We start from the raw sequence: 112,105 nt of genomic DNA on the forward strand, positions 1-112,105 counted from the left end.
TCGCTTCGCACTCGCTTCGCACTCGCTTCGCACTCGCTTCGCACTCGCTTCGCACTCGCTTCGCACTCGCTTCGCACTCGCTTCGCACTCGCTTCGCACTCGCTTCGCACTCGCTTCGCTCGCTTGCTGCCCCCCGAGGACTCCGGCCGCCCCAACTCAGGGCCGCCCGATTCCGGGCATTACGCGATGGCGGCTGTCATATTTCGGGATCGGCGGGATTTCTGAATTCGGCTCAATTCGGGCTTTTTGGCCAAAAAATCCCAATATTTAGAACTTTGTGGTCAATTAGCACCGATATGGTGCAAGGAATATGTAAATGAATGCTCCGTCTTAGGGCATTCCCCTAGTGTGGCATTCCCGCACTTGGTGCAGAATCTCTTCCCATGCAGGTGAGGAGACAAAGCCCTGCATGGGCAAATACCGGCGGCACCGGTACATAAAAAAAGTAAAGCAGTACTCAAAAAAAGCAAAACGCACAACGGCTGGCACCAGGCAGTGCCAGCCGTTGTCGCATAAAAAGCCTGTATTTCATCAGCAAGGGCTTTTCAGACGCAGCGTTTCGCGCTATCCAGGCAGGGTCTGAAAACATCCTAGCTATGCCGAAATCCCGCGCATCTCCCTCTGAGTCCGCACCCACCCCCTATTGGCGCCGCAACTTGCGGCTGATTGCGTTGCTGCTTGTCGTCTGGGCGGCGCTGACGTTCGTGCCCGCCTTCTTCGCGCGCAGCCTGACGTTTAATTTCATCGGCTGGCCCTTTGCCTTCTGGATGGCCGCCTACGGCGCGCCGCTGGCCTACCTGATCATCATCGCCATCTACGCCCGCACCATGAACCGCGCCGACGAGCGTGCCGAAGCGGGCGCCGAAACGGGCTTCGATGCCACCCGCGACCCGTATCGCGATGACAACGCGGGGGGCCGCTGATGCCGTTTTTCAGCGGAGACACCCCCCAGGAATTCAAGATCCGCCTGCGCCGCATCTATGTGCTGTACACGGCGGGCTTCGCGCTGATGATCCTGCTGATGGCGCTGGCCGAAATCCTGGGCATGCCGCGCAACTGGATCGGCTATGTGTTCCTGCTGGTTACGGTCAGCCTGTATGCGGGTATCGGCATTGTTTGCCGCACGTCAGATCAGGTCGAATACTACGTCGCGGGCCGGCGCGTGCCTGCCATCTATAACGGTATGGCGACCGCCGCCGACTGGATGTCGGTGGCGTCGTTCATCGGGGTTGCGGGCACGCTGTACCTGACGGGCTACGGCGGGCTGGCCTACATCATGGGCTGGACGGGCGGCTACGTGCTGGTCGCCATGCTGTTGGCGCCGTACTTGCGGCGCTTTGGGCAATACACCATCCCCGATTTCATGGGTGCGCGCTATGGCGGCAACATGCCGCGCCTAGCGGGCGTGGCGTGCGCCATTCTGTGTTCGTTTACGTATCTGGTCGCGCAGATCTACGGCGTGGGCATCATCACCACGCGCATGACGGGCATCTCGTTCGAGCTGGGCATTTTCGTGGCGTTGGGCGGCATGCTGGTTTGCTCGTTCCTGGGCGGGATGCGCGCGGTGACGTGGACGCAGGTCGGGCAATACATCATTCTGGTCATCGCGTATCTGGTGCCGGTGGTGTGGTTGTCGGTGAAGCACACCAATATGCCGGTGCCGCAGCTGTCGGCGGGCGTGGTGCTGCAACAGGTCACCGAAAAAGAGATCTACCTGCAAAACGATCCGTCGGAAATCGAGGTGCGCCGGCTGTGGCAGCAGCATGCCGATCAAATGGCCAAGCGCGTCGACACCCTGCCGGAATCGTGGACGCTGGAAAAGGACAAACTACGCAGCCGCCTTGCGCAACTGAATGCGTCGGATGCGCCCATGGTCGAGATTCGCTCGGCCGAACGTGAGCTGGCCGCGTACCCCGCCAGCGTGGAAGATGCGCGCGTGGTGTGGTCGCAGGCGCGCGCCACGTTTGAAGCGCGGGCCGCGCCGCCCACGCCGCACGCAGAGCCGTTTCCCGCCAAAGATGCGGAAGAGCGGCGCAATATGCGCATCAACTTCCTGGCGCTGGTGTTGTGCCTGATGCTGGGTACGGCAGGCATGCCGCACATTCTGATGCGGTCCTACACCACGCCCTCGGTCATCGAGGCGCGTAAATCGGTGTGCTGGTCGCTGCTGTTCATTCTGCTGCTGTACTTCATGGCGCCCGCGCTGGCGCTGCTCGTGAAGTACGAGGTCTACACACAGGTGGTGGGCTCAAATTTCCTGAGCCTGCCCAATTGGGTACACGCATGGAGCGCGGTCGACAGCAACCTGCTGGACGTCACCGACATCAACCGCGACGGCGTCGTGCAGTTAAGCGAGATCAGCATGGGGGCCGATGTAGTGGTGCTGGCCATGCCCGAAATTGGCGGGCTGCCCTATGTGATTTCAGGGCTGGTGGCGGCGGGAGGCCTGGCGGCGGCGCTGTCCACCGCAGACGGCCTGCTGCTGACCTTGTCGAATTCCTTGTCGCATGATATGTGGTACCGGATGGTGTCGCCGCGCATGTCGGCCGCGCGCCGGGTGATGGTGTCGAAAATTCTGCTGCTGGTCGTGGCGTTTGGCGCGGCCTGGGTGGCGGCGCGCAAACCGGCGGACATCCTCTTTATGGTGTCGGCGGCGTTCTCGTTTGCGGCGTCGTCATTTTTCCCGGCGCTGGTCATGGGCGTGTTCTGGCGGCGCGCCAACAAGTGGGGCGCCACCTTGGGCATGGCGGCGGGCCTGTTGGTGACGTTCGCCTATATGACGCACACGCACCCGTGGCTGCGCGAATGGGTGCTGGGCATTTCGCGCACGCAGCCGGTGGATTTGTGGTGGGGCATTCAGCCGATTGCGGCGGGCGTGTTCGGCGCGCCGGTGGCGTTTCTGACGATCATTGTGGTGTCTTTGCTGACGCCGCCGCCCGACCGCGCCACGCTGGCGCTGGTGGACTATCTGCGTCATCCGGGCGCGCCCCGGCCGCCCGCTGAAAAAGCCTAGCGCGATTCGCAGGCGTCAGGCTGGCGGTTTTCCGGGTCGGTGCAGGCCGCCCAGGTGGCCTTGGGCACGGTTTGCAGCAGCGTATAAATCTGCCCCGGCGCCCACAGCCATTGCACGCTGCCAGGCGTTTGGCCGGCGGCTTCCCAGACGCGTTGGCGTTGCGCAGGGCTTAGCGTGAACCGGCCGTTGTTACCGCTGTTGCCGTTGGCAAGCACGGCGGCGGGGTTCCGCTTGGCGGCATAGACGTCGCCGTCCTGGGGTTGAACGATGGCCCAATCGTAGTGATACGACTCCATCGCAGGCGCGGCCCAGTTCGGCCCGGGCAGCACCAGCACGGCAAATTCAGATGGCCGCACCCGATAGGGCAGCCCAAGCGTGAGCTGTTCGTTTTCCCAATCCAGCCGTTGCCGTTCATAGCGTTGGGCGGGCTGGCCCTGCGCATCAAATGTGGTCACTTCCCGCGCATCGCCTTGCCTTTCTGCATAGGCAATCGTGCGCAGCAGGCGGCCGCTGTCGTCGTGCACGTAGCGGGCCAAGGGCTGCGACGCTTCGCTACACGCGTTGGCGCTGCGTTCGGCCAGCCAGCCATTGCGGTCATAGCGCAGGCAGGTGTAGAGCGATGCATTGGGCTTGCCGCTGGCCGCATACGAGCGCAGCTCAACGCCGATCAGCCGGGCCTTGTCGTCGTACTGGAAGCGGGTTTCGTTGTCGGGCTTGGGCAACGTCTTTTGATGCGAGCCTTGAGCGTCGTCCAGCGTGCGGGCGTCGTATTCGGCGATGCCGCACAGGTGCCTGACGCCATCCGCGCCGCGCTCGAAACGCAGCACGGTGGGGCCGATGCGGGCATCCGGCTCGGCGGCGTACACCGACCAATCCACGCGTTCGGCCCAGATGACCGGCGTGGCGCGCGGCCCGGTTTCCACGTCCACCGGAGCTTCCCAACTGCGGATGCGCGACCCGTCCAGCGCCAACAGCGTGTTGGTTTCGCTCAACTTCACGTTGGTGACGATGGTTTCCCGCTGGCCGGTCGCGGCCATGGGCTGGCACAGCGCATGCGCCCAGGCCGGGGCTAAAGACAGCGCGGTCAGCGCAAGCAGGCGCAAGGCGGGATCAGCGTGTGGCATTGTGCAAATAAGCGATCAGCCCCCAGAGTTCGCTGCTGACCCCGCCCAGGCGCAAGCCGCCGTCGCGGGTGTCCATCAGCAGGAAGGGGTAGGCGTTGCGTTCCAGTTTGCCGGCAGGCGGCAACCGGTAGGGCGTGAAGTGCTTGGAGGACAGCAGGTAGGTGTTGGCCATATCGCCAACATCCACATGCAGATACCAGACAGTGAGCGGGGTGGCGTCCAGCGCGGGGTCTGTTTCGGGATACAAGCCGCCTTGCCCTGCGGGGATGCCGCTTTCCAGCACGCCCAGGATTATGGTGCGCGGGCCAGGCTGGGGAAAGTAGGCGCCATCGCTGCCACGGCTGGCGAATGTCTGGCGGATGAAGCTTGCGCCGCGAGACCCCGGCACCACCGTGCGCGCGAACATCGCGTCCAGCTGCGCGTCGGTCAGCGGGCGGCGCGAGGCGGCCAGCGTGTCCAGGTCCTGCGTGAAATCATGCAGCCACGCACGGTAGCGTTTGAGTTCGGCGGCGCGGTTGAAGTCCTGCGCCGTGGCGTTGCCGGCCAGTGCAAAGAGCAGGAAAAAGGGCAGGAAAAAGGGCAGGAAGAAACCCGACGCCAGCCCGCGCCAAGACAGCAACCGTAGCAGCCCCACGGCCGGCGCGGTCAATGCGAGACCGATTTCGAGAACACGTTCATCACCACCACGCCGGCGATGATGAGGCCGATGCCGATCAGCGCGGGCGTGTCCAGGTGCTGCTTGAACAGCACGGCGCCGACGATGGAAATCAGCACGATGCCCACGCCGGACCAGATGGCGTAGGCAATGCCCACCGGGATTTCACGCAGCGTCAGCGACAGGAAGTAGAACGAGATCAGATAGCCGAACACCGTGATGATGGACGGCACTAGGCGGGTGAAGCCTTCGGAACCCTTCAGCGCGCTGGTGGCGAAAATCTCGGCGATGATCGCCACGCCCAGGTAGAGCCATTTCATTTGCGCATTCCTTCGGATTGCCGCAGCAGCACCAGCAGCGCGCCCGCGCCGCCTTCGCGTTCGGGCGCTTCGGAAAACGCCAGGACTTCTGACTTTTGCACCAGCCAGGTGCGCGCCTTGTCTTTCAGCACCGGCTCCAGCCCTTCCGAGCCATAGCCCTTGCCGTGCACGATGCGCACGCAGCGGATGCCGTGTTCCTGGCATTCATCCAGAAACGACAGCAGCGCATGACGCGCCTGTTCCACGCGCAGACCGTGCAGATCCAGCTCCGCGCCCGCGCGCCATTGGCCGCGCCGCAAGTTGCGGGCGGTGTCGGGCGCGGCGTCGTTGCGCACAAACGCGGTGCCGCCTTCGGACAACAGGTGCGTGATCTCGCCGCCATCCGACACGCCGGCATCCGCGCGCGACGGGGTTTCCCCCAGCGCGTTGGCGCGGCGCAGCGCCGGAGCAGGTTCCTCCACGGGCTTGTGCTCCACCCGGGCGGCGTGCTTGATCGGCGTGACGGACTTCATCGTGCGCTGGAAAGCCGCCATGTCGTCCATGGGCGCGCTTTCCGGCTTCTTCAGTACGGCGACCCGCTTGGCGAGCGCTTCGCGTTCACGTTCGGCTTGCAGGTCTTTCTTCAGGCGTTTCAGGTCGGCCAGGCCGACCTTACTGCCCCGCATTCTCCAACCACCGTTGAGCGTCCAGGGCGGCCATGCAGCCCGTGCCGGCGCTGGTGATGGCTTGGCGGTAGACGTGGTCCTGCACGTCGCCGGCGGCGAACACGCCAGGCACGGAGGTCATCGTGGCCATGCCGGACAAGCCGCTCTTGGTGACGATGTAGCCATCCTTCATTTCCAGCTGGCCCTGGAAGATTTCCGTGTTGGGCTGGTGGCCGATCGCGATGAAGGCGCCGGTCACCGCCATGTCTTCGGTGACGCCAGTGTCCACGTGGCGTACGCGCACGCCCGTTACACCGCTGTCGTCGCCCAGCACTTCTTCCAGCGTATGGAACGTCTTCAGTTCCATGTTGCCGTTCTCGACTTTGCTCATCAGCTTGTCGACCAGGATGGGCTCGGCGCGGAACTTGTCGCGGCGATGGATCAGGGTGACCTTGCGGCAGATGTTGGACAGGTACAGGGCTTCTTCGACGGCCGTATTGCCGCCGCCAACGACGACGACGTCCTGGTTGCGGTAGAAGAAACCGTCGCAAGTGGCGCAGCCGGACACGCCGCGGCCCATGAAGGACTGTTCGGACGGCAGGCCCAGGTATTTGGCCGATGCGCCCGTGGCGATGATGAGGGCGTCGCAGGTGTAGATCTTGCCGGTGTCGCCGGTCAGCGTGAACGGACGCTTGGACAGGTCGACCTTGGCGATGTGGTCAAACAGCATCTCGGTGTTGAAGCGTTCGGCGTGCTTCTGGAAGCGCTGCATCAGGTCCGGACCCTGGACGCCATCTGCGTCGGCCGGCCAGTTGTCGACGTCCGTGGTGGTCATGAGCTGGCCGCCTTGGGCCAGACCTGTAACAAGAACAGGGCTCAGATTGGCGCGTGCCGCATAGACGGCCGCCGTGTAACCGGCAGGGCCGGAACCGAGTATCAAAACTTTAGCGTGCTTGGGCGTGGACATGGGCGGGTATCTTTAGGTTAACGCCCAATTATAATGAGCCGCATGCCGCGTATCTCGACTGCTTCTCCGCGCGCCTCGCGCAACACCCGCAACGGACCTTCGCCGCTACAGACGCGTATTTCTGCGTTGCTGCGCGAAGCCCGCTGGATTCTATTTGCCGCCCTGGCGGCCTGGCTCACCCTGGTGCTGGCCACCTGGAGCGCGTCCGACCCTGGCTGGTCGCACTCCGTGCCCGGCGACGTCGTGCGCAACCATGGGGGGCGGCTAGGTGCCTATCTGGCAGACATCCTGCTCTATCTCTTTGGCTTCTCGGCCTGGTGGTGGGTCGTTCTGCTGCTGCACCGCGTGCGCGCCGGCTACCGGCGCCTGGCCAGCCAGCTCAAGGTAACTAATAGTAAACAGCCGGAAGTGTTGCCGCGCGTCCACTGGGAAGAGGGCATAGGCTTCTTTCTGTTGCTGCTGGGGTCGCTGGGCATGGAAGCCCTGCGCTTGGCCAGCCGCGGCACCCATCTGCCCGGCGCGTCTGAAACTGCCAGCGGCGCAGGTGGCGTCATCGGCCACACGCTGGCCGACCTGATCAGCCGCAGCATCGGTTTCACCGGCAGCACGCTGGCCTTCCTGGTCATGCTGGCCATCGGCCTGAGCCTGTTTTTCTCGTTCTCGTGGCTGGCTGTCGCCGAGCGCGTGGGCTCGTGGATGGAAGGCCTGGTGCGCCGCGTCCGCAATTCCTACGCTGCCCGCGAAGACCGCAAGGTCGGCGAAGTGGCGAAAGCCGTGCGTACGGAACAAGTCGTGGCCAAGCAGGAAAAGCTGGTGCACGAACAGCCGGTGCGCATCGAACCCGCCATTACCGTCGTGCCGAAGTCCGAACGGGTTGAAAAGGAAAAGCAGCAGTCGCTGTTCTTCGCGCCTGCGGGCGGCACCGAAGGCGACCTGCCCGCCATCAGCCTGCTGGACCCACCGCTGACCAACCAGGAAACGGTGTCGGCGGAAACCATCGAATTCACCTCGCGCCTGATCGAAAAGAAGCTGGCCGACTTCGGCGTGTCCGTCACCGTGGTGGCGGCGCAGGCCGGCCCGGTCATCACGCGCTATGAAATCGAGCCCGCCACCGGCGTGAAGGGCAGCCAGATCGTCAACCTGGCCAAGGACTTGGCGCGCGCGCTGAGCCTGGTCAGCATCCGGGTGGTGGAAACCATTCCGGGCAAGAACCTGATGGGCCTGGAACTGCCGAACCCGCGCCGCCAGATGGTGCGTTTGTCCGAAATTCTGGGTTCGCAGACCTATCACGCCAGCCATTCGGTCGTGACGATGGCGCTGGGCAAGGACATCGCCGGCAACCCGGTGGTGGCCGATCTGGCCAAGATGCCCCACTTGCTGGTGGCCGGTACGACCGGTTCCGGCAAGTCGGTGGGGATCAACGCCATGATCCTGTCCTTGCTGTACAAGGCCGACGCGTCCCATACCCGCCTGATCCTGATTGACCCGAAGATGCTGGAAATGAGCGTCTACGAAGGCATCCCGCACCTGCTGGCGCCGGTGGTCACCGACATGCGCCACGCGTCCAACGCGCTGAACTGGTGCGTGGGCGAAATGGAAAAGCGCTATCGCCTGATGAGCAAGATGGGCGTGCGCAATCTGGCGGGCTACAACACCAAGATCCGCGACGCCATCAAGCGCGAGGAACCGATTCCGAACCCGTTCTCGCTGACGCCGGATCAGCCCGAGCCGCTGTCGCCCTTGCCCACCATTGTGGTGGTCATCGACGAATTGGCCGACCTGATGATGGTGGTGGGCAAGAAGATCGAAGAGCTCATCGCCCGTCTGGCGCAGAAGGCGCGCGCCGCCGGTATCCACCTGATCCTGGCCACGCAACGCCCCAGCGTGGACGTCATCACGGGCTTGATCAAGGCCAACATCCCGACGCGTATCGCGTTCCAGGTGTCGTCCAAGATCGACTCCCGCACCATTCTTGATCAGATGGGCGCCGAGACCCTGCTGGGTCAGGGCGACATGCTTTACATGCCGCCTGGCACTGGCCTGCCGGTGCGCGTGCACGGCGCGTTCTGCAGCGACGACGAAGTCCACCGCGTGGTGGAAAACCTGAAGGCGCAGGGCGAACCGAACTACATCGAAGGCCTGCTGGAAGGCGGCGTCGAAGGCGATAACGGCGAAGGCGCCAGCAGCGTCACCGGCATCGGTGGCGACGCCGAGTCAGACCCGATGTACGACCAGGCTTGTGAAGTGGTGCTCAAGCACCGCCGCGCGTCGATTTCGCTGGTGCAACGTCACCTGCGCATCGGTTACAACCGTGCGGCCCGGTTACTCGAGCAGATGGAGCAATCGGGTATGGTGTCGGCGATGCAGTCCAATGGCAACCGCGAAATTCTGGTCCCCGCGGCAGCCGCCGCCCGAGAGGAAGCATGATGAAGACGTTTCGCCGCCTGGCCGTAGTCGCAGCCCTGAGCCTGGCGCCCGCACTGACGTTCGCCGCCAGCGCGCAAGAACAGTTGAAGGCCTTCGTCGCCACGGTCTCCGCGGCGACGGGTTCGTTCTCGCAATACACGGTGAATACCCAAGGCCGCACGCAACCTGCCCAGACGGGCGTGTTCTCGTTCCAGCGCCCTGGCAAGTTCAAGTGGGCGGTGCAGAAGCCTTACGAGCAGCAGGTTATCTCTGACGGCCGCACGGTGTATCAGTTTGACCCCGATCTGGCTCAGGTCACCGAGCGCAAGGTGGACGCCGCCATCGGCACGTCGCCCGCCGCCATCCTGTTTGGTTCCGGTTCGCTTGAGCAGTCGTTTGACGTCACCGCCTTGCCGTCCAAGGATGGCGTGGAATGGCTGCGCGCCAAACCGCGCACGGCGGACGCCGGCTTTTCGCGCGTGGATATCGGCATGAAAGACAACCTGCCCGTGCGCGTGGAACTGCTGGATTCTTTCGGGCAGACGACGCGCGTGGACTTGTCATCCATCGCCGCGAACCCGTCCTTGCCGGCGAAGGAATTCCAGTTCGTCGCGCCCAAGGGGGTGGATGTGGTGAAGATGTAAAAAGAAAGGCCCGGTGAATTCACCGGGCTTTTTTTCGGACGTGATCCAGGCGCCTTTCCCCGCCGGGCCGCCCCAAGGGGAAAGAGCCCCCTCGGGGGGCAGCTAGCCCACGGAAGTGGGCGCGGCGTGGGGGCCCCTTTCCCCGCCGGGCCGCCCCAAGGGGAAAGAGCCCCCTCGGGGGGCAGCTAGCCCACGGAAGTGGGCGCGGCGTGGGGGCGCCTTTCCCCGCTGGGCCGCCCCAAGGGGAAAGAGCCCCCTCGGGGGCAGCTAGCCCACGGAAGTGGGCGCGGCGTGGGGGCGCTTATACGCCACGCAATCAATCTCAACTTTAGCGTCCACCATCAAACTGGACTGCACGCAGGCGCGTGCCGGCGGGTTTTCGCCGAAGTATTCCTTGAAGACCTTGTTGAACGACGGGAAATCGCGGGCGTCGTCCAACCAGACGCCGCAACGCACCACGTGTTCCGGGCCGTAGCCGGCTTCCTTCAAGATCGCCAGCAACTGCTGAATGGCTTTATGGCACTGGGCAACCGTGCCGCCTTCAATCACTTCACCGTTTTCCATCGGCACCTGGCCGGACACGTGCAGCCAGCCGTCGGCCGCAACCGCGCGCGCAAACGGCATGTGCGATCCGCCCTGGCCGGTGCCGCCGGCCACGCCGTAGCGGGTGATGCCATTGTTGTCGGGGGTGGGGGCATTGCTCATGGATAGGCTCCTTAGGGTGTTTGGGGGGCGGGCGTCAGCGGATTTGCTGCGGCAAAGCCCGCGCGCAGATCGCCACTGCGCGGCAGCCAGCGGCCAGCGCGGTCGCCGGTGGGTTGCCCGTGGTGATAAGAGAGTGCGCCATTGACCCACACGGCTTCGATGCCCGCGGCCGTTTGCACGGGGGCGGCGAAGGTGGCGCGGTCGATGACGGTGTCGGGATTGAACAGCACCAGGTCAGCGTGATAGCCCTCGCGCACCAGGCCGCGTTCAGCCAAACCGAAGCGGGCGGCGGACAGGCCGGTCATCTTGTGCACGGCCTGAATCAGCGGGAACAAGCCCACATCGCGGCTGTAATGGCCCAGCACGCGCGGGAACGCGCCCCACAGGCGGGGGTGCGGCATCGGATCGTTGGGTAGGCCGTCGGAACCCACCATCGTCAGCGGGTGCGACAGCACGCGGCGCACATCGTCTTCGTGCATGTTGTGATACACGGCGCCCGCGGGCTGCAAACGCTTGGCCGCGTCCAGCAGGCTCACGCCCCATTCGGCGGCAATGTCGGCCAGCTTGCGGCGGGCCTGCTCCGGATGCGGCACGGACCAGGTGATGTCGATATCGAATTCGTCGGTGACCTGCTTCAAGTCCAGCGTCGACGAGCTGGCGGAATACGGATAGCAGTCGCAACCCACGTGTTGCAGGCGGCCGGCGCTTTCAAGCGTGAACAGCACTTCCTTCGTGCGGCCCCAGTTGCCCGCGCCCGCGCATTTCAGGTGCGACACCACCACCGGCACGCGTGCATGCTGGGCAATGTCGAACGCTTCCTGCATGGCTTCCAGGATGGCGGCAAATTCCGAGCGCAGGTGCGTGGTGTAAAGCGCGCCGAATTCGTCCAGCGCTTCGGCCAGCAGCTTGACTTCGGCGGTGTCGGCCTCAATGGCGGATGCATACGCCAGGCCCGTGCTGAGCCCGATTGCGCCATGCGCCAGGGCGTCTCGCAGTTGCTCGCGCATCGCCAGCACTTCGTCTTGCGTGGCGGCGCGGTCCAGGCGGTCCATGTGGTTGCTGCGCAGCGCCGTGTGGCCGACCAGCGCGGCCACGTTCACGGCGGGCTGCGCGGCTTCGATGGCGCGGGTGTAGTCGGCGAACGTGGGGTAGTTGAAATCCTTGCGGCCGCCCAGCAGGTTCATCGGGTCTGGCGGGTCGGCGCGCAGCGACACGGGCGAGGCGCTGATGCCGCAGTTGCCCACCACCACCGTCGTCACGCCTTGCGACAGCTTGGGCAGCATGCCCGGCGTGCGGATGACGTTGGTGTCGTCATGCGTATGCACGTCGATGAAGCCGGGGGCGAGCGCCAGGTCGGTGCCGTCGACGATGTGGCGGGCGTGCGCGCCCGGCAGGTCGCCAATGGCGGCGATGCGGCCATTGGCCAGCGCCACGCTGGCGCGGTACTCGGGGCCGCCCGTGCCGTCCAGGACTCGGACGTTGCCTATGAGGGTGTCATACATCTTGGGTTCCAGGTTCAATCGCCCAGCGGCAAACGGTTGGGGCCGCCGCGGTGTTCGTCCAGCGCCAGCTTGATGCGGCGCAGGCGTTCGCGGTTTTCCTCTTGGTTCAGCATGGCCAGTTCGGTAGACAACAAGTCAATGGCCAGCATCATCGCGTAGCGCGATGCCGAGGGTTTGTAGATGAAGTCGGTTTCGTCGGTGCGTATCGGCAACACCACGTCGGCCAGCTTGGCCAGCTCCGACGATGCGTCGGTGATGGCGACAAGACGCGCGCGGTACTGTTTGACGATGCGCGCCGCACCCACGATTTCCGGCGTCAGGCCCGACGCCGACAGCACCAGCACCGCATCGCGCTCGTCCAGGGTGGCGGCCACCATGCGCAACAGCACGGCGTCGCTGTAGACGGCGATGGGGTAGCCCAGCCGCACCAGGCGCGACTGCACTTCCTGCGCCAGCACGGCGGACGCGCCGCCCATGCCGAACACGTAGATCATGCGGGCGCCGTCAATCATGGCGCAGGCTTGCTCGAACAACGACTCAGTAAAAGTGGGCAGATGCGCGCGCAGCGTGCTTTCGATGTCGGCGTAGATGCGGGCGTAGAAGGTGCTTTCCTCGGCGGGCGCGCTCGGGTCCAGAAAGCGGCTGCCCACCGTGCTGGCCTGCGCCAGCTTCATCTTCAGGTCGCGCGTGTCGTCGCAACCGACCGTGCGCGCAAAGCGCGAGATCGTGGCGATGCTGACGCCCGCCTTGGTGGCCAACTGGTCAACGGTGGCGCTGGCGCCCCACATGATGTCGTCCAGAATGGCGTCAGCGACCTTGCGTTCGGTCACGCTCAATGCGTCCCGCCGACTGCGTATCTGGAAGACGATGTCGCGGATGATGTTCATGTGAAATTCCTGGGTCGAGTCGGGCAGGGCTGGCCGGCGTCAGGCCGCCAGCTCGGGGTCGCCGATGCGCGAACAGGCCACGTAGTGGCCCGGGCCGACGCTGACAGCTTGCGCTTCGATCGTGGCGCAGGCGTCAATGGCGTGCGGGCAGCGCGTGCGGAACACGCAACCGGACGGCGGATTGATCGGGCTGGGGATGTCGCCTTTCAGCAGAATACGCGAGCGCGGCGCACGCGGGTCCGGCACCGGCGCGGCAGACAGCAGCGCGCGAGTATAGGGATGGCGGGGGCGCGCGTACACCTCGCTGGTGGGGCCGCGCTCCATCACGCGGCCCAGATACATCACGACGACGTCATCGCACAGGTAATCCACCACCGCCAGATCATGCGCGACGAACAGCATCGTCAGCCCCAGATCGCGCTGCAAATCCTGCAACAGGTTCAGCACCTGCGCCTGCACGGACACGTCCAGCGCCGACACCGGTTCATCAGCCACGATGAAGTCGGGTTCGACCGCCAGCGCGCGGGCGATGCCGATGCGCTGGCGCTGGCCGCCCGAAAACTCGTGCGGATAGCGGCGGCTATGGTCGGCGTTCAGGCCCACGCGTTCCAGCAGTTCGCCGATGCGGGCCGACCGCCGGTGCTGCGCAAGCTTGTGCGTGTCCAGCGCCTCGCCCAGAATCTCGGCCACCGTCATGCGGGGGTTCAGGCTGGCATACGGGTCCTGGAACACGATCTGCATGCGGCGGCGCCACGGCAGCATCTGCCTTTCATTCAGCTTGGTGATGTCTTGGCCATCGAACACAATGCGGCCGGCAGTGGGCGCAAACAGGCGCAGCAGCGCGCGGCCCGTCGTTGTCTTGCCGGAGCCAGATTCACCCACCAGGCCGACGATGGTGTTTCTGGGCACGTCGAAGCTGACGCCGTCCACCGCCCGCACAACCGGCGCATGGCGCGCCTGCGAGGTCGGGAAATGCACTTTCAGGTCTTCGATGCGGACCAGCGGCGCTTCGGCGCGCACGGTCACTTGAGGGCTCGTCATATCGGGTTCACCTTGATGCAGCGGGCGCGATGTTCGGGTTGTACCGTGACCAGTTCCGGCACGGCGGCGCGGCAGTCGTCGGCCGCCAGCTCGCAGCGCGGCGCGAAGGTACAGCCGGCCGGCAGCGACAGCACGCTGGGCACGTTGCCGGGAATGGCGCGCAGGCGTTCGCCCGAGGCCAGCAGCGCAGCGGTGGGCAGGCACGACAACAGGCCGCGGGTGTACGGGTGCGTGGGCTTTTCGAACAGGTCGTAGACGCCCGCGTCTTCCACCACGCGGCCGGCGTACATCACCGCCACGCGATGCGCGATCTCGGCCACCACGCCCAGGTTGTGGGTGATGAACAGGATGCTCATGTTCATCTCTTTCTGCAGCCGGCGCAGCAGGTCCAGGATCTGCGCCTGCACGGTCACGTCCAGCGCGGTGGTGGGCTCGTCGGCGATCAGCACGGCCGGGTTGCAGGCCAGCGCCAGCGCGATCATCACGCGTTGGCGCATGCCGCCCGACATCTGGTGCGGGTATTCGTTGACGCGCCGGTCGGCAGCGGGAATCTCTACGCGTTCCAGCATTTCGCGGGCGCGCTTGAGCGCCGCCGCGTACGAGCCGCCTTCGTGCTGCAACACGGCTTYGGCGATCTGGTCGCCCACCGTGTACAGCGGGTTCAGGCTCGTCATCGGCTCCTGGAAAATCATGGCGATTTCCGCACCACGGATTTTCTGCAGCGTGGCGGGCGTGGCGTGGGCCAGATCATGCTGCACGCCCTGGCGGTCGCGGAACAGGATCTTGCCGGCTTCGATGCGGCCCGCCGGTTTGGGCAACAGGCCCATGATGGACAGGCTGGTTACGGATTTTCCGGAACCGGATTCACCGACGATGGCCAGCGTTTCGCCGCGAGCCAGGTCGAAGGTGACGCCGTCCACGGATTTGGCGATGCCGTCGCGGCTGTGGAACCAGGTCTTCAACCCTTCCACGGACAGCACGACGTCTCGGGTGCTTGCCGTCATGATTACAGCTCCTTGCGCAGGCGCGGGTCGAGCACGTCGCGCAGCCCGTCGCCCACTAATTGCAGCGACAGCACGGACAGCACAATGGCGATACCGGGGAAGATCATGATCCAGTCCGCCGAGCCCATGTACTGCTGGCCGGCGTTGATCATGGTGCCCCAGGTGGGAATGTCGGGCGAAACGCCCACGCCCAGAAACGACAGGCCGGCTTCGGCCAGAATCGCGTAGGCGAAGATGAACGTGCCTTGCACCAGGATGGGCGACACCAGGTTGCGCAGCACGTGCACGGTCACGATGCGCCACGTGGGTACGCCCAGCGCGCGGGCGGCTTCCACGAAAGGCAGCTCGCGGATCACAAGCGTCGAGGCGCGCACGATGCGGGCCAGGCGCGGCGTGTAGACGATGCCCAGCGCAATCACCACGTTGATCAGCGACGGGCCCAGCGCGGCCACCAGCGAAATCGCCAGCAGGATGTCGGGAAACGCCATCATGGCGTCGATCAGGCGCGACACGAACTTGTCGGCCGACCGGAAGAACCCGGCGATAAGACCCAGTGCAATGCCCAGCACGCTGGACACGACCACCACGGAAAAGCCCACCATCAGCGACAGGCGGCCGCCATAGATGACGCGGCTGAACACGTCGCGCCCGAAGTCGTCGGTGCCGAACCAGTGCGCGGCGCCCGGCGCCTTCAGCCGGTTCATGATGGACAGCTTGAACGGGTCGTAGGGGCTGACCCACGGCGCCAGCAGCGCGGCGGCCACCAGCACGATGATGACGATCAGGCTCAGCAGCACGGTCTTGCGCGACACCAAGAGGCGCAGCACCTGCCAGCGGTCGGCGCCGCCGGCGGATTGGGGAGAAGTTGCGATAGCCATATCAGTAGCGCACCCGGGGATCGACCAGCAGGTACAGCAGATCGATGATCAGATTGATCAGGACATAGATGGCCGCGATGATCAGCAGCGCGCCCTGGATGACGGGGTAGTCGCGGCGCAGCACCGCCGACACCACCAGACTGCCCACGCCGGGCAGGCCGAACACGGTTTCGGTCACGACGGCGCCGCTGATCAAGAGCGCGGTGGTCAGGCCCAGCACGGTCAGGATGGGGATCAGCGCATTGCGCACGGCGTGCTTCAGGATGACCTTGCTTTCCGGCAGGCCCTTGGCGCGCGCGGTGCGCACGTAGTCGTCACGCAGCACGTCCAGCATGCTGGCGCGGATGAAGCGGGTGATCAGCGCGGAGTTCACCAGGCCCAGCACCACCGCGGGCAGAATCAGGTGCGACAGGCGCGTGGCCAGCGACGCGTCGGGGCCGCCATAGCCCGACACCGGCAGCCAGCCCAGCTTCACCGAGAAAATCTGCATCAGCAGCAGGCCGAGCCAGAAGCTGGGCACGCTGGAGGTGAACATCGAGAACGACAGCACCGACTGATCAAGCGTGGTGCCCCGTTTGACGGCGGACAGAATGCCCACCGGCAGCGCGATGGCGCTGGCGATAAGCAGCGACATCAACGTCAGGAAAATCGTGGGTTCGGCGCGGTCAGCCAGTGCGGAGAGCACGGGCTTGTTCATGAAGATGGACTGGCCCAGATCGCCTTGGACGAGCTTGCCCAGCCACGATACGTATTGCAGCGCCATGGGCTGGTCCAGCCCCAGCTGCGTGCGCAGCGCGGCGATGTCCTGCTGGCTGGCTTGCGGACCCAGCATCACGGCAGCCGGATCGCCGGGCGTGACGCGGATGATGACGAACACGATGGTCGCGACGATAAACATCACGGCCACCAGCCCGACCAGCCGGTTTAAGAGATAACGCAACACGATGATGTCCTAATAGAAGCGTCAATCAGTGCATGAGGGATGGGGGGCCTTACTGCACGCCCCTTCCCAGCGATGGGGGGGGCGGCGGGCGGTCGTGTTCTTGCGACCGCGCTGCCGCGCTTTACCCATCCTTACTTAGGGCTTTTCCAGGCGTTCCAGAAGAACGGCCACGGGGCGGGCTGGGTGCCTTGCAGCGACGGCGAGCGCGCAGCCTGGGCGTTGAAATCGCCGACCTTCACGAACGGGATTTCGTCATACACGGCCTGCTGCACGTCGGCCCAGCGCTTGATGCGTTCTTCCTGCGTGCGGGCCTGGTTGTAGGCGTCCATCACCTGTGCGCGGCGCGGCGTGTCCCACCAGCCCGGCGCGTCCTTGGACGGGAAGTCGATCAGCGCGGGTTCCGGCAGGAACACACTGTGCGTGATGAAGATGTCCCACACGGCGGGGTCTTGGCGGCGTTGCGTCAGCGTGGCCCAATCCACCACCTGCATGTCCACCGTGAAGCCGGCTGCCTTCAGGTATTCCGCGGCCACCAGCGCCATCTTGTAATGGAACTCGTACTGCTGGCTGGTCAGGATGCGGATCTTCTTGTCGGCGACGTTGGCGCTGTCCAAAAGTTTCTTGGCGGCGGCGGAGTCGGCCTTGTTGTAGACCTTGCCGCCCAGCGACGTGGCCCACGGGTAGCCTTCGGGATACAGGTCGCCGTTCAGCTTGTAGAAGTCTTTGTTGCCGAATGCGGCAAACAGCATGTCTTCTTCATTCAGCGCCAGTTGCACGGCCTGGCGCACGGCCAGGTTGGACATGATGCCCTGCTTGGTGTTGAGCACCAGGCGCGGCCAGCCGAAAGGCTTCAGCATCACCGGGTCGGAACGGCCGCCCTTGAGCTTTTCCAGCGCTTCCACGGGCAGCGAGTCGACGTAGTCGAACTGGCCGGCGGCAGCGGCTTCCGAGCGGGTGTTGGCGTTGCTGACCGGCACGAAACGGATTTCGTCCAGGTATTGCTTGCGTGCGCCGCCGTAGCCGTCGGGCTCGCCTTCGCGCTGCTTGTAGCCGTCGAAACGCACCAGCTGGATGTACTGGTCCGGCACGCGCGCCTTCAGTTGGTAAGGCCCCGTGCCGACGATTTCGGTCAGCACCGGCGCGATCTTGCCCTTGGGCATGATGACGGCGGCGGCGTTGTTCATCGCCAGCAGCGCGGTCAGCGGCGCATAGGGTTGCTTCAGCGTGATGCGGATGGTGTTGGCGTCAGGCGCTTCGATGCTCTGGATGACCTTGGCGGCGCCCTTGCCGCGCGTGGCGGTTTCCGTCCAGCGCTTCAACGAGGCCAGCACGTCCGACGAATCCATCTTCGAACCGTCATGGAACGTGATGCCCTGGCGCAGCGGAATCGTGTAGATCAGGCCGTCGGGGGTCACGTCCGGCATCTTGTCGGCCAACAGCGGAGTCAGGTTCCACTTGGCGTCGAAGGTGTACAGCGTTTCGAAGAAGTGCTGCGTCAGGATGCCCACCAGATCAGCGGTGCTGGTCATGGGGTCAAGCGTCGGCGGCTCACCGATGGTGGCGACGGAAATCGTGCCCCCCTTGACCGGCGTGGCACTCAGGGCGGGGGACGACATTGCGGTCAAGCCAATTGCGCCGGCCGCGAGCAGGCTGGTCAGCCCGCCGCCTCGCCGGGAGGGTCGGAAGTTCATGATTCTCTCTCCAGAGGGGTCAAAAACAGGTTGTCGCGTGAAATCAGGTAAGCGCCGGTTCCCAAGTCATTCAGCCCCCTTGGGCCTGGCGCGATGCGTCAGGCAGGGGGCGTTCAGAAGAAGGTTTCGGCCACGTCCGTGACGCGGTACTGCTCGTCCACCAGCAAGACCTGGCGCCACTTGTCGAACGTCAGGCAGGGGTGGGAGATATCGAAGGCGATCATGTCGCCGACTTGAATGTCGTCGCCGTCGGCGATCTGCATGAAGGCGTGCTGGTCCATCATGGCGGTCAGCTTCCAGGCGCGGTTCGCGTCTGCCGGGGCGCTTCGCCCCGGACGGTAGTGCAGGGCGGGCGTAGGCAGGCCGGCGTCAAACGCGGCGTCGCGCTTGCCCATTGCGATGATGGCGCGGCCGGGTTCGGGCAGCGACTGCACGTAGGCCCAGACCTGCAAGGCGGGCAGCAGGCCCGGCTCCATTTTTTGCGCCACGGGGTTGTGGGCATTGATGCGTTCGGCGGCCGAGCGGTACACGCCCACATCGTGCGACAGGTAGCAGCCCGGGCGCAGCACCACTTCCAGCGGTGCGCCAATATCCAGCTGCGAGAATTCTTCGGCCACGACGTCGAACCAGGCCGACCCGGCGCCCGAGATCACGGCGGGGCCGTTCTTGCGCAGGCGGCCGGCGGTGGCCAGGCCACGCAGGGCGTCGGTGGCGCGGCGCAGGAATGCGCGGATGGCGCCTTCTTCCTGCAACACGCCTTCGTAGACTTCAATGCCGGCCAGCGCCAATCCGGGCCAGCGGCCGATTTCTTCCACCACGGCTTGCAGTTGGGCGTCGTCGCGCACGCCGGTGCGTCCGCCGGCGGGGCCCAGTTCGATCAGCACCGGCAGGGTCAGGCCTTGCTCGCCGAAGAACTCGCCCAGTTGGGCGGCGTTGGCGGGGGAATCGACGATGCAGAAGTACGTGAAGGCGGGGTCTTGCAGCAGGCGGGCGATGATGGCCATGTTGGCGCGGCCCACCAGCTGGTTGGCCATCAGCACGCGGCGGATGCCATGTTGATAGGCGGCCAGCACTTGGGGAGCCGTCGCCAGCGTGATGCCCCAGGCGCCGTTGTCGATCTGGCGCTTGAACAGCGCCGGGCTCATCGTGGTCTTGCCGTGGGGCGCCAGTTTGACGTGGTACGCCTCCATGAACTGCTGCATCCATTGCAGGTTGTGGCGCACGCGGGCTTCATAGAGCACGGCGACGGGCAGGCTGACGTCTTCGTCCAGCAGGTTCCAGTTCAGGGCCGCCACGCCCGCGGTCGTACAGGACTCGGGGAACGCGCCCAGGCCTTTGCCATTCACGTCCAACAAGGCTGCGGGGGAAGAAGAATTCGTCATGGTGGGCGCCTGCTTTGGAAAATATTTACGTCAAAGTTCGTTTTTTTCATTATCGTGAAAGAAATTTACAAGCGGGAGCTAGGAGTTACCCTAGTCGACAGGGCGGCCCACGTGGCTCCACAGGGATTTACACGGCTCTCCACACGGCAGCCCAGTTGGCGCGACAATAGCGAAACGTTCGAAATTCATCGCGCCAAACAAGGAAATGCCATGCTGAAAGTCGCTTTGGGCCAGTTCGCCGTCAGCCGCGTCTGGGAAGAAAACGCGCAAGTCTGCGTCGACCTGATGACGCGCGCCCGCGAAGGCGGGGCGGATCTGCTGGTGCTGCCCGAAGGCATCCTGGCCCGCGATATCACCGACCCGCAGATCGTGCTGAAGGCCGCACAGCCGCTGGATGGCCCGTTCATGACCCGCCTGCTGCAAGCCAGCCGCGGCTCGTCCCTGTCGACGATGATGTGCGTCCATATCCCCACCGGGGACGGCCGCGTCTGGAACACGCTGGTCACGCTGCGCGACGGCGAAATCGTGTCGCAGTACCGCAAGCTGCACCTGTACGACGCCTTCACGATGAAGGAATCCACCAACGTCACGCCGGGCGCCGAGATCCCGCCCCTGCTGGAAATCGCCGGCCTGCGTGTGGGCCTGATGACCTGCTATGACGTGCGCTTCCCCGAATTGGCGCGCCGCCTGGCGCTGGACGGCGCTGACCTGCTGGTGCTGCCGGCCGCGTGGGTGCGCGGGCCGTTGAAGGAAATGCACTGGGAGGTATTGGTCACGGCGCGCGCGCTGGAAAACACCTGCTATGTGGCCGCCACGGGCGAATGCGGCGAACGCAATATCGGTTGCAGCATGGTGGTGGACCCCTTGGGTGTCGTCACGGCCCGCGCGGGCGAGGCGCCGGCGCTGGTGTTTGCCGATATCGACCCCGAGCGTCTGGCGCATGCCCGCAAGGTGCTGCCGGTGCTGGCCAACCGCCGTTTTGCGCCGCCGGAATTGGCCTAGCCGCCGTGCCGGCTGCGCAAGTCAGTCGGCATGGCCGTCATGGTGTAATGCTGACTTGAACTTCACGCTGTCCTCCCTCATCTGCTGCCAATGAGCAACGATCTCTTCGCGGCCGATCCTGCGCATCGGCCCTATGTGCCTCTGGCCGAACGCCTGCGTCCGCGCACCTTGTCTGACGTCGTCGGGCAATCGCACCTGCTGGGGCCTGACAAGCCCCTGCGCGTCGCCTTCGAATCGGGCCGTCCGCACTCCATGATTTTCTGGGGGCCGCCCGGCGTGGGCAAAACCACGCTGGCGCGCTTGATGGCCGACGGCTTCGATGCCCAGTTCATCGCCATCTCGGCCGTGCTGGGCGGGGTGAAAGACATCCGTGAAGCGGTCACGGTGGCGCAGGTGGCGCAAGGCCAGGGCCGCCGCACGATCCTGTTCGTGGACGAAGTGCACCGCTTCAACAAGGCCCAGCAGGATGCTTTCCTGCCCTATGTGGAAAGCGGGCTGTTCACCTTTATCGGCGCCACCACCGAAAACCCGTCGTTCGAGGTCAACTCGGCCTTGCTGTCGCGGGCGCGGGTGTACGTGCTGCAATCGCTGTCGCCTGAAGAGTTGCAACAGCTCGTCGATCGCGCGGTGACCGCGCTGAACGACGGGGTGGAGGACGGCGAGGCCATCCGCGTCGAGGACGATGCGCGCGAACAATTGGCCGCGTGGGCCGACGGTGACGCGCGCCGGTTGATCAGTGCGGTCGAAGTCGTGGCGGAATCGGCGCAGTCGGCGGGGCGCGACACGGTCGACGCCGCCTGGCTGGAAATCTCGCTGTCGCAGAACCTGCGCCGTTTCGACAAGGGCGGTGACGCGTTCTACGACCAGATCAGCGCGCTGCACAAATCGGTGCGCGGCTCCAACCCGGACGCGGCCCTGTACTGGTTCTGCCGCATGATCGACGGCGGCGCTGATCCCAAATACCTGTCGCGCCGGCTGGTGCGCATGGCGGTGGAAGACATCGGCCTGGCCGACCCGCGCGCCACCGATCTGGCCGTCGTTGGGGCCGACATCTACGAACGCCTGGGCTCGCCCGAAGGCGAGCTGGCGCTGGCGCAAGCCGTGGTCTACATGGCCTGCGCGGCCAAGTCGAACGCGGTCTATAACGCCTATAACCAGGCGCGCCAGTTCGCGGCCGAACACGGCAGCGCGCCGGTGCCGATTCATCTGCGCAATGCGCCCACCAAATTGATGAAGCAATTGGGCCACGGCAAGGCCTATCGCTACGCGCACGACGAGCCGCACGGCTATGCCGCCGGCGAGCAATATTTCCCTGATGGACTCAAGCCTTCCTTCTATCGGCCGACCGATCGCGGCCTGGAGGCTAAAATCCAGCAAAAGTTGGCATTTCTGCGCGAGCTGGACGCGCAGGAACGCGCCAAGAACCGGTAACGGGCCACGCCCGTTGCTTCACGCAACTCTCAACCGACCTCACCGATGCTAGACCCGATACTGCTGCGCAAAGACCTGCAAACCGTCGTAGACCGCCTCAAGAGCCGTGGCGTGTCCTTCGACACGGAACGGTTCAACGACCTGGAGTCTCGCCGCAAGGCCGTCCAGACCGAGACCGAGTCCCTGCAAGCCCGCCGCAACGCGCTGGCCAAGCAGATCGGTCAGTTGAAGGCCAAGGGCGAAGACGCCAGCGCCGTCATGGCGGAATCCCAAGCCGTGCCGGTCCGCCTGAAGCAGCTGGAAGAAGAGCTGGCCGCCTTGCAGGCGCCGCTGAATGAGCTGCTGATGTGGGTGCCGAACCTGCCGCACGCCAGCGTGCCGCTGGGCGAGTCCGCCGACGACAACGTCGAAGTGCGCCGCTGGCTGCCGGGTGAAGCCGGCGCCGATGGCAACCCGCCGCCCCTGGCGTTCGACGCCCGTGACCACGTCGCTATCGGCGAGCCGCTGGGCCTGGACTTCGACATGGCGGCCAAGCTGTCGGGCGCGCGCTTCTCGTTCATGCGCGGCCCCATCGCCCGCCTGCACCGCGCGCTGTCCCAGTTCATGCTGGACTTGCAAACGGGCACGCACGGCTACACCGAGTGCTACACGCCTTACATCGTCAACGCGTCCACCCTGTACGGCACGGGCCAGCTGCCCAAGTTCAAGGACGACATGTTCGCCGTGTCCAAGGGCGGTGGCGACGACGATCCCAAGGTGGATGCCGCAGGCAACCCCTACGTGCGCGAAGACCAATACCTGATCTCCACGTCGGAAATCACCTTGACCAGCGTGGCGCGCGACACCATCCAGGCCGCCGCCGACCTGCCGCTGAAACTCACCGCGCATACGCCGTGCTTCCGTTCTGAGGCGGGCAGCGGCGGCCGCGACACGCGCGGCATGATCCGCCAGCATCAGTTCGACAAGGTCGAAATGGTGCAGATCACGCAGCCCGAGCAATCGTACGAAGCGCTGGAAGACATGGTCGGCCACGCGGAACGCGTGCTGCAGCTGCTGGGCCTGCCGTACCGCGTGGTGCTGCTGTGCACGGGTGACATGGGCTTTGGTTCGGCCAAGACCTATGACCTGGAAGTGTGGCTGCCGGCCCAAAACACGTGGCGCGAAATTTCGTCGGTGTCCAACTGCGAAACCTTCCAGGCCCGCCGCATGCAGGCGCGCTTCCGCAATGCCCAGGGCAAGCCGGAGTTCGTGCACACGCTCAACGGTTCGGGCCTGGCCGTGGGCCGTGCGCTGGTGGCGGTGCTGGAAAACCACCAGCAAGCTGACGGCAGCGTGCTGATCCCCGACGCCTTGCAGCCTTACATGGGCGGTCTGACGGTGCTGAAGCCGTAAAGAAAAGCGTTCTGTATATCGCGTCTATCGGCCATTTGGCGGATAAGAAAACGGAGCCTCCGGGCTCCGTTTTTTTTTATCATGTCGACATATTCTTGTCGTTTTTGCTATTTAAGATCTCGGGGTGAGTGCTTGATTTTGATGTGAGCAATTGTGTATTTCTAATAAAAGGGCCGGATAGTTGCGGCACAATACACCCGCGTTCTACACGCTTCATTCACTTATATAACAAGGAGTTGTCCATGACTTCAAGAATGATTGGAGATTTTCGTGTGAGATGCTCTGTCGCTCGTGAGGACGAACAGGGCTACCGCGTGCAGATATGGACCCGCCGAGTGGGCGGAACCGCACCGGAAAAATGCTGGACTGTGCCGGGACAGGCGCCGTTCTCAGACTTGCACGAAGCAGAACAGGAAAGCCGTCAATTGTTCCAAGATATCAATGGTGTGCGTTTCAACGGTGAACCGGAGTTTGCTCATGCGTCCGCATAATGGCTGGTGGCGGGCGTCCAGTGCGCCTCGTCGATGGATCGATCTTGTTCAAGAATCGCCGCGTTGGGCCGATAACAAGGCCAACCCGGTATCGCAGACGCCTGCTGTCATGGCTGGCAAACCTGTGCAGGCCCCTGCGGCCTGAATCCCTTCCAACGGGGCACCGGACATTGTCCCGGCGGAAAAAAAGGCCACTCTTTCGAGTGGCCTTTGCTTTTGGCCGCGGCTTTTACACCGCGGTTAAGTTGACGCGTTCAGCGGCGCCAGTCACCACGGCCGTCGCCATGTCCGTGCCCATGTCCGCGGTAGTAGCCGGGGCCCGGGCCGTAGTAGCGCGGGGGCGGGCCGCCGCGCCAGTGGGGGCCGCCGCGGTAATAGACCGGGGCGGGGTAAACCACCGGGGGCGCCACGTACACGGGAGCCGGGCGGTAATAGACGGGCGGGGGCGGCGCCACGTAGACCGGGGCGGGGGCGACATACACCGGCGCCGGATACACCACACCGGGTACGCCAATGGAAATCCCCACATCCACACGAGCCAAGGCCACGCTTGAGATCAGCAGACCTGCGGCACCTGCACCAGCGATAAGCCATTTTTTCATGTTGCACCTGCCTGCTGCGCGACACAGCAAAGTTGAGTATTCGACGCCTCTATTTTCGGGCTTTTCCGCCCGCTTTTCGTAAGCGCCACTTCCTCAATCGCGACAATCCGCAACCGTCCCCGTGTTCGAATTCGCTTGGGTGTTGCACTGCGGGGTAGTGCGTCCGCTCTGGTAAACCCGGACTTGAAATCGATTGAAATCGAGTGGAATGAGATGAAGTTAATAGGGGGCGTTACACGCCGTCACCATCCGCGGGCGGTGTGAGGCGCATCCGCCACGTCAGTCGCCATGCGTGCGGCGGAACTCCACCACCCATACCCACGGATTTGCCGCCCAAGCGTGCGCGCCGTAGCGTTCGCACCACGTCAACGCAAACGCCGTTTGAAGTGGCACGCCAGGCAGCAGCGCAGAGGATTCATACAGCGCTTGTGTGCCTTCGGCGCGCGCATCCGCTTCGGTCAGGTTCTGCAAGCGCTGGATGCGCACACCGACGACAAGCGCGGTGGCGAATGGCGTGCCGGCTTCGTCCGTCAAGACAATGCTCTCGCCGGACTTGCCGTACGGACATCGCACCCAGCTTGAGGTCTTACGGAGTTCAGTGGGGTTGTCGCGGTTGGGGCCCATGGCGACCCATCTGCCGGAATCGGCAGCGTCCGCATACCAGACCGTGGTCGGCTTGGTTGGCTGTGGCTTCACGATGCGGCGGCTTTGCACCTTTGAGCCGTTTAAAACGGCTTGTTTAAGCGGCTCGCTGAATTGAAGTGACTGCCTTTTCATGCGCTCGCTATTCTCCTCTCGATGAACGGCACCGCGTTGGTCGCTGAGGTGCCGAAATCGATGCGTGACAACTGCACCAGCTATTTCAGCCTAGGAGCAGGCAGTATGACTTGTCGGGTTCACGATGTCAGGCACGGTTTGTATTTGTGTTGTCTTTTTGTACAAAGCATCGATGTTTGTATACTCAGGGAATGAACACAGACCTGCACAATCTCAAGCCCGGTTACTACTGGTACACCATGGCCAACGACCCGCTGGCCGTCATCCACATCCATGAAGACGGTGGCGCTTCGCTCATGGGTTCGGACTATCGCATCGGCGCCGAAGGCGTGGCCGATATGGTCCGCCAAGGCGAACGCTTCTTCTGGATCGAACCCCCGCAAGTTTGAAGCCGCAAGGCCTCTCACGGCCGGCCCGCGTGGCCGGCCGCTTGCGTTTGTCCCGGACTCACCATGACTGATCTGTTGCTGAAGAATGTCCGCGTGTCCCCAAGCGATGCCGTGGATGTGTTGGTGCGCGGTGGCCGCATTGCGCAAATCGGCCCGCAGATTTCTGCGACGCCCGACACTCTGACGGAAGACGGCGGCGGGGCGTTGCTGCTTCCCGGTCTGGTGGAAGGGCACACCCATCTGGACAAGACCAACTGGGAATCGCCCTGGTACGTGAACGAGGTGGGTTCGGCGCTGACCGACCGCATCGACAACGAACGCGCCTGGCGCGCCAGCACCGGGCATGACGCAGCCAGCCACGCGCGTGCGCTGGCGCTGGCTTTCCTGCGCGAAGGCACCACCCGCATCCGCAGCCATGTCGACGTGGACACCGACGCCGGCCTGCGCCATCTGCATGGCGTTCACGCCACACGCGCCGAACTGGCGGGCCGCGTGGAAATTCAAACGGTGGCGTTTCCGCAATCGGGTTTGCTCATCCGTCCTGGCACGGCCGAGTTGCTCGATCAGGCGCTGGCGGATGGCGCCGATGTGCTGGGCGGGCTGGACCCCTCCGCCATTGATCGTGATCCGGCGCGGTCGCTGGATGTGCTGTTTGGCCTGGCCGACAAGCATGGCAAGCCCGTGGATATCCACTTGCACGAGCCCGGCGAATTGGGCGCATTCACGCTGGACCTGACGCTGGACCGCGTGGCGGCCTTGGGCATGAACGGCAAGGTAGTCATCAGCCACGCGTTCTGTCTGGGCGGCGTGGACGCCAAGCGACTGGACGGATTGCTGAAGCGGCTGGCCGCGCTGGACGTGGCCGTGCTGACCACCGCGCCGCCGTCCCGCCCCGTGCCGGCCGTGCGCGCCTGTCGCGAAGCGGGCGTCACGATCTTCGGCGGCAACGACGGCATTCGCGATACCTGGACGCCCTACGGCAGCCCCGACATGCTGGCGCGCGCCATGATGATCGGGCTGCGCAACGATTTGCGGCGTGACGATGAAGTCGAATGGGCCTTTGATTGCGTCACCGGCGCCGCCGCGCGCGCCTGTGGCTTTGCCGACTACGGCCTGACGATGGGCGCACGCGCCGACCTGGTGCTGGTCGACGCCAGCTGCGTGGCCGAAGCCGTTGTCACGCGCAAGCCTCGCCGCCTGGTGGTTTCAGGCGGCGTTGTCGTGGCGCGCAACGGGCAGGACGCCATCGCCTAAGGGCGGGACAGGCCGAGCTGCGACTCGGTCAACTCCACAAACGCCCGCATCAATTCCGAACGCACGCCGGCGCGCAGCCAGATGGCGCCGACGGTGCGCACGGGGCAGGGCGCTGGCAACGGCCAGCGCTTGACGCGCGCCATCGCCTCGCCGGTTGTCGCCCAGTCTGGCAGCAGCGCCACCCCCAATCCTTCCGCCACCAGCTTGGCGATGGAATCGATGCCATCCAGTTCAAACCGCACGTGCGGCCGCAGATTGCGCGCCCGCAGATAATCGTCGGCCATCTTGCCGCCGACCACGCTGCGGTCGTAGCAGATGTAGGGCTCGCGCGCGAGGATCGCCAGCGGATCGCGCACCGTCATGTCGGCAGGCGTGACCAGCACCAGCGGTTCGTGACGCAGGTCGCGCCAGTCGCAGGTCTTGGGCAGCGTAAACAGCGGATGCACCAGCAGCGCGCCATCCAGTTCGCCCGACAGCACCTTGCTGTACAGCAGCGTCGTGGGCGCGGGTTCGATATAGATTTCGATGTGGGGATGGCGCGCCACCCACGTGCGCAGCACGGGCGGCATGACGCCCGTCAGCGCCGTGGGCGTGGCGCCCAGCCGCAGCGGTCCGGCGGGCAGCTCGGTGTCGCTGGCGGCCGAGCGCAAGTCGCGCACATCGCGCAGGATGTGGCGCGCCCGTTCCAGGATGCGGATGCCGGCTGGCGTGGGTTTGACGGTGCGCCCGGATCGGGCGATCAGCGCGCTGCCCACGTCCGCCTCCAGTGCGCGCAAGCGCTGCTGAACGGTGGCGGGCGTCAGCCCCTGGTGCCGGGCGGCCTGGGCGATGGAACCCAGCTCCACCACATGCACATAGGTTTGCAGAAAGCGCGAGTCCACGACGGCGAGCCTTTTGGGAAGATGGATTTTTCGTATTCTAAAGATGGATGACGATAATTGTTGTTTTCTTTGGCGGCGGGAAGAATACGTCCAGAGCGAGTAGCCCGCCGCACGTCGCGCCGGCGCCGCCTTCAGCATCTTCCCGCTACCAAGGAGCCCACCGTGCCCATCATTGAATCTATCGACGTCTGCGCCGCCGCCGTCCCCCTGGACAAAGTCACCTCGTTTTCCAACCGTACGGTGTCCACGCGCCACTACGGCCTGGTGAAAGTCCGTTCCACCGACGGCGTCGAAGGCATCGGCTTTTGCTATGTGGGCAGCGCAGGCGGGGCCATCTTCGAAGCGGCCGTGCAAAGCCTGCTGGGCCCTGTGCTGCTGGGCAAGGACTCGCATGCCGTCGAAGGGCTGTGGCAGTCCATGTATCAAGAGGCGCTTCTGCAAGGCCGCCAAGGCACGGTGATGCGCGCGCTGAGTGCGCTGGACATCGCGCTGTGGGACTTGAACGCCAAGACGGCAAACCTGCCGCTGCACAAATTCCTGGGCGCGGTGGAACTGGAAACCGTGCCGGCCTACGCCAGCGGCGGCTATTACCTGGATGGCAAGACCCCGCAGCATCTGGGCGAGGAAATGGCCAGCTATGTGGACAAGGGTTTTCGCGCCGTCAAGATGAAGACGGGCCGCCTGTCGCCGCGCGAGGAAGAGGCGCGTCTGAAGGCCGCGCGCGAGGCCGTTGGCCCGGACGTTGAATTGATGATGGATTGCAATAACGCCTGGGAGGACGTCACGCAGGCCATGCAATACATCCGCCGCTTTGAACAGTACGAGCCGTACTTCATCGAAGAACCCTTTGGCCCGGACGATATCGACAGCCACGCCAAGCTGGCGCGCCTGACGCACTTGCCGATCGCCACCGCCGAAATTGGCTATGGCCGCTGGTATCACAAGGAATTGCTGGACAAGGGCGCGGCCGGCATCTTACAAACGGACGCGGCTGTGTGCGGCGGCATCACCGAGTGGAAGCGCATTGCCGCCACCGCCGCCAGCTACGGCGTGGTGGTGTGCCCGCACTGGTTCCACGACGTGCATGCACCGCTGGTCGCGGCGACGCCAAACGCGCGCTACGTGGAATTCTTCTGGGACGACCAGGTGCTGAATTTCCGCAAGCTGGTTGATCGCCAACTGACGCACAAGCAAGGCCGCGTAGTACTGCATCAAGACCCGGGCCTGGGCTTTGGCTTCGATGAGCGCATGGTTGAACGCTACGGCAAGTGGACGCGTGTTGCCCGTTAAGGGCGGTGTGGCTTTCTTATTCAAGCGTAGGTAAAGGAGGGCGGCATCCCGGCCGCGTCAGATGGCCGGATGCCGCAGAAGCAGACATTGCTTCCATAACCAGCCGCCGTCCACGGACGCCGGCGCGAGGAGACAAGCATGCAACGCAGGCAATTCATGACCGGCGCCGCAGCGCTGGGCGTAGGACTCGTCCTGCCCATCGCGGCGCGGGCGCAGCAGGACCTGCCGTCTGGGCCGGTGAAGATCGTGGTGGGGTTTCCGGCGGGCGGCGGCACGGACGTGCTGGCGCGCCTGCTCGGGCAGAAGCTGGGCGTCATGTGGAACATTCCCGTCATCGTGGAAAATCGCGCGGGCGCGGCGGGCATCATTGCGGCCGAGCAGGTGGCCCGCCAGCCCAACGATGGCAACACGCTGTTGATGGCGCATGTGAATAGCCACGGCATCGCGCCGGGCTTGCAACCCAAGCTGGCGTACGCGGTGGACCGCGATTTCTCGCCCATCGCGCTGGTGGGCAAGACGCCCACCATCCTGATCGGCGGCGCGTCGCAGCCCGCCAAGACCTTGCCTGATCTGGTCAAGCTGTGCCGCGCCCAGCCCGGCAAGATCGTGTTCGGGTCGGCGGGGGCGGGGTCGGCTCAGCACCTGGCGCTTGAAATCTTCAAGGCGCGCGCTGGCATTGACGTGCTGCACGTGCCGTACAAAGGGTCGGCGCCGTTGATGAACGATCTGCTGGGCGGCCACGTGCAGTACTGCTTTGAAGGCATGACCACGGCCACGCCCTTGCTGCAATCGGGCAAGGTGATTGCGTTGGCCCAAACGCTGCAACAGCGTTCCAAAAGCCAGCCGAATGTGCCGACCGTGGCCGAGCAGGGCTACCCCGGTTTCGAGGCCAGCATTTGGTTTGGCATGGTGGGGCCAAGCAAGATGCCGGCCCCCATGGTTCAGCGCATGAACCGCGACATCGACCAGGTGCTGGCCATGGCGGATGTGCAGGAAAAGCTGGCGCAGGTGGGGGCGGAAGACGGCGGCGGCAGCGTGCAGCGCTTTGCCGACTTCATGTCGCAGGAACAGCAGAAGTACGCCAAGACCATCAAAGACGCGAAGATCGTCGTCGAAAGCTGACGCCCGAATGCGCCGCGGCGGGCAGATCAGCCTGCCTGAGCGTCCCCGTCCGGTTCCACCCAGCCCGCCATCGCCGAGATCGAGCGGGCTTTTTCACGCAGCAAGCGGGCGGTGCCGGATTCCAGTTCATCGTCAATCGCGCCTACCGGCCCCATCAGCGTGATGGCCGCGGTCATCTCGCCCAGCATGTCGAAGATGGGCGCGGATAGCGACGTGAAGTGCGGCAGCAGCGCGTGGCGGCAGCGGCTGATGTGGTGCTTTTGCACTTCATCGCGTATCGCCTGCACGTCTTTCAGCGTGTAGGAATTGCCCGGCGCGCCGCCGTGGCTTTCAGGCTGGGATGACGATAGCTCTTGCTCGAGCAGATCACGGGTCAGCGCATCGGGCAGGTGCGCCAGGAAATTGCGGCCCAGGGCGGACGACAGCAGCGGCATCACCGTGCCCACGCGCAATTCCAGCAGGGGGCGGCTGCGGCTGCCTTCCACGCGGTAGACGATCGTCGGGCCCTTGTTGCCCCACACGCCCAGGAACACCGTGTGTCCGGTAACGGCGGCGACTTCGGCCATGATGGGCCGCGCGGTCGTGAAGACGTCGAATTGCTCCAGCGCCGCCAAACCCAGCCGCAGGGCGTAGGGGCCCAAGCCGTAATGGCCGGTGTCGGCATGCTGCTGCACCACGCCCACCTTCTGGAAGCTCACCAGGTAGTAGTGCACGTTGGGCACCGTCAATTCACAGGCGTCGGCGATTTCCTTCAAGGGCATCGGCCGGCCGGTCTTGCGGATCACGTCCAGAATCCGGAACCCCACCTCAATCGACTGGATGCCTCTGCGCGCAGCGGCTGGCGCCTTGTCCGTGTTCTTTTCAACCTTGCCGGCGGGCCTTGCCATCACTGCCTCCACTGTGTGTTTGGCGGCAGTGTAGCAGCGGCTCGGGCGCGTTCCCGCAGGCGGTCGCCGCCGTTTTCCGGGTTTCCCCCAGCTTTGTGCTGCCTGGTTTTAAGTTTGATAATAGTTAATGCGTACAGCAGTATCAATTAAAAACACCAGGGGAAAGCAAGCATGGAAGCAAACATCGCAATGCCGCAGGCCGGGGCCGGGCCAACGCTAAGCCGCAAAGAAGAACGCCAGGTCGTCGTGGCGTCGACGCTGGGCACCTTGTTCGAGTGGTATGACTTTTTCATCTACGGGACACTGGCGGTCTTCATGAGCCAGGTGCTGTTTCCGCAGGACAATCCCACGGTTGCGCTGCTGGCCGCCTTGGGCGCGCTGGCGGTGGGCTTCATCATCCGGCCGCTGGGCGCGGTGATGTTTGGCTATCTGGGCGACAAGTGGGGCCGCAAGTACACCTTCCTGATCACGGTGGTGATGATGGGCGGCGCCACGGTGTTGATCGGCTGCCTGCCCACCTATGAGTCGGCGGGCCACCTGTCGTGGATTCTGTTGCTGACGCTGCGGGTGGTGCAGGGCCTTGCGGTGGGCGGCGAATACGGCGGCGCCGTGATCTATGTGGCCGAACACTGCGAGCCCAAGCGCCGCGGGCTGCTGACGGGCTGGATTCAGATCACGTCATCCGCCGGGCTGATCCTGTCGCTGATCGTCATCCTGTGCACGCAGGCGTCCATGAGCGCCGACGATTTCCGCCAGTGGGGCTGGCGCCTGCCGTTCATTCTGTCGATCGTGATGCTGGCCATTTCGATCTACGTGCGCGCCAAGCTGCATGAATCGCCCGTCTTCACGCGGATGAAGCAGCAGAACCGCCTGTCGAAGAATCCCATCAAGGAAACGTTTGGCCAGTGGTCCAGCCTGCGCTTGGTGTTGCTGGCGTTGATTGGCGTGACGGCCGGCCAGGGCGCCACCTACTTCACCGGCCAGTTCTACGTGATGATCTTCCTGCAGCAAGCCGTGCAGATCGACCAGACCAGCGTCTACACGCTGATCCTGATCGGCTTCATCATCGGCGCGCCGACCTTCGTGCTGTTTGGCTGGCTGTCTGACCGCATCGGCCGCAAGTGGATCATGATGGCGGGCCTGTTCATCGCCGCCATCGGGTATCACTCGATGTTCGACGTGCTGCTCAAGGCCGGCAACCCGGCGTTGGCGCAAGCTATGCAAAGCACGCCGGTGCGCGTGCATGCCGACACCAGCGGCGGCGCGTGCGACTTCGGTTTGCAAGCCGCCATGATCGGCAGCCATGCCGACCATAAGAAGGTGTGCGTGCAGGCCAAGAAATTCCTGGTCGGCAAGGGCATCAACTTTGAATACGCAGCACCCCTGCCGGGGCAGGACATCGCGATGAGCGTGGGCGGCGTCACCGTCAACGGTTTCGACCGCGCCGGCTACGCCAAGGCATTGACCGCCGCTGGCTACCCCGACCGCGCCGACCCCGCCCGCGTTGACCGCGCCACCATCATCCTGATCCTGGTGCTGATGACGGCGGTGGTCGCCATGGTTTACGGCCCGGTCGCGTCCTATCTGGTCGAGCTGTTCCCGGCGCGCATCCGTTACACCGCGCTATCCTTCCCGTACCACATCGGCGCCGGCATCTTCGGCGGCATCGTGCCCTTTACCGCCACGTACCTGGCGCAAGCCAGCGGCAATATCTTTGGCGGCCTGATGTACCCGGTTGTCGTGATGGTGATCGTAGGCGTCATCGGCAGCCTGTTCCTGCCGAACACCCGCGCCCAAGCCATCGATGAAGACCCCATCCACTAAAACAGCGAGGAGAGACATGTCCGTGCCATCGCAATTCAAGGCTGCCGTCATCCAGGCAGCGTCCATCCCGACCGACAGCGTTGCTTGCGCCCACAAGGCGGCCTCGCTGATCCGCCAGGCGGCGGAGCAGGGCGCCCGGGTGCTGGTGTTCCCCGAGGCCTTTCTGGGCGGCTACCCCAAGGGCAATTCGTTTGGCGCGCCCATCGGCATGCGCAAGCCTGAGGGCCGTGACGCCTTCGCCAGCTACCACGAGCAGGCCATCCGGCTGGACGGCGAGGAAGTCGCCGTGGTGGCGCAGGCCGCGGCCGATACCGGCAGTTTCGTGGTCATGGGCTGCATCGAAGCCGACGGCGGCACGCTGTACTGCACCGTGCTGTACTTCAACGGCGACGCCGGGCTGATCGGCAAGCATCGCAAGCTGATGCCCACCGCAGGCGAACGGCTGATCTGGGGCTTTGGCGACGGCTCGACCATGCCCGTCTTCGACACCCCCTACGGCAAGATCGGCGCCGTCATCTGCTGGGAAAACTACATGCCCATGCTGCGCATGTATATGTACAGCCAGGGCGTGGCGCTCTATTGCGCGCCCACCGCAGACGACCGCGATAGCTGGATTCCCAGCATGCGCCACATCGCGCTGGAAGGCCGCTGCTATGTGCTGACCGCTTGCCAGCATCTGCGCCGCAACGCGTATCCGGAAGACTTCGAATGCGCGCTAGGCGATGCGCCCGACACCGTGCTGATGCGCGGCGGCAGCGCCATCATCGACCCCTTGGGCGAAGTGCTGGCCGGCCCGGATTTTTCGGACGAAACCATCTTGTACGCCGACATCAACCCCAACCAGATCCTGCGCGGCAAGTACGACTTTGACGTGTCGGGCCACTACGCGCGGCCGGACGTGTTCCAGCTTCAGGTCGACACCCGCGAGAAGCGGGCCGTCTCCGCCATCGGCGCGGGCGGCCAGCAGGAGCCTTGAGCCATGCATTTTGATTTCAGCGCCTTGCCTTCGCAGACGGTCTACAAGCTGTTGACCTCGACCGTCACCCCCCGCCCGATCGCGTGGGTCACCACGATTTCGGGCGACGGGTGCGTCAACGCGGCGCCGTTCAGCTTCTTCAACGTGATGGGCCATGAGCCGCCCACGGTGGCCATCGGCCTGATGCGCCGCGCCAATGGCGACTTGAAGGACACCAGCGCCAACATCATCGAGAACGGCGAGTTCGTGGTGAACCTGGTGCCTGAATCGCTGATGCAGCAAATGAACCAGACCTGCGCCGACTACCCGCCGGGCGTCGACGAGCTGGCCAAGGCCGGGTTGACCGGGTTGCCGGCGGCGCATGTGCGTCCGCCGTTGATCCAGGGCAGCCCGGTGTCGCTGGAATGCGTCAGTCAGGCCACGATCGTGACCGGCCCGCATCAAGTCGTGGTCATTGGCCGGGTGTTGGGCGCGCATGTGGACGACGCTTTTGTGCAGGACGCCGAACGCGGTTACGTGAAAACCGCCGAGATGGGGCTGGTTGCCCGCATGCACGGCAGCGGCTGGTATGCACGCAGTACAGACTTGTTCCAGCTTGCGCGGCCAACGGTCGCGGACTGAAACCCGAGGCGGCCGTGATGGCCGCTTTTTTTTCGCCTTCGCATTGGCCGCAGGGCCGGTTACGCAAACGCGGGAGCTTGTGCCAAAACACTCCCCATTTCGCCCATTGCCGGTCAAATCCGGGCTGCTAGCATTTCCCGGACCGTTGAGAGAATCCTCGAATCCGACTTCTCCGGCGGCGCTTTTTTGACACAACGAACACCAATATTTTGGGGGCGGATCATCCAGGGGCTTACGGGCGTCTGGCTTGCAGGGGGCGGCGGCTTTTGTCCGGCGCTCTCGCAACTGCCGAAGCCCGCATTCAAGCGCCTGGTTGGATGCTGGAGGCAGTATGAAGAATATGAAGCTTGGAACCCGTCTTGCGGGTGGCTTTTCCGTCTTGCTCGCCATGATCATCATCATGAGCATCGTCGGGCTGGTCAGCCTGGCGAACATCAACGACTCGGTGGAAACCGTGACGCAGCGGTCGCTGATCAAGGAACGCCTGATCAGCGATTGGGCGCGCAACATCCAGACCGGCGTCACCCGAACCACCGCCATCGCCAAAAGCGCCGATGCCAGCCTGGCCGGCTTCTTCACCGAAGAGGCGGCGGCATCCACGAAAAATTCCTCGGCATTGCAGCAGAAGATTGAACCGCTGATCGAGTCCGACGAAGAAAAGCAATTGTGGGAAGGCATCCGCAAATCCCGCGGCGACTACCTGCGCACGCGCGACGCCATCTTCAAGGCCAAGCAGGACGGCGATGTGGACGCCGCCAACCGGGTCTTCACGCAGGAATTTTTGCCCGCCACGCGTCAGTTCATTGATCAGATCACCAAGCTGACCAACTTGCAGCGCGCGGAAATCGACGCGAGCGCGGCGGATATCCAAAGCGCTTATGGCGTGGCGAATTTCTGGATGATCGCGATTGGGTCCATCGCGCTGGTCAGCGGCCTGCTGCTGGCCATTCTGTTGACCCGCAGCATCACCCGGCCCTTGTCCGACGCGGTGCGTGTCGCCCGAACCGTGGCGGCTAATGACCTGACCAGCACGATCACCGTGCGCTCGCGCGACGAGATCGGCCAGCTGATGCAGGCGCTGGAATCCATGAACGCCAACCTGGCCGGCACGGTCGCCAGCATCCGCACGGGCGTGGACAGCATGGCGTCCGCCTCGGGTGAGATCGCGGCGGGCAATACTGATTTGTCCTCGCGCACCGAACAGCAGGCAGCGTCGCTGGAAGAGACCGCGGCGTCGATGGAGCAGCTCTCGGCCACGGTGAAGCAAAACGCCGACAGCGCGCGCCAGGCCAACCAGTTGGCTGCGGCCGCGTCCGACACCGCTTCCCGTGGAGGCGCCACCGTGTCTGAAGTCGTCAGCACGATGAGCGCAATATCTTCCAGCTCGGTCAAGATATCCGACATCGTGTCGGTGATCGACGGCATCGCCTTCCAGACCAACATCCTGGCGCTGAACGCCGCCGTTGAAGCCGCCCGCGCAGGCGAACAAGGCAAGGGCTTCGCCGTCGTCGCCGCTGAAGTCCGCACGCTTGCGCAACGCAGCGCGCAAGCGGCCAAGGAAATCAAGACGCTGATCGAAGATACGGTGCAGAAGATCAGCCAGGGCTCCGTCAGCGCCGAACGCGCCGGCACGACGATGCAGGAAATCGTCAGCTCGGTGCAGCGCGTAACCGACATCATGGGCGAAATCGCCGCCGCGTCCGCCGAGCAAGCTGACGGCATCGAACAGGTGAACCGCGCAGTGTCGCAGATGGATGAAGTCACGCAACAGAACGCCGCGCTGGTCGAAGAAGCCGCGGCCGCCGCCGGGTCGATGCAGGATCAGGCAGCAGAACTGACGCGCGCGGTCAGTGCGTTCAAGTTGCCGGGGGCTGTGCGGGTGACGGCCGGTGTTGGCGCCGTGCGCGCCGTGCCTGTGGCGGCATCTACGCGCCAGCTCGCAAGCTATTAATGATCTAGGCCCAGACCCAGACCGTTCTGGTGGCGTTCGTTCGTGGACGCCACCGGTGGCGCGTACCCATCGCTGAACACATCTGGCAGCACAAAGAAAAAAGCCCCTGATTTCTCAGGGGCTTCGTTCTTGAATACTGGCGGAGAGGGTGGGATTCGAACCCACGGTACGGGGATACCGTACGCCTGATTTCGAGTCAGGTACATTCGACCACTCTGCCACCTCTCCGTGGCTGGGTTCCAAAACGGTGTTGTCTCTTGGTGTTGCTAAAGAGGCTTCACGGAAAGATCCCTGGTCGGAAGGATCTTCGTTGTTGGAGCAGCGAAGCCCGCAATTCTACAGGAATTTTTTCGCTTGTGTAAAGGGGGTGCGAAAAAATCTTCACAAGGGCTTATCCCGATCTTCCGGCGGCGTGGATCTTTGCCCAGAATCGCGTCCATGGACCTGATCCTTATCCTTCTGCTTGCCGCGGTGCTTTGCGTGCCCATCACCCAGCGCCTGGGGCTGGGCGCCATCCCCGGCTATCTGATTGCGGGGGTGCTGATCGGGCCGTCCTGCCTGAAGCTCGTGACCAATGTCGACACCATGATCGACGTCTCGCAGTGGGGCGTGGTGATGATGCTGTTCATCATCGGGCTGGAGTTGTCGCCCAAACGCTTGTGGGCCATGCGCAGCGAGGTCTTTCTGCTGGGATCTTTGCAGATGCTTGTCTGCGGTCTGTTGCTTGGGCTGGTCTTTGGCGCGGCGCTGCGCCACATAGCGGGGATGGAATGGCAGGCGGCGGTGCTGTGCGGGCTGTCGCTGGCCTTGTCGTCCACGGCGGTGGCGTTACGGCTGTTGGACGAACGCACCCTGACTCGAACGCCGCTGGGCCGTTCGGCGCTGGGAGTCTTGCTGTTCCAGGACATAGCGGCGATTCCGATGCTGGTGGCCGCTGGCCTGCTGGGCTCGGACGGCACATCCGCGCCGTCGTTCAAGGAAGCGCTGATCGCCGTGGCGGTGGTGGCGTTGGCTTATCAATTGCGGTTGCTGGGCTGGGCCGCCAAGGCGCAGCTGAATGAACTGTTCACTGCGGCCGCCTTGCTGATGGTGGTGGGGGCGGCGCAGTTGTTTGACTATGCCGGGCTGTCGGCGGGCCTGGGCGGTTTTCTGGTGGGCGTGCTGATGGCCGAATCCCGCTATCGGCACGATCTGGAAAAAGCCATCGAGCCTTTCAAAGGCTTGCTGCTGGGCCTGTTCTTCCTGGCCATCGGCATGTCGATCAATTTGAAGGTCGTGGCCGATCACTGGTCGTTCATCATTGCCGGCGTCACCGCTTTGCTGGTCGTGAAAGCGCTGGTGCTGTACGGGTTCGCGCGCGCGCTGGGCCTGCCGCGCTATCACCGCCTGTTGTTCGCCATGGTGCTGGCGCAAGGCGGCGAGTTCAGCTTCGCCATCTTCAACGAAGCCTGGGACAACCATCTGGTGAACATCGAGCAGCGCGATGTGTTGTCGGTCGTGGTGGCGGTGTCGATGGGCGTGGTGCCAGTGCTGATCAAGCTGTTGGAGCGTGTGCCCGAACGGCTGGGCGGCATGGCGGACCTGCCCGCGGCAGAACCTGCGGCAGAACCTGCGGCAGAACCTGCGGCAGAGCCCGCGGCAGAGCCCGCAGCAGACCCCGTGACCCCGCCTTTGGTCGAACCCTCGGCCGAGCTCGTGGCCGCTCCCATCGATGCCGGTAGGCCGCCTGCGTCCACCGCCCAAGACAAGCCTCCCGTTTGACCCCGCGCCGCGTGGGGGCATGGCATGATTGCCGTCTTGCCGGGCGGCTACACTTGAACCCGCTTTGCTTCCCGCCTACCTGCCAGATCACAGGAGAATGCTCATGCTCAAAGGAAAAGTCGCCCTTGTCACCGGTTCCACCAGCGGCATCGGTCTGGGTATCGCCACGGCCTTCGCCCAACAAGGCGCCGATATCGTCTTGAACGGTTTTGGCGATGCGGCCGAGATCGAAAAAGTGCGCGCAGGCTTGGCCGACAAGCATGGCGTGAAGGTGATCTACGATGGCGCCGACCTGTCCAAAGGCGCCGCCGTGCGCGAGCTGGTCGAGAACACCGTGCGCCAGATGGGCCGCATCGACATCCTGGTCAACAACGCCGGCATTCAGCACACCGCGCTGATCGAAGACTTTCCCGCCGAGAAGTGGGACGCCATTCTGGCGCTGAACCTGTCGGCCGTGTTCCACGGCACCGCCGCCGCCTTGCCGCACATGAAGCAGCAGGGTTTCGGCCGCATCATCAATATCGCGTCGGCGCACGGCCTGGTGGCGTCTGCCAACAAGTCGGCCTATGTGGCGGCCAAGCATGGCGTGGTGGGCTTCACCAAGGTGACGGCGCTGGAAACGGCCGGCCAGGGCATTACCGCCAATTCGATCTGCCCGGGCTGGGTTCGCACCCCGCTGGTGGAAAAGCAGATTACCGCGCTGGCGGAAAAGAATGGTGTTGATCAGGAAACCGCCGCGCGCGACCTGCTCAGCGAGAAACAGCCGTCGCTGCAATTCGTGACGCCGGAACAACTGGGCGGCACCGCCGTGTTCCTGGCCTCGGATGCGGCGGCGCAAATCACTGGAACGTCCGTCTCCGTCGATGGCGGCTGGACGGCGCGTTAATAAAGGAATCCCCGAATGTTGTTGTTGCTTTCTCCCGCCAAGAAGCTGGACTACGACTCGCCGCTGCACATCGAGACGCACACCCAGCCGCTGTTTGTGGATCAGGCTGCCGGCCTGATCAAGGTGCTGAAGACCAAGACCGCGGAAGATATTTCCGGCCTGATGAGCCTGAGCCCGGCGTTGTCCGAGCTGAACGTGCAGCGCTACGCGCACTGGAAGCGCACGTTCACGCAGACCAATTCGCGCCAGGCCGTGCTGGCCTTCAATGGTGATGTGTACGAAGGGCTGGACGCGTCCACCTTGTCGGCCAAGCAGCTGGAATGGGCGCAAGAACACGTGGCCATCCTCAGCGGCTTGTACGGCGTGCTGCGCCCGCTGGACTTGATGCAACCGTATCGCCTGGAAATGGGCACGCGGCTGGAAACGCCCAAGGGCAAGAACCTGTACGAGTACTGGGGGTCGACCATCGCCGCCTACCTGAACGAGCGTCAGGAAGGCAAGAAGTCTCCGGTCATCGTCAACCTGGCGTCGGAAGAGTATTTCAAGTCGGTCGACCTGAAGACGCTGAAGGCGCGCGTGGTGCAGTGCGTGTTCCAGGATTGGAAGAACGGCGCGTGGAAGATCATCAGCTTTCACGCCAAGCGCGCGCGCGGCCTGATGGCCCGCTATGCCATTCAGCACAAGGTTGCGAAGCCCGAAGGCTTGCAAGGCTTTGATCTGGAAGGCTATGCGTACGACGCGTCGGCGTCGACGGAAGACAAGCTGGTGTTCCGCCGGAAATTGGCCGATTGATGGGGGGATGGGTTCAGCGCGGATTGCGTGCGCTTTACCCAACCTACGCATTAACGCGCGCTTGACTCGTCCTGCGTGCGTTGATGCTCTCGCTTTACGCGGTGGCGGCAACCGGCGGCGCGTGCGTCGGGTCAGCCAGCGCTTGCAGTTCCTGGCGGATCATGTGTGACGCCTTCAACATCTGTTTCAGCGGATAGGCCAGCGCGGCTTGTTCGCCTTCCGTGTCGAATTGCGTGGGCAGCGTCGTGGCGATCTGCGGGCGTTTTTCGTCCAGCAGATCGACCATGCCATTCAGGGCCAGCTGCACGGCTTCGGGCGTCTTGGGCAACGCCGCCAGGATGGGAATTGCCGCTGTGATCTGCGAGGCCAGCACGTGGTTCTGGATCAGCAGGTTGTTCAGCTCCGGCACGCTCAGCTGGTGCGACTTCGGTTCGCTCATCATCCGGTAGAACGCTTCGGCAAAGTTGCTAAACGCAATGTGCACGTTCTTGCGCGCCAGGCGCCATGCCAAGTCGGCGTCAATGACGGCAGGCACATCAGAAGCCGGCCCCGTCGTGGCCACCCCGTTTGATTGCATCGCTTCCACATAGCGCAGGCCGGCCAGCAGGTATTCGCGATTGGCGCGCGTGGCGGCAGCCGCCAGCGGCTTCAGATAGCGCGCCTCCCACCACGGCAGGATGTAGCTGCAAACAAGCGCCAGCGCGCAGCCCAGCAGCGTGTCGATGGCGCGTTCGCCAATCACCGCCATGGACACCGTGCCGGGCGACACGAAGTGGAACACCAGCACCACGAACAGCGTGTTGAAAATGGCGCTGGCCATGTAGTTCAGCTGCACCAGGCTGTTGCCCATGACGCACGCGCCCAAGAGCACGGCGAACAGGATTTCGGGCCGGTCGGTTACGTTGAACAGCAGCAGCGCGCAGATGCAGCCGATCAGCGTGCCCCCCAGACGCCAGCCATTGCGTTGCCGCGTCAGCGCAAAGCCGGGCTTCATGATGATGACGATGGTCAGCATGATCCAGTAGTTGTGCGCGGAAAATTCCGGCGACAGCCAGCGGCTGGCCAGGGTCATGGCAATGGCGGCCGCTGCCGTTACCCGCAGCGCATAGCGGAAGTGCGGGGAGTCCAGCCGCAGGTTGCTGGTCAAGAGACCAAAGCGGAATTCCTGGCGCGAGATGAATCGCGTCAAGGACTTGTTGATGCGCAGGGCGTCCGTGGGCTTGGCGTCCGGGGAAGCCGCGGTGTGGTCCGCCAGGCGGTCGACGATGCGGGCCGAATTGCGCAGACGGCGCAGCACCTGGATGATCAGCGCCAGCATTTCGGGTTCGCGTTCGCCCAGCCCTTGCTGCTTGAGCTGTTCGATTTCGTATTCGATGGCGCGCAGTTCGGCCTTGGCGCTGCTGCGGTATTGCACCTGCCGGCCGCGCGACACATCCAGCGCGATGCGGTTCAGTTCCAGCGACATCTTCACCAGCGCGTCGCGCATGAACATCAGGCAGTCGTTGCCGGCCAGCGTGCGGCGCAAGGTGGCGTAGTCGGTATGTGTGGCGACCAGCGTGTCCAGCAGCTGAAGCATGTCGACGAACATGTTCCAGATCATCACGCGCTGGCGGTCGCCCAGGCCTTTGCCGCGGGGCAGGGCGCGCAGCACCATGTCGCGCGCGGCCTGGTGCTTTTCCGTCATGACGGATTGGCGCTGGATCAGCGTGCGGTAGGCTTCGTCCAGGTCAGACGTTTCATCGTAGAAGGCGGCGCGGGCGGCAACGTAATCGGCCGTGGCGAACAGCGCCACCGACATGGCTTGCTGCTCTTCGCGCAGCCAGAACAGGCGCGAAAAGCCCAGGCTGAAGACCACGTAGAACAGGGCGCCGCCCAAGGTGGCGGCGGCGTGCGCCAGAACTTCGTGCGGTTCCAGTGGCGAATGCATCGTCAAGGTCATCAGCAGCAGGCCGGCAAAGCCGATCAGCCCGCCGCGTTTGCCGAACACCGTGAACATTGAATAGACAAAGCACTGCGCAATGACCACCAGCCAGATCAGGACGGGATGCGTGGACGCCAACCCCGTGATGATGACAGTGATGGTTCCCAGCGCCGCGCCGCCCAGCATTTCGTTGGTGCGATGGCGCTGTGGCCCGCCCGGCTGGTCGATGATGGCCAGGCACTGCGCGCCGAAGGTGGCGACCAGGCCCGTCGTGTAGTTGCCAAAGAGGCCGCCCAGCACCAGCACGGGCAAAAGCATGCCGACCCCCTGGCGCACCCCTCCGAAGAAGTAGTGGCTGTAGAGGAAACGGCGAATGCTGGCAATGCGCAAATCCATGGGGCGGGGCCTAATTCTCGCGATGCGGCAAGTATATAGATGCGCCCTGCGCTTCGGGCCTTTCCCGGCTGGCAAAGCACGCCCAAACGGCGGGAAGCCAGGGAGTATTTGGATTTGGGGGCAGATGGCTGCCGGACTGTCTCTGATGGCCGTCTGCGTCGCCCATGCAACGGTCCGGAAACACCGATTTGCTACCTTTGACGCAACGCGGTAAATTCCATCTCTTGCGTCGGTCTGCCTATCCGATACCGGCGCGTTGAGGCAAGTTGGTCAGGGTCACCTCCCAGCCATCCTGCCGCAGTGATACCTGCTGTTGGCCGCGCCACAAGCGTGTGTTGCCAAAGCTTCCATTTCGACCTCCAGCGTCCCCAAGGGGCGTTTGCACTGCGTTCTGTCGAGCGTGTGCCGGGTCGGCAAGGTGTCCGGGTGGCGTGGCTCCGTGAGCCGCTAAGCGCCGGATCATGTTGTCGTAGCCGGTATGGGTTCCGTTGCCGCCGTATCCGGGCGAGCAACAGTCAGGGTTGCAGGGCCGGTACTGAAAGGAAATACAACATGGAAATGAATGGCGCCGATATCGTCGTGCGCTGCCTGGCCGATGAGGGCGTGGAACACGTTTTCGGCTATCCCGGCGGCGCAGTGCTTTACATCTACGACGCGATMTTCAAGCAAGACAAATTTCAGCATATCCTGGTTCGTCACGAGCAAGCCGCCGTGCACGCCGCCGATGCCTATTCGCGCTCGTCGCAAAAGGTTGGCGTMTGCCTCGTGACCAGCGGCCCGGGCGTGACCAATGCCGTCACCGGCATCGCCACCGCCTATATGGATTCCATCCCCATGGTCATCATCAGCGGGCAAGTGCCCACTGCGGCCATCGGCGAGGACGCCTTCCAGGAATGCGACACCGTCGGCATCACGCGTCCCTGCGTCAAGCACAACTTCCTGGTGCGTGACGTCAAGGACCTGGCCGAAACCATGCGCCGCGCGTTCTATATTGCGCGCACGGGCCGTCCCGGCCCGGTGCTGGTGGATATCCCCAAAGACATCACCGTCGCGCAGTGCAAGTACACGCCGCCCAAGGGCGAGATCTCGATGCGTTCCTACGCGCCCGTCAACAAGGGCCACCAGGGGCAAATCAAGAAAGCCGTGCAGATGCTGCTGGCCGCCGAGCGGCCGATGATCTACACGGGCGGCGGGGTCATCCTGTCGAACGCCGCGCCCGAGCTCAACAAGCTTGTGTCGCAGTTGGGCGCGCCGTGCACCAGCACCCTGATGGGTCTGGGCGGCTACCCGGCCAGCAGCGGCCAGTTCGTGGGCATGCCCGGCATGCACGGCACGTACGAAGCCAATATGGCAATGCAGCACTGCGACGTGCTGCTGGCCATTGGCGCCCGTTTCGATGACCGCGTGATTGGCAACCCCAAGCACTTCGCCCAGAACGCCCGCAAGATCATCCATATTGATATTGACCCGTCGTCGATCTCCAAGCGCGTGCGCGTGGACGTCCCGATCGTGGGCAACGTCAAGGATGTGCTGGCCGACCTGTCCGCCCAATATGAAGTGGCGGCCGCCGAGCACAAGCCCGCGTCCATCATCAAGTGGTGGGAGCAGGTCGAGACTTGGCGTGGCAAGGAATGCCTGAAGTTCGCCAACTCGGACGAAGTCATCAAGCCGCAGTACGTGGTGGAAAAGCTCTGGGAAGTGACGGGCGGCGACGCCTTCGTCACGTCCGACGTGGGCCAGCACCAGATGTGGGCGGCCCAGTACTACAAGTTCGACAAGCCGCGCCGCTGGATCAACTCCGGCGGCCTGGGCACCATGGGTGTGGGGCTGCCGTACGCGATGGGCGTGCAGATGGCCAACCCGGGACACGACGTTGCCGTTATCACCGGCGAAGCGTCGATCCAGATGAACATCCAGGAATTGTCGACCTGCCATCAATACCGCCTGACGCCGAAGATCGTCTGCCTGAACAACCGTTTTCTGGGCATGGTCCGGCAATGGCAGCAGATCGATTACGGCTCGCGCTATTCCGAGTCCTACATGGATTCGCTGCCCGACTTCGTCAAGGTGGCCGAGGCCTATGGCCACGTGGGTCTGCGCATCGAGCGTCCGGCGGATGTCGAACCCGCGCTGCGCGAAGCCTTTGGCAAGCACAAGGAACGCCTGGTCTTCCTGGACTTCATCACCGACCGCACGGAAAACGTGTGGCCGATGGTCAAGGCTGGCCGCGGGCTGACCGAAATGCTGCTTGGCTCTGAAGACCTGTAAGGAGGCCACCATGAAGCACGTGATTTCCGTCCTCCTCGAGAACGAACCCGGCGCGCTGTCGCGCGTGGTGGGGCTGTTTTCCGCGCGGGGCTACAACATTGAAACCCTGACCGTGGCGCCCACCGAGGACTCCACGCTGTCGCGCATGACGATCGTGACGACCGGTTCCGATGAGGTCATCGAACAGATCACCAAGCACCTGAACCGCCTGGTGGATGTCGTTAAAGTGGTGGACCTGACCGAAGGCGCCCACATTGAGCGCGAGCTGATGCTCGTGAAGGTGCGCGCCGTTGGCAAGGAACGCGAAGAGATGAAGCGCATGGCGGACATTTTCCGCGGCCGCATCATCGACGTGACCGACAAGTCCTACACCATCGAATTGACCGGGGTGCAGGAAAAAGTACAGGCCTTCCTGGAGGCCCTGGACCGCAGTGCCATCCTTGAAACCGTACGCACCGGCGTGTCCGGCATCGGACGCGGTGAACGGATTTTGAAGATTTGACCGGCCTTCCAGGCCAAGCCGCACCCTACATCTGAATTAATCGAATATCCAAAATACTGGAATCTGGAGCACAACCATGAAAGTTTTCTACGACAAAGACTGCGATCTGTCCCTCATCAAAGGCAAGACCGTTGCCATCATCGGCTACGGTTCGCAAGGTCACGCCCACGCGCTGAACCTGCATGAGTCGGGCGTGAAGGTCATCGTCGGCCTGCGCAAGGGCGGCGCTTCGTGGAACAAGGCCGCCAACGCCGGCCTGGAAGTCAAGGAAGTGGCTGAAGCCGTCAAGTCCGCCGACATCGTCATGATGTTGCTGCCCGACGAAAACATCGCTTCGGTCTACAACAACGAAGTGCACGCCAACATCAAGGCTGGCGCTGCCCTGGCTTTCGCTCACGGCTTCAACGTCCACTACGGCCAGGTCGTGCCGCGTGAAGACATCGACGTCATCATGATTGCCCCGAAGGCCCCGGGCCACACGGTGCGCAACACGTACAAGCAAGGTGGCGGCGTGCCCCACCTGGTGGCCGTGTACCAAGACAAGTCGGGCGCCGCGCGTGACGTGGCCCTGTCGTACGCCAGCGCCAACGGCGGCGGCCGTGCCGGCATCATCGAAACCAACTTCCGCGAAGAAACCGAAACCGACCTGTTCGGCGAACAAGCCGTGCTGTGCGGCGGTACCGTCGAACTGATCAAGGCCGGTTTCGACACGCTGGTGGAAGCCGGCTACGCGCCCGAAATGGCGTACTTCGAATGCCTGCACGAACTGAAGCTGATCGTCGACCTGATCTATGAAGGCGGCATCGCCAACATGAACTACTCGATCTCGAACAACGCTGAGTTCGGCGAGTACGAAACGGGCCCGAAGATCGTCACGGACGAAACCCGCAAGGCCATGCGCCAGTGCCTGACGGACATCCAGACCGGCGAATACGCCAAGAAGTTCATCCTGGAAAACACCGCCGGCGCCCCGACGCTGACCTCGCGCCGCCGCATCAACGCGGAATCGCAGATCGAGCAAGTGGGCGGCAAGCTGCGCGCCATGATGCCCTGGATCGCCGCTAACAAGCTGGTGGACAAGTCCAAGAACTGATCGATGCGCCCAGGCGCGGGGCCATGCTCCGCGCCGCGCCGGTCAAAAGCGGCATGCCTGCGAGGGCATGCCGCTTTTTTCTTGGCTTTTTTGCGCAGGCACGCGGCTTGCTCTGTCCCGCAAGCGGGGCCAGATGGGTTAACCTTTCACAGTCCGTTGTAAGTTATTGAGACTATGCCCAATTTTTCCATGCGCGATTCCGAGAACCGCCACCGAAGCATCTACCTGCTTCCCAACGCATTCACCACCGCAGCGCTGTTCGCGGGGTTCTATGCCGTTGTGCAAGCCATGAACGACCGCTTCGAAGTCGCCGCCATCGCCATTTTCGTGGCCATGGTGCTGGACGGCATGGATGGCCGTGTCGCCCGGTTGACCAACACGCAGTCCGCTTTTGGTGAGCAATACGACTCGCTGTCCGACATGACGTCGTTTGGTGTCGCGCCTGCGCTGGTCATGTACGAATGGATTTTGAACGATCTGGGCCGCTGGGGCTGGCTGGCGGCTTTTGTGTATGTGGCCGGTGCGGCGTTGCGCCTTGCGCGCTTCAACACCAACATCGCCGTCGTCGACAAACGTTATTTCCAGGGCTTGCCCAGCCCGGCCGCGGCCGCGCTGGTGGCGGGTTTTGTGTGGCTGGCGGTGGACAACAAGCTGCCCATCCATGACAGCCTGATGGCCTGGGTGGCGTTCACGCTGACCATGTACGCGGGCATCACGATGGTGTCGAACGCACCGTTCTTCAGCGGCAAGAGTTTCGCGCTGGGCCGCAGCGTGCCGTTCTGGGGCATCTTGCTGGTGGTGGCCGTATTCGTGTTCGTATCCAGCGACCCCCCAGTCGTGCTGTTTGGCCTGTTCGTGCTGTACGGCCTGTCGGGTTGGGTGATGTGGGCGTGGCGTTGGAACAAGGCGCGCCGCCTGACGCAAGAGCGCCGTGGCCATTCTTCCTGATCCGAATTTGGAATATCGCTGCTGCTTCTAAAACAAAACCCGCCAGATGGCGGGTTTTGTGTTTTGCGGCGCTTGGCCTTTCAGGCCCTTCCGATGCGGGCCGCGCGTGATCCTAGCGCCACATGAACTTTTCGTCGTCGTACATGGGGTCCGGGCCGGGGTGGAAGTGGGTCAACTTGCTGCCGTCGCGGCTCATGTAGACGTACATCAGCGAATTCCAGACGCCGTTTTCTTTGTAGCGGTACGACCACACGACTTCGCGCTTTTCGCCCAGGCCGGTTTCTTCGATCCGGGCAGGCGGGCCAAACTCGCAACGCACACGCTCCGGCCCCCATTCGCCCACTTCCAGCACCTTGAAGTGCTGGTCGGTCAGCAGCGGCACCACCTGACCCACGCGGCCATCGGTGCCCACATTCGTGCCCCAGGCATATTGGCCCATGGGCTGCTGCGTCCAGATCACGCGCTGGCCGCCGCCGGCTTGCGGGCAGGTAAAGTTGGGCTTGCCGAATTGAGTCAGCACTTCCGCGTAGGGCGTGCCGGGCGGAACCTGGGCCAGGTTCGCGCAGGCGGCCAGCCCTGTCAGGGCCAAGGAGGTGAGGGCGATGCGAGCGATGCGGGCCGTTCTGTAATATTTAGACATGATCTTGCTCCTCTTGGACGCCCGTCGGGCGCCTGCCGGCCTCTGCCGAAAGGGCGAAACCGTCTCTGGGGTAATTCTAGCGAATCAGCTATAATCATCGAGCTTTATCAAATGTATTGATTTTGCAAGATGCTTTGCGCCGGCAGTCCGGCTGCAAAGGGTACCCAACAACCCAACAGCGGGCCGGGGTTCTTATACGGAATCCAAGGCGCTCAGGGCGTCAGACGACGTTCTGGCTGGGGTGGGTCGCCCGAAGCAGCTATTGAAGCAGCAGTGAGAAAGCAAAAACGCTTATCGCCGGGTCTACGCAAATTTTTTCCAAACCACGTCAGGGCACCTCGGCCCTGTCGCATGTCCGAAGAGGTCATCAATGTCTGTAGCTGACATCAAGAAATCCGATATCGTTGCGCAATTCCAACGCGCTCAAGGCGATACCGGCTCCCCCGAAGTTCAGGTAGCTCTGCTCACCGCCCGTATCAACGAACTGACCGGTCACTTCAAAGAACACATGAAGGACCATCACTCGCGTCGCGGTCTGCTGCGTATGGTCAGCCGTCGCCGCAAGCTGCTCGACTATCTCAAGGGCCGCAATCCCGATTCGTACCGCGCTCTGATCGAAAAGCTCGGTCTGCGCAAGTGATCGACGGGGCTGGCTCCCCATGACGCAATAACCGTGGTCGGTGCGACGTATTGTCGCGACGGCCACGGTTTTTCATTTGTAAGGAATAATCGTCATGTTCAACAAAGTGACAAAATCGTTCCAGTACGGCCAGCACACGGTCGTCCTGGAAACTGGCGAGATCGCTCGCCAGGCCTCCGGCGCCGTTGTGGTGTCGATCGAGGACACCGTTGTTCTGGYCACTGTTGTGGCTTCCAAGAAGGCCAAGCCGGGTCAAACGTTTTTCCCGCTGACCGTCGACTACATCGAGAAGACCTACGCTGCCGGCCGTATTCCGGGTGGGTTCTTCAAGCGTGAAGGCAAGCCGTCCGAAAAGGAAACGCTGACCTCGCGCCTGATCGACCGTCCCCTGCGTCCGCTGTTCCCCGAAGACTTCTACAACGAAGTCCAAGTGGTCATCCACACGCTGTCGGTCAACCCCGAGATCGACCCCGACATCGCCGCCATGATCGGCGCGTCGGCTGCGCTGGCCATCTCCGGTATCCCGTTCAACGGCCCGATCGGCGCCGCTCGTGTGGGCTACATCGACGGCCAATACGCCCTGAACCCGACTGCTTCGCAGCTGAAGTCGTCGAAGCTGGACCTGGTGGTTGCCGGTACGGAAAACGCCGTGCTGATGGTGGAATCGGAAGCTCAACAGCTGTCCGAAGAAATCATGCTGGGCGGCGTGGTGTTCGGCCACGAGCAAATGCAGGCTGTCATCAACGCCATTCACGAACTGGTGAAGGACGCTGGCAAGCCCGATTGGGACTGGCAAGCACCGGCCAAGGACGAAGCCCTGATCGCCGCCGTGACCTCGGCTGCCCAGGAAGGCCTGAACGCCGCCTACCAGATCCGCGAAAAGCAAGCTCGCACCGCCAAGCTGCGTGAAGTGTCGGCTGACGTGTCGGCCAAGCTGGCTGCTGCTGCCGCCGAAAAGGGCGAATCGCTGCCTGACGCCGTGACCGTCGACAACATCATGTTCTCGCTGGAATCGGCCATTGTCCGCGGCCAGATCCTGAACGGCGAACCGCGTATCGACGGCCGCGACACCCGCACCGTGCGCCCCATCAGCGTGCGTCTGGGCGTGCTGCCCCGCGCACACGGCAGCGCGCTGTTCACCCGTGGTGAAACGCAAGCGCTGGTCGTGGCCACGCTGGGCACGAAGCAAGACGAGCAGATCATCGACGCGCTCATGGGTGAATACCGTGACCGCTTCATGATGCACTACAACATGCCTCCGTTCGCCACTGGCGAAACGGGCCGCATCGGTGTGCCCAAGCGCCGCGAAATCGGTCACGGCCGTCTGGCCAAGCGCTCGCTGATCCCGCTGCTGCCGGCGCCGGAAGACTTCCAATACACGATCCGTATCGTGTCGGAAATCACGGAATCCAACGGTTCGTCGTCGATGGCTTCGGTCTGCGGCGGCTCGCTGGCCATGATGGACGCTGGCGTGCCGGTCAAGGATCACGTGGCCGGTGTGGCCATGGGCCTGATCCTGGACGGCGGCAAGTTCGCTGTGCTGACCGACATTCTGGGTGACGAAGATCACCTGGGCGACATGGACTTCAAGGTTGCGGGCACCGAAAACGGCGTCACCGCACTGCAGATGGACATCAAGATCCAGGGCATCACCAAGGAAATCATGCAAGTGGCGCTGGCTCAAGCCCGCGAAGGCCGCCTGCACATCCTGACCAAGATGAAGGAAGCGCTGGACGGTTCGCGTGGCGAGCTCTCGGCTTTCGCCCCGCGCATGCTGACCATCAAGATCAACCCCGAGAAGATCCGCGACGTGATCGGCAAGGGCGGCGCCACCATCCGCGCGCTGACCGAAGAAACCGGCACGCAGATCGACATCTCCGACGACGGCACGATCGTGATCGCCAGCGTCGACGAAGCGCAGGCCAAAGAAGCCCAGCGCCGCATCGTCGAACTGACCGCCGACGTCGAAGTGGGCCAGATCTACGAAGGCTCGGTCCTGCGTCTGCTGGACTTCGGCGCCATCGTGCAAGTGCTGCCGGGCCGCGACGGTCTGCTGCACATCTCGGAAATCGCCAACTACCGCATCGCGAACATCAACGATGTGCTGAAGGTCGGCCAGCAAGTCCGCGTCAAGGTCATCGAGGCCGACGACAAGGGCCGCCTGCGCCTGTCCATCAAGGCAATTGGCGGTATCGAAGCGCAGCAACCCGCTGCCGCTCCGGAAGCTGCCCCCCAATCGGAACCGCAAGCTGAATAAGCTTGCAGTCTGATTGAACGAAGAACGGCGCCGCAAGGCGCCGTTTTTTATTGCTGCGCCACAAAAGCGCGCCGGCAGGCTGATTCATCTTCTTTCGACTTCAGGCCCCTGACGTCTCCCAACTTCGCCGACCTTGCTGTAAAGTCTTGCGCGAGGAAAGGGGGGATTGGATGAGCCAAGCATGATGAACTGGCCGGTCGTTGCCACGACCGCGGCGCTGTTTGCCGCGCTCTTGACCGGCTGCATGAGCAGCCCCGGTCCAGGCCAGCGCGGGCCCAACAGCGAAGCCATGACCGCCGACCAGTTCGGCCAGACTGACTTCAACCGCACCGTCACGCTGGAAGTGCGCGACAACCTGGCGAGCCTCTATTCCCTGCTCGACAAGCTCTACCGCCGCAACCCGCGCGAATGGCGCAAGACCGGCGTGGCCGATCAAAAAACCGCCGTCAACCGCGTCAAGCACGCCATCGAAGTCCGCATTCCGCCTAGCGATTTATCCGGCTTGCGCGACATCCAGATCCTGGCCGTGTCGCTGGACCCGAACTATTCCGGCGACCGCGTCGGCGCCTTCATCTACGGCATGGCCGACACCATCATCGCCGCCCACAACGGCAAGACCCGCCTGTACGCCACCGACGCGTTGGACGGCCAGCGGGTCTACAATGCCGCTCGGAACGTCGAGGCCGCCGCCTGGTTGCTGGCGTCGCGACGCAACAACCAGGGCGAGCTGCTTTTGCTGGCCAATGAAATATCTCCCAACGCCACGAACCTCAGCTTTGAGCGCGAGTTCGGCGCCATCATCGGCCGCCTGGACTTGATCGCCAACCTGCTCGGCGAGAATTCGCGGCGTATCGGGATCAACTATGCGCAAGGCTTGCTGCTGTTTAATTTTCTGCCTGTGCGCTAACCGGATCTACCCATCGTGATCGATATCGCCTCTATCCAGACCGCCCGCGAAAACTTGCGCGGCCAGGTGCTGAAGACCCCGTTTACGTTGTCGCGCACGCTGTCCGACATCTTTGGCGCCGAGATCTGGCTGAAGTTCGAGAACCTGCAATTCACGGCATCGTTCAAGGAACGCGGCGCGCTGAACCGCATGCTGACCTTGTCCGATGAAGAACGCGCCAAGGGCGTGATCGCCGTGTCGGCCGGCAACCACGCCCAAGGCGTGGCCTACCATGCGCAGCGCATGGGCGTGCCGGCGGTGATCGTGATGCCGCGTTTTACGCCCACCGTCAAAGTCGCCAACACGCGCCGCTTTGGCGCAGAGGTGGTGCTGGCGGGCGACACGTTCGATGACGCCAAGGCGCACGGCTACGAGCTCGCGCAAGCGCGCGGCCTGATCATGATCCACCCCTACGACGACGAAGCCGTCATCTCGGGGCAGGGCACCGTGGCGCTGGAAATGCTGGAAGACCAGCCGCAACTGGACACGCTGGTCATCGCCATTGGCGGCGGCGGGCTGATCTCGGGGATGGCCACCGCGGCCAAGGCCTTGAAGCCCGGCATCGAAATCGTGGGCGTGCAGACCGAGCGCTTCCCGTCGATGTACGCCGCCGTCAAGGGCATCACCATGCCGCAAGGCCAGTACACGATCGCCGAAGGCATCGCGGTGAAGTCGCCGGGCGCACTGACCCAGCCCATCGTGAGCCAGCTGGTCGATCACATCGAACTGGTTAGCGAAGCGGATATCGAACACGCCATCGTCGTGCTGCTGGAAATTGAAAAGACGGTTGTGGAAGGCGCGGGCGCTGCCGGCTTGGCTGCGCTGCTGCGTGCGCAGGAAGCGGGCAGCGACCGCTTCAAGGGCAAGCGGATTGGCCTGGTGCTGACGGGCGGCAACATTGACCCGCTGATGCTGGGCGAACTGATTGAACGCGGCATGGTGCGCGCCGGCCGTCTGGCCCGCATCCGCGTCGATTTGCGCGACCTGCCGGGCGCTTTGGCGCACGCCACCAAGCTCATCGCCGATGCGCAGGCCAATATCACCGAAGTGCATCACCAGCGTGCTTTCACGTCATTGCCGGTGCGCAATGTCGAGGTGGATTTTGTGCTGCAAACGCGCGGTCCCGAGCACATCCTGGAAGTCATCGACATCCTGAACGCCGCGGGTTTTGCGGCCAGCAATCACGATCATTAAAGATGGGGCGCCATCGCGGCGGCTGACGGCTGCCGCGACGTTGTGACGTTCGGCGGCCTCAGGCGGCCTGCGCCGCGTCGCGCGCCACCAGGCTTTTCAAGCCGTACAGACGCTCGCGGTGCAAGGTCGCGGCCAGCGGCTCGGGCTCGCGGCCCAGCGCGACATAGTCGGCGGGAATCTGCGCAATCGCCGCGCGCATCGCATCCGCATCGGCTTGCCACCACTGCACCATCATGCGGTCGGGGTTGTACACATCCAGCCCCTGGCGCCGCAATTCCGAACGATTGAAATCCTTCAGGTTCCACGTCAGCACCTGCACAACGGGCGGTTGCTGCAAGCCGCAGCGCGCACGCCGCGCAAGACCCGCAGCAATCACGTGGAAATCTTTCGGATCGCTATAGCGCAGCGAGGCCTCGTAGACCTGCGTATCGGCCTCGTTCGCTTCGGGAAATCGCGCATTCATTTCCGCCCAGAACTCCGCCAGCACTTCCGGCGGAATGTCCCAAATGCGCGACGCATTGCGCCGCCATTCCTCGCCAATGCGTTCGGTCCAAACCGGCGTGAAGACGCCGGCGTCCGCCAAGCGCAACAACAGCCGGCGCAGGATGCCGGACATCAGGACGCAAGCATCCAGGACGATGAAGGGGGGAGTCGCGGGGGAATTGATGGCCGAGGCCTTTCACTGACAGTAATTAATGGTGCCCGAGACCGGAATCGAACCGGTACGACCGCGAAGTCGAGGGATTTTCTTACCACTTCGGCTTTCGCCGCCAGCACAGGGCTGTTCGTGGTCTGGAGCACGCCTTCACCATAGCCTTGCGGCCGTAGGTGCCCGCCGTCTGCTCTCTACACCTTCCCCGATTTTTCAATCGGGGCTTGGCTCGGCGTTGGCTCGGAACAGGTCCAGGGCATTCGCCGAGTTTGACGGGCTACACCTTTGGAGTTTCCCCCAAAGGGCTCAAATTAGTTTTAAGTCCCTTGTGTCTACCAATTTCACCACTCGGGCGTGCGCGGCCCATGCAGGGCCGGCAGCGGGCGAGACTATACCATCTTGCGCGCAGGGGCATTCACGCGTCCCGCACGTATTGGGGTAATCACGAGATGAAATGCACCGGCGGGCGGGGGCGTTCGTCCACGGTCAGCGAGAAGATGTCGGGCCGCGAATAATGGCCGACGACGTCGAAATCGTATCGGGCGCGCACCAATTCATCGGTGTCGATTTGCGCCGTGAGCAGGCCCGCCTTGCCTTTCAACGGCCCCGCCAGCACATCACCCAACGGGCCGACGATGACCGAGCCGCCATTGATGAGCGGGCGCTGCGGGTCCCAGCCGGGCACGTCCTGGCCCAGGTCGGCGGGCGAGGGCTGCACCTGGCAGGCGCTGACGACAAAGCAGCGGCCTTCGTGGGCAATGTGGCGCATCGAGCATTGCCAGATGTCGCGTTCGTCGACCGTGGGCGCGCACCAGATTTCGACCCCCTTGGCGTACATGGCGGTGCGCAGCAGCGGCATGTGATTTTCCCAGCAGATGGCGCCGCCAATTCGGCCTGCGGCGGCGTCGATCACGGGCAAGGTGGAGCCGTCGCCCTGGCCCCAGATCAGGCGTTCGGTGCCGGTGGGCATCAGCTTGCGGTGCTTGGCGGCCAAGCCGATACCGGGTTCGAAAAACAGCGCCGTGCAGTACAGCGTGTTGCCGCCGCGTTCGATCACGCCGACGACCAGGCTGGCGCCGGTGCGTTGCGACAGGCCGGCCAGGGCGTCGGTTTCYGGGCCGGGCACGTCGATGGCGTTGTCGTAATAGCGGGCGTAGGCGTCGCGGCCTTCAGGCAGGCGGTAGCCCAGGCGGGTGCCAAAAATCTCGCCCTTGGGGTAGCCGCCCAGCACGGCTTCGGGCATGACCACGAGCGATGCGCCCGAGGCGATGATCTCGGACTCGTAGGCGAGGATCTGTTCCAGAGTCTTGGCGCGGCCTTCCGGCGCGGCGCCGATCTGCAAGGCGGCGACTGTCGTGGTGGTCATGGGAATTCCTGTAGGGGTAGGACAGGCGCGTAGTGTCAGGCTCGCCCTAAAATCAATCAATCCCGGCCAGCGATAAATGATATGAACCAAATTGATATCGAGTCCACGGACCTGAACCTGCTCAAAGTGTTCGAAGCCATCTACGACGAAGGCGGTGCGGGCCGGGCGGCGTTGCGGCTGGGCGTGACGCAATCGGCCGTCAGCGCGGCGCTGGGCCGGCTGCGCAACCTGTACGGCGACCCCTTGTTCACGCGGACGGGGCGGGGTCTGACGCCCAGCCTGCGCGCCCGCGAACTGCGGCCCATCATCGGTGAAGCGCTGGACAAGTGCCGGCAGAGCCTGCAACTGGTGCGGCCGGGCGCGGCGGGGTTTGCGGGGCGGTCCGTCACGCTGGGGCTTTCGGACGATTTCGAGATCGCGTTAGGCCGCGCCGTGATCCATGCGCTGGCCGACAGTGCGCCGGGCCTGCGCATCATCTTCCGGCAGACGCATAGCCGCCTGGCTGCCGACATGTTGATGGCGCGCGAGGTGGATCTGGTGATTGCGTCGGGCGGGCTGATTGCCCCGGCGTTGCAGCGCGTGACGGTCGGGCAGGGCGGCTATGCCTGTCTGCTGGACCCGGCATCGCTCAAGCCGGGGCAGGCGCATCTGTCGGTGCAGGAATTCACGCAGCGCCAACATGTGCTGGTGTCGTCCGGCGGTTTTATCGGCGTGGTGGACGAAGTGCTGCATGGGTTGGGGCTGACGCGCCGGGTGCAGGCGGCCACCACGCATTTTTCGGCGCTGGCGTTCCTGCTGCAAGGCGGCGATGCGCTGGCGACGCTGCCCGCACACGCTGCACGCGGCCTGGCTGCGGCCTCCGGCTTGCGCATGCTGCCTTGCCCCGTCGCGATGCCCGGCTACGCCATCGAGGTGGGATGGCGGGCCGATGCGCTGCGAGACGAGGCCGTGGCGGCCGTCAGGCGCAGCGTGTTGGGCGTGCTGCAAGGGTATGACTGGACGGGCGGCTAAGCGGGGTTGCCACGTCCATCCATCGCCTGCTTGGGTCTGAACTGCTTGGGTTCGAACTACTTGCGTCCGAACAGCCGGCCCAGAAAGCCGCGCGGTGCGGCGGCGGCTTCTTCGGCGGCTTGCGCGCGGCGCAATGACAGGTCCTGGTAATTGGCCTTGCCATTCTGCTGATACGACGCCGCCGCCTGCCGATACGCCATGGCTGATTCCGCATGGCGCTTCATATGGCCGTAAATCTCGCCCCGCGAAAACAGTGCCCAGTTGCGGTAGTCCGGGTCCAGCCCGATCAGCCGGTCACACGCCGCAAGGGCTTCTTCGAACCGCTTCGCGCCAGTCAACGCGTTGATGCGTTCGGCGTGCAGCGGGCCGCTGTCTGGCCACTTCTCCAGCGCGCGGTCGGCATCGGCCACGGCCTCTGCGCCCCGGCCCAGATGCGTCAACGCATCGATGCGCACGCGGCGCCATTTCAACCAGTCGGGGTCCAGCGAAATCGCCACTTCCGACAGCGGCAGCGCTTCGTCGTAGCGCTCAAGGCGGGTCAGCGCATCGGCGGCATTGCCCGGCAGAAAGTCGTTGTCGGGGGCAATTTCGTAGCCGCGCAGGTAGTACGCAAGCGCCTCTTCCCAGTTGCTTTGGTCGCGTTGGGCGTTGCCGGCCACGAACAGCAATTGCGCATCGCCGCTGGTCATCGGGTCCAGCCCTTGCAGCGCCTGTTCGGCAAGCTCGGGGTCGCCGCTACGGACAAATTCGCGCGCCTGTTCCTTGCGGCCTTCCCAGCCGGAGTCCGACAGCGCGTCCAGGTGCCGCCACAATGGCGCGGCTTCGTCGGCGCGCCCTAAACGGTGCAGGGATCGGGCCTTGCCCTCTAGCGGCCAGTCCCAGTCGGGCTCGCGGCGCAGCAGGCTGGTCCATTCTTCCACGGCGTCGGCGTGACGCTCCAGCGCTTGCAGGCAAGACGCGCGGTTGTGCTGGATGGCGTTCTCTTCGCCCAGGATGGCGCGGGCGCGGTCGAACATGGCGATGGCGTTTTGCAGATCGCCCAGGCGGCGGTAGTTATTGCCGGCGTCGTAAAGAAAACCGCCATTGTTGGGCGCCAGTGCGACGGCGCGCTGGTGGTAGGGCCGCGCGTCTTCGTAGCGGCCCGCGTTGTGCAGGTTCGAGCCGATGTAGCAATGCGGTGCTGCGGCAGAGGGGCGCATCTGCGCGGCGCGCGTCCAGCTGGCGATGGCGTCTTCCAGGCGGCGATCATTGATCAGCAGATAGCCTTCAGCCATCAATAGCCCATAGTGCGCGGGCGAGCGCTGGCGGGCTTCGCGCAGCAGGGCCCACGCTTCCTGCTTCGCGTCGGCGTCGTAGAGCGCGATGGCGCGCACGCTTAGCGCTTCGCTGCATTGGGGGTCAAGCGACAGCGCGCGGGCCAGGTCGGCGTCGCGCGCCGCGTAGGCGTTGCGCCGGGCGTGATAGCGGGCGCGCAACGCCCACATGACGGATGACGCGGGCTGTTCGCGCAGCCCTTGTTCGCACAGGGACTGCATTTGCGTCAGGTCGCTGCCGTCGTCGGCGCGGAGAATGGCTTCAATCAGTTGGGACATGCAGGTGTTCCGAATTCAGCAGGGCGGGCTAGCGCGCAAAGGCGCTGGTGTCGTGGCGGCAGCGGTAGATGCGGTCGTCGGGCGCGATGTCGTCGCTGCCGCATTCCCAGCGGCGGATGCCGCCGCCTTTCTTTTCCGATCGCATCTCGGGCAGGTAGGCCAGGTGCTTGCCGGCCAGGCTGGGCGAGCCATCGGTGGGGGGTGTGCCAGCGATGGTGAACCGCAGCACGCCGTTCACCGGGTTCAGCTCCAGTTTGGAAAAGCCGCTGCCCAGCAAAGATTCCTGCGTCACGCCAAGATCCGCCAGCGTCGCGGGAAACGCCCGCGTGCGCTGGTAATGGTTTTCCGCCAGCCGGCGCACCGGGTCCGACACGAGGTCCAGGCGCGTGGTCTCGGCGTGCAGCGGGTTGTCGGGCTTGTCTGAATCTTTGATGGCCAAGCCGATGATCACGCCGCCCACGATCAACGTCAGCATGCCGAACACGATGAACAAGAACTTTCCGGCGCTGGTGACGGCGCGCGCCTTGGCCACCGCAGGCGCGATGGCGCGGGCGTCTGCCGTGCTGGACACGACGTGCGTGCCGGCCAGCGAATTGTGCATGGCGCGTTCGCCGAAAATCATCTGCTGGATGTGATGGAAGATGCCGGGCAGCACGACGTTCAGCGTGTACTTCAGCTGATGGCGCCAGATCGACCGCAACAGGCCGGGCGCCTGGCCCTTGCGATTCACCACGCGCATTTTCAACAGCCGCTTGCCGGGCGAGCCATTGCCCCAAGCGTCCATGAAGGCGGGCAGCAGCCAGCCCAGCAGCCCCGCTGCGATGGTCAGCAGAATGGGGCTGGGCGTACCCGCCAGCCCTTCATAGGTGTACGAGGCCGCGTTGATCAGCACGATGATCGCCACCGCCATGAACATGCCATCGATCGCGGTGGCGCCCAAGCGCGACCAGATGCTGGGAAAGAGTGAAGCCTGTTGTGGGCGGGAGGGAGCTGTCTTGGGTGTGGCGGCAGCCGGCTTGGCAGCTGCGGGCTTGACAGTTGCGGGCTTGACGGGCAAGGCCGCCTGACAACTGAAGCAACGTGTGTTCGAGGCCGGGTTCTGCCAATTGCATTTCGGGCACTGCATGGTCGATGTCTTGTTCTGGATGCTGCCGCCCGGCGATGCGGGTGCGGCTGAAGTGCGGCAGTGTATCGAAAACCCGCAGCTTCACCCGCAAGACGCCGTGCTGTTGCGTCGTGCCCGAATGACAAAGGCTAGCGGTACACCAGCACCGGCAACGTTGAATGGGCCAGCACTTTCTGAGTTTGGCTGCCCAGCAGCAGGGCCGCCATGCCGCTGCGCCCATGGGACGACATCGCGATCAGATCGCAGCCTTGCGTCATCGCAATGTCGATGATCACCTGATGCGGGGCATCGCTTTCGCGCATCTCGGTGTTGCACGGCACGCCAGCCGCTTTCGCTTTTGCCTCGGCGTCTGCCAGATAGGACCGGGCCAGTTCGCTGGCCTGTTTCTCGTACGCGGTGCGCACGCCTTCAAACTGCACGGTTTCCATGGACGGCGCGTGGAAGGTCGCGTAGGCCGTCACGACCGTCACGCGGGCGCCCAGCGCGCGGGCCAGGCCCAGCCCGAGCTCCAGGCCTGCGTTGGACAGGCTGGAGCCGTCGATAGGAATGAGTATGTGCTTGTACATGGCAACCTCCAGTAGGGGCGGAGGGCGGCCGTGCGTCGTGGCCGCCGGTCAAGAGCGAGAACAACACGGGACATACTACGCCTCTGACGGGCCGCCAGCGACGCGCGTGGCGAGGCCTTGTGACACGGATCAAGTGCCGGTCTGAAAGAGGCTTTGGGGGCTCAGGGCAGCGGCGCGCAGGGGGGGGCGCCAACTGATCCGCGGGCGATTGGCCGGCGGTTGCCATAGATATCTGGCGGAAGCGGTGAGATTCGAACTCACGAACGGTTGCCCGTTGCCGGTTTTCAAGACCGGTGCAATCGACCACTCTGCCACGCTTCCGGAAAGGTCTGGCGATTCGGCCGTCAGGCAAACATTCTGCCCGAACGGAAACGCGATATGCCGTAAAGGGCGCAATAATAATCGATTTGCTGCAAAGGAGGCACGCGATGCACGCTGTTGAAATCTCCCGCCCTGGCGGCCCCGAGGTTCTGGTCCCCGTAGAACGCCCCACGCCCGAGCCTGGCGCGGGTGAAATTCTGATCAAAGTCAGCGCTGCGGGCATCAATCGCCCCGACGTGTTCCAGCGCAAAGGCAACTACGCGCCGCCCAAGGGCGCATCCGATCTGCCGGGCCTGGAAGTGGCCGGTGAAATCGTCGGCGGCGACGTTGCCGGAAGCGGTTTTGCCGTGGGCGACAAGGTCTGCGCGCTGGTGGCCGGGGGGGGGTACGCCGAGTACTGCGTGGCGCCTGTGGCGCAATGCCTGCCGATCCCGAAGGGCTTGTCCGACATCGAAGCGGCCGGTTTGCCGGAAACGTACTTCACCGTCTGGAGCAACGTGTTCGACCGCGGCCAATTGTCCGGCGACGAAATCCTGCTGGTTCACGGCGGCGCAAGCGGCATCGGCACTACCGCCATCCAACTGGCTCGCGCCATGGGCCACAAGGTCTACGCTACCGTCGGCAGCGACGACCGGGCTCGCGCCGTTGAAGCGCTGGGTGCGGAAAAGGGCATCAACTACAAGACGCAGGACTTCGTGAAGGAAGTCATGGACGCCACTGGCGGGCGTGGCGTGGACGTGATCCTGGACATGGTGGCAGGCGACTACATTGCCCGCGACATGCAGTGCCTGGCCGATGACGGCCGCATCGTCATCATTGCGCAACTKGGCGGATCGACGGCCAGCGTAGATACCTCGCAAGTCATGCGCCGCCGTCTGACCATCACGGGTTCCACCCTGCGTCCCCGTTCGGTCGAGTTCAAGGGCGCTATCGCGCGCGCCCTGCGCAACCACGCCTGGCCCCTGTTGGAAAAAGGGGACATCAAGCCGATCGTGCACGCAACCTTCCCGCTGGCCGAGGCCTCCAAGGCGCACGCCATGATGGAAGGCGGTGAAAATATCGGCAAAATTGTGCTGACAATGTAAGAAACGCGCGGTGTTCGGCGTATCGCCGCGCAACAGGATACAATCTCGGGTTTCGCCTGGAATTTTTTCCAGGCAGGCCCGTGGGCGGTTGCCGCATCCCTCGGGGCTCACCCCACTCAGACACTTCGCCATGACTTCAGTCGAAAACCGCGCCCGCCTCGTGCTGGGCAACTGGAAGATGCACGGCAACCTGGCCGAGAACGCCGCGTTGCTGACCGAGCTGCGCGCCGCGGATGCTGCGAGCCACTGCGAAATCGGCATCTGTGTTCCGTTTCCCTATCTGGCGCAAGCCGGCTCGGCCCTGACCGGAAGCAGCGTGTCCTGGGGCGCGCAAGATGTCAGCGCGCACGAAAAGGGCGCGTACACCGGTGAAGTCTCCGGCTCCATGTTGAAAGAATTCGGCTGCCGCTGGGCGCTGGCCGGCCACTCCGAGCGCCGTGTGCTGCACGGTGAAACCGACGAGATCGTCGCCGCCAAGGCGCAAGCTGCGCTGGCTGCTGGCGTAACGCCGGTGGTGTGCGTGGGCGAATCGCTGGCCGATCGCGAAGCCGGCAATACGCTGGCCGTCATCGAACGCCAATTGAAGCCCGTGCTGGCGCTGGGCGCTGAAGCCGTCTCGCGCATGGTTCTGGCCTATGAGCCCGTGTGGGCCATCGGCACCGGCCGCACCGCCAGCCCCGAGCAGGCGCAAGAAGTTCACGGCGCCATCCGCGCCGCCTTGCGCGCGCTGGGCGCGGCGCAGGTTCAAGTTTTGTACGGCGGCAGCGTGAAAGCTGCCAACGCCGCCAGTTTGTTCGCCATGACTGATATCGACGGAGCCCTGGTCGGCGGCGCGTCGCTTGTGGCTGAAGAATTTTTGCGTATTGCCGCCATCTAAGTTTCCGTTCCGGAGTCTGTAATGCCCTTGATGCTTAAACTTTTGCTGGCCGTCCAAGTTATTTCGGCGCTGGCTATCATCGTTCTGGTCCTGCTGCAGCAGGGCAAGGGCGCCGACATGGGGTCCGCTTTTGGTAGCGGCTCGTCCGGCAGCCTGTTCGGTGCCACCGGCGCCGCGAACTTCTTGTCGCGCGCCACGAAGTGGGCCGCCGTCGTCTTCTTCGCGTCCACCGCGGGCCTGGCTTATGTCAGCCACAAGGGCACCAGCGGCCCGGCCGTTGATTCCGGCGTGATGCAAAGCTTCCCGTCCGACCGCTCCGTGCCGCAAGTGCCGGGCGCCGCTCCGGCCGCTGGCAGCTCGTCCGTTCCGGGCGCGGCTTCGGTTCCGGCAGCGCCTGCTGCGCCGGCCAAGCCTGACGCATCGGTGCCCTCGGCCCCGGCTCCGGCCGCTGCCGCACCGGCTACCGGTGACAAGCCGGCCGAGACGCCCGCCAAGTAAGCAGTAAGCCTCAGTCAGTGCAAGAAGGCCGGCGTAATGCCGGCCTTTTTCTTTTGCGCGGCAGGCGGGGTAGGGCTGGGTCTGGGTCAGGGTCTTGGGAAAAGATATTGAGAATGGTTCTCATGATTGATATAATCCGCCCGCTTCTTCCCATGCCCAACTGACCAATCCCGCGCCAGCCTCTCATGCCCCTACTGACTGACGACGCTCAAGCCGCCCGTCCGGCGATCGCGCCCTCGCGTGCGATGGCCGTGCTGGAAAGCTGGTTCCGGGGGCATCACAGCTGGTTGCTGGATCGGGTGCAGCGGCATTTGCGCAACCGGGCGGAAGCCGAAGATGTGGCCGCCGAAACGTTTTCGCAGGCGGTCGCCATCCAGGCCCACAACCAGGGCTTGAACGCGGTGCGCGAGCCGCGCGCCTTTCTCACCACCATCGCCAAACGGCAGATCTTCCAGCTGTGGCGCAGGCGCGATCTAGAGCAGGCCTACCTGGAAGCGCTGGCCGTGCAAGGTGAGGGCGTGGCGCCTTCCGCCGAACAACATCAGTTGGTGATCGAAGCCTTGGAGTGCGTGGCGGCGGCGCTGGAAGGCCTGTCCGCCAAGACGCAGCAGGCGTTTTTGTACAGCCAGCTGGACGGCCTGACCTATGCCGAGATCGCAGACAAGTTGGGCGTGTCGGCCAGCATGGTGCGCCAGTACATGGCGCAGGCGTTCCGGCGGATGGCAGGCCTGAATGTCATCGGCTAGGCCCTCAGCGCGGAGCGTGCGTTCGTGAATGCGCATGCTGCCCAAGAGTCCGAGGTCAATGATGCCGCTTTAGGCTGGCTGGTCATCATGCGTTCTGGCGAGGTGACTGCGCAAGAGCGCCAGGACCATGAGGCGTGGCTGCGTGCACACCCCGCGCACGCGCAGGCCTGGAGCCGTTTGGTCGACGCGGTCGACCGCCCGTTGGGTGTGGTGCGCCAGCCTCAAGCCGTTCAGGCCGCAGGCAGCCGGGCAGACCTGTTGTCTCAGGCCCTGTTGCGCGCTCAGGCCGCAGGACGCGGGCGCCGCCAATGGCTCAAGGGCGCGCTAAGCGTGGCGGGCGTGGGCTCTTTGGCCGCGCTGGCGTTGGCCGAGCGCACGATGCCGCTGACCCAATTGCTGGCGGATCACGTCACCGGCACCGGAGAACGCCGCGCCGTGGCCTTGCCTGATGGCAGCCTGCTTCAGCTGAACGCGCGGACCGCGGTGGATGTGGTGTATTCCGATGCGCTGCGATTACTGATCTTGCGCGAAGGCGAACTGATCATTGATGTAGCGCCATCCGGGATCGGCCCGGCGGCTCGGCCGCCCTTTGTCGTGCGCACGGCGCAGGGAGCGATCCGCGCGCTGGGCACCCGTATCGCGGTGCGGCAGAACCCGGGCAACACGCGGGTTGCCATGTTGCAGCACCGCGTGGCGTTGATTCCCTTGGAGGGCCGCCCGGCCACTTTGGAAGAAGGCGAAACCGCAATCATGACCGAACGCGGCGTAGAGCCGTTATCGGCCCCCGCCGCGACCGCTAGCGCGTGGGAGCAGGGCGAAGTCCAGTTGCATGATCAACCGCTGGCCGATCTGGTTGCGGCCCTGCGGCCGTATCGCCGAGGCTATGTGCGCATCAGTCCCGCCGCGGCCAGGCTGCGCGCGTACGGCACTTATCCGCTGGACGACACCGACCGCACGCTGGCCATCGTGGCCGAGACGCTGCCCGTGCGCGTGCGCCGCTATGCCGGCGGCATGCTCGTCCTGATTGATACCCCCGCCGACGGCTGAAAAAAACGTTCGTCCCCACTGTCACTTTTGCGCCGTCGCGCCACATCCCTCTTGAAGCTAGTTCGATTCACGACGTTCTTGAGGGAAATCTCGTCATGTCTACCGTTACCGATCTGCGGCTGTCGCTGCTGGCCGCGGCCCTGGTCGCCTTGTTCTCGACACCGCTCGTCCGGGCGCAGCCCACGGCAAGCCACGCCGCCGCCCCTGCCGATATGAACAGCCCCGTCTCTGCCCCTGCCGACACGGCCAGCACGCTGCGCGCCTACGACATTCCCGCGCAGGCGCTGGGCAGCAGCCTGGCCCGCATTGCCAGCGAAAGCGGTGAAGCCATTTCGGTAGATGCCGAGCTGGTGCGTGGCATTGATGCGCCCGCCGTGCGCGGACGCTACACTGCCGAGCAGGCCGCCCATGCGGCGATGTCGGGCAGCGGGCTGGAACTGCTGCGCACCGGCAGCGGCAGTTGGGCATTGCGGCGCCCGCTGGCCCCTGCGGCCGGCGTCGTGACGCTGGGGGCGGTCCAGGTCACGGGCGAACGTGATCCCGCCGTCACCGAGAACACCGGCTCGTACACGTCAACCGGGCCCAGCGCCACGGGCACGCCGCTGGCGCTGAGCCTGAAAGAGACCCCGCAGTCGGTCACCGTTATTACGCGGCAGCGGCTGGACGATCAGAAGCTGGAAAGCGTGATTGATGCGCTGGAAAGCACCACCGGCGTCACCGCGTTCCGTCAGGGCATGGGCACCGACCTAAGCGGCCTGTGGTCTCGCGGGTTCACGATTTCGAACTTCCTGGTTGATGGCATTCCCAGTTCCTTGGGGTCGTCCAGCTACTGGCGCAACACGGCCATGTACGACCGCATCGAAGTCGTGCGAGGCGCCACCGGCCTGATGAGCGGCATGGGCACGCCCGCCGCCAGCATCAACCTGGTGCGCAAGCGTCCGACCGCGGATTGGCAGGCGAGCATCAGCGCCGAGGCCGGCAGTTGGGACCGCTATGGCCTGGGTGCCGACGTGTCCGGCCCACTGTCTGAAAACGGCAAACTGCGCGGCCGCCTGGTCGTCGACGAAGAGAACCAGCATTCGTGGATTGATCGCTACGAAAAGCAAAGCCGGCTTGTCTATGGCATTACCGAGCTGGACCTGGGCAGCGCCACCTTGCTCACGCTGGGCTTCAGCTACGAAACCAACAATAACGACTCGCCCCTGCGCACGGGCCTGCCGTTTGCCTACAGCAACGGCGTCCCCACCCACTTCAAGCGGTCGACCAACCCCGCGCCTGACTGGAGCTTTTACGATAGCGAACTGAGCAACGTGTTTGCCTCCGTCAAACACGACTTCGGCAAAGGCTGGAACGGCAAAGTCGAAGTCACGCACACCCGCTACAACTACGACAGCGCCCTGTACTTTCTGACCGGCTCCATTGATCAGGCAACGGGGCAGGGCGCGGCGCTGTGGCCCGTGCGTTGGAAAAGCAACGACAAGCAGACCACGCTGGACGCCCAGATCAGCGGCCCCTTTGACCTGCTGGGCCGCCAACACGAAGTCGTTGCCGGGCTATCGCTGTCCCAACTGCGTTCCGACACGCCCAGCTATGGCGGATGGCTGGGTCCGTGGACGGGTTATGACGGCACGATTGCCGACTTTCATCACTGGGATGGCGCGTCCAACCAGCCCAACTTCGTCAAGGCCGGCGACACCCAAACCAAGGAAACGCAGGTCAGCGCATACCTCACGTCACGCTTCAAGCTGGCAGACCCCACCAGCCTGATCGCCGGCGCCCGCGTCATCAACTGGGAACGCAAGGCCGACACCAGCGTCGTCGGTGTACCCGGCAGCACGCGCGCCGACACGCGCGAGACCGGCGTCATCGTTCCCTATGCCGGCCTGGTTCACGAGCTGAACGAAAACTGGTCCGTCTATGGCAGCTACACCCGCATCTTCAGCCCGCAATCGGCCGCCACCCGCGACGTCAACAACAACGTGCTGGACCCCGAGCGCGGCACCAGTTACGAGCTGGGCGTTAAATCCAGCTTCTTCGACGAGCGCCTGAACGCTGGCCTGGCGCTATTCAAAACCCGGCAAAGCAACCTGGCGAACTACGATGCCGCCACCTCGTCGTACGTGGCGCTGCAAGGCATCACGACCAAGGGCGCCGAACTGGAACTGACGGGCGAACTCAGCCGCGGCTGGAATGTGGCGGCGGGCTATACGTACTCGCTCAGCGAAGACGCCAACGGCCAACGCGCCATCGCCCAGATTCCCCGCCACAGCGTCAAACTCTTCACGACCTACCGCTTGCCGGACGCGCTGAATCGGCTGACCGTCGGCGGCGGCGTCAATTGGCAAAGCACGTCGGGCTATGTGGGCGAAGCGCAGCAATCCAGCTACGCCGTTGTCAACGCGATGGCCCGCTACGAATTCAGCAAGCAATTCAGCGCCACCCTGAACGTCAACAACCTGTTCGACAAAGCCTACTACAGCGGCCTGAGCGCCTATGGCGGCGTCTACGGCGCACCCCGCAACGTCATGCTGAGCGCGAAGTACGCGTTTTAAGGGGGGCGAGGTGCCCCCATTTCCCTGAGGGGTTCTGTGTTTAAGAAATTCCGTGCTAGAATGCTCGACTTTCTGGCATTGCCTATGGGCAGCGCCAGAAATCTGGTGAAAGCCGACGTGGTGAAATTGGTAGACACGCTATCTTGAGGGGGTAGTGGCGAAAGCTGTGCGAGTTCGAGTCTCGCCGTCGGCACCAAGAATTCCTCGTAAAAAGCCCGCTGAAACGCAAGTTTCAGCGGGCTTTTTGCTTGCCGGTTGAATAGGCAAAAGTGCATAGGCAAAGTGCGTAGCCAAAAAACGCATAGCAAACCAACGCTACAAACACCCTCAGCCCTCAGCCCTCAGCCCTCAGTGCAGATTGCCTCCAAACGCAATCGCCGACACCACGAACGTCACCGCACTGATCGCCGCCAACGTATACGCGCGCTTTGCCGCATGGGCATTTCCACGGCTCATCCCCACGATCAACGCAGTCACCGTCCACAGCCCCGTGAACGCCAGCAGCGCCAGCGTGTAGACCCAATCAGACAGATCGTAGCCACCGCCTCCAATCGACGGCGTGCCGCTGCTTTTCGGCCATAGCACCGCAATCAGCCATCCGGCAACGACGGCAAACACGGCAAGCCAAATCTGGAATCCGCGGTCTTTCAGCATGTTTGGTCCTGGAGTGTCTTTGCGTTAGCAGATGTCAGTCGCCCCTCTGAAGGGCGAAGGCCGGCTGGTATAAAGGGGACTGATGTTTCAACGTAGGGCGAGCATATGTCGATTCAAATGTTGATCCGTTGCGGTGCGGCGCTGTCTCTTATCGCGATGGGTTCGGGATGTTCCATGGTCGGACTTGGAGATTCACGCAGTAGCGAGTGCCAGTGGTATCGCAGCAGCTGCATGCACGAAGGTTCATACGAACCTGGTGAAGAGGACTACGCGGAAGAGGAAGCCAAGCGCCTGAACAAGCAGTCCTCGGACAGGTTGCGGCGTAGCAATTGATTCCGTGTTTGGCGGGCAGGCCGCGGGTTCAATCCTCCAGGTAATGTTCCCGCAAGACCTCCGCGTCTACCTTCAACACGTCGCGCAGATACCGGTCCATTCCGCCGAATTCCTGCTCAATTGCCCGCACCGATGCATCCAGGTAGGCGGGCGCCACTTCCAGCAGCGGCATCATCACATCGTCTTTGACGCCGCGCGCGGCGGACTTGACGAGGATTTCCTGGAAGAACCCGGCATTCCAGTGGTTCGATTCCAGGTAGTTCGCGACGATGTCGTCGTGCGCCACACCCAGCGCCGACAGCAGCAACAGCGAGGCGAAGCCAGTGCGGTCCTTGCCCGCCGTGCAATGGAATAGCAACGTCTTGCCGGTCATTGCGGTTTGCAGAAATCCGCCGAAGGGTTGTTGATAGCGCGACGGGAATTCGCGATAAATGTCCACCATCATCGACGTGCTGAAGTCTTGCGTGGCTTCGCGCAGGCGCGGCAGCAGTACGGCCATGGCCATATTGCCGTCCAGCACGGGCGATGCAATCCAGTGAAAGCGTTGACCGAACAGCGGTTCATCATGCGCCTTCTCGGGTTCGGCGCGGAAATCAATGACGGCTTCCAACCCCAATGCGCTCAACTGTTCCAGATCTGCGGTGCTGGCCCGGCCGGGATTCCCGCTGCGGAAAAGTTTGCCCGTGCGCACGCGGCGGCCGTCGGCGCCCGATAGCCCGCCAAGGTCACGCGCGTTGTGCACGTTTTCAAGGACCAGGCGGCGTTGAATGGCTTCGGGGGTTGTCTGGAAAGAGTCCGTGTGGCGGGTGGTGGCGGGCATGCGTTCCTGGGTTTCAAGTGAGCGGTCGAATGATCGTATCACCGCCGCCGCGCACGAACTCGCCCACGCGTTCGCACGCGCTTAACTGCCCAGTTTCCCCAGCAGGTTGATCAACCGCTCCTTATCCGCCGCGCTTAGCTGGTGGCTCATGCGGGCGTCGTGCGCCTGCACCGCCTGCGTAATTTTCGCCAACGCCACGCTGCCCGCCGCTGTCATCGCCAGCGAATACGCGCGCTTGTCGTGTTCGGCATCAAGCCGTTCAACGTAGCCCAAGTCTTGCAACTGGTTCACGATCTGTACCGCGCCCGACCGCGCGATGCCCAGGATGCGGGCCAGGTCGGTGAGCTTCAAGCAGGCGTTGGCCGAGATCAGCGTCAGGGCTGAGAAGCGCTGCGGAGTGATGTCCCACGGGGCAAGCGCGGCCAGGAAGTCTTCGTAGATCACGATCTGTGCGCGCCGGATGGCATAGCCGATCAGGCCGTCGAGTGCACCGTATTGGATACCGGGAACGTGCGGGTCGAAATGTTCGCCACGCGCGGCGGGGCGCCGGGGGCGTTGGGATGCAGCTCGGGACATGGAGGGGCAATCGCGATTCGGGGCCTCAACACTAATGCAGTCAATGCCGCCGCGCTACCGCATTACGGGAAATCCCCGGGGTGCGAAACCCACCTGGATTTTGTTATGTTGCATAACAAATAAAACCAGGAGTAGACATGCAAATCGTCATCGCCGGCGCAGGCATCGGCGGGCTGACGCTCGCCTTGATGCTGCATCGCCACGGCATCGATTGCCGCGTATATGAAAGCGCGCAGGAACTGCGGCCCTTGGGCGTTGGCATCAACCTGCTGCCCCACGCCGTGGCCGAGCTTGAACAGCTGGGCCTGATGCCCGCCTTGGCCGAACGCGCCATCGAGACTTCGCAGCTGCACTACTACAACAAGCTGGGTCAACCGATCTGGCGTGAGCCGCGTGGCCTGGAAGCCGGATATCCGTTGCCGCAGTTCTCGGTGCATCGGGGTGAATTCCAGATGCTGCTCGCGCAAGCGGTGCGTGAGCGATTGGGCGAAGGCGCGATCGTCACCGGCATGGTGCTGGAATCCGCCGAGCAGGACGCCTCGGGCGCCACGGCGCTGTTCCGCCGGCGCGCGGATGGCAGCACGCATCGCGTGCGGGGCAGCATTCTGGTGGGTGCGGACGGCATTCATTCCGCGTTGCGCCGCCAGCTGCATCCCGTGGGTGATGAACCGCGCTTCTCCGGCCGCATGTTGTGGCGCGCCGTGACCGAAGCCGCGCCCTATCTGGACGGCCGCAGCATGTTCATGGCCGGGCATCAGGACCAGAAGTTCGTCTGCTATCCCATTTCAGAGCCGTTGCGCCAGCAGGGCCGATCGCTCATCAACTGGATCGCGGAACTGTCGGTGCCCGGCGCGGAGTTGCCCGCCACCGATTGGAACCGCCAGGTCGACAAGTCGGTCTTTGCGGATCGGTTCGCCGACTGGCGCTGGGACTGGATCGATATTCCCGCCATCATCGACGGCGCGCAGGCCATCTATGAATTCCCATTGGTTGACCGCGACCCCTTGCCGCGCTGGACGCGGGGGCGCGTGACGCTGCTGGGCGACGCCGCGCATCCCATGTATCCCATTGGTTCGAACGGATCGGCCCAAGCGATTCTGGATGCGCGCTGCTTGTCCGACTGGCTGGCGCAAGCGGCCAAGGGCGGCGTACGCACGCTTGAAACCGCCTTGTTGGAATATGAAGCGGATCGTCTGCCGCGTACGGCGGGCATCGTGCTGCGCAACCGCTTGAACGGCCCCGAGCAAGTCATGCAGATGGCCGAAGAGCGCGCGCCGCAAGGCTTTGCGGACATCAACGACGTGATCGCGCAGCAAGAGCTGGCGGCGGTATCGTTGCGCTACAAACAACTCGCGGGCTTCGACCCCGCGGCTTTGCAGAAGAACAGGGGAACCATGCCATGAGCACACACGACGCATTGATGGACCCGTTGGCGCCGCAGCTGGAACATGTGGCGACCGTTGTCGTCGAGGTCGGCGTGCCGCAAGAAGTGGGCGACACGCCGCAAGGCTGCCGCCGCGTGATTCCCATTACCGGCGGCACGGTGGAAGGCCCGCGCCTGCGCGGCAAAGTGTTGCCGGGCGGGGCGGATTTCCAGGTGATTCGCTCGGCCACGTACACCGACATCCACGCGCGCTACGTCATCGAAACGCCGGATGGCGAACGCATCTATGTCGAGAACACCGGCATCCGTACCGGCCACGCGGACGACATCGCGCGGCTCGTACGCGGCGAACCGGTTGACCCGGCCCGCATTTATTTCCGCAGCTATCCGCGTTTTGAAACGGCGTCGCCCGCCTTGGGCTGGATGAATGAAAGCCTTTTCATCGGCACGGGCGCGCGTTACCCGGATCGCGTCGAATTGCGCTTCTACCGCATTTGCTGAACCCGCGGCACCCGCCGCGGCATGAATATAAAAACGACTCGGAGACAACCATGACATCAATGCTGCGCCGCCTGTTTGGCGGCTTCCTGCTGTGCCTGCCGATTGCGGCGATGGCGCAGTTTCCCAATGGCCCCGTGCGCCTGAACGTGGGCTTCCCGCCGGGTACCGGGCCGGACATTGTGGCTCGCACTTTGTCGCAACACATGGGGCCGCTGCTGGGCGAAAGCGTGGTGGTGGAAAACAAGGTGGGCGCGGGCGGGCAGATCGCCGCGCAGACGGTGGCGCGCAGTCCGGCCGACGGCCAGACGCTGCTGCTGGGCGAGGTCGGCTCCATCAGCATTTCGCCTGCCACGTATCGCAACTTGAACTACAACCCGTCGCGCGACTTTGCGCCGATCTCTGAAGTGGTGCGCGCCGATTTCGTGCTGGTCGTGCCGGCCGATTCGCCGTATCAGGACTTGGCCGCGTTCGTTGATGGCGCCAAGAAAGCGTCAGACCGCATCAATTTCGCGACCTTCGGCGCCGGCACACCGGGCCATTTTGGCGCGGAGCTGTTCGCACGCGAAGCGGGTATGAAGATCGAGGCCATCCACTACCGGTCCACGGGGGATGCGGTGTCGGGCCTGGTATCCGGCGCGGTGCAGGCCGCGTTCGTGACGACGGCGCTGGCCGTGCCGCAGGTGCAAGGCGGCAAGCTGCGCGCGCTGGCCATCACCGGCGCGCAACGCTCGCCCGCGCTGGCGGCCGTGCCGACGTTTGCGGAACGCGGGTTGCCGGCAATCAACTTCGGCGCGTGGTTTGCGCTGTTTGCGCCCGCCGGCACGCCGGAGGCGGTGCTGAACCGCTTGCAGAAAGATAGCGCTGCCGCATTGCGCCAGCCTGCCGCCGTGCGCAGCTTGGGTGAGGCAGGCTTCGTCGTGGTGGGGTCCGACCGCCAAGCGCTGCAAGCCTTGCTGACGACGGAATCCAAACGCTGGTCCGACGTGGTGAAAGCCACGGGCTTCCGGGCTGACTGATCGCGTCACGTGCCGGGGGCGCATGTGCGGCACCCGGCACGATCAGGGCAATACAGGCTCCTCGGCCTGATACGCCGCATGCAGCAACGCCATGAAGGGCGGCGCCTCGGGCATGGCCGTGTCTCCGATCCGGTTCACGGCAATGCCCGGGGTCCAGGAATTCATGACTGCCGCGCCCGCCAGGGTTGGCAGCGTGTCCCGCGTGATGGTCTGCACCCGTTGCGGCACGCCCATCTTTTCCAGTTGCCGTTGCACGATGCCCATCGTGGTGCCCGTCAGCATGGCGGCATCGGGCCATACGACGGCACGCCCGTCCCAGAACGCCAGGTTCCAGATCGACGCCTCGCTCATACGCCCATGGCGGTCCATGAATGCCGCATCGTCAAACCCTTGCGCGGCGGCTTGGCGCAGCAGATAGGTCTTGGCGACTTCGCCAACGTGCTTCACCGACGGCAGCATGCGCTCATGCTCGACCACCGCCAGGGACAAGGGGTCGGCCGGTCCGGATGAGGGCGGACCGGTGCGCACCAACACATCCAGCGGCGTGTGCCTGTCCGCAACGGTGAACTCGCCCGCGGGGGAATACACGGTCGCCACCAGCGACACGTCCGCGGGGCCCGCCTGGATCGCGGTGCGCAGCGCGTTCAAGATGACCGCATCCGGTAGCGCCTGGCCGAACATCTCAAGCGAGGCGGCGCGCAATCGCGCGCGATGCAGATCCAGCCCGCGTACCTGGCCGCTGCGCACCTGCATCGCGGTGAAGTGCGCGTAGCCGGCGAAAGCCAGCGGGGCCAGGTCTGCGGCGGTGGCGGCCTGGCCATTGCGTTGCGTGACAAAGGAAAGGGCGGGGGCGGACATCTGAAAAACTCCAGGGTGATCATCAAGTTCCACCACTATCCCGAATTGCCATCACCGGGGGAAACGAGTAATTTTCATCCGATCATTAAATTTGGCTTGAAGATCATGAACCGAATGCTGCCCGGCACCCGCGCGTTACGCACCTTCGAAGCCGCCGCACGCCATCTGAATTTCACCCGGGCCGCCGACGAGGTCGGGCTGACGCCCGCCGCTGTCAGCTACCAGATCAAAGAGATCGAAGCGCAACTGGACATCGTGCTGTTCGCGCGCACCAGCCGCAGCATCCAGTTGACGCCGGCGGGGGTGGTGCTGTTTGACGCGACGACAGACGCGCTCGATACCCTGCATCGCGCGGCCGCCAAAGCGCGGCGCATGAGCCGCGGGGCCAGGCATCTGCGCGTGTCTGTCGGTGCTCGTTTCGCCACAAACTGGTTGCTGCCGCGCCTGCCGGCGTTTCGCGACGCGCACCCGGGGCTTGAGCTGACGTTCGATATCAGCGACGCCGTGCGCGACTTCGATGCGGAGGATGTGGACATCGCCATCCGCTTCGGCGCGGGCCACACCCCCGGCGCGATCTCGCATCGCTTGTTCCATACCATCGTCGTGCCGGTGTGCAGCCCGGCGTTGCTCGAACAGAGCCCCGCGCTGGTCTCGCCGCGCGACCTGTTCAACCACACCTTGTGCTTTGTGGACTGCAAACCCGGCGGCATCGTCTGGCCGAATTGGCCGATGTGGATGGCGGCGGCCGGTATCGACGATTTCGACGACAGCCGCAGCGTTGCGTTCACGGAATCCAGTCACGTCGTGCAAGCCGTGATCGATGGCGGGGCCGTTGGGCTGGTGGAATGGGAACTGGTCGAACGCGATGTGCAGGCCGGCCGCCTAGTCCGTCTGTTCGAGGTGGGCGTGCGGGTGGCGCCGCAGTACGCCTATCACCTCGTGTACCCCGAAGGCAGCGATGCCGATCCCCGCGTGTCCGCGCTCCGGGACTGGATATTGAATCTTGTCGGGCAAACGTCTACGCATATTGCACCGTAGATGTAGAGGTTCACAGCACATTGGTGCCATGAATAGAACAGTTTGTTCCGTCCAAAATCGGCCATTTTTGGGCGGGGACTAGTGCGTCCGTCATGGGCCTGCCGGTAGAATCCCTCCGCATATCACCCCCTATCTACCAGTCGAAAGGTCCATATTCTTATGAGCAACGCATATCTCGACGCACTCAAGAAGCGCCGCACGCAGTATTCGCTGGGCCGCAACCTGTCGGCCTCCAAAGAAGAACTGGCAACCCTGATCCAAGACGCGATCAAGCACAGCCCCTCGTCGTTCAATTCGCAAAGCTCGCGCGCCGTCATCCTGTTTGGCGCTGAAAGCGTGAAGCTCTGGGATCTGGCCATCGAAGAAGTGCGCAAGGTGGCGCCGGCCGAAGGGTTCGACAAGACCGAAGCCAAGCTCAAGAGCTTTGCCGCTGGCGTGGGCACCGTGCTGTTCTTCGAAGACCAGGACGTTGTGCGCAGCCTGCAAGAAAAGTTTGCGCTGTACGCCGACAACTTCCCCGTGTGGTCGGAACAGTCGGGCGGCATGGCCCAGCTGTCGGTCTGGGCTGCGCTGGCCAACGCTGATGTCGGCGCCAGCCTGCAACACTACAACCCGCTGATCGACGGCGTAGTGGCGCGTGAATGGAAGGTGCCGGCTTCGTGGAAGCTGCGCGCGCAAATGCCGTTCGGCTCGAACGAAAACGGCTTTGGCGACAAGCCCTTCATGGACGACGCCGAGCGTTTCCGCGTGGTCGGCTGAATCAAATCGCCGGGACGCCGTCAGGCGTCTGCATGACGGCAGGTCTCAAACCCGCATTGCCCATCAAGGGGAATGCGGGTTTTTTCATCGGTGCATAATGTCCGCTGACCCGCCCGCATTCTGACCGTGGCAGGGCTTGCTTAACCGCGCCGCCACATGCGCGCACGCTTCGAGGAGATGCCGTTGGACCCGATACTTGCCGGACTGTCGAGATCACTGCCGCAGGCCAAGACCGTCGAGCAATTGACCCGCCCGTTGTTGGACATGCTGGGCAGCGTCACAGGATTGGAATCCACCTATCTCACCTCTATCGATTTAGCGGCCGACTTGCAGCATGTGCGCTTTGCACGCAATGCGGGCGATATGCAGATTCCGGAAGGCTTGTCGGTGCCGTGGTCCGACACGCTATGCAAACGTGCGCTGGAAGAAGGCCGCCTGTGTACCAGCGACGTCGCCAATTGCTGGCCCGACTCCGAAGCCGCCCGCCAACTGGGCATCCAGACCTACGTGAGCGCGCCCGTTCGTACCGATGAAGGCACGCTGCTTGGGACGCTTTGCGCAGCCAGCGCGCAACAACACCAGATCCCGCCGCAGGCCGAAGTGGTGCTGAAGCTGTTCTCCAACGTGATCGCCAATTTCCTGGAACGCGAAATCCTGATGGAGCAGTTGCAGGCCGCGAATGTCCAGCTGCTGTCCTACGCGCTTACCGACCCGCTGACGGGCCTGCCCAATCGCCGCGCCTTGTATGAAGAACTTGAGCGCCTTGAAAAGCGGGCGCTGCGAGAAGGCGGAAGCGTCCTGGTCGGCGTGATTGATCTGGACGGCTTCAAAGGCATCAACGATACCTACGGCCACCAGCAGGGCGACGTGTTCCTGCAAGAGATTTCACGCCGGCTGGCCAGCACCTTGCGCACGTCCGACATGCTGGGCCGCATCGGCGGCGACGAGTTCGTGCTGATCGGCCCCGGCCCGGCCATTGAACGCGGCAACATCGGCCCCGGCGGCGAAGCGCAACGCGGCGAAGCCGAAGACGCCGCCCGCGCGCTGGAAGAACGCGCTACGGCGGCCACCATCGGCCGCTATCAGTTGGGCGATGCGGTCGTGCCCTACGAGGGCGCCAGCGTCGGCGTGGTGGCCGTCGACCCGCGCGGCTTGGACGCCGAATCCGCCGTCCGCCTGGCAGATGCCCGCATGTACGAAATCAAGCGGGCGCGCAAAGGGGCGCGGACGATACATTGAGGGGTAATAGCCCCTTCACCGATACGCACGCTCCGCCGCCGACCACTTCAGCGTCTTGCGCCACTTGCCGCCTTGCTGGCGCAATTGCAGATCAAAGTACCCGTCCGTCTTCTCCGGCAGCACCACCAGGATGTTGCTGGCGTCGGACATGTCGTGGTCGCGTGTGCCATCGGGGTGCCAATCCCCCGCGATGGATTTGAAGAACGACATGGGCTGTGCGAAGACCACGCGCAGCGTGGGGCCGTCGATGTGGAACAGGTACAGGGCTTCGAAGTTGGCGCCGCCGCCTGAATAGCCTTCGCTCCATCCGGCGCGCACGCCGAAGGCCACGGCGCCGGGGGCGATTTTGTAGGCGGCCAGGTCGAAGCGCTTCCATTCGGTGGGTACCGACAGCAGCGGGGCTTTCGCGTCTTCAGTGGCCAGGTCTTGCGGCAAGTCGATGTCGGTGTCGCTCCAATCGGTAGGCGTCTTGACCGGGCCGTCGGTGCGCGCAAGCAAGGTGGGTGCCGCGCCGGGCGTCGTGCCGAACACGCCGAACCAGACGCCGTTCTTCTCATCGTCGCTAGACAAATCGGCGCATTCTCCGCCGCCAAATTTGAGCAATTGCGCCGCGCGTTCGGGCGTCGACGCCAGGCACACCATTGCGACGAACGTACCGGCGCGTTGCGCCCAGGGCTTTGCGCCAGCGACCACAAGGCGCTTGGGATCTTGGCCGGGGGCCAATTGCTGCACCAGGAATTCGCGCGTGAAGCCGGGGGGCAAGGCAACGCCCAGCCCGTCGGGTTGGGGTGCGCCGCTCATCTGGCTGTCGTACATTCTGCGAGCGTCTTCCGTTTGGAGGGCGCTGCGAGCCTTGTCCAGGGATGGCACGGTGGTGTCGGCCAATGCGGGAAGGCAGGGCAGGCCGGCGCCGAGCAGGGAAGACAACAATAGCGATGCGAGTCGGTTGCGCATGGGAAGGAAGCGGTCTCGGTAGAGGAGGCCGGCGCAGGATAGCCCGGGCGCACGTTTCAGAACGTTGAACTCTGTTTCTATTTTGTAAGTTGATTTCATGCAAAATGGCGCGCTGCTGGCGACGACAGGCAAGACGCTTCGGCGATGCCTGATAAATTTGCGCCTTCCCCGGCGATAGAACAGATCCGATGCTTAAAAGAACACTAACGGCTTTTGGAATGGGCGCGGCGATGTCCCTGGCGGGCACGGCGGCGTCCTACGCGCAGGCGCCGCAGCAGGCGTCCGCGCAAGCGCCCCAGCCGTCGGAACCGTCCGAGCGCTACGGCCCCTTCGTCTACTTTCCCAGCGCGCCCAACCTGCTCGTCTACAACACGGGCGTGGGCGCCAACGACATGCTGCACCTGAAGAAGGTGCTGCGCGAGCACCCGTCCATTGCCACGCTGGTATTGCAGAACAACGGCGGCGGGCTGGTGCATATGGGGCTGATCATTGGTGAAGAGGTCTACGAGCGCGGGCTGAATACCTACATTCCCAAAGACAGCTATTGCGCATCCGCATGCGCGTTCGTGTTCTTTGCCGGGCGTCAGCGCGTGGCGGACGGGCGCTTGGGCGTGCATCAGATCACCTCGCCCGAGATGACGAGCGAACAGGCGCAGTTGGGCGTGTCGGACATTGTGGCCACCTTGCCGAAGTACGGCGTGTCGGCGGATGTGCTGGGCATCATGTTCAGTACGCCTTCGAAAGAGATGTACTTCTTCTCGCCGCAGGAGATCGCCAAGTACGGCATCAACCGGACGGGGAACACGCAGACGGCACAGCGCAGCGCACCGCAAGGCGGGCACGTTTACGCGCCAGCGGCAGCTAAGGCACAGTCGCAATCGCAGCCACAGCCGCAATCGCAATCGCAACCGCAATCGCAGCCGCAATCGCAGCCGCAATCGCAGCCGCAATCGCAGCCGCAATCGCAGCCGCAATCGCAGCCGCAACCGCAATCGCAGCCGCAGTCTCAATCGCAGCCACAGCCCCAACCCCAAGCCCCCGTTCAATCCGCGCATTCAGGACCGGCGCCCGCCGCCACCCCCACGCTGCAAAAGGACGCCGCACCGGCTCCGCTGACCGATGAGCAGCGGGCGATCAACGCGGCGGCCCTGATGATTCAAACGGGCGCGGGCAACAACGAAGACGCGCTGAAATTCACGCGTGAGTTCTACGCGGATACGGTCGACTACTTCAAGAAGCGGCGTCCGAAGTCGGAAATCCTGGCGGATAAGGAAGCGTACTTTGCGCGTTGGCCTATTCGCCGGTTCACCGTGGACCAGACCTCGCTGGTGGCGCGTTGCACCGACGGCCGCTGCCTGGTGGCCGGCATCTACGACTACAAGGTTTCCAGCCCGAAGCGCGGTAAAACCGCTTCTGGCACCTCGAACTTCACCTACGTGCTGGACTTGCGCAACAACTATCGCATCGTGATGGAAGACAGTGAAGTCATCAGCCGCTAAGCCGAACCGGCAGGCCCTTGTAAAGAGAAGAACGCAATGAAATTGGCATGTTCCGCAGTAAAAGCCGTGTTCCTGACCGGCTTGTTCGCGCTGTCCGCGCCGGCGATGGCGATCAATTGCGCCAAGGCTGGCACCGCCGTCGAAAAGCTGATCTGCTCAGACAAGAAAACCGTGGCGGCCGATGCCAAGCTGAATCGCGCCTACCAGGCGATCTTGAAGCTGGCGCCGGACGACAGTATCCGCGCGATGCTGGTGGCCAGCCAGAAGCGGTGGCTCGAAGCGCGTGACCGGGCGCTGGACCGTCTGCTCACGGACCCGGACGGCGTGCCTGACGACAAGAGCATGGGTGAGATTGCGCGTGAGCTGATCGAGAACCGCATCGGGCAGTTCCAGGAATCCGGCAGGGGGACCGTTGCACCCACCATGATTCGCCAGGCGCAACAGCAACAGACGTTCCAGTCGCGATTCACGGGCGGCGCTTTCGCGGGCTATTGGACGACTTGCGACGTGCTGCCCGGTGACGACCTTGACTACGCCTGCTTTGCCATTCGCCACTACCAAAACAATGACCGCGTGTGCTCGGTGGACGAGTCCTGGGCGTCGGGGGCGGTCTACACCAAGCGCTACGTCGCCAACGTGGTAGATGGCAAGCCGCATGTCATCGCGTCGTGCTCGTTCAGCAGCGCCGATGAAGCCTGCGCCACGGTCGGCGACACGAAAGCGAATTGGAACCGCAAGCCTGAAGCGCCGCAATACGTGTATGCCGACAAGCCCTTGCCGAAGCTGGATGGCGAGATCGACGCGTCGGACGATACCGAATGGGTGCAGGCCTGCCTGACGGACCCCGCGTATCCGCCCGTGCAATAGTTCAACGGGTAGCAGGCCGCGTTAAGGCTCCTGCCCGCCGATATTTAGGCTGATCAGCAAAACTTTCTGTTTCCAGAGGGCAGAGGCTCCATCGCGTCTTAAAATCCGGCATTGCAGATTTTCGCGGCCCGCATTGATGGCCTCGAAACCGAACCGAGAGATATCGATGGATAAGCGACAAGACCTGGAACCGTTGGCGATCCAGGACGGCGCGGCGCAGGCGGGCGCAGGGCTCACAGGCCCAGCGCAGACCGGCGCAGCTCAGGCCGGCACTGCGCCTGCTACCGCGTTGCACACGGCAGGGTCGAACACGCCCGACGCCATCGCCATCGCCATTGATATCGAAGCCGACCCCACGCTGGGCTACGCCTCGATTCAAAACGCGGTTCCCATCGTTCGCACGTTGCGCGTGACGAACCGGTCGGCGCATACCTTCGAGAATATTGAAGTCCGGCTGCGCTGCAATCCCGCCTTCGCCCTTCCTGTGACGCTGCGCTTTGACGTGCTGGTGCCGGGAGAAATCCGCAGAATTTCCCCGCTGGACCTGACGCCCGACCACGCCTACGTGGCCGACTTGCAAGAAGCCGTGCGCGCCAGCATCGACGTGGTGGTGCAGTTAGGCACGCAGGAATTGGGCCGGGCATCGCAAGCGATTTCCGTGCTGGCGTATGACCAATGGGCCGGCACGCGTGCCTTGCCGGAATTGTTGGCCGCGTTTTCCATGCCGAACAATCCGGCTGTGGATGTGCTGATCGGCAAGGCGTCCAAGCTGCTGCGCGCGCAGCACGCCGATCTGCAAATGAACGGCTACCAGTCCAAAAGCCGCGATGTGGTGTGGAAGCAGGTGTCCGCCATCTACAGCACGCTGGCCGCAGAATCGCTGCATTACGCCGAACCGCCCGCGTCGTTTGGGGTGGACGGCCAGAAGATTCGCACGCCGGATCGCATCATGGACGCCCGGGTGGCGACGTGCCTGGATCTGGCGATGCTGTTCTCGTCCTGCCTGGAGCAGGCGGGCTTGCGCCCGGTCATTCTGATGAAGGACGGGCACGCCTGGGTAGGCGTGTGGCTGCATCAGGCCTGTTTTGCTGACCCGTTGACGGACGACGTGCAAGCCGTGAGAAAGCGCGTGGACAGCGGCGAATTCCTGGTGTTTGAAACCACCGGCATCGCGCAGCATCCGAACTTTCGCCCGTCGTTGCGGCGCGCATTGGAGCAGGGCGCAGCCCATCTGCGCGAAGAGAACACCTTCCGCTACGCCATCGATGTGCATCGCGCGCGGGAATTGCAGATCAAGCCGCTGCCGTCGCGTGTGGTCTCGGTAGCGCCCACGGATGCGGATGACGCCGAACGCCCCGCCGCCATCGAACCCACGCCCGAGCTGCCGCCGCTGGACCCGGAATTTGTGATCAGCCTGGAGCCCGCCGACGACACGCCGGAAGGCCGGCTGGCCAAGTGGAAGTCGCGCCTGCTCGACCTGACGCTGCGCAACCGTCTGCTGAACTTCAAGCTGACCAAGTCCACCTTGCCGCTTGTGGTGCCGGATCTGGCGCAGGTGGAAGACGCCATTGTCGACGGCAGCGAATTCCGCATCCGTCCGTTGCCTGCCGCCCTGATGGATGGCAGCGACCCGCGTGTGGCCGATGTGCATGTCAGCCGAGGCGGCCGCGCGCCGCTGGATGACATGGCGCTGGACGCGTTGGGCAACAAGGAACTGATTGCGCGCGTCACCCAAGAGGCGCTGGACGCCAACCTGCTGACCATCTTCGGCGCAGCGCGCACCGGCCTGGAAGAGGGCGGCGCGAACACGTTGTACCTGGCGATGGGCATGCTGCGCTGGACCGAAAGCCCGGGTGCGGAAAGCGCGCATCTGGCGCCGCTGATCCTGGTGCCGGTGTCGCTGCAACGGCAGTCGGTGCGCAGCGGTTTCCGGCTGGTGCGCCACGACGACGAGACCATCATCAACCCCACGTTGCTGCAGATGCTGCGCAACAACTACGAGCTGCGCATTCCGGGCCTGGACATCCTGCCCGCTGATGACAAGGGCGTCGATGTGGCTCGTGTGTTGCAGGCGTTCCGGCTGGCCGTGCGGGAAATCGCGGGCTGGGAGGTGCTGGAACAGGTGCACTTGGGGATCTTCTCGTTCACCAAGTACCTGATGTGGAAAGACCTGCAAGACCGTACCGAGCAGCTGAAAGCCAATCGTGTCGTCAAGCATCTGATTGATCACCCGGGGCAGGCGTTTGCAAAAGAACCCTTCGATCAACGCTTTGACCGCCTGGACGAAAGCTACAAGCCCGAAGACCTGCTGACGCCGCTGCTGTCTGATTCCTCGCAGCTGAAGGCGATCTGCGCGGTGGACGCGGGACGCGACCTGGTGCTGGAAGGGCCGCCGGGTACGGGCAAGAGCCAGACCATCACGAACCTGATCGCGCATCTGCTCGCGCGCGGCAAGACGGTGTTGTTCGTCTCGGAAAAGATGGCCGCGCTGGAAGTCGTGCACCGCCGTCTTGCCAATATCGGCCTGGGCCCGTTCTGCCTGGAACTGCATTCGTCCAAGGCGCGTAAATCCGAGGTGCTGCAACAGCTGGGCCGCGCGCTGGACCATAGCGGCCAGCGCACAAGCGACGATTGGGCGCGCGAAGCCGAACGCCTGACGGTGCTGCGCCAGGACTTGAACGGGCTGGTCGACGCGTTGCATCACACGCATTCCAATGGCCTGACGGTGTATGACGCCATTGGCACCTGCATTCAGAACGCGGGCAAGGAGCCGTCGCCCATGTTCTGGGCGGATGCGCACGCGCACCATTACAAAGACCTTGCGCAACTGCGCGAGACGGCGCGCCGCATGTCGACCTTGTCCAAAGAACTTGGCGTGCTGCATGGCCATCCGCTGGCGCATATCGGCATGGCCGAATGGAGCCCCAGCTGGCAAGACGCGCTGCTGGCCGCGGCGCAGGCGCTGGAGCAGGCGGTGGCAGGCTTTCAGGCGCAGGCCGTGGTGGCGGGCGACGGCGTCGGCATGCCGGCGCAAGGGTTGAGCCTGGATGCCTACGCCCATCTGGATCAGCTGATCGACGTGCTGCTCGCAGCGCCGCAAGTGCCTGCGGGCCTGGCCACGCAGGCGCACGACCCGGCGGCGCGCTTTCAAGTGCAGGCGCTGGCTCGCCACGGTCTGGCGCGCAACGCCCATTGGGCGCAGGTGGGGGCGCAATGGAACGCGCAACTGGCCGAGCTTGATGCCAATACGCTGAAAGCCGAGTGGCTGTCGGCATGTGCGGCATGGTGGCCGAAGTCCGTCTTCGCCAAGGGTGGCATCCGCAAGCGTCTGGCGATCTATCGCACGGATGGCCAGCGGCCGGATGAGGCGTCAATGACCGCCATGCTGGCGCCGCTGGCGCTGGTGAATATCGAAGACCGCGAACTGGCCGTCTTGAAGGCGGACGCGCAGCGCTTGCTGCAAGACAGCTACACAGGCTTGTCCACCGATTGGGAACAGGTGCAGCGGCATGAACAATGGGCAGAGCGCTTCGCCGATGCCGTCACGCGGGTTGCGGGCGACCCCTTGACGGCGGCGGCCCTGCGCACCCGCCTGCAAGCGCTGGTGGGCGAAAACCGCGCCTTTCTGCAACCGGGTGCGCCGCTGGGCAAATCGTTGCTTGCCTATCGGGATGCATGGCGTGCCCTGCAAGACCGACTGGCAGAAGTGGATGCGCTGGCCAAACCCACCGAAGCACTGGCGGGCGCATCGGATGCCAACGGCGCGCTGGAACGCATTCAGGGCGTGCTGGCGGGCTGGCGTCATAACAAGCAGTTCTTGATGCCGTGGTGCGTGTGGCGTCAGGCGCGCGAGCAAGCCATTGCGTCGCAACTGCAAGGCCTGGTTGCTTTCCTGGAGCAGGGCCGCGTGCCCTTGGAACAGGTCGAAGCGCATTTTGAATTCAGTTATCGCAACTGGTGGGTGAAGAAAGTCATCGACCATTCGCCCGTGTTGCGCGCGTTTTCCAGTGCCGACCACGAGCGCAAGATCCGCGAATTCCGCGATGCAGACGACCGCTTCCAGAAGCTGACGTCTGCCTACATCGCCGCCGTGCTGGCTGGCAAAGTGCCCGATGGCAACGGTGTTCTGGTCAGCCCGGATAGCGAGCTGGGCTTGCTGCGCCGCGAACTGCAAAAGAAGACGCGCCACGTTCCCGTGCGCCAATTGATGCAGCGCTTGCCGTCGCTGCTGCCCAAGCTCAAGCCTTGCCTGCTGATGTCGCCATTGTCGGTGGCGCAGTATCTGGACGCCGGCCATTCACAGTTTGATGTGGTGGTCTTTGACGAAGCGTCGCAGATTCCGGTGTGGGATTCGGTGGGGGCCATTGCGCGCGGCCAGCAAGTGGTGGTGGTGGGCGACACCAAGCAGCTGCCGCCCAMGAGCTTCTTCAGCAAGTCCACGCCGGAAGAGGATGGCACGGGCGATGATGGCCAGGTCGAAGACCTGGAGAGCATTCTGGACGAGTGCCTGGGCGCCGACATGAACCGCCTGCGTTTGCAGTGGCACTACCGCAGCAAGCACGAAAGCCTGATCACGTTCAGCAACGTCACGTATTACGACTCGCAGCTGATCACCTTCCCGTCGCCCGTCACCGATGACGTGGCCGTGCGGCTGGAGAAGGTTGTGGGCATCTACGACCGGGGCGGCAGCCGTACCAATCGCCGCGAAGCTGAAGCCATCGTGCAAGGCATCGAACAGCATTATCTGGACAAGGCCCGCCGACGCCAGACATTGGGTGTGGTGACGTTCAACCAGCCGCAGCAATCCCTGATCGAAACCCTGCTGGACGCCCGCCGCCGCGCCAACGCCGAACTCGACAAGGCGATCTCTGCGCAGTCGCGTGAACCGCTCTTTATCAAGAATCTTGAGAACGTGCAGGGCGACGAGCGCGACGTGATTTATTTCTCGATCACGTTTGGCCCGGATTCCGCCGGAAAGATGACGATGAATTTCGGGCCGCTGAACGGCGAAGGCGGACACCGCCGCCTGAACGTGGCGATATCCCGCGCGCGCGAAGGCGTGGTCATCTACAGCACGTTGATGCCGGAACAGATCGATTTGTCACGCGTTCGGGCCACCGGCGTGCGCGATTTGAAGCACTACCTGGAGTTTGCGCTGAAAGGGCCGCGCGCCTTGGTGGAACAATCGCTGCCGACCGGCCGCGAGCCGGACAGCCCCTTCGAAACGCAAGTCATCAAGGTGCTGCGCAATCATGGCTGGGTGGTGCATCCGCAAGTGGGCTGCTCTGGCTACCGCATCGACATGGGCGTGGTGGACCCGCGCGCGCCCGGCCGCTATCTGATGGGCATCGAGTGCGACGGCCGCGCGTATCACTCGGGCGCCACCGCGCGCGATCGCGACCGCTTGCGTCAGGTCGTGCTTGAAGGGCTGGGCTGGCGGCTGCATCGGGTGTGGTCCACCGACTGGTGGATCAACCCCGAACGTGAAGTGGAGAAGATTCTGGCGCGCCTGAATGCGGAGCTGGAACGCAAGGTCGAAGACGAGCCCGAGGTGGAAGCCGCGGAGGCCGAGGCCGAAGCCGCTGTTGGGTCCGCCGTTGGGTCCGCTGCTGAATCCGCTGCTGAATCCGCTGTTGAATCCGCTGCTGAATCCGCTGTTGAATCCGCGGGCGCGCGGGAGTTTGTGATCACGACGGAAGAAGGCGAAGCTGCGTGGGCATCGGCGGACAGCGCGACGGGCAGCGTATCCACGGGTGGCGTCGCGACCTATCAACTAGCCGACCTGAGCGCTGCCGGCGGTGATTCGGACGCCTTCTACAGCCGCACCAACAACGCGCAATTGGCGGAACAATTGCGGCTGGTCATCGACACGGAAGGCCCCATCGCCGAGACCGTGCTGCACCGTAAAGTCGCCCGTGCCTGGGGCCTGGAACGCACCGGCGTCCGGATCGTTGAACGGTTGCGGACGTTGACGCCGATGGACGTGGGTCAGACGGACGAAGGCGACGCCACGTTCTATTGGCCCGCTGGCGTCGCGCCCGAAACCTGGAACGGGTTCCGCGGCGCAAGCGACGACGACGCCACCCGCCGCCGCGTGGATGATGTGTGTATTCAGGAACTGGCAAACGGCGTGCTGCACGTGCTGGCCATGACGGGCAACGCGCCGAAAGCGGATGTGATCAAGTCGGTGTGCCGGATGTTAGGCATGTCGCGCACGTTGGCGGATGCAGAAGCACGCATCGCACACGCGATAGCCGCGCTGGCGCAGCGCGGCGTGGTGCGGGAAGAGATGGGGATGTTGCGGGTGGGGTAGGTGGCCGGGCGGGGCGTTACGGCGCTGATGTGTTGGCGGGTAAGTTGTGTCATTGGGAGATCTGGTGCAACCTCCAGCGCCGATACGTTCATGCATATAGGCGTTTAAGTGCGCTACCTATAAGCAGCGCCAATACCGAAACAGCCATCCCGCCGTAAGCGAGGTAAAGCGGAATTTTTATATCGGAAGGTATGGTGCGAACATCATTTTCACCAAAAATATGATGAACATTATTGATTGGCCAAAACGTCGCTTTGTGAAGAACTAGCCATATCAGGAGCGTGGTGGAAATGGCCAATTTTTCGTAGAGCGTCAGTTGAGATCTGGTCCTGCCATTCGCCATGGGGTGGCTTGTCAACCGGATGGCGTCGTCTAGTTTGAAGTAGTAGAAATACGCTGCAGAGGAAATATAAACGACGAACGCCAAGACAAAGACCAGTCCTGCAATGGCGCCGATATGTTGTCCGCTTAGTTCTGTCATTCGAAAATCAACTCGTATCCCGTTGTGCTCAAGTCAGCGCCGAGCGACTTACCAAGAGCGGCGCTTTCGTTCCCTGCCCATATGGACGCGCCGATGACGCCCGCCGCGCATATCAAACCGGGGGCGCCTCCTGCCGGAACGAGCATAGCGCAGAAAGCAACGCCTCCCGACGCCGCCATTGATCCACCTGCAATGTTGGCAGCTAGCCCTAGCGTTTCTCGTGAGCTCGCGACCACGCATTCTTTTTGGCTTGTGTCCTCTGCCGCGCAGACCTCATATACATCTTGCCCTGCCTTGCCAACGCTGAAGGCTAGCGCCAGTTTTGCAGCTCTTGATTCATATTTTTGAAACCAGTCATATATTTTCTGCTGATATCGCACATAGATGGGGGTGCCGCCTGAGCGCCAGATATGTGTAACGGACTTGCTCGATAGATTCAGCGCCGCGGACAACTTTATTTGATCGGGGATGCCGGCTCGAGCCAGCAACATCCGTTTGAACTTGGTATCAATGTCCGCAAGAATCGCTGCCCGTTCAGCGCGAAACTGAGCGTCTCTGAGATTTCCTGACCGTGCAAGCGCTTGCTGAGCCGCGTCTTCAAGACGATCCAGCGCAGACTTAATGCCCTGTCCATACGATTTCAAGAACGTGCCTGTGGCTCCCACGACGTTATCGCCATTTTGTCCGATCGCGTAGGCAAGAAGATCCCAGTTGTCGAACATGGTTTGCACATGATGAACCGCGAGTTTTGTTCGTAGCGATTCAACCTCTTTGACTGAGTGGATCAGCTTCATTGATTCGGCAGTGTAGTTCTCATTCTCGTAATCGCTCGAGACGAGAATAATGCTGCCGTATTGCGCATATTTTCCGAGATGGCCGTTCAATTTTATGAAGCGCTTCACATGTTCGGGGCTGCGGTCCGCAAGTAACTCTGCCGCCAAACGTCCAATGCCAATAGGTTGGCGACGATCTTGGATGTAAAAAGAAACCTGTGCCATACCGTACACAAGTTGCTTGGTCGGTTCTTCTGGCCGTTCCGTTGGAGGTTGCTCGCTTTTTTCTGGCGGTGAGGACATACCGGAGCCATACTCCTCTAGCCAAAATTGCTGACTAGCGAGCAAAACTGCGCCACAAGATGTGCGCATCCCGTCCAGCGCTAGTTCTCGATCGCTGCCGCAGGAGAGGGAGCCCTCCACAATGGGGAACGTACCATTGCATTTCGGGCAGGAAACCATATCTCCCTTGCGTGCGGCTGGCTTGCCAAACACATTGATGGTTTGGTCGCCGGTAACGACAACGCCGCCGTGGCTCGTACGATCTCCTAATCTGATAACTGCTCGTTTCATCTTTCTTGTCATTTCCGGCAGGACTCTGGAATCTACAAAAATTTTTGGTAGATACTCAGTTTTCGTGGTCGTGGATTGGATTATCAGCAGGACGTTAACGTGTCAGACTGTAATAGTGCGATGACAGGGCGGGGCTGAATATTTCCATGCATTGGTCCATCCACCTCCTTACGAAACTCGCTCACCACACTCGTATATGGACAATCTGCGGCCCTACCATCCAGCAAGATTTTGAAACCCTCTGACCCGCGGTTCGCCTGATCCGTCCATTCCACGGACGTAGAATGCCGCTTTTGATCAGTGCCATACGGCTCATAGGAACGAACGATGAAAAAAATAATCCTACTGGCGTCCGCATGCGCCGCGCTGCTTCAGGCTTGCGCGCAGGTTTCTTCTCCCAGCGAAGGATCGTCCTCTATGCCCACTACGACTGCGACGTCGCCCGCCAGCTCCTTGACCTTGCCCGCCTATTACTGGCGTCTGGTATCTGCCACCGATGCGTCGGGCAAGTCGATTCCGGCGTTGCAGCCGGGTGTTGAACATCAGCTGCGTTTGGCCTTCACGAAGGATGCGTTGAATATTCGTGGCGGTTGCAACACGCAGTTTGGCGGTTATCGCTATCAGAATGGCGTGCTGCAAGTGGCAAATCTGGCGTCCACGATGAAGGCTTGCGAGCAGAGCTTGATGCAGCTGGATGCCGAGATCAACGAGCGTCTGAAAGGCGATCTACGCGCCACGCTGTCAGGCGATACGCATGAACCCGCGCTGGAGCTGGCGGCCAAGGACGGCACGGTGCTGAAGTTCGTGGGTGAGCCCACGCCGGAAACGCTGTACGGCAGCGCCGGTGAAATCATGTTCCTGGAAGTGGCTGCGAAGAAAGCGGAATGCAGCCATCCGATGATTCCCAATTACCAATGCCTGATGGTGCGCGAGCGCCGTTATAACGAGGCGGGCGTGCAGCAGCCGGCGCAAGATAAGTGGCATCCGCTATATCAGTCCATCGAAGGGTTCGAGCACCGGGACGTCGTGCGCACCGTGTTGCGCGTGAAGCGTTACGACTGGAAGAATCCGCCTGCGGATGCGCCGTCCAAGGTGTATGTGCTGGATATGGTGGTGGAGCAGGACGCGTCGAAGAAGTAATTCAACACCGCTGATTGAAAATGCCGGGCTGCTTATCGCAGCCCGGCTTTTTTTTGATGCGCCGTCTTCAGTTGCCGGACGGCCGCAGCGTCAGCGTGTCCGAGCGTTCGCTGTCCACCTTGGCGCGGCTGAACGCCATGGGGAAGTACTCCCCGGTGGCCCAGCCCTTCAACAGGTCTTGATAATGCGGGCTGCGCGGGTCGGCGGATTGGCCCGGCACGTTCTGGATGCGCGAGTTGTCCCAGTCCGACACATCAATCACCTGGCGATACGACGAGCCACTGATCTGACGGAAATCGCTCTTGCGGAACGTGCCGCGATGCACGGTGTCGTTGTCGCCACCCACCGGATAGCGCGGCGTGCCGTAGGCTTTCGCGGTGTCCGGCGGCAGCAGGCTGGCCAGGCTGTGTTCGAACTGAATGTGATGCAGCTTGCCCCATTGCCATTGGGTGGCGTCCGTTCCCAGCTTGGCGCGCAGTTTCTGCGTGCCGTCCGCCAGCGCTTGCAGCAGCAAAGCGTCTCGGCCTTGTTCCGGCCGGGGGCCGAAGGCGGCATCGGGCGTGGCAAGTTTTTCAAGCGTCTTGCGGGTGGACAGCTCGCCGAATGCCGCGCGCCCGTTTGCCGGGATGTAGAGATCCGACACACGCTTGACGACCTCGGGCAGCCAGAATGCGTAGACCGACGCGGCGCGCGAATCGGTGTTCATCCGGTAGTCCCAGTCTTTCAACAGGCCCAAGGCTTCGTTCAAACCCGGGTCGGCGGCATTCAGGGACTTGGCGTAGCCGCCCAATGTGCGCGCAGGAATCGACAGGTTGTCGTACTGCAAGTCTTGCGACTGCTGCACCGTCAGGCCCTTGCCTTCAGCCACCACTTCGCGGATGCGTTGCACGCGGTACGGTTCGGCCCAGGTGCGTGCAGACATGTCCTTGTATGGGAAGTCGGCGGGCAGGTTGTATTCGTTGGCGGTGGCGACATAGCCTTCGGGCGGGTTGTACACCCGTGGCAATGCACGGCCGTCCAGGAAGCCGCGCCATTCGTAATCACCGTTGCCTGGCACGGGCAGCATGCCCGACCAGTCGCCGCGCGGGCGAATCGGCGCGATGCTGCCGCCGAACCAGCCGATGTTGCCGTCCACGTCGGCGTACACCATGTTTTCGCTGGGTGTGTAGTGCTTTTCCATGCCCGCCACGAACTCGTTCCAGTTCTGCGCCTGGTTCAACCGCAGGCTGGCCAGGTAGGCGGCGGTGCCGGGAAATTCCAGGTAGGCCGCGCGCAATGCGTAGGCCTTGTGACGTACCGGGTCTTCATGAATCACCGGGCCATGGCGCGTGAATTTCAATTCGCGCACGGCGGCGGTGGCGCCGCGTACGGGAATCGATTCACTGGTCTGGCGCATTTTTTCCCAGCCGCCCTGGTAGCGGTATTCATTGGGGTTGGCCGGGTTGGTGTCATAGACGTAAAGGTCTTCTTCGTCGCCGAAGGCAAAGATCGTCAGGCCGAAGGCGATGCGGTCGTTGTGCCCCATGGACACGCCGGGCAACGCGGGTTCGCCTGCGCCGATGACGTTCCAGCCCGGTGCGTTCAGATGAACCATGTAGCGCAAGGACGGCATGGTGATGGAGCGGTGCGGATCGCCGGCCAGTATGGGCTTGCCGGTGGCGGTGTGTTGGCCGCCTATCGTCCAGTTGTTGCTTTCATAGCGGGTCGCCATGGGATCGAAGTTCGGGTCCAGCGACGCCAGACGGCCTTCTGATAATGCGCTGGCCAGCGCCTCGCGCTGATCGGCCGCAAGCGGGCTGCGCGGGAAGTCGGCCGCAACGAATTTCTGGCCATCGCGCGCCAGCGTGTAATTGGCCAGCACGGTCTTGTCGATCTGGCGCACGTCCAGGCCGGCCGGCACTTGCAAGGCCAAGGGCGGCTCGAATGTGCTCAAGCCTTGTACGGCGTTCAAGCCCAGGCTGGCCACCTGCTGCGCGATTTTGACTTCTTCGTTGACGTTACGCGTCAGCGCATAGATGCGGATGAGCGACGTCTCCGGGCTCCAATAGCCCGGCTCCGTGCCAGTCAGTTTGAATTCGGGAGGCAGTTGCTCGGGGTTCGCTTTGACCCAATTCACATAAGCGTTGATGCCGGCTGCGAACGACGTCAGGATGGCGCGGCCTTCGGGGTGGTAGCTGGCGAACTCGGCCTGCATGTCACCCCGGAACAGGAACAGCCGCGCGGCGCGGTCTTGTTCGATGAAGCGTGGGCCGAACTGCTCGGCCATCTTGCCTTCGCCTTGCCGGCGCCACAGATCCAGTTGCCACAAGCGGTCGCGCGCTGCGCTGAAGCCCTGGGCAAAGAACAGATCATTCTGATTCTGCGCATAGATGTGCGACACGCCGTGCTTGTCGCGCACGATCTCCACGGGCTGGGTCAGCCCGGCCATGTTGATGGTGTCTTTTTTGCCTCCGGGCGCGGCGCACCCCGCCGTCAAGGCAATCAGCCCGCTCGCCAGCAATGCGGCGATCCTGCGATTGATTAAACGCATGGCTCCTCCTCCGATTTGTTGCTTTTTTATCTGCCTGCAGACCCCGAGGCCTCATGCCGCCGGGTGTGTCCCCAAGCAACTCATACAACTAAATCAGTTGCGGCGTGAAAGGTGTTTTATTTGTTGAGATTTGGGATGGCTTGTAACGCGGGCAGGGGGTGAGCATTTTGGCGCGGGATCAAGCGGGCGCCAGTCTTCCCGAACCATTGATGGGTCAATGAACTGGCCCTAGTCGGAATTCAATGGATACATGTAGGGGCGCGTGGCCTTGCCGCTTGATGCCTTGGAGTGGCACTTTGCCGTGGCCATTCATCAACAGCTGGCGCGGCATTTCAGGCTTCAAACTCAAATTTAATGACGGGCGCGTCACTTGGTCCGATATTGCGGGGCGACAGGACAAATTCGCACCGATCGCTGCCCATAATGGCCTCACTACAAAGCCAAGCCGGCACGAGCCGGAGGCAAGGAGACCTGATGCAGCCGAACTTCCTGTTGTTCATCACGGATCAACAGCGCGCGGATCACGTGTGCAGCTATGGCAACGCCATGCTGCGCACGCCGGCGCTGGACGCCTTGGCCGCGCAAGGGTGGTCTGCCGACCGCTTCTACGTGGGCTCGCCGATCTGCATGCCCAATCGCGCCACGATGATGACCGGCCGCATGCCGTCTGTGCATGGGGTGCGGCATAACGGCATTCCGCTGTCGCAGCGCGCCACCACGTTCGTTGAACGTCTGCGCGGCGCGGGGTATGCCACGGCATTGATCGGCAAGTCGCATTTGCAGAACATGACGGGCAAGGGGCCGCTGTGGCCGCCGCCGCCGTCGTCGGGCAGCATTCCCTCCCACGGTGAAGCCTGGGCGGCCGAACCCGGTCACTACGATCAAGAGTGGGGGCCGCTCTGGCGCTCGGACCCTGGCCACGATCTGGACACGCCGTTCTACGGGTTCGACCGCGTGGTGTTGGCGGTGGACCATGGCGATCAGGTCTGGGGCCATTACGGGCGCTGGCTTGCGCGCGAGCATCCCGAAGCGCGGCGGCGTTGGGGTCCCGAGCACGCGCTGCCTGCGCCTGACTTCGTATTGACCCAGCATCAGCAAGCGTGGCGGACGCGGGTGCCCGAGGAGTGTTCCACCACCGCCTACATCGGCGATCAAACCATCGCGCAACTGCGCGAGCATGCGGCAAGCGGCGCGCCGTTCTTCATACAGTGCTCCTTTCCGGACCCGCACCATCCTTTCACCCCGCATGGAAAGTACTGGGGCATGTACCGGCCGGAAGACGTGGCGCTGCCCGTGTCGTTTCATGCGAGCGCGGCGGCCGGCCACGTGCCGCCTCCGCATGTGGCCTGGCTGTATCAGCAGCGCGATCAGGGCAAAGCGGTCAAACATACGCCGGCCGTGTTCGCCTGCACGGAACGCGAAGCGCGGGAAGCCATCGCGTTGAACTACGGTTCCATCAGCCATATCGACGCCACGATCGGCCGCGTCATGCAAACGCTGCGCGACACGGGGCTGGATGACAACACCGTCGTCATCTTCACCAGTGATCACGGCGATTACTTCGGCGATCACCAGTTGATGCTGAAAGGGCCTATCCACTATCAAGGCCTGATCCGCACGCCCTTCATCTGGCGCGACCCGCAATCCAAGCCCGCCGCCGCGCGCAGTCAGGCGTTGTGCTCTACCGCCGATATCGCCGCAACCATTCTGGCGCGAGCAGAACTGCCTGAATACAACGGCATGCAGGGCATGTCGTTGTTGCCGCTGATGGCAGGCGTTGTCGACACCGTACGCGATGCGGTGCTGATTGAAGAAGAAAGCCAACGCACGATGTTCGGTTTGCCCAGCCGCACGCGCATGCGAACGCTGCAAACGTCGCGCCATCGTTTAAGCGTCTACGCGGACGCAGGCTGGGGCGAACTCTATGACTTGCAGGAAGACCCCGACGAATTGCGCAACCTATGGGATGCCCCGGCCGCCGCCGCCACACGGGGCGAACTGTTGTTCGCGTTGTCGAAGGCCATGATCCGTCACGCGGAAACGAGCCCCCATCCCACCGCTATTGCCTGATGGCACCGCCCAGGCCGCGGCTTGCGTGCGGCCGACACCCCGGAGAGAAAAATGTTCAAGCCTTCGCTGTTCTGCATGGCGCTGTTTTGCATGCCGCTGATTGGGCCGGGCGTGGCTGCCGCCTCGCCGGCCGATTATCCGAATCGTCCCATCCGGCTCATCGTTAACTTTTCGCCTGCCGGTCCACTGGATATTGGCGCCCGCGCCATTGCGATGGCCGCCAGTGAATTGCTGGGCCAGACAATCATCGTTGAAAATCGTCCCGGCGCCTCGGGCAATATTGGCGCAAAGGCCGTCGCCAAGGCCGAGCCTGACGGCTACACGTTGCTCATGACGCTGGATACCTTGGTGACGGTCAACCCGCACGTCTTCAAAGACCTGGCCGAAGACGTGACCCGGTACCTGGAGCCGCTAAGCGTCGCCGGCAGTTTTGGTCTGGCGCTGACGGTGCGCGCCGACCTGGGCGTGGCGACATTTGAGGATTTTGTCCGATACGCCAAGGCGAACGCCGTGACCTATTCATCGGCGGGCTATGGCAGCCCGGGCAATCTCGCTTTTGAAAAACTGAACCTGGCGCTTGGCTTGGACGTCGCGCACGCGCCTTTCCGTGGCAGCGCGGGCGCCGTCAATGCCTTGCTTGGCAATCAAATCCAGGCAGGGTTTCTGGCCGCCTCAGCCGTGCAGCCGCACGTGCGAGCGGGAACGATGCGTGCGTTGGCGATCTCGTCACGCGAGCCGGACCCGGATCTTCCCGGTGTGCCCGCCATGGCGAATCTGGGCATGGCGCCGTTAAAGGATTTTGAAGCGGCCTTCGCCTTTCTGATCATGGCGCCCAAGGGCCTGCCGCCCCACATCGCGCAAAAATGGGATGAGACCTTGGCAGCGGTGTACGCGCGGCCAGCGTTCCAGAAGAGCATCGCCAGCTTGGGGATGCGCGCGCCGTTTGCGGGGCGCGCGGAAGCAAAAAAGTGGGTGGAAACACGAGCCGGAAGCTGGGGAGAGGTGATCGCAAAGGCAGGGATTAAAGGGGAGTAGGGCCGCAGGTTTTTTTGCAGGTCAGGCTGTGCTGCAATTTTGCGAGTAGCTAGCGTCACATTAACGTCCGCTAAGGGGCGGGCTGTGTAGGGCGAGACTGATTTTGGAGTTGGGGTTTCTCTGGGGGGCGAAGGTAAACTCTTCGAAAAGTGGAATCGCAAACGTTGCCTGCCAGCAATGATCCACGCCAACCTGATTGCGTCATCAAAATCATCATGCCCATCGCCGACCTTGCCGCCGCGCTTTCCTCGCCCGTTCATTCCCCCGACGACCTGGATTCCCTAGAGCAGTTCTTCAACCGCCCCKAGGTCCGCGCCTTCTACCTGGAATCCCAGGACGACGCGCACACCTCGGCCAACCTTCAGGCCTGCGCCGCGCTGCTTCCCAATCTGCACCCCAGCCGTGCCTCGGCGCTGGCGTTGATGTGCGGCTCGCTGGTGGAAGACGACGCAGATCCGACCATTCTCTTTCCGACCCTGCAAACGTTGCTTAAGCAATGGCTGCAAACGCTGCGGCCCTACTGCGCGCAAGAAGTCGAGGAAGACGATGAAGAGGTCGAGGCCGTGGATCGTCAAGCGTGGGCTGATGCTCAGGCCAGGCTCGCCGCCGTGCCGGAAGAGAAGCGCTGGGAAGTGGAGTCGTTGCAAGAAGCCGTGGACGTGCTGGTGCTGCCGATGATGACCATGCTGATGCGCAGCCAGCGTAATCACCAAGCCTTTGTCGCAGACCGGGATTTGATGGCGCTGCTGCACCCGATGGCGACGAACAACGACAGCTTGCCGTTCGAGCAGCTGCATTATCTGTGGATGGCGTCGCAGGTCAGTTACGAGGATGAATTGATCGTGGTGTTGCCCACTTCAAAGACGGGTTTCGTGGCGCAGGCGCATGCCATCAACAACACCTTCCATGCGTTCACCTTGTTGCAGATCTTGATTGGCGAGCATGCGCAAGCGTTGGGCGTAAAGCGCGAGATTCCCGCGCGTCAGCCGGACATGGACCGGGACACCGCCGACTTCCAATGGCTGCAAGCCGGCGCCTTCACCAACGGCGAACTGACCCAGCCGATGCTGTGGGCCTGGGGCGAAGCCGCGTTGCGCCACAACATGGCCAGGCACGGCAAGCGGGTCCTGATTGCATTGGAAACGGACGAAGGCACGACGCGAAACTGGTCGGGATTCAACGGCATCATTCACGATGCGCAGGAACCGTCGATGACCTTCAAGCGTTATCTGACGGCGGAAGAAGTGGCGTTATATCTGGCTTGATTAGGAACTCCTATGCAGACCAACGAAATTCATCGCGGGCGGCTGATCGACCACATTCAACTCGTGGTGCGCGATCTGCCCGCCAGCCAACGGTTTTACCAAGCGGTGTTTTACGCGCTGAAGGTGCCCATGGGCGGCACCGCGGAGGATTATTTCTGGGCCGATGAACTGTTTGTGTCGACGGCGTCGAGCAAGGCGGCATCCGGCGAATTGACGGGACGTCATCATCTGGCGTTTCAGGCCGAAGACCAGGCGATGGTGGATGCGTTCTACCAGGCGGCGCTGGCGAACGGCGGCAAGGACAACGGCGCGCCGGGTTTTCGGGACTATCACCCGGGGTATTACGGCGCGTTTGTGCTGGACCCGGATGGCAACAATATCGAAGCGGTGTTCCACGGCGAGGCGCAGCGCAGTGCACCGTCGGTCAAGGTGACCTTCTAGACAGCTTTGGCGTATTGCTGCTGCTGCTGCTGCTGCTGCCGGCAGCATCGGACGCAACCTCGGGACGCGCGGAAATTCTGCGATTTCCACTTCGTCCCGATTCAAGGCTGCAACATGTCATGCCTGCATCACCACTTGCCTTGGTTCTGTGATTGCGTCTGCATCGGCGGCGCAGCGCTGCCGGGCCGCACCGTGTCCATGTACTTTCGATAATTGGCGATGTACTCCGGGCTGGTGATGTCGGGCGAGTTGTCGCTGCTCCAGCTGCGTTCGACGCCTGATTGCTTCCACGCAGCCAGGTCGCGCATGACCTCGTCGCGGCTCAGGGGAATGTTGGGTTCCGGCACGGCGGTGGTCGGGGCAACCGCGGTTTGTGCGAGGGCGCTGCCGGAGAGCAGGGCGGCGGCAAGCGCAATGGGCACGAGACCGCGCCACGTTAGGACTGTCTTCATGAGGAACTCCTTGATGACGAGAGTGACCMCTCCCTCTCATGGCTTCGGCCTCATCGTAGGGCCGCATGGGTGGATGCCGCATACCCCAAATTGGGTACGCCTCTGCCATCGCCGGATGGTGTCCGGTGCGTGCTTACAGCAAGGAGGCCAGCCGGACGAGCTCTGATTGGCGGTGGCATTCCATCTTGCTGAGCAAGGACGCTACCTGCTTGCGCACGGTCAGCACCGATGCCTGGCGCAGCGTAGCCACTTCTTCCACGCTATGACCGGCGGCCAGGCCCGCCAGCACGGCAGCTTCGGCGCGAGTAATGGCGAAGACGGCTTCCAGCTTGCCCACGTCGGGCATGGCGAACGCGCTTTTACGGCGCATGCGCACGAGCATCATGCGTCCTCCGGCGGGGCTGAGCGTCTCGGGCGCCGGGCTGATGTCGATCCAGAACACCTCGCCCCAGCTGGCGGTGGTGGCAAGGGACCGCATCTGGCGGTCACGGCCGATGGCGGCGCAGTAGCCTTCGAACAAGCGCTGTAACTTGGCATTGGCGTGGCGCAGCTTGCCGCCCCGCACGGTCCAGCCGTGGCCGTCGTCCAGGTAGCGCAGCGCCAGCGCCGACATTTTATTGACCAGGAATTCCTTGCTGATCAGCATCACGGCTTCGCCGACGCTTGAGAACGCGTTGTCGATGGATTGCCAGCCGACAGCAACCGCCTGTTGCCGTTGCAGCCGCCGGCTGTGCCGGGTGGCGCCGCGTGCGTCTACCAGCGCGTGCGCGTTGCGCAGGATGTCTTGCCACGGCGAGGCGGGGTCGCTTAGCGGGGGGGCGCCTTCGAACGGGCGCTGTAAGGCAATCTGATGCTCGGCCATGATGTGCCTCCAACGCTGGTTCGGACGTAATCGCGGTTACGTGTCACACGTGGTAGGGAGGTCCGGCGAAAGGGGCCGGATCGGCGCTCGGCTGCTGCGGATCAGAGCGGATGGGCGCAGGCTTGCCGGCACTTGTTGGCAGCCCGTCCCCGAAGCGCAAATTATGCGCGTGAAATCGTCGTCGCGCCCTGATGCACGTGCACCGGGTTATTCCGATCAGAATCATGCGGGCGGTTACGCGCCGTCTTGTCCCAGCAAGCGCAGCAATCGCGACCGGCGCTCGGGATCGGCCTTGCGGGCCTCGGCGGCCAGCTTTTTGTCTGGGCCGCATAAGCGTTCGCGTACGACCGGCGCTTCGTACTCGGGCAAACGGGCCAAGGCCTGGATCAGGCGGTCCAGCGTGGCGTTGTCGTCCAGGGCGGGTTTGCCCGGCAGTTTGAAATTGTCGGTACAGCGGCGCACGCACGCGACGATGGAGTCGACCGACGCGGGCGTCAACCCGTGCTGCTGGATGAACAAGGGCGTGAACCGGTCTTGCGCGGACTGATGCTCGTCATCGACCAAGTCCATGTAGTGCACGACCAGCGCAAAGTGGCGGGCATCGGCCAGGCCTAACGCGAAGGTGGCATACGTACCTGCCAGGCAGGCTTTTTCGTCATCGGCGTCGGTGTACCACTCGTACGGCTTGATCGCCGCGCGGGCGTAGGTGGCAAGTGCGTCATGCGCGTCCGGGTACTGCGCGGCGTTGGCAAAGAAGCGGTGCGTGTCGGACTTTGCCAGCCCCTTTACGGGCAGGTAATTTCTGGCCTTGCTTTTGACGCTTAATTGATAGCCCGGCGGAAATCCGGTTTGCAGCAGGCGCGTGATAAAGGCAAGTGCTTGTTGGTAGGCGGCGGCGCATTCCTGGCGGATGTGCACGGTGATGGTGGACAGCACGTCATTGGCCGCGCCGTCGAACTCGGGCGTGGATACGCGCAGGTGTTCGGGCGGATGCGCGCCGCTGCCATCGGTGAGCATGCGGGCGGCGCGTTCGCTGCCCAGTTGTTGCGCCAGTTCCAGAAAGCCCAGGCCCGTGGGCCGGCTGTATCCCGGCTCGTGGCGCAGAATCAGCGTGGCGGCGTACAGCAACAGATCGACGTCGCGGTCAGCCGGGTCCAGCATGGCGCCGGGTTTGGCGTGATAGATGTTTTGGCGGAACGCGTTCTGCTCAATGCTGAAATAGCGCGGCAGGTACTGCATTTCAGCCCAGCTGCGCAGCGCGTGGATGATGCTGTGGCGTTGCTCGTCCAGCGTGGGTTGGCCCGCGTTCAGTTCCAGCACGCGCTGAAAGATGCGGATGAGCCAGGCGGGGTCCGGCGCGGGAAACAGCTGCTTGTCCAGCAGATGCCGCGTCAGGAAAAAAACATCCAGCCGTTGGGTGGGATGCGTGCCTTGAAAAAGGTTCTGGTCAAGATACGCCTGCACGCGCTCGCGCAGCAGCTGGCGCTTGGCCTCGTCGATGTGTTCCACCAAGGTCAGCCGCAGCCGGCCGCCCGTGGTGGGAAACTGCGCCCGGAAGCGAAACGTGTGGTTCAGCAGCACGGAACTGCCCAGCTTCGCAATCCGTTCGCGCACCGCGTCGGCCAAGGGGGGCACCAGATGCTCCTGCACCTGCTCGGGGCTGAGCGGACCATTGCGGCCTTGCGGACGCAGGCCATCTCCGCCATTCGGCGACCAATCGGGCGACAGGTCGAACACAATGCGCGAGGGATCGTATTCCAGCAGGATTTCGTCGTGGATGCCAAGTTGCAACGACGTGCGATGCGCGATGTCGTTGAGGCCTTCGCGGGCTTCCTGCTTGTTGAACCAATCGTGGATGGCAGCCAGCGATTCGTCCAGCATCTGGTGGCCGGTCTTGTGATGCAGGCCGATTGCGCCTTGTGTGTCTAGCGTCATGTTGCGTGGGCGCCGCGGCAGGCGCGAGAAGATCAATGAAGGGGAGCCATGCTACGGGGCAATGCGAGGGACGGCAATGCGAGGGACGGCAATGCTACCGGGGCAAGGCGAGGGACGACAATGCTACCGGGCCAACGCGATGGACGGCAATGCTACTGGGGTAATGCTGCCGGATCAGCGGGGCGTGCCGAGCCGCCCGGCGGCAAAATCGCCGCCCGCCACAGATCCAGGAAGTGCCGCTTCTTCAGCGGGTCCAGATACACCAGCAGCCCCACGCCCAAGGCCATGGGGCGCACGCCCGCAGCCGGCACAACTGACGCATTGACGCGGCGCATGCCGGACTGCTTGGCCAACATCTCTTGCCCCCGCGGCGACAGCAGGTAATCCAGCAGCCGCGCGCCCAGGTCCGCGCGCGGCGCCTGCTTTGGGATGATCGCCGAGCGCGACAGCATCAGCGTGTAGTCCTGCGGGTAGATGATGGCCAGCGGCGCACCCTGGTCGATGCGATGCCGGGTGTAGGACTCCAGCAGGTTGTAGGCCAGCGTGACGTCGCCGCGTTCGAGCTTGTCCAGCGCGTCTTCGGTGGATTCGTGGATGGTGACGCCGTTGCGGCCGAACGCGGCCAGCAGCGCGCCCGCCATGCTGTCCAGCCGCGTGTCCTGCGTGGCGGCCAGATAGCCGATGCCGCTGCCCTGCACGTCATAGGTCGAAATACGGTTTGCCAGCGGTTGATCAGGCGCTTGCAGCAACGACAGCAATTCGCGGCGCGTGTGCGGCACACGCGCCGCGGCGAGTGTGCCGGTGTTGTAGACCATGACGATGGGGTCTGTGCCGATGCTGAAAACCTCGTCGCGCCAATTCGCCCAGGCGGGCAGGGCGCGCGTTTCGGGTGACACATGAACGCGCGCGTAGCCGTCGTTGACGAGCTTCGTCTGCAAGTCCATGGCGCTGCTGATGATCAGGTCGGGGCCTTGCAGGGCGGTGGGGTTGGCCTGGGCGCGGTCGATCGTGTCGCCATACAGCTGCTGGGTGGATAACTCGGTGTATTCCAGCCGGACGCCGGGGTTCAATTGGCTGAAGTCTTCCAGCACGCCCTTGAACACCTGCACGCTGTTGGAGGCATGCAGGATCAGCACGTTCTTGCTATCGGCGGGGCCTAGCGTCAGGCCGCTGCCGCTGACCTCGGCGGCGTGGCTGCTGGTTGCGACTAGCAGCAGGGCGCAAGCGATAGCGCCACGAGTGATGACGCCACGAGTGATGACGCCACGAGTGATGACGCCACGAATGCGGAGCAGGGCGTTACGCATGACGGTCATTCCGAAATTGCCCCGGCAAGAGGATGACCGCATTCAGCCCGCCGCCCACACGGTTGCTCAGGCTGAGTGTGCCTTGATGGATATCGACGACGCGTTTGATGATGGACAGGCCCAGTCCGGCGCCCGGTGTGCGGGGGTTGGGGCCGCGCGCAAAGCGTTCAAAGGCCGTGTGGGCCATCGCGGGCGGGATGCCCGGCCCCTGGTCGGCGACGGTGATGCGCCAGCCCCCGTCATGGGCGTCAAGCGTGACGTCGATATGGCCGTCGTCGTTGGCGCCATGGCGTAAGGCGTTGTCGATCAGGTTCTTGAAGGCTTCGCGCAGCATCAGGCTGTCGCCCAGCACGTGGGGCGCTTGCGCGGGCGTATCGTCTGTCGAGACGGCTGGCAGATGCAGGCGCACGTCGGGTTGCGGATCGGCTTGCGGCACGGTGTCGTACACGGCCTGGCTCAGCAGCTCGGCCAGGTTCACGGGCTGGAATTGTTTGACGTTGCTGCGGTGAATGACGCTGGCGTCGCTAAGCAGCTGGTTGACGAGCCGGGACAATTTCTCGGCGTTGCGCAACACGGCGACCAGGCTGCGGCGCTGTTCGGCGGGGTCGTCTTCGTCCAGCGCGACTTCCATCTGCGCGTGCAACGCCGCCAGCGGCGTACGCAACTGATGCGCGGCTTCGGCAATGAACAGGCGCAGCGTGTCCAGGTTCTCGGACAGGCGGGCCATGAAGCCATCCAGCGAATGCACCAGCGTGTCCAGCTCTTCCGGCACGGGCGCGGCGATGGGGTGCAGGTCCGAGGCGCTACGCGTGGCCAGCTCGCGTTCGATGCGTTGGATGGGCGACAGCGACCGGCGCAGCCCCCAATACGCCAGCGCCAGCGCGGCGGCAGCGAAGGCGATCAGCGTCAGCGTGCCTTGCCAAAGAATGCTGTCGGCCAAGGCATTGCGGGCTTCGCGAGTTTGCGCCACCTGGATGATGGCCGCTTCGGCGTTGCGGGGGCCGGCGATCTTGCGTTCCATCCACGCGATGCGGACGGGCGCGCCTTGGTAGGTGGCGGTGTAAAGCTGGGGCGTATCGGCGGCATCTGCTTGCGCGCGCGCCGGGGGCGGCAGGTCGGCATATCCGGAAATTTCTGCGCCGTCGGAGGCCGCTACGCGGTAGAACACGCGGTCGCGCGGGGCTTGTTCCAGCAGCGCCAAGGCGGCGTAGGGCATGTCCATCTGCCATTCGCCCTGCACCAGTTGCAGGCTGTCGGCCATGGACAGGACCGACGCGCGCAGCAACTGGTCGTACGTGGTGTCTGCGGTTTGCTGAGCGTAGCCGCGCACCAGCAGAAAAATCGCGCCCAGCCCCACGGCGAACAGCGCCAGCAGCATGGTGAGCAGACGGCGGCGGACGGAGATGCGGCCCAACTGCACGGGATTAGTCCGGCGTCTTGGCCGGCGCGCCGTCGTGCGCCCGGGCATCAGCGCCGTCGTTTGCCCGGGCATCAGCGCGGGCATCGGCGCGGTCATTGGCGCGGTCATCAGCGCGGTCATTGGCGCGGTCGGTGGACGTCAGCAGGTAACCCGTGCCGCGCTGCGTTTCAATGCGCAGCGGCGAGCCTTCCAGCTTGCGGCGAAGCCGGGCGATGTAGACCTCGATGGCGTTGGGCGCGGCGTCGTCATCGAAGGCGAACAGCTTGTTGGCGATCTCGGTCTTGCTGACGGCCCGGTTCATGCCGGCCAGCAGGATTTCCAGCAGGCTGTATTCGCGCTTGGGCAGGTCGATGCGTTGACCCGCCAGCGACACATGCCGCGCGGCGCTGTCGATGACCAGGTCTCCAAAGCGCTGCACACCGGTGGCTTGTGCGATTGGCCGGCGCAGCAGGGCGCGGCAGCGCGCCTCAAGCTCGCGAAAGTCAAAGGGCTTGGCCAGATAGTCATCGGCGCCGGTATCCAGGGCATGGACGCGGTCTTCGATGTCAATGCGCGCAGTCAGCGCCAGCACGGGCGTCTTGCTGCCGCGGTCACGGAGGCGGTGCAGGATGTCAAAGCCAGACATGCGCGGCAGCCCGATGTCCAGGATGACGAGATCAAACGTCTCGTATTGCAGCACGCCGTCGGCGCTCAGGCCGTCGTTTTGAAGGTCCACCGCGTGGCCGAGACGGCGCAGCCGGCGGACGAGGGCGTCGGCCAGATCCTCGTCGTCTTCGATTACCAGGATGCGCATCTGGCGATTGTAGCTGCGTCCAAATCTGGAAAAAACGACAGGTTCCAGACAGCTTTTATTTCTAGTCTTCGGCACCGGCCTTCCTTGCTGAAGGCGGCGCCACACATAACAACGACTAGTCGGAGATACCCCCTCATGCTACTGACCCTGCTTGGCTTCGGCATGGTGATCACGTTCATGACGCTGATCATGACCAAGCGCCTGTCGCCGTTGGTCGCCCTTATCCTTGTCCCCATTATTTTTGCGCTGCTGGGCGGCTTTGGCGCCGGCATCGACAAGATGATGCTGGACGGCATCCGCAAGATTGCGCCCACGGGCGTGATGCTGATGTTCGCCATCCTGTACTTCGGGGTGATGATCGACGCCGGCCTGTTTGACCCCATCGTGGGCCGCATTCTGCGCGCGGTGAAGGGCGATCCCTTGAAAATCGTGGTTGGCACGACCGTGCTGGCGCTGGTGATTTCCCTGGACGGCGACGGCTCCACCACCTACATGATCGTGGTGGCCTCGATGCTGCCGCTGTATCGCCGCCTGAAGATGAACGCGCTGTCGATGACCTGCCTGGCGATGCTGGCCAGCGGCATCATGAACCTGACCCCGTGGGGCGGGCCGACGGCGCGCGCCGCCAGCGCGCTGCACGTGGATGCGGGCGATATTTTCATTCCGCTGGTGCCGGTGATGGGCGTGGCTATCGTGTCCCTGCTGATCCTGGCGTTCTTCCTGGGCCTGCGTGAGCGCCGCCGTTTGGGCGTGCTGTCGTTGCCGGATGGCGCATCGCTGCACGCGGGCTACGACGAAGACGGCCCCAAGAACCTGCCCGAGATCGAAGTCGACCACGACCTGCGCCGCCCCAAGCTGCTGTGGGTGAACGCCGGCCTGACGCTGGCGCTGATGGTCAGCCTGGTGATGGGCATTCTGCCGCTGCCGGTGCTGTTCATGATTGCGTTTGCCGTCGCGCTGATCATCAACTATCCGAACCTGGCCGAACAACGCCGCCGCGTCGCGCAGCATGCGGGCAACGTGTTGTCGGTGGTGTCGCTGATTTTCGCGGCGGGCATCTTCACGGGCATCTTGTCCGGCACGGGCATGGTGGAAGCCATGTCGCGCAGCCTGCTTGCGGTGATCCCGGACGCGATGGGCCCGTATCTGGCCGGCATCACCGCGCTGGTCAGCCTGCCGTTCACGTTCTTCATGTCGAACGACGCCTTTTACTTTGGCGTGCTGCCGATCTTGAGCGAAGCCGCACAGGGCTACGGCATTTCGCCTGTGGAAATGGCGCGCGCATCGCTGATCGGGCAGCCGGTGCACCTGCTCAGCCCGCTCGTCCCGTCCACGTATCTGCTGGTGGGGCTGGCGGGCGTGGAGTTCGGCGACCACCAACGCTATGCGCTGAAGTGGGCCACCATGGTCTGCATGGTGATGCTGGTGGCCGCGCTGGCGTTCGGCCTCTTCCCCCTGGTCGGGGCGGTGGGTTGATGGCCCCTTTGAATTGAAGGGTTCGGTGGGTTGATCCGCGGCGCGTGCCGCACATCTGAATAAGGAATGGTCATGGCTTTGCGTATCGCGTATGTCACCAGCGGAATGGGCCACACGGGCACCGCGATCTGCCAGGCGCTGCATCACACCGGCCACCGCGTGGTGGCAGGCTGCGGCCCGCGCTCATCGCGCCGCGACAGCTGGTTGAAGGAACAGAAATCGCTGGGTTACGACTTCGTGGCGTCCGAAGGCGACGCCACGGATTGGGCGTCGACCGAGGCCGCGTTCGCCAAGGTGCGCCGTGAAGTGGGCGACATTGACGTGCTGGTCAACAACGCCGGGTCGATGCTGGACATGCGCTTTCGCCAGATGGCGTATGCCGACTGGTCGGCCGTGCTGCGAAGCAACCTGGACACGCTGTTCAACAGCACCAAGCAAGTCGTCGACAGCATGGCCGACCGGGGCTGGGGCCGCATCATCAACATTGGTTCCGTCGCCGCCGAAAAGGGCCAGATCGGCCAGATCAACTACGCCACGGCCAAGGGCGCGGTGATCGGCTTCACGCGGTCGCTGGCGCAGGAAGTGGCGGCGCGCGGCGTGACGGTAAACCTGGTGTCGCCCGGCTTCATCGCGGACGACACCGTGAAGGCGTTCCCGCCCGCGCTGCTGGACCGCATCATCGAAAGCGTGCCGGTCGGACGCTTGGGCACGGCGAAAGACTTGGCCGGCCTGTGCGCCTGGCTTGCGTCCGATGACGCGGCTTTTGTCACGGGCGCCAACTACGCCATCAATGGTGGCGTGTACATGAGCTGAGCTCGTGCGCTGACGCTTGAGCGGCCTGCGCGCCTAGTGCGCGCGGCTTTTCAGAAAATCCGGAATGGACGTGGCGGTGCGCTTGCTATCGGCCAGCCACTCCACGCGCCACTCGGTGATGCGCTCGGCGATGACGTGTTCAAAGACGCCCGGTGTGGGTTCGTTGATGGATTCAAACTGCCGCACCAGCACAAGCGGCTGCTCGGCCCCCGGCGTGTCTTCGGCGCATTCTGCGGCTTCTTCGAAGGTGGCGAAGGCGTAGTAATAGTCATCACCTTCGTGTAAGTCTTCGCCGCCCGCGTGAGGGTGAACCCACACGCGGTACTCCAACACATCGTCATAGAAATACCCGCCGCCGGATTTGGTCAGGGCGGGGTATTCGCCAACCTGGGCGGGGTCGATGGCGATGGGGTGGGAGGAGGATGCAGATGACGTCATGGTGCAGGGTGAGTTGGAAGTTAACCGTGTCGGGACGGCCGGGGCGCTACCTTATCCGACAAACGACGCGGCTAGTGCGTCAACGCCAGATGTGCGATGTAGCCGGATCGGCTTTCGCCGGCCGCGCGGGCTTTCGCGTCGATTCGGGCGAGTATGCGCCGGGGCAAACTGATATTGACGCGCTCGATGGTGTCGTCCATGACGGCAGGGTCTATTTCCACGATGGCCCAGATCCAGCCTGTGAATTCTGGATTCGCTTGATGAGCCGCGATGCCGCTGGGCGGCGGCACGGGCGCGCCGCTATCTAACGCGGCTTCAATCCAGAGCTCTATCGCTTCTTTCGTGTTTTCGATGGCTTCATCAATGCCCGAATCGGATGCTGAAAAGCAACCGGGCAGATCCGGAACGACAACGCCCCATGCTTGCGTGTCGCTGCCGGGCTCTATGGCGATGGGGTATTTCATGAGTTTCCTTGGTAAGCCGTGAGCGGACCAATAGATATGGCGGTGACCGATCTACTTCAGACCAGCTTGGGTCAACAACTTGGTGACCAAGCCGATTCCAAGGTCCTTCTTTGGATGGGGCACGCTGAGATGCCCAGGCTTTTCCGGGTGGACGTAGATGTGATGCGAGCCTCTCGCATTTCGGTAAACCCAGCCTGCTTGGCGGAGCTGTCTGATGAGTTCTCGGCTGTCCATGATGTGTACCATACACATCGCACAAATGAAAAGGGTCTGCCGCGGGAATAATCAGACCAAAAGATGGCACGCCCTTATGCAAAAATGCACCCGTTTTCGAATTTCAACAGGAGCGGTTCATGCAGACTACGTGGCGAGCGGTGGCGGGGGTGATCGCAGGGGTGGCCTTGGTGGGGCTTGCCGGCTGCGGGAAGAAAAATGAGTACCCCGAGAGCATTCGCCTTGTGACGTATAGCTCGTGCGTGGAAGGCTTCAAGAAAAGCGCGGGTGCGCGGCCGGACGTGGATACGCGCTCTGCCATGTATTGCCAATGCGTGCTGGACGGCTTGCAGAAGACGGTGGTGCTCAAGGACTACACCGCCTATGACCGGATGCTGGTCACCAACGAAAAAGGCCCGGAGCGCGACCGCATCGAAGCGCTGGTCAACGGCGTCGTCAATATGTGCGTGTCGGAGCAGTTAAAAAAATAGGGTGGCGTTGCCGGAGCCGGAGCTGGAACCCGGCGTGGCTCAGGTGCATTGCCATAGATGTCCGCTGACTCGGCAACCGACGCACCAGAACGTGTAGTTGCAGCCGCCGCTGCCCCATAGCCATTCGCCGCCATCGGCTTGAGGCAATCCGGAATCCAGCTGCATGACGAAGTGCATGTCTTGCTGGCAGTCGGGGCAGGCGGGATAGTCGGCGGATTGCACCCAGCTTGGTGCGCCGCCCACGCGGTTCAGATTCTGCCTGCCGTTCGATTGGCCCCAATCCTGCCAGGCCCACCGCGACGGCGCGGTGAATAGCTGAACGTCGGCGTCCAGCAGCGCATCGGCGACATAGTCCGGGGCCGACGCGTTTTCCAGGACTTGACTCGGGTGGGCGTGCGGGACGCCTTCCCCATCATGGCGATAGAACATCGCGCCATCGCTCTGCCACCCTTGGCATGACAGGCAGGTGGCGACATCAAGCGGCGTGGCGCTGGCTATGCCAGCCACGGCGGGATCATCCAGGGATAGCAAGCGGTGCAGCGGCGCGTGACAATGCCCGCAGGTGCTGGGCAGTCGTCCGCCCATGCGCGCTTGGGTGACGGACTCGGCGTTCGCGCCCCAAGTGGGATGCGCCTTTTGCACGTCACGCCGCCATGTGGGCTGATCGGCCAGCATGGGTTTGCGCTGGCTGGCACTCAATCCGATATGCAAGGGGCGCTCTGAATGCAGGGCGCGTATGCCGCCATCCTGCGACGCGTAGCCGGCAAGGTGCAGCCATGATTGGGCCAGCGCGTCGGGGTTGGGGAACAGGCGTAACCATGCTTGCTGCACAGCTTTGGGCTGGCGCGACCGCAGCAACGCAATCGCGCGTGTGCGGCCCAGCGTGCCGTCGCTGACATCGTCTTCCAAGGTGGCGCACCACTCCGCCGACGTTGTGGCGTCGAGCGCGCGCCAAGCCTGATCTGCCAAATACTCGGGGCCGCCTTCGCCGGCGTGCACGGCGCTCAGATACGCGTTCCAATTGCTGGCGAAGACGTCGGGGTATTGCAAGGCGGCGGAATCCAGCACTTCGCAAAGCATGTCTGACCGGGCGCCTTGCCGGGCGCGTTGCCACGCCGCGTTGACGGTTGCGATGTAGCTGTCGTCGTCCATCAGGTCGAGCGCGGCGTCAATGAACGTTGCGTGCTTCAGGTTGCGGTCCAAGGCTTGCACCACCAGGTCGCCCAACGCCTTCGGATCGTGCGCGCGCAGCTGCAGCATTTGCGCCATGGGGTCGTTGCCTTTCCAACCCAGGCGTTCGAAGGTGTCCAGAATTTCGGTGGCGGTTTGCATGAGCGGGGTCTGCATGAACGGGTTTGCACGATCGGGGTTTGCACGAGCGGGCGTTCGATGCTTGGGCTTTGCATGAACGGGCCCTGAATATTTTCAGGCGAGAGAATATCCGATCGTGTCTAGCGCCGGCGAAAACGGGCATCGCGACGATACCTGTCACAGTGGATTTCGAAACCGGCTTGGCCTTAACACGCGGTAACGCTTCGTCCTGATTGCGTTAAACCTGATCCCTAGAATGCGTGGCGTAGGCATGTGCCGTGCATTGAAAAGGTCTAACGTGAAAAAGCAAATCGTCTCTACTCTTTTGGTTGCCGTGATGGCAGCAAGCAGCGGTTTGGCCTATGCGCAACCCGATCGTGGCCCTGGTGGCCCCGGCAGTCCCGGCAGTCCCGGCGGCCCCGGCGGCCCCGGCAATGGCCCTGGCAACAGCCATGGAAATGGCCACGACGACGCACCGGGCAAGGGGCCGAACCACGGGCAGAACAAGGGGCCGGGCAAGGGGCCGAATTATGGTCCTGGCCAAGGCCCGGGCCATGACGCCGGCCGTGGCCCAGGTCCGAAGCACGGCCATGGCTACGACCGCCCCGATCCCGCACCGTCGCGCTGGTCCAAAGGCGAACGCGTGCCGCAGCCGTATCGTGGTCCGCAGTACGTCATCAATGATTGGCGCGGTTACCACCTGAAGCAGCCGCCGCGCGGCTATCAGTGGATCAGCGTGGGCGCCGACTACTTCCTGATCGGCGTGGCCACAGGCATCGTGTTGGAATCAGTGTTTGATCGTTGATTGCTGGCGCGAGCGCCCGCGCGAAGTGCTGCGGGAGTCCGGCTTGCCGGACGCCAAACTTCGTCGACCCTAGCTGGGCTTGCTTGACGTCTCGACTCCGTCGATCCGGGCGAGGCGTGCTTGAATCCCCGGCTTCATCGACCCGGGCGGGGCGTGCTTGACGCCCCGACTCCCTCGACCCGGGCGGGGCTTGCCTAACGCCCCAGCTTCATCGACACATCCGTATGTGTCCCGCGGTCCAGATCCGCGCCCAGCGGCTGATCCCAATCGGGCAGGCTGAGCAGTTCTTTGCTGACTTCGCCAGCTTCGATACGGCGGGCGATATCGTCCAGCAGCAGCGAGCGCGTGGCGAAACCCTTGCCCTGGAGGTCGCGGGCAAAGAGGCGGTAGGTAAGGTTGGGCTCCACGCCTTTCATGACGCCAAGGTCCAGGATGCGGCCTTGTTCATTGCGCATCAGCAAGTGGCCAGGCCGCGCGTAGATGCGGTAGATGCGCCACGGAGATGAGATGGCGGCATGGCTGCGTTGCGGGTCGCGACGCGGCTCGCCGCTGGCGGGCGGCGGAGAGGCTGACGGAAGCAGTTTGACGCAGGCGTTGGCGAATTTGGCGATCGACCTTCTGATCGCGCTCACGCTCGATCTGCGATGAAAAGGACGTGCGCGGGGCAGGGGGTTCGGGGAAAGCGAGTGTTGCGATGATGCATGGCCATACTCCTGTATGGCGATACGGCGAGGTGACGCACGTTCAAGCACCATTGGCCGAGCATACGCCTTTTATTGTTCGGGTATACGCTTACGCAGCGTTGGTTACGTAATAAGTAAACGCGAAGCAAACTTTAGAAAACCCCGCTGCACGCCCCGAATTACTTGGTTTTGCCATTAATTAAGCCCAATCAGCCGCGAAAATAATACATGCGTGGTAAATGGAAACGCTGATTGACTTTAAGAACCTCTGCACCCATAGTTGATTAGAAGCTTTTCGAGCATCGTGATTTTCGTCCGGTCTTGCTCCCTTAGGGGCGCTACATTGTTCGCAGTCCTTTCCTTGACAGGCTCACCTTCGCGGGCGGTGCCCGCTATTAAAAGGAATGAGATTATGGAAACCGGAATCGTAAAGTGGTTTAACGATGCGAAAGGATTTGGCTTCATCATGCCCGAGAACGGCGGCAAGGATTTATTTGCGCACTTCTCGGAAATTGTCAGCGATGGCCATAAGGTCCTGATGGAAAACCAACGCGTCAGTTACGTGACTGCGCAAGGTGCCAAAGGCCCTCACGCCACGCAAATCCGCGCTTTGTGAATGAAGGCCCGTTGGGCCTTTTTAACAAATAGGGGGTTTCATGTTTCACAACAATATGGTCTACAAGGGCTATCGGCTTACCGCCAGTGTTTCCCGGATTACAGTCGGGGGCAGCAGCCGGCCCGCCTTCACCGCAACCGTCGCGGTGGAGTTGGCAGCAGATCAGGACAAGCTCAATGAACATCACGCCGTGCCGTTGTTCGAATCGGGCGGCTTTGTTTCCAGTCCCGGCATGGCGGTAGACGCCGCGATCAATCATGGTCGCCTTGTCGTCGACGCGCATGCCAGGCCTTCTTGAAATGCCGCAGCTTGACGCTGCATGCCTGCCAGACAGGGCCGCCCGCTTGGGCGGCCTTCTTGTTGGCGAGTGTCGAGGAGAGTTTCATGATGAATTCAGACGACAGGGCCACATCTTCGCCCGGCAACGGCGACGCGAATGCAACGATCGACGCGTGGGCGCCGCCGTTTCCGTTTGAACAACTGGATGCCGCCCAGCAGCGCACGCTCGCTGAGCTGGGGGTGGCAGTGCTGAACCTATGGAGCGATTTGCCGTCCGACACGCGTCAGCGATTCGTGAGCCGGCTGGCGATGCCGGCTGATCCGGATGTGCCTGCGCTTCAGGCCCGCATTACGCGCTTCGTGGCGGATGCCACGGCATTGCGCGTCAGACTGGCAACGCCGCTGCGGCCAGGCGTGTCCCGCGCCGGGCGTGATGACGAAGACTTCGTCGACCGCGCCAAGTTGGCCTACAAGCTGGACGGCGGTGCCTCCGAGCCCGCGCACTACAGTCACATCAACGAATTCGAAGGCAAGCGCGTTGTGGTCTTGCGCAACAAGCGCGGCGTGCTGGCGGTGTATGAAGATGTTGGAGGTCTGGCGACGCGGCTGGCGCATTGGCCGGTGTCATGGGTGTGAAAAGAAGTGTGCATGTGGCGTCGTGTTTGAACGCCTGGACGCCGATGTAAAGTCTTTGGAAGCCAATCATTTTCCTTAAGGACAAGATGGTGCCTGAAATCCCTGAGACGTCGATCCTGTTGTTTTCCTACGGAACCTTGCAAGACAAGGCTGTGCAGCTGGCTAACTTCGGCCGTGAACTGACCGGCCGGCCCGATGCCATGACGGGCTATGTGCAGCATTGGGTCGACATCACTGACCCCGAGGTCTTGAAGACCAGCGGGAAAGCCCAGCACCCGATTGTCTACGCCAGCTACGACCCCAAAGACGAAGTGCGCGGCACGGTCTTCGAGGTCACCCAACAGGAGCTGCACGCCGCCGACACCTACGAGGTGTCGGACTACAAGCGTGTGTCGGTGTTGTTGAAGTCCGGCGTACACGCGTGGGTCTACATCCAGGCCTGACCCAGGATTTGACCCCGGGGACGAGGCGCTCAATCAGCGGTCCTGCGGCGCCACGCCTTCCAGGCTGCGCCGTAGCGCCGCATGCGCGGCCTGGTCCACCGGCCGGTGTTTTCGTTCGGTGCTGGCGGGATACTTCTCCAGGCAGTTTCCGCCCTTGCGGTCTTGCGACGGGCGGATCGGGCGCGGCGTGAAGCCGCCGCCGCAGTTCGGGCAGACGTTGCCCAGCACCTCGTCCACGCAGCTCGCGCAGAATGTGCATTCAAAACTACAGATGCGCGCATGGGTGGCGTCCGGGGGCAGGGCGGTGTCGCAGTGTTCGCAGGTGGGGCGCAGGGCGAGCATGGGGCATCCTTCACGTCGATTGGGCAACTCGCAGCGTAGAGCCTGCGGCGGATTTTCGCCACGCCCGATCCAGACACAAAAAGGAATGAAAACGGTCAGCTGCGTTGCATCTGGACGCGGCCACCGCTTGTACACTCGGATCACCTTTACGGGCACAGGGGATGCTTGATGGCCGGCAGTAGTTTCTTCGCATTGTTCGACGACATCGCCACCATTCTGGACGACGTCTCTGTCATGACCAAAGTGGCCGCCAAGAAGACGGCCGGCGTGTTGGGCGACGACCTGGCGCTGAATGCGCAGCAGGTGACCGGCGTGCCCGTCAACCGCGAGCTGCCCGTGGTGTGGGCGGTGGCCAAGGGATCGTTCATCAACAAGCTGATCCTGGTGCCGGCGGCGCTCTTGATCAGTGCGTTTGCGCCGTGGGCGATCACCCCTTTGCTGATGCTGGGCGGCGCGTTCCTGTGCTTTGAAGGCGTGGAAAAACTGGCGCACAAATTCCTGCCGCATGGCGAATCGGCCGAGGGCAATCACGCCGCGCGCGCCGAGGCCTTGCAGGATGCGTCGGTGGACATGGTGGCGTTTGAGCGCAGCAAGATCAAAGGCGCCGTGCGGACGGACTTCATCCTGTCGGCAGAAATCATCGTCATCAGCCTGGGCGCTGTGGCCGGCGCGGACTTCACGCGCCAAGTCGCCGTGCTGTCGATCATTGCGATTGCGATGACGGTGGGCGTGTATGGGCTGGTGGCCGGCATCGTCAAGCTGGACGACCTGGGGCTCTACCTGAGCCAGAAGCGGTCGCAGGGCGTGGCCTGGCTGGGCAAGCGCATC

General features: G+C 63.5%; 102 protein-coding genes, 3 tRNA genes and 1 pseudogene (1 of these 106 cut by a window edge). 59 read left to right on the plus strand and 47 right to left on the minus strand.

The window, feature by feature from the left end; all coding sequences use genetic code 11:
* The first annotated feature begins 596 nt into the window (after nucleotides 1-596).
* Nucleotides 597-923: a DUF4212 domain-containing protein gene (locus AC1DB0_RS04180; protein ID WP_054424390.1), complete on the plus strand. Its 327-nt coding sequence runs from the start codon at nucleotides 597-599 to the stop codon at nucleotides 921-923.
* On the plus strand, nucleotides 923-3,013 hold the full coding sequence (locus tag AC1DB0_RS04185; RefSeq protein WP_054424388.1) for a sodium:solute symporter family protein: 2,091 nt from the start codon (nucleotides 923-925) through the stop codon (nucleotides 3,011-3,013). Before AC1DB0_RS04180 ends, AC1DB0_RS04185 begins: the two co-directional genes overlap by 1 nt.
* Here the strand turns inward: AC1DB0_RS04185 and AC1DB0_RS04190 are convergent.
* Genes AC1DB0_RS04190 through trxB form a run of 5 tightly spaced genes read right to left on the minus strand, consistent with a single transcriptional unit; the run spans nucleotide 3,010 to nucleotide 6,723 of the window.
* Nucleotides 3,010-4,137, minus strand: a complete 1,128-nt coding sequence (locus AC1DB0_RS04190; RefSeq protein WP_476757758.1) for a hypothetical protein — start codon at nucleotides 4,135-4,137, stop codon at nucleotides 3,010-3,012. The genes AC1DB0_RS04185 and AC1DB0_RS04190 overlap by 4 nt on opposite strands.
* Entirely contained in the window at nucleotides 4,124-4,786 is a 663-nt protein-coding gene (locus tag AC1DB0_RS04195) for a hypothetical protein (RefSeq protein ID WP_476757757.1), read from the minus strand. Before AC1DB0_RS04195 ends, AC1DB0_RS04190 begins: the two co-directional genes overlap by 14 nt.
* The gene (locus AC1DB0_RS04200; RefSeq protein ID WP_054424385.1) at nucleotides 4,783-5,112 is read right to left on the minus strand and encodes a DMT family transporter; all 330 of its coding nucleotides are present in this window, start codon (nucleotides 5,110-5,112) and stop codon (nucleotides 4,783-4,785) included. Before AC1DB0_RS04200 ends, AC1DB0_RS04195 begins: the two co-directional genes overlap by 4 nt.
* Entirely contained in the window at nucleotides 5,109-5,777 is a 669-nt protein-coding gene (locus AC1DB0_RS04205; RefSeq protein ID WP_175172170.1) for a Smr/MutS family protein, read from the minus strand. The genes AC1DB0_RS04200 and AC1DB0_RS04205 overlap by 4 nt, the downstream gene beginning before the upstream one ends.
* Nucleotides 5,764-6,723, minus strand: coding sequence for a thioredoxin-disulfide reductase (gene trxB, locus AC1DB0_RS04210; RefSeq protein WP_175172172.1), 960 nt, complete (start codon nucleotides 6,721-6,723; stop codon nucleotides 5,764-5,766). Before trxB ends, AC1DB0_RS04205 begins: the two co-directional genes overlap by 14 nt.
* Nucleotides 6,724-6,765: 42 nt before the next feature.
* Between trxB and AC1DB0_RS04215 the strand changes: the two genes are divergently transcribed.
* Together AC1DB0_RS04215 and lolA are read left to right on the plus strand one after the other, a co-directional pair.
* Nucleotides 6,766-9,150 carry a DNA translocase FtsK gene (locus tag AC1DB0_RS04215; RefSeq protein WP_346552143.1) on the plus strand — a complete coding sequence of 795 codons (2,385 nt, stop codon included), beginning with the start codon at nucleotides 6,766-6,768 and terminating at the stop codon, nucleotides 9,148-9,150.
* On the plus strand, nucleotides 9,150-9,773 hold the full coding sequence (gene lolA / locus AC1DB0_RS04220) for an outer membrane lipoprotein chaperone LolA (RefSeq protein ID WP_054424378.1): 624 nt from the start codon (nucleotides 9,150-9,152) through the stop codon (nucleotides 9,771-9,773). The genes AC1DB0_RS04215 and lolA overlap by 1 nt, the downstream gene beginning before the upstream one ends.
* 267 nt (nucleotides 9,774-10,040) lie before the next feature.
* On the opposite strand, the gene AC1DB0_RS04225 is transcribed toward lolA, so the two are convergent.
* From AC1DB0_RS04225 to AC1DB0_RS04265, 9 genes are all read right to left on the minus strand, one after another.
* The gene (locus tag AC1DB0_RS04225) at nucleotides 10,041-10,478 is read right to left on the minus strand and encodes a RidA family protein (protein WP_054424377.1); all 438 of its coding nucleotides are present in this window, start codon (nucleotides 10,476-10,478) and stop codon (nucleotides 10,041-10,043) included.
* An 11-nt stretch (nucleotides 10,479-10,489) separates the two neighbouring features.
* Nucleotides 10,490-11,980 carry an N-acyl-D-amino-acid deacylase family protein gene (locus AC1DB0_RS04230; RefSeq protein ID WP_054424375.1) on the minus strand — a complete coding sequence of 497 codons (1,491 nt, stop codon included), beginning with the start codon at nucleotides 11,978-11,980 and terminating at the stop codon, nucleotides 10,490-10,492.
* A 14-nt stretch (nucleotides 11,981-11,994) separates the two neighbouring features.
* Entirely contained in the window at nucleotides 11,995-12,867 is an 873-nt protein-coding gene (locus AC1DB0_RS04235) for a MurR/RpiR family transcriptional regulator (RefSeq protein WP_054424373.1), read from the minus strand.
* A gap of 39 nt (nucleotides 12,868-12,906) precedes the next feature.
* Nucleotides 12,907-13,908, minus strand: coding sequence for an ABC transporter ATP-binding protein (locus tag AC1DB0_RS04240; RefSeq protein ID WP_054424372.1), 1,002 nt, complete (start codon nucleotides 13,906-13,908; stop codon nucleotides 12,907-12,909).
* Nucleotides 13,905-14,912, minus strand: coding sequence for an ABC transporter ATP-binding protein (locus AC1DB0_RS04245; RefSeq protein ID WP_476758609.1), 1,008 nt, complete (start codon nucleotides 14,910-14,912; stop codon nucleotides 13,905-13,907). Before AC1DB0_RS04245 ends, AC1DB0_RS04240 begins: the two co-directional genes overlap by 4 nt.
* 2 nt (nucleotides 14,913-14,914) lie before the next feature.
* Complete coding sequence (locus AC1DB0_RS04250) at nucleotides 14,915-15,790, minus strand: ABC transporter permease (RefSeq protein ID WP_054424368.1); 876 nt, start codon at nucleotides 15,788-15,790, stop codon at nucleotides 14,915-14,917.
* Nucleotide 15,791: 1 nt separating this feature from the next.
* Nucleotides 15,792-16,733, minus strand: a complete 942-nt coding sequence (locus AC1DB0_RS04255) for an ABC transporter permease (protein WP_054424366.1) — start codon at nucleotides 16,731-16,733, stop codon at nucleotides 15,792-15,794.
* Between the two features lie 131 nt (nucleotides 16,734-16,864).
* Complete coding sequence (locus AC1DB0_RS04260; RefSeq protein ID WP_054424364.1) at nucleotides 16,865-18,424, minus strand: ABC transporter substrate-binding protein; 1,560 nt, start codon at nucleotides 18,422-18,424, stop codon at nucleotides 16,865-16,867.
* A 113-nt stretch (nucleotides 18,425-18,537) separates the two neighbouring features.
* On the minus strand, nucleotides 18,538-19,806 hold the full coding sequence (locus tag AC1DB0_RS04265; RefSeq protein WP_175171671.1) for an amino acid deaminase: 1,269 nt from the start codon (nucleotides 19,804-19,806) through the stop codon (nucleotides 18,538-18,540).
* A 210-nt stretch (nucleotides 19,807-20,016) separates the two neighbouring features.
* On the opposite strand from AC1DB0_RS04265, the gene AC1DB0_RS04270 reads away from it, so the two are divergent.
* The 4 genes from AC1DB0_RS04270 (at nucleotide 20,017) to AC1DB0_RS04285 (ending at nucleotide 24,122) form a co-directional block, all read left to right on the plus strand.
* Nucleotides 20,017-20,808 (plus strand): deaminated glutathione amidase, encoded by a 792-nt coding sequence (locus AC1DB0_RS04270; RefSeq protein ID WP_054424361.1) that lies wholly within the window; start codon nucleotides 20,017-20,019, stop codon nucleotides 20,806-20,808.
* Between the two features lie 90 nt (nucleotides 20,809-20,898).
* Complete coding sequence (locus AC1DB0_RS04275) at nucleotides 20,899-22,239, plus strand: replication-associated recombination protein A (protein ID WP_054424359.1); 1,341 nt, start codon at nucleotides 20,899-20,901, stop codon at nucleotides 22,237-22,239.
* Nucleotides 22,240-22,284: 45 nt separating this feature from the next.
* Nucleotides 22,285-23,631 carry a serine--tRNA ligase gene (gene serS / locus AC1DB0_RS04280; RefSeq protein WP_476757755.1) on the plus strand — a complete coding sequence of 449 codons (1,347 nt, stop codon included), beginning with the start codon at nucleotides 22,285-22,287 and terminating at the stop codon, nucleotides 23,629-23,631.
* A 242-nt stretch (nucleotides 23,632-23,873) separates the two neighbouring features.
* On the plus strand, nucleotides 23,874-24,122 hold the full coding sequence (locus AC1DB0_RS04285) for a hypothetical protein (RefSeq protein ID WP_082387111.1): 249 nt from the start codon (nucleotides 23,874-23,876) through the stop codon (nucleotides 24,120-24,122).
* Between the two features lie 254 nt (nucleotides 24,123-24,376).
* Here the strand turns inward: AC1DB0_RS04285 and AC1DB0_RS04290 are convergent, their stop codons facing one another.
* Both AC1DB0_RS04290 and AC1DB0_RS04295 read right to left on the minus strand, forming a co-directional pair.
* Nucleotides 24,377-24,724, minus strand: coding sequence for a virulence factor (locus AC1DB0_RS04290; protein WP_054424354.1), 348 nt, complete (start codon nucleotides 24,722-24,724; stop codon nucleotides 24,377-24,379).
* 279 nt (nucleotides 24,725-25,003) lie between these two features.
* Nucleotides 25,004-25,501: an ASCH domain-containing protein gene (locus AC1DB0_RS04295; protein ID WP_054424352.1), complete on the minus strand. Its 498-nt coding sequence runs from the start codon at nucleotides 25,499-25,501 to the stop codon at nucleotides 25,004-25,006.
* 191 nt (nucleotides 25,502-25,692) lie between these two features.
* Here AC1DB0_RS04295 and AC1DB0_RS04300 point away from each other — a divergent pair, with 191 nt between their 5' ends.
* Together AC1DB0_RS04300 and AC1DB0_RS04305 are read left to right on the plus strand one after the other, a co-directional pair.
* Nucleotides 25,693-25,890 (plus strand): hypothetical protein, encoded by a 198-nt coding sequence (locus tag AC1DB0_RS04300; RefSeq protein WP_054424350.1) that lies wholly within the window; start codon nucleotides 25,693-25,695, stop codon nucleotides 25,888-25,890.
* Between the two features lie 63 nt (nucleotides 25,891-25,953).
* The gene (locus AC1DB0_RS04305) at nucleotides 25,954-27,144 is read left to right on the plus strand and encodes an amidohydrolase family protein (protein ID WP_175171673.1); all 1,191 of its coding nucleotides are present in this window, start codon (nucleotides 25,954-25,956) and stop codon (nucleotides 27,142-27,144) included.
* On the opposite strand, the gene AC1DB0_RS04310 is transcribed toward AC1DB0_RS04305, so the two are convergent.
* A complete protein-coding gene (locus AC1DB0_RS04310) occupies nucleotides 27,141-28,025 on the minus strand; it encodes a LysR family transcriptional regulator (RefSeq protein WP_476757754.1) in 885 nt (294 codons plus the stop codon). The genes AC1DB0_RS04305 and AC1DB0_RS04310 overlap by 4 nt on opposite strands.
* Nucleotides 28,026-28,187: 162 nt before the next feature.
* Between AC1DB0_RS04310 and AC1DB0_RS04315 the strand changes: the two genes are divergently transcribed.
* Both AC1DB0_RS04315 and AC1DB0_RS04320 read left to right on the plus strand, forming a co-directional pair.
* Complete coding sequence (locus tag AC1DB0_RS04315; RefSeq protein WP_054424342.1) at nucleotides 28,188-29,315, plus strand: mandelate racemase/muconate lactonizing enzyme family protein; 1,128 nt, start codon at nucleotides 28,188-28,190, stop codon at nucleotides 29,313-29,315.
* A 138-nt stretch (nucleotides 29,316-29,453) separates the two neighbouring features.
* Nucleotides 29,454-30,437 (plus strand): Bug family tripartite tricarboxylate transporter substrate binding protein, encoded by a 984-nt coding sequence (locus AC1DB0_RS04320; RefSeq protein WP_175171675.1) that lies wholly within the window; start codon nucleotides 29,454-29,456, stop codon nucleotides 30,435-30,437.
* A 26-nt stretch (nucleotides 30,438-30,463) separates the two neighbouring features.
* Here the strand turns inward: AC1DB0_RS04320 and AC1DB0_RS04325 are convergent, their stop codons facing one another.
* Nucleotides 30,464-31,324: an IclR family transcriptional regulator gene (locus AC1DB0_RS04325; RefSeq protein WP_054424338.1), complete on the minus strand. Its 861-nt coding sequence runs from the start codon at nucleotides 31,322-31,324 to the stop codon at nucleotides 30,464-30,466.
* A 171-nt stretch (nucleotides 31,325-31,495) separates the two neighbouring features.
* Here AC1DB0_RS04325 and AC1DB0_RS04330 point away from each other — a divergent pair, with 171 nt between their 5' ends.
* From AC1DB0_RS04330 to AC1DB0_RS04345, 4 genes are all read left to right on the plus strand, one after another.
* Nucleotides 31,496-33,148, plus strand: coding sequence for an MFS transporter (locus tag AC1DB0_RS04330; RefSeq protein ID WP_342066103.1), 1,653 nt, complete (start codon nucleotides 31,496-31,498; stop codon nucleotides 33,146-33,148).
* A 16-nt stretch (nucleotides 33,149-33,164) separates the two neighbouring features.
* A complete protein-coding gene (locus tag AC1DB0_RS04335; RefSeq protein ID WP_175171677.1) occupies nucleotides 33,165-34,124 on the plus strand; it encodes a carbon-nitrogen hydrolase family protein in 960 nt (319 codons plus the stop codon).
* Between the two features lie 3 nt (nucleotides 34,125-34,127).
* Entirely contained in the window at nucleotides 34,128-34,745 is a 618-nt protein-coding gene (locus tag AC1DB0_RS04340; RefSeq protein WP_054424331.1) for a flavin reductase family protein, read from the plus strand.
* Between the two features lie 331 nt (nucleotides 34,746-35,076).
* A complete protein-coding gene (locus AC1DB0_RS04345) occupies nucleotides 35,077-36,696 on the plus strand; it encodes a methyl-accepting chemotaxis protein (protein WP_447577206.1) in 1,620 nt (539 codons plus the stop codon).
* Between the two features lie 137 nt (nucleotides 36,697-36,833).
* Here AC1DB0_RS04345 and AC1DB0_RS04350 read toward each other — a convergent pair.
* Nucleotides 36,834-36,924, minus strand: a tRNA-Ser gene (locus AC1DB0_RS04350).
* A gap of 210 nt (nucleotides 36,925-37,134) precedes the next feature.
* Here AC1DB0_RS04350 and AC1DB0_RS04355 point away from each other — a divergent pair.
* The 3 genes from AC1DB0_RS04355 to yaaA all read left to right on the plus strand — a co-directional run bounded on the left by AC1DB0_RS04355 (nucleotide 37,135) and on the right by yaaA (nucleotide 40,135).
* The gene (locus AC1DB0_RS04355; RefSeq protein ID WP_476757753.1) at nucleotides 37,135-38,457 is read left to right on the plus strand and encodes a cation:proton antiporter domain-containing protein; all 1,323 of its coding nucleotides are present in this window, start codon (nucleotides 37,135-37,137) and stop codon (nucleotides 38,455-38,457) included.
* A gap of 103 nt (nucleotides 38,458-38,560) precedes the next feature.
* Nucleotides 38,561-39,343 (plus strand): 3-hydroxybutyrate dehydrogenase, encoded by a 783-nt coding sequence (locus AC1DB0_RS04360; RefSeq protein ID WP_054424323.1) that lies wholly within the window; start codon nucleotides 38,561-38,563, stop codon nucleotides 39,341-39,343.
* A 15-nt stretch (nucleotides 39,344-39,358) separates the two neighbouring features.
* Entirely contained in the window at nucleotides 39,359-40,135 is a 777-nt protein-coding gene (gene yaaA, locus AC1DB0_RS04365) for a peroxide stress protein YaaA (protein WP_054424321.1), read from the plus strand.
* 94 nt (nucleotides 40,136-40,229) lie between these two features.
* Here yaaA and AC1DB0_RS04370 read toward each other — a convergent pair whose 3' ends face one another.
* Entirely contained in the window at nucleotides 40,230-42,452 is a 2,223-nt protein-coding gene (locus AC1DB0_RS04370; protein ID WP_054424319.1) for an FUSC family protein, read from the minus strand.
* Nucleotides 42,453-42,950: 498 nt separating this feature from the next.
* Between AC1DB0_RS04370 and AC1DB0_RS04375 the strand changes: the two genes are divergently transcribed.
* The 4 genes from AC1DB0_RS04375 (at nucleotide 42,951) to pssA (ending at nucleotide 47,263) form a co-directional block, all read left to right on the plus strand.
* Nucleotides 42,951-44,720 (plus strand): acetolactate synthase 3 catalytic subunit, encoded by a 1,770-nt coding sequence (locus AC1DB0_RS04375; protein ID WP_476757920.1) that lies wholly within the window; start codon nucleotides 42,951-42,953, stop codon nucleotides 44,718-44,720.
* Nucleotides 44,721-44,730: 10 nt separating this feature from the next.
* Nucleotides 44,731-45,222, plus strand: coding sequence for an acetolactate synthase small subunit (gene ilvN / locus AC1DB0_RS04380; protein WP_006223608.1), 492 nt, complete (start codon nucleotides 44,731-44,733; stop codon nucleotides 45,220-45,222).
* A 76-nt stretch (nucleotides 45,223-45,298) separates the two neighbouring features.
* Nucleotides 45,299-46,315, plus strand: a complete 1,017-nt coding sequence (gene ilvC, locus AC1DB0_RS04385; RefSeq protein ID WP_054424317.1) for a ketol-acid reductoisomerase — start codon at nucleotides 45,299-45,301, stop codon at nucleotides 46,313-46,315.
* A gap of 174 nt (nucleotides 46,316-46,489) precedes the next feature.
* Nucleotides 46,490-47,263: a CDP-diacylglycerol--serine O-phosphatidyltransferase gene (gene pssA / locus AC1DB0_RS04390; protein ID WP_054424315.1), complete on the plus strand. Its 774-nt coding sequence runs from the start codon at nucleotides 46,490-46,492 to the stop codon at nucleotides 47,261-47,263.
* 112 nt (nucleotides 47,264-47,375) lie between these two features.
* Here pssA and AC1DB0_RS04395 read toward each other — a convergent pair whose 3' ends face one another.
* A complete protein-coding gene (locus AC1DB0_RS04395; protein ID WP_342066109.1) occupies nucleotides 47,376-47,903 on the minus strand; it encodes a hypothetical protein in 528 nt (175 codons plus the stop codon).
* A 370-nt stretch (nucleotides 47,904-48,273) separates the two neighbouring features.
* Here AC1DB0_RS04395 and rpsO point away from each other — a divergent pair, with 370 nt between their 5' ends.
* From rpsO to AC1DB0_RS04415, 4 genes are all read left to right on the plus strand, one after another.
* Nucleotides 48,274-48,543: a 30S ribosomal protein S15 gene (rpsO, locus tag AC1DB0_RS04400; RefSeq protein WP_006223612.1), complete on the plus strand. Its 270-nt coding sequence runs from the start codon at nucleotides 48,274-48,276 to the stop codon at nucleotides 48,541-48,543.
* Between the two features lie 94 nt (nucleotides 48,544-48,637).
* Nucleotides 48,638-50,800: a polyribonucleotide nucleotidyltransferase gene (pnp, locus tag AC1DB0_RS04405; protein ID WP_476758610.1), complete on the plus strand. Its 2,163-nt coding sequence runs from the start codon at nucleotides 48,638-48,640 to the stop codon at nucleotides 50,798-50,800.
* Between the two features lie 181 nt (nucleotides 50,801-50,981).
* Entirely contained in the window at nucleotides 50,982-51,707 is a 726-nt protein-coding gene (locus tag AC1DB0_RS04410) for a hypothetical protein (RefSeq protein WP_054424309.1), read from the plus strand.
* Nucleotides 51,708-51,722: 15 nt separating this feature from the next.
* Nucleotides 51,723-52,940, plus strand: coding sequence for a threonine ammonia-lyase (locus AC1DB0_RS04415; RefSeq protein ID WP_175171682.1), 1,218 nt, complete (start codon nucleotides 51,723-51,725; stop codon nucleotides 52,938-52,940).
* A 58-nt stretch (nucleotides 52,941-52,998) separates the two neighbouring features.
* On the opposite strand, the gene AC1DB0_RS04420 is transcribed toward AC1DB0_RS04415, so the two are convergent.
* Entirely contained in the window at nucleotides 52,999-53,556 is a 558-nt protein-coding gene (locus AC1DB0_RS04420) for a PIN domain-containing protein (protein ID WP_427947574.1), read from the minus strand.
* 478 nt (nucleotides 53,557-54,034) lie between these two features.
* Nucleotides 54,035-54,958 (minus strand): carbon-nitrogen hydrolase family protein, encoded by a 924-nt coding sequence (locus AC1DB0_RS04425; protein WP_054424301.1) that lies wholly within the window; start codon nucleotides 54,956-54,958, stop codon nucleotides 54,035-54,037.
* An 81-nt stretch (nucleotides 54,959-55,039) separates the two neighbouring features.
* Here AC1DB0_RS04425 and AC1DB0_RS04430 point away from each other — a divergent pair, with 81 nt between their 5' ends.
* Entirely contained in the window at nucleotides 55,040-55,969 is a 930-nt protein-coding gene (locus AC1DB0_RS04430) for a LysR substrate-binding domain-containing protein (protein WP_454668373.1), read from the plus strand.
* Nucleotides 55,970-56,025: 56 nt separating this feature from the next.
* Here the strand turns inward: AC1DB0_RS04430 and AC1DB0_RS04435 are convergent, their stop codons facing one another.
* The 4 genes from AC1DB0_RS04435 to AC1DB0_RS04450 all read right to left on the minus strand — a co-directional run bounded on the left by AC1DB0_RS04435 (nucleotide 56,026) and on the right by AC1DB0_RS04450 (nucleotide 59,574).
* Nucleotides 56,026-57,561 (minus strand): tetratricopeptide repeat protein, encoded by a 1,536-nt coding sequence (locus tag AC1DB0_RS04435; RefSeq protein ID WP_054424298.1) that lies wholly within the window; start codon nucleotides 57,559-57,561, stop codon nucleotides 56,026-56,028.
* Between the two features lie 28 nt (nucleotides 57,562-57,589).
* On the minus strand, nucleotides 57,590-58,687 hold the full coding sequence (locus tag AC1DB0_RS04440; protein WP_476757752.1) for an RDD family protein: 1,098 nt from the start codon (nucleotides 58,685-58,687) through the stop codon (nucleotides 57,590-57,592).
* Nucleotides 58,688-58,815: 128 nt separating this feature from the next.
* Nucleotides 58,816-59,253, minus strand: a complete 438-nt coding sequence (locus AC1DB0_RS04445) for a universal stress protein (protein ID WP_175171688.1) — start codon at nucleotides 59,251-59,253, stop codon at nucleotides 58,816-58,818.
* A gap of 233 nt (nucleotides 59,254-59,486) precedes the next feature.
* A tRNA-Ser gene (locus AC1DB0_RS04450) sits at nucleotides 59,487-59,574 on the minus strand.
* Between the two features lie 107 nt (nucleotides 59,575-59,681).
* Here AC1DB0_RS04450 and AC1DB0_RS04455 point away from each other — a divergent pair.
* The 7 genes from AC1DB0_RS04455 to AC1DB0_RS04485 all read left to right on the plus strand — a co-directional run bounded on the left by AC1DB0_RS04455 (nucleotide 59,682) and on the right by AC1DB0_RS04485 (nucleotide 66,575).
* A complete protein-coding gene (locus tag AC1DB0_RS04455) occupies nucleotides 59,682-60,659 on the plus strand; it encodes an NAD(P)H-quinone oxidoreductase (RefSeq protein ID WP_476757751.1) in 978 nt (325 codons plus the stop codon).
* 130 nt (nucleotides 60,660-60,789) lie between these two features.
* Nucleotides 60,790-61,536 (plus strand): triose-phosphate isomerase, encoded by a 747-nt coding sequence (gene tpiA, locus AC1DB0_RS04460; RefSeq protein WP_054424289.1) that lies wholly within the window; start codon nucleotides 60,790-60,792, stop codon nucleotides 61,534-61,536.
* A gap of 21 nt (nucleotides 61,537-61,557) precedes the next feature.
* The gene (gene secG / locus AC1DB0_RS04465) at nucleotides 61,558-62,034 is read left to right on the plus strand and encodes a preprotein translocase subunit SecG (protein ID WP_054424287.1); all 477 of its coding nucleotides are present in this window, start codon (nucleotides 61,558-61,560) and stop codon (nucleotides 62,032-62,034) included.
* 185 nt (nucleotides 62,035-62,219) lie between these two features.
* Nucleotides 62,220-62,780 carry a sigma-70 family RNA polymerase sigma factor gene (locus AC1DB0_RS04470; protein WP_338077818.1) on the plus strand — a complete coding sequence of 187 codons (561 nt, stop codon included), beginning with the start codon at nucleotides 62,220-62,222 and terminating at the stop codon, nucleotides 62,778-62,780.
* Between the two features lie 24 nt (nucleotides 62,781-62,804).
* The gene (locus AC1DB0_RS04475) at nucleotides 62,805-63,827 is read left to right on the plus strand and encodes a FecR domain-containing protein (protein ID WP_476757750.1); all 1,023 of its coding nucleotides are present in this window, start codon (nucleotides 62,805-62,807) and stop codon (nucleotides 63,825-63,827) included.
* Between the two features lie 95 nt (nucleotides 63,828-63,922).
* Nucleotides 63,923-66,379, plus strand: coding sequence for a TonB-dependent siderophore receptor (locus AC1DB0_RS04480; protein WP_476757749.1), 2,457 nt, complete (start codon nucleotides 63,923-63,925; stop codon nucleotides 66,377-66,379).
* A gap of 111 nt (nucleotides 66,380-66,490) precedes the next feature.
* Nucleotides 66,491-66,575 (plus strand) — tRNA-Leu (locus AC1DB0_RS04485).
* A gap of 152 nt (nucleotides 66,576-66,727) precedes the next feature.
* On the opposite strand, the gene AC1DB0_RS04490 is transcribed toward AC1DB0_RS04485, so the two are convergent.
* Complete coding sequence (locus AC1DB0_RS04490; RefSeq protein WP_476757748.1) at nucleotides 66,728-67,033, minus strand: hypothetical protein; 306 nt, start codon at nucleotides 67,031-67,033, stop codon at nucleotides 66,728-66,730.
* A gap of 105 nt (nucleotides 67,034-67,138) precedes the next feature.
* Here AC1DB0_RS04490 and AC1DB0_RS04495 point away from each other — a divergent pair, with 105 nt between their 5' ends.
* Nucleotides 67,139-67,366, plus strand: a complete 228-nt coding sequence (locus AC1DB0_RS04495; protein WP_082387107.1) for a hypothetical protein — start codon at nucleotides 67,139-67,141, stop codon at nucleotides 67,364-67,366.
* A gap of 28 nt (nucleotides 67,367-67,394) precedes the next feature.
* Here AC1DB0_RS04495 and AC1DB0_RS04500 read toward each other — a convergent pair whose 3' ends face one another.
* On the minus strand, nucleotides 67,395-68,186 hold the full coding sequence (locus tag AC1DB0_RS04500) for a tyrosine-protein phosphatase (protein ID WP_175171693.1): 792 nt from the start codon (nucleotides 68,184-68,186) through the stop codon (nucleotides 67,395-67,397).
* A gap of 81 nt (nucleotides 68,187-68,267) precedes the next feature.
* Entirely contained in the window at nucleotides 68,268-68,762 is a 495-nt protein-coding gene (locus tag AC1DB0_RS04505; protein WP_175171694.1) for a MarR family winged helix-turn-helix transcriptional regulator, read from the minus strand.
* 137 nt (nucleotides 68,763-68,899) lie between these two features.
* Here AC1DB0_RS04505 and AC1DB0_RS04510 point away from each other — a divergent pair, with 137 nt between their 5' ends.
* Genes AC1DB0_RS04510 through AC1DB0_RS04520 form a run of 3 tightly spaced genes read left to right on the plus strand, consistent with a single transcriptional unit; the run spans nucleotide 68,900 to nucleotide 71,663 of the window.
* Complete coding sequence (locus AC1DB0_RS04510) at nucleotides 68,900-70,165, plus strand: flavin-dependent oxidoreductase (protein ID WP_346552113.1); 1,266 nt, start codon at nucleotides 68,900-68,902, stop codon at nucleotides 70,163-70,165.
* On the plus strand, nucleotides 70,162-70,647 hold the full coding sequence (locus tag AC1DB0_RS04515) for a DUF3237 domain-containing protein (protein WP_054424271.1): 486 nt from the start codon (nucleotides 70,162-70,164) through the stop codon (nucleotides 70,645-70,647). The genes AC1DB0_RS04510 and AC1DB0_RS04515 overlap by 4 nt, the downstream gene beginning before the upstream one ends.
* 50 nt (nucleotides 70,648-70,697) lie before the next feature.
* Complete coding sequence (locus AC1DB0_RS04520; RefSeq protein WP_054424269.1) at nucleotides 70,698-71,663, plus strand: Bug family tripartite tricarboxylate transporter substrate binding protein; 966 nt, start codon at nucleotides 70,698-70,700, stop codon at nucleotides 71,661-71,663.
* 42 nt (nucleotides 71,664-71,705) lie between these two features.
* Here AC1DB0_RS04520 and AC1DB0_RS04525 read toward each other — a convergent pair whose 3' ends face one another.
* Complete coding sequence (locus tag AC1DB0_RS04525; RefSeq protein ID WP_476757747.1) at nucleotides 71,706-72,521, minus strand: aminotransferase class IV family protein; 816 nt, start codon at nucleotides 72,519-72,521, stop codon at nucleotides 71,706-71,708.
* 105 nt (nucleotides 72,522-72,626) lie between these two features.
* On the opposite strand from AC1DB0_RS04525, the gene AC1DB0_RS04530 reads away from it, so the two are divergent.
* From AC1DB0_RS04530 to AC1DB0_RS04540, 3 genes are all read left to right on the plus strand, one after another.
* Nucleotides 72,627-73,559, plus strand: coding sequence for a LysR substrate-binding domain-containing protein (locus AC1DB0_RS04530; protein ID WP_476757746.1), 933 nt, complete (start codon nucleotides 72,627-72,629; stop codon nucleotides 73,557-73,559).
* A gap of 159 nt (nucleotides 73,560-73,718) precedes the next feature.
* Nucleotides 73,719-74,318, plus strand: a complete 600-nt coding sequence (locus tag AC1DB0_RS04535) for a nitroreductase family protein (protein WP_054424265.1) — start codon at nucleotides 73,719-73,721, stop codon at nucleotides 74,316-74,318.
* A gap of 156 nt (nucleotides 74,319-74,474) precedes the next feature.
* Nucleotides 74,475-75,557 (plus strand): sensor domain-containing diguanylate cyclase, encoded by a 1,083-nt coding sequence (locus tag AC1DB0_RS04540; protein ID WP_476757745.1) that lies wholly within the window; start codon nucleotides 74,475-74,477, stop codon nucleotides 75,555-75,557.
* Between the two features lie 15 nt (nucleotides 75,558-75,572).
* Here the strand turns inward: AC1DB0_RS04540 and AC1DB0_RS04545 are convergent, their stop codons facing one another.
* A complete protein-coding gene (locus AC1DB0_RS04545) occupies nucleotides 75,573-76,511 on the minus strand; it encodes a hypothetical protein (RefSeq protein WP_476757744.1) in 939 nt (312 codons plus the stop codon).
* Nucleotides 76,512-76,741: 230 nt separating this feature from the next.
* On the opposite strand from AC1DB0_RS04545, the gene AC1DB0_RS04550 reads away from it, so the two are divergent.
* The 3 genes from AC1DB0_RS04550 to AC1DB0_RS04560 all read left to right on the plus strand — a co-directional run bounded on the left by AC1DB0_RS04550 (nucleotide 76,742) and on the right by AC1DB0_RS04560 (nucleotide 85,190).
* Entirely contained in the window at nucleotides 76,742-78,010 is a 1,269-nt protein-coding gene (locus AC1DB0_RS04550) for a COG3904 family protein (protein WP_476757743.1), read from the plus strand.
* Between the two features lie 36 nt (nucleotides 78,011-78,046).
* Nucleotides 78,047-78,877: a lysozyme inhibitor LprI family protein gene (locus tag AC1DB0_RS04555; RefSeq protein ID WP_476757742.1), complete on the plus strand. Its 831-nt coding sequence runs from the start codon at nucleotides 78,047-78,049 to the stop codon at nucleotides 78,875-78,877.
* Between the two features lie 166 nt (nucleotides 78,878-79,043).
* Nucleotides 79,044-85,190, plus strand: coding sequence for a DUF3320 domain-containing protein (locus tag AC1DB0_RS04560; protein ID WP_476758611.1), 6,147 nt, complete (start codon nucleotides 79,044-79,046; stop codon nucleotides 85,188-85,190).
* 88 nt (nucleotides 85,191-85,278) lie between these two features.
* Here the strand turns inward: AC1DB0_RS04560 and AC1DB0_RS04565 are convergent, their stop codons facing one another.
* Nucleotides 85,279-85,671, minus strand: a complete 393-nt coding sequence (locus AC1DB0_RS04565; protein ID WP_054424251.1) for a hypothetical protein — start codon at nucleotides 85,669-85,671, stop codon at nucleotides 85,279-85,281.
* A complete protein-coding gene (locus tag AC1DB0_RS04570) occupies nucleotides 85,668-87,017 on the minus strand; it encodes a PAAR domain-containing protein (RefSeq protein ID WP_476757740.1) in 1,350 nt (449 codons plus the stop codon). Before AC1DB0_RS04570 ends, AC1DB0_RS04565 begins: the two co-directional genes overlap by 4 nt.
* Nucleotides 87,018-87,434: 417 nt before the next feature.
* Between AC1DB0_RS04570 and AC1DB0_RS04575 the strand changes: the two genes are divergently transcribed.
* Nucleotides 87,435-88,157 (plus strand): DUF4377 domain-containing protein, encoded by a 723-nt coding sequence (locus AC1DB0_RS04575; protein ID WP_476757739.1) that lies wholly within the window; start codon nucleotides 87,435-87,437, stop codon nucleotides 88,155-88,157.
* Nucleotides 88,158-88,224: 67 nt separating this feature from the next.
* Here AC1DB0_RS04575 and AC1DB0_RS04580 read toward each other — a convergent pair whose 3' ends face one another.
* A complete protein-coding gene (locus AC1DB0_RS04580; RefSeq protein WP_175171702.1) occupies nucleotides 88,225-90,687 on the minus strand; it encodes a penicillin acylase family protein in 2,463 nt (820 codons plus the stop codon).
* Between the two features lie 474 nt (nucleotides 90,688-91,161).
* Between AC1DB0_RS04580 and AC1DB0_RS04585 the strand changes: the two genes are divergently transcribed.
* From AC1DB0_RS04585 to AC1DB0_RS04600, 4 genes are all read left to right on the plus strand, one after another.
* Nucleotides 91,162-92,757, plus strand: a complete 1,596-nt coding sequence (locus tag AC1DB0_RS04585; RefSeq protein WP_476757738.1) for a sulfatase family protein — start codon at nucleotides 91,162-91,164, stop codon at nucleotides 92,755-92,757.
* Between the two features lie 21 nt (nucleotides 92,758-92,778).
* Nucleotides 92,779-93,792, plus strand: coding sequence for a Bug family tripartite tricarboxylate transporter substrate binding protein (locus tag AC1DB0_RS04590; RefSeq protein WP_476757737.1), 1,014 nt, complete (start codon nucleotides 92,779-92,781; stop codon nucleotides 93,790-93,792).
* 215 nt (nucleotides 93,793-94,007) lie between these two features.
* Nucleotides 94,008-95,057, plus strand: coding sequence for a hypothetical protein (locus AC1DB0_RS04595; RefSeq protein WP_476758612.1), 1,050 nt, complete (start codon nucleotides 94,008-94,010; stop codon nucleotides 95,055-95,057).
* Between the two features lie 12 nt (nucleotides 95,058-95,069).
* Complete coding sequence (locus AC1DB0_RS04600; protein ID WP_476757736.1) at nucleotides 95,070-95,498, plus strand: VOC family protein; 429 nt, start codon at nucleotides 95,070-95,072, stop codon at nucleotides 95,496-95,498.
* 128 nt (nucleotides 95,499-95,626) lie between these two features.
* Here the strand turns inward: AC1DB0_RS04600 and AC1DB0_RS04605 are convergent, their stop codons facing one another.
* The 6 genes and pseudogenes from AC1DB0_RS04605 to AC1DB0_RS04630 form a co-directional block, all read right to left on the minus strand.
* Nucleotides 95,627-95,950: a DUF4148 domain-containing protein gene (locus AC1DB0_RS04605; protein WP_175171706.1), complete on the minus strand. Its 324-nt coding sequence runs from the start codon at nucleotides 95,948-95,950 to the stop codon at nucleotides 95,627-95,629.
* A gap of 133 nt (nucleotides 95,951-96,083) precedes the next feature.
* Entirely contained in the window at nucleotides 96,084-96,812 is a 729-nt protein-coding gene (locus AC1DB0_RS04610) for a LuxR C-terminal-related transcriptional regulator (protein WP_082387104.1), read from the minus strand.
* Nucleotides 96,813-97,046: 234 nt separating this feature from the next.
* A complete protein-coding gene (locus AC1DB0_RS04615) occupies nucleotides 97,047-98,747 on the minus strand; it encodes a DUF6138 family protein (RefSeq protein WP_476757735.1) in 1,701 nt (566 codons plus the stop codon).
* Nucleotides 98,748-98,899: 152 nt separating this feature from the next.
* Complete coding sequence (locus tag AC1DB0_RS04620) at nucleotides 98,900-100,054, minus strand: ABC transporter substrate-binding protein (protein WP_476757734.1); 1,155 nt, start codon at nucleotides 100,052-100,054, stop codon at nucleotides 98,900-98,902.
* Nucleotides 100,047-101,522, minus strand: a complete 1,476-nt coding sequence (locus AC1DB0_RS04625; RefSeq protein ID WP_476757919.1) for a sensor histidine kinase N-terminal domain-containing protein — start codon at nucleotides 101,520-101,522, stop codon at nucleotides 100,047-100,049. Before AC1DB0_RS04625 ends, AC1DB0_RS04620 begins: the two co-directional genes overlap by 8 nt.
* 85 nt (nucleotides 101,523-101,607) lie before the next feature.
* Nucleotides 101,608-102,267: pseudogene (locus tag AC1DB0_RS04630) on the minus strand (response regulator); the annotation flags it as partial.
* Between AC1DB0_RS04630 and AC1DB0_RS04635 the strand changes: the two are divergent.
* A complete protein-coding gene (locus AC1DB0_RS04635; protein ID WP_276325548.1) occupies nucleotides 102,193-103,743 on the plus strand; it encodes a CitMHS family transporter in 1,551 nt (516 codons plus the stop codon). The pseudogene AC1DB0_RS04630 and the gene AC1DB0_RS04635 sit on opposite strands and share 75 nt — an antisense overlap.
* A 72-nt stretch (nucleotides 103,744-103,815) precedes the next feature.
* A complete protein-coding gene (locus tag AC1DB0_RS04640; RefSeq protein ID WP_054424713.1) occupies nucleotides 103,816-104,556 on the plus strand; it encodes an SDR family oxidoreductase in 741 nt (246 codons plus the stop codon).
* A 33-nt stretch (nucleotides 104,557-104,589) separates the two neighbouring features.
* Here AC1DB0_RS04640 and AC1DB0_RS04645 read toward each other — a convergent pair whose 3' ends face one another.
* The 3 genes from AC1DB0_RS04645 to AC1DB0_RS04655 all read right to left on the minus strand — a co-directional run bounded on the left by AC1DB0_RS04645 (nucleotide 104,590) and on the right by AC1DB0_RS04655 (nucleotide 105,692).
* Nucleotides 104,590-104,994 carry a hypothetical protein gene (locus AC1DB0_RS04645; protein WP_054424231.1) on the minus strand — a complete coding sequence of 135 codons (405 nt, stop codon included), beginning with the start codon at nucleotides 104,992-104,994 and terminating at the stop codon, nucleotides 104,590-104,592.
* A gap of 71 nt (nucleotides 104,995-105,065) precedes the next feature.
* Nucleotides 105,066-105,458 carry a type II toxin-antitoxin system HicB family antitoxin gene (locus tag AC1DB0_RS04650; RefSeq protein ID WP_175171709.1) on the minus strand — a complete coding sequence of 131 codons (393 nt, stop codon included), beginning with the start codon at nucleotides 105,456-105,458 and terminating at the stop codon, nucleotides 105,066-105,068.
* A 51-nt stretch (nucleotides 105,459-105,509) separates the two neighbouring features.
* Nucleotides 105,510-105,692: a type II toxin-antitoxin system HicA family toxin gene (locus AC1DB0_RS04655; protein ID WP_082387125.1), complete on the minus strand. Its 183-nt coding sequence runs from the start codon at nucleotides 105,690-105,692 to the stop codon at nucleotides 105,510-105,512.
* A 119-nt stretch (nucleotides 105,693-105,811) separates the two neighbouring features.
* On the opposite strand from AC1DB0_RS04655, the gene AC1DB0_RS04660 reads away from it, so the two are divergent.
* The gene (locus tag AC1DB0_RS04660) at nucleotides 105,812-106,162 is read left to right on the plus strand and encodes a hypothetical protein (RefSeq protein WP_054424224.1); all 351 of its coding nucleotides are present in this window, start codon (nucleotides 105,812-105,814) and stop codon (nucleotides 106,160-106,162) included.
* Nucleotides 106,163-106,201: 39 nt separating this feature from the next.
* Here AC1DB0_RS04660 and AC1DB0_RS04665 read toward each other — a convergent pair whose 3' ends face one another.
* The gene (locus AC1DB0_RS04665) at nucleotides 106,202-107,509 is read right to left on the minus strand and encodes a hypothetical protein (protein WP_476757733.1); all 1,308 of its coding nucleotides are present in this window, start codon (nucleotides 107,507-107,509) and stop codon (nucleotides 106,202-106,204) included.
* A 262-nt stretch (nucleotides 107,510-107,771) separates the two neighbouring features.
* On the opposite strand from AC1DB0_RS04665, the gene AC1DB0_RS04670 reads away from it, so the two are divergent.
* Nucleotides 107,772-108,278, plus strand: a complete 507-nt coding sequence (locus tag AC1DB0_RS04670; RefSeq protein WP_476757732.1) for an RcnB family protein — start codon at nucleotides 107,772-107,774, stop codon at nucleotides 108,276-108,278.
* 194 nt (nucleotides 108,279-108,472) lie between these two features.
* Here the strand turns inward: AC1DB0_RS04670 and AC1DB0_RS04675 are convergent, their stop codons facing one another.
* Nucleotides 108,473-108,910 (minus strand): hypothetical protein, encoded by a 438-nt coding sequence (locus AC1DB0_RS04675; protein WP_054424220.1) that lies wholly within the window; start codon nucleotides 108,908-108,910, stop codon nucleotides 108,473-108,475.
* Nucleotides 108,911-109,373: 463 nt separating this feature from the next.
* Here AC1DB0_RS04675 and AC1DB0_RS04680 point away from each other — a divergent pair, with 463 nt between their 5' ends.
* From AC1DB0_RS04680 to AC1DB0_RS04695, 4 genes are all read left to right on the plus strand, one after another.
* Nucleotides 109,374-109,577, plus strand: coding sequence for a cold-shock protein (locus AC1DB0_RS04680; RefSeq protein ID WP_054424219.1), 204 nt, complete (start codon nucleotides 109,374-109,376; stop codon nucleotides 109,575-109,577).
* Between the two features lie 40 nt (nucleotides 109,578-109,617).
* Nucleotides 109,618-109,875 (plus strand): hypothetical protein, encoded by a 258-nt coding sequence (locus tag AC1DB0_RS04685; RefSeq protein ID WP_054424217.1) that lies wholly within the window; start codon nucleotides 109,618-109,620, stop codon nucleotides 109,873-109,875.
* 86 nt (nucleotides 109,876-109,961) lie between these two features.
* Nucleotides 109,962-110,492 carry a hypothetical protein gene (locus AC1DB0_RS04690; protein ID WP_054424215.1) on the plus strand — a complete coding sequence of 177 codons (531 nt, stop codon included), beginning with the start codon at nucleotides 109,962-109,964 and terminating at the stop codon, nucleotides 110,490-110,492.
* Between the two features lie 86 nt (nucleotides 110,493-110,578).
* Nucleotides 110,579-110,935 carry a gamma-glutamylcyclotransferase family protein gene (locus AC1DB0_RS04695; protein ID WP_054424213.1) on the plus strand — a complete coding sequence of 119 codons (357 nt, stop codon included), beginning with the start codon at nucleotides 110,579-110,581 and terminating at the stop codon, nucleotides 110,933-110,935.
* A 33-nt stretch (nucleotides 110,936-110,968) separates the two neighbouring features.
* Here AC1DB0_RS04695 and AC1DB0_RS04700 read toward each other — a convergent pair whose 3' ends face one another.
* Complete coding sequence (locus tag AC1DB0_RS04700) at nucleotides 110,969-111,277, minus strand: DUF1272 domain-containing protein (RefSeq protein ID WP_175171710.1); 309 nt, start codon at nucleotides 111,275-111,277, stop codon at nucleotides 110,969-110,971.
* A gap of 168 nt (nucleotides 111,278-111,445) precedes the next feature.
* Here AC1DB0_RS04700 and AC1DB0_RS04705 point away from each other — a divergent pair, with 168 nt between their 5' ends.
* A protein-coding gene (locus AC1DB0_RS04705) for a DUF808 domain-containing protein (RefSeq protein ID WP_054424209.1) crosses the window boundary here: on the plus strand, nucleotides 111,446-112,105 show its 5' portion. Its footprint extends 258 nt past the window's final position; only the first 660 of its 918 coding nucleotides appear in the window; the start codon lies at nucleotides 111,446-111,448; its stop codon lies off the right edge, out of view.

The sequence above is a fragment of the Achromobacter sp. 10T422 genome (assembly GCF_056394065.1).

Bases quoted from the DNA above. Each gene is read 5' to 3' on its own strand.
- AC1DB0_RS04545 (WP_476757744.1), bottom strand. From the start codon at position 76,511: ATGCGCAACCGACTCGCATCGCTATTGTTGTCTTCCCTGCTCGGCGCC.
- AC1DB0_RS04615 (WP_476757735.1), bottom strand. From the start codon at position 98,747: ATGACGCTAGACACACAAGGCGCAATCGGCCTGCATCACAAGACCGGC.
- AC1DB0_RS04355 (WP_476757753.1), top strand. From the start codon at position 37,135: ATGGACCTGATCCTTATCCTTCTGCTTGCCGCGGTGCTTTGCGTGCCC.
- AC1DB0_RS04525 (WP_476757747.1), bottom strand. From the start codon at position 72,521: ATGTCCGCCCCCGCCCTTTCCTTTGTCACGCAACGCAATGGCCAGGCC.
- secG (WP_054424287.1), top strand. From the start codon at position 61,558: ATGCCCTTGATGCTTAAACTTTTGCTGGCCGTCCAAGTTATTTCGGCG.
- AC1DB0_RS04185 (WP_054424388.1), top strand. From the start codon at position 923: ATGCCGTTTTTCAGCGGAGACACCCCCCAGGAATTCAAGATCCGCCTG.
- AC1DB0_RS04665 (WP_476757733.1), bottom strand. From the start codon at position 107,509: ATGCAGACCCCGCTCATGCAAACCGCCACCGAAATTCTGGACACCTTC.
- AC1DB0_RS04470 (WP_338077818.1), top strand. From the start codon at position 62,220: ATGCCCCTACTGACTGACGACGCTCAAGCCGCCCGTCCGGCGATCGCG.
- ilvC (WP_054424317.1), top strand. From the start codon at position 45,299: ATGAAAGTTTTCTACGACAAAGACTGCGATCTGTCCCTCATCAAAGGC.
- AC1DB0_RS04215 (WP_346552143.1), top strand. From the start codon at position 6,766: ATGCCGCGTATCTCGACTGCTTCTCCGCGCGCCTCGCGCAACACCCGC.
- AC1DB0_RS04320 (WP_175171675.1), top strand. From the start codon at position 29,454: ATGCAACGCAGGCAATTCATGACCGGCGCCGCAGCGCTGGGCGTAGGA.
- AC1DB0_RS04530 (WP_476757746.1), top strand. From the start codon at position 72,627: ATGAACCGAATGCTGCCCGGCACCCGCGCGTTACGCACCTTCGAAGCC.
- AC1DB0_RS04550 (WP_476757743.1), top strand. From the start codon at position 76,742: ATGTCCCTGGCGGGCACGGCGGCGTCCTACGCGCAGGCGCCGCAGCAG.
- AC1DB0_RS04370 (WP_054424319.1), bottom strand. From the start codon at position 42,452: ATGGATTTGCGCATTGCCAGCATTCGCCGTTTCCTCTACAGCCACTAC.
- AC1DB0_RS04690 (WP_054424215.1), top strand. From the start codon at position 109,962: ATGATGAATTCAGACGACAGGGCCACATCTTCGCCCGGCAACGGCGAC.
- AC1DB0_RS04200 (WP_054424385.1), bottom strand. From the start codon at position 5,112: ATGAAATGGCTCTACCTGGGCGTGGCGATCATCGCCGAGATTTTCGCC.
- AC1DB0_RS04190 (WP_476757758.1), bottom strand. From the start codon at position 4,137: ATGCCACACGCTGATCCCGCCTTGCGCCTGCTTGCGCTGACCGCGCTG.
- AC1DB0_RS04620 (WP_476757734.1), bottom strand. From the start codon at position 100,054: ATGCGTAACGCCCTGCTCCGCATTCGTGGCGTCATCACTCGTGGCGTC.
- AC1DB0_RS04305 (WP_175171673.1), top strand. From the start codon at position 25,954: ATGACTGATCTGTTGCTGAAGAATGTCCGCGTGTCCCCAAGCGATGCC.
- AC1DB0_RS04325 (WP_054424338.1), bottom strand. From the start codon at position 31,324: ATGGCAAGGCCCGCCGGCAAGGTTGAAAAGAACACGGACAAGGCGCCA.
- AC1DB0_RS04580 (WP_175171702.1), bottom strand. From the start codon at position 90,687: ATGCGTTTAATCAATCGCAGGATCGCCGCATTGCTGGCGAGCGGGCTG.
- AC1DB0_RS04555 (WP_476757742.1), top strand. From the start codon at position 78,047: ATGAAATTGGCATGTTCCGCAGTAAAAGCCGTGTTCCTGACCGGCTTG.
- AC1DB0_RS04205 (WP_175172170.1), bottom strand. From the start codon at position 5,777: ATGCGGGGCAGTAAGGTCGGCCTGGCCGACCTGAAACGCCTGAAGAAA.
- AC1DB0_RS04420 (WP_427947574.1), bottom strand. From the start codon at position 53,556: ATGTCCGGCATCCTGCGCCGGCTGTTGTTGCGCTTGGCGGACGCCGGC.
- AC1DB0_RS04445 (WP_175171688.1), bottom strand. From the start codon at position 59,253: ATGTACAAGCACATACTCATTCCTATCGACGGCTCCAGCCTGTCCAAC.
- AC1DB0_RS04495 (WP_082387107.1), top strand. From the start codon at position 67,139: ATGTCGATTCAAATGTTGATCCGTTGCGGTGCGGCGCTGTCTCTTATC.
- AC1DB0_RS04285 (WP_082387111.1), top strand. From the start codon at position 23,874: ATGACTTCAAGAATGATTGGAGATTTTCGTGTGAGATGCTCTGTCGCT.
- AC1DB0_RS04500 (WP_175171693.1), bottom strand. From the start codon at position 68,186: ATGCCCGCCACCACCCGCCACACGGACTCTTTCCAGACAACCCCCGAA.
- AC1DB0_RS04570 (WP_476757740.1), bottom strand. From the start codon at position 87,017: ATGAAACGAGCAGTTATCAGATTAGGAGATCGTACGAGCCACGGCGGC.
- AC1DB0_RS04490 (WP_476757748.1), bottom strand. From the start codon at position 67,033: ATGCTGAAAGACCGCGGATTCCAGATTTGGCTTGCCGTGTTTGCCGTC.
- AC1DB0_RS04625 (WP_476757919.1), bottom strand. From the start codon at position 101,522: ATGCCCGGGCGCACGACGGCGCGCCGGCCAAGACGCCGGACTAATCCC.
- AC1DB0_RS04180 (WP_054424390.1), top strand. From the start codon at position 597: ATGCCGAAATCCCGCGCATCTCCCTCTGAGTCCGCACCCACCCCCTAT.
- lolA (WP_054424378.1), top strand. From the start codon at position 9,150: ATGAAGACGTTTCGCCGCCTGGCCGTAGTCGCAGCCCTGAGCCTGGCG.
- tpiA (WP_054424289.1), top strand. From the start codon at position 60,790: ATGACTTCAGTCGAAAACCGCGCCCGCCTCGTGCTGGGCAACTGGAAG.
- AC1DB0_RS04610 (WP_082387104.1), bottom strand. From the start codon at position 96,812: ATGGCCGAGCATCAGATTGCCTTACAGCGCCCGTTCGAAGGCGCCCCC.
- AC1DB0_RS04410 (WP_054424309.1), top strand. From the start codon at position 50,982: ATGATGAACTGGCCGGTCGTTGCCACGACCGCGGCGCTGTTTGCCGCG.
- AC1DB0_RS04655 (WP_082387125.1), bottom strand. From the start codon at position 105,692: ATGGACAGCCGAGAACTCATCAGACAGCTCCGCCAAGCAGGCTGGGTT.
- AC1DB0_RS04230 (WP_054424375.1), bottom strand. From the start codon at position 11,980: ATGTATGACACCCTCATAGGCAACGTCCGAGTCCTGGACGGCACGGGC.
- ilvN (WP_006223608.1), top strand. From the start codon at position 44,731: ATGAAGCACGTGATTTCCGTCCTCCTCGAGAACGAACCCGGCGCGCTG.
- AC1DB0_RS04505 (WP_175171694.1), bottom strand. From the start codon at position 68,762: ATGTCCCGAGCTGCATCCCAACGCCCCCGGCGCCCCGCCGCGCGTGGC.
- AC1DB0_RS04300 (WP_054424350.1), top strand. From the start codon at position 25,693: ATGAACACAGACCTGCACAATCTCAAGCCCGGTTACTACTGGTACACC.
- AC1DB0_RS04585 (WP_476757738.1), top strand. From the start codon at position 91,162: ATGCAGCCGAACTTCCTGTTGTTCATCACGGATCAACAGCGCGCGGAT.
- AC1DB0_RS04515 (WP_054424271.1), top strand. From the start codon at position 70,162: ATGAGCACACACGACGCATTGATGGACCCGTTGGCGCCGCAGCTGGAA.
- AC1DB0_RS04290 (WP_054424354.1), bottom strand. From the start codon at position 24,724: ATGAAAAAATGGCTTATCGCTGGTGCAGGTGCCGCAGGTCTGCTGATC.
- AC1DB0_RS04685 (WP_054424217.1), top strand. From the start codon at position 109,618: ATGTTTCACAACAATATGGTCTACAAGGGCTATCGGCTTACCGCCAGT.
- AC1DB0_RS04250 (WP_054424368.1), bottom strand. From the start codon at position 15,790: ATGGCTATCGCAACTTCTCCCCAATCCGCCGGCGGCGCCGACCGCTGG.
- trxB (WP_175172172.1), bottom strand. From the start codon at position 6,723: ATGTCCACGCCCAAGCACGCTAAAGTTTTGATACTCGGTTCCGGCCCT.
- AC1DB0_RS04235 (WP_054424373.1), bottom strand. From the start codon at position 12,867: ATGAACATCATCCGCGACATCGTCTTCCAGATACGCAGTCGGCGGGAC.
- AC1DB0_RS04395 (WP_342066109.1), bottom strand. From the start codon at position 47,903: ATGTCTAAATATTACAGAACGGCCCGCATCGCTCGCATCGCCCTCACC.
- AC1DB0_RS04335 (WP_175171677.1), top strand. From the start codon at position 33,165: ATGTCCGTGCCATCGCAATTCAAGGCTGCCGTCATCCAGGCAGCGTCC.
- AC1DB0_RS04535 (WP_054424265.1), top strand. From the start codon at position 73,719: ATGAGCAACGCATATCTCGACGCACTCAAGAAGCGCCGCACGCAGTAT.
- AC1DB0_RS04295 (WP_054424352.1), bottom strand. From the start codon at position 25,501: ATGAAAAGGCAGTCACTTCAATTCAGCGAGCCGCTTAAACAAGCCGTT.
- AC1DB0_RS04240 (WP_054424372.1), bottom strand. From the start codon at position 13,908: ATGACGAGCCCTCAAGTGACCGTGCGCGCCGAAGCGCCGCTGGTCCGC.
- AC1DB0_RS04540 (WP_476757745.1), top strand. From the start codon at position 74,475: ATGCGCGCACGCTTCGAGGAGATGCCGTTGGACCCGATACTTGCCGGA.
- AC1DB0_RS04700 (WP_175171710.1), bottom strand. From the start codon at position 111,277: ATGCTCGCCCTGCGCCCCACCTGCGAACACTGCGACACCGCCCTGCCC.
- AC1DB0_RS04435 (WP_054424298.1), bottom strand. From the start codon at position 57,561: ATGTCCCAACTGATTGAAGCCATTCTCCGCGCCGACGACGGCAGCGAC.
- AC1DB0_RS04340 (WP_054424331.1), top strand. From the start codon at position 34,128: ATGCATTTTGATTTCAGCGCCTTGCCTTCGCAGACGGTCTACAAGCTG.
- AC1DB0_RS04360 (WP_054424323.1), top strand. From the start codon at position 38,561: ATGCTCAAAGGAAAAGTCGCCCTTGTCACCGGTTCCACCAGCGGCATC.
- AC1DB0_RS04605 (WP_175171706.1), bottom strand. From the start codon at position 95,950: ATGAAGACAGTCCTAACGTGGCGCGGTCTCGTGCCCATTGCGCTTGCC.
- serS (WP_476757755.1), top strand. From the start codon at position 22,285: ATGCTAGACCCGATACTGCTGCGCAAAGACCTGCAAACCGTCGTAGAC.
- AC1DB0_RS04430 (WP_454668373.1), top strand. From the start codon at position 55,040: ATGAACCAAATTGATATCGAGTCCACGGACCTGAACCTGCTCAAAGTG.
- AC1DB0_RS04520 (WP_054424269.1), top strand. From the start codon at position 70,698: ATGACATCAATGCTGCGCCGCCTGTTTGGCGGCTTCCTGCTGTGCCTG.
- AC1DB0_RS04440 (WP_476757752.1), bottom strand. From the start codon at position 58,687: ATGCAGTGCCCGAAATGCAATTGGCAGAACCCGGCCTCGAACACACGT.
- AC1DB0_RS04650 (WP_175171709.1), bottom strand. From the start codon at position 105,458: ATGAAATACCCCATCGCCATAGAGCCCGGCAGCGACACGCAAGCATGG.
- AC1DB0_RS04695 (WP_054424213.1), top strand. From the start codon at position 110,579: ATGGTGCCTGAAATCCCTGAGACGTCGATCCTGTTGTTTTCCTACGGA.
- AC1DB0_RS04270 (WP_054424361.1), top strand. From the start codon at position 20,017: ATGCTGAAAGTCGCTTTGGGCCAGTTCGCCGTCAGCCGCGTCTGGGAA.
- AC1DB0_RS04600 (WP_476757736.1), top strand. From the start codon at position 95,070: ATGCAGACCAACGAAATTCATCGCGGGCGGCTGATCGACCACATTCAA.
- AC1DB0_RS04345 (WP_447577206.1), top strand. From the start codon at position 35,077: ATGAAGAATATGAAGCTTGGAACCCGTCTTGCGGGTGGCTTTTCCGTC.
- AC1DB0_RS04480 (WP_476757749.1), top strand. From the start codon at position 63,923: ATGTCTACCGTTACCGATCTGCGGCTGTCGCTGCTGGCCGCGGCCCTG.
- AC1DB0_RS04265 (WP_175171671.1), bottom strand. From the start codon at position 19,806: ATGACGAATTCTTCTTCCCCCGCAGCCTTGTTGGACGTGAATGGCAAA.
- yaaA (WP_054424321.1), top strand. From the start codon at position 39,359: ATGTTGTTGTTGCTTTCTCCCGCCAAGAAGCTGGACTACGACTCGCCG.
- AC1DB0_RS04575 (WP_476757739.1), top strand. From the start codon at position 87,435: ATGCCCACTACGACTGCGACGTCGCCCGCCAGCTCCTTGACCTTGCCC.
- AC1DB0_RS04275 (WP_054424359.1), top strand. From the start codon at position 20,899: ATGAGCAACGATCTCTTCGCGGCCGATCCTGCGCATCGGCCCTATGTG.
- AC1DB0_RS04510 (WP_346552113.1), top strand. From the start codon at position 68,900: ATGCAAATCGTCATCGCCGGCGCAGGCATCGGCGGGCTGACGCTCGCC.
- AC1DB0_RS04645 (WP_054424231.1), bottom strand. From the start codon at position 104,994: ATGACGTCATCTGCATCCTCCTCCCACCCCATCGCCATCGACCCCGCC.
- AC1DB0_RS04660 (WP_054424224.1), top strand. From the start codon at position 105,812: ATGCAGACTACGTGGCGAGCGGTGGCGGGGGTGATCGCAGGGGTGGCC.
- AC1DB0_RS04640 (WP_054424713.1), top strand. From the start codon at position 103,816: ATGGCTTTGCGTATCGCGTATGTCACCAGCGGAATGGGCCACACGGGC.
- AC1DB0_RS04680 (WP_054424219.1), top strand. From the start codon at position 109,374: ATGGAAACCGGAATCGTAAAGTGGTTTAACGATGCGAAAGGATTTGGC.
- AC1DB0_RS04330 (WP_342066103.1), top strand. From the start codon at position 31,496: ATGGAAGCAAACATCGCAATGCCGCAGGCCGGGGCCGGGCCAACGCTA.
- rpsO (WP_006223612.1), top strand. From the start codon at position 48,274: ATGTCTGTAGCTGACATCAAGAAATCCGATATCGTTGCGCAATTCCAA.
- AC1DB0_RS04565 (WP_054424251.1), bottom strand. From the start codon at position 85,671: ATGACAGAACTAAGCGGACAACATATCGGCGCCATTGCAGGACTGGTC.
- AC1DB0_RS04225 (WP_054424377.1), bottom strand. From the start codon at position 10,478: ATGAGCAATGCCCCCACCCCCGACAACAATGGCATCACCCGCTACGGC.
- pssA (WP_054424315.1), top strand. From the start codon at position 46,490: ATGCCCAATTTTTCCATGCGCGATTCCGAGAACCGCCACCGAAGCATC.
- AC1DB0_RS04260 (WP_054424364.1), bottom strand. From the start codon at position 18,424: ATGAACTTCCGACCCTCCCGGCGAGGCGGCGGGCTGACCAGCCTGCTC.